Source organism: Geodermatophilus telluris, assembly GCF_900102745.1.
In the GTDB taxonomy this organism is placed as follows: domain Bacteria; phylum Actinomycetota; class Actinomycetes; order Mycobacteriales; family Geodermatophilaceae; genus Geodermatophilus; species Geodermatophilus telluris.
In genome coordinates this window covers 1-113,594 of record NZ_FMZF01000004.1, presented here as the reverse complement: position 1 = coordinate 113,594, position 113,594 = coordinate 1, and the positions used below count along the sequence as shown (strand labels likewise).

Here is a 113,594-nt window from a genome sequence, read left to right as displayed (position 1 = left end):
GTCCTCACCGACGGCCCGCACGGCGTCCGCCGCCAGGCCGGCGACCTCACCGGGATGGGCATCACCGACAACCTCCCGGCCACCTGCTTCCCGCCCGCGGTGGCGGTCGGCAACAGCTGGGACCCGTCGGTCGCCGAGCGCACCGGTGCGGCGGTCGGCCGGGAGGCGCGGGCGCTGGGCGTGCACGTCGTCCTCGGGCCGGGGGTGAACATCAAGCGCTCGCCGCTGGGCGGGCGGAACTTCGAGTACTACTCGGAGGACCCGCTGCTGTCCGGCGTGCTGGGCGCCGCGCACGTCCGCGGCCAGCAGGCGCAGGGCGCCGGCGCCTCGGTCAAGCACTTCGCGGCCAACAACCAGGAGACCGAGCGCATGCGGGTCAGCGCCGAGGTCGACGAGCGGACGCTGCGCGAGGTCTACCTGCCGGCCTTCGAGCGGGTGGTCACCGAGGCGGCGCCGGCCACCGTCATGTGCGCCTACAACAAGGTCAACGGCGTCTACGCGTCGCAGCACCGGTGGCTGCTCACCGAGGTGCTGCGCGAGCAGTGGGGCTTCGAGGGCGTCGTCGTCTCCGACTGGGGCGCGGTGGACGACCGGGCCGCGGCGCTGGCGGCGGGGCTGGACCTGCAGATGCCCGGCGACGGCGGCGCGGGCGACCGGCGGGTGGTCGAGGCGGTGCGGGCCGGGGAGCTCGACGAGGCGTTCGTCGACGCGAGCGCCGCCCGGGTGGCCGCGCTCGCCCGGTACGCCGGCGGGCCCGTCGAGGAGGTCGACGCCGAGGGCCACCACGCCCTCGCCCGGGAGCTGGCCTCGCAGTGCGCGGTGCTGCTGCGCAACGAGCGCGGCACCCTGCCGCTGTCCCCGGGCACCCGCGTCGCCGTCGTCGGCGAGTTCGCCCGCACGCCGCGGTTCCAGGGCGGCGGCAGCTCGAACGTCACCCCGACGCGGGTCGAGTCCGCCCTCGCCGCCCTGGCTGCACTGGCCGGACGGGAGCTCCCGTTCGCCCCCGGTGTCGGGGCCGACGCCATGGCGGCACGGGAGGAGGCCGTCGCGCTGGCCCGCGCGGCCGAGGTCGCCGTCGTCTTCGTGGGCCTGGCCGACGCCGACGAGTCCGAGGGCTTCGACCGCACGACCATCGACCTGCCCGCCGAGCAGGTGGCGCTGGTGCGCGCGGTGGCGGCGGTCGCGCCGCGGACGGTCGTCGTCCTCTCCCACGGCGGGGTCGTGTCCCTGGAGGGCTGGCACGACGACGTCGACGCGGTGCTCGACGGCGCGCTGCTCGGCCAGGCCGGCGGCGGCGCGCTGGCCGACCTGCTCTACGGCGTCGCGAACCCCTCGGGCCGGCTCGCCGAGACGCTGCCGGTGCGGCTGGCGGACTCCCCGAGCTCCCTGTCCTTCCCGGGCGAGCAGGGCCGGGTGGTCTACGGCGAGGGCGTGCTGGTGGGCTACCGCGGGCTGGTCACCCAGGGTCGCCCGGCGCGGTACCCCTTCGGCCACGGCCTGTCCTACACGACGTTCAGCACGTCGGACCTGCGCGTGGCGGTCACCGGCGACGACGCGGCGTCGGTCGCGGTGACGGTGCGGAACACCGGCGACCGGGCCGGGGCGCACGTCGTCCAGGTGTACGTGTCCACGGCGGCCGGGCCGGTGCGCCGCCCGCTGCGGGAGCTGCGGGCGTTCACCAAGGTCACGCTGGAGCCGGGGGAGAGCCGCGAGGTGGCGCTCGACCTGGACCGGCGCGCCTTCGCCTACTGGGACGTCGTCGAGTCCGGCTGGGTGGTCGCCCCCGGGCAGTACGCGGTGCAGGTCTGCGCCGACGCGGAGACGGTCCTGCTCGAGGAGACCGTGGCCCTGGCCGGCGACGACCTGGTGCGGGTGCTGACGATGGAGTCCTCCGTCGCCGAGTGGTTCGCCCACCCGGCCGCGGGGCCGGCGCTCGCGGCGGCACTGGCCGAGAGCCTCCCCGCGGACGCGGCCTCGCCGGGGGACCGGGAGCTGCTGCTGCGGATGGTCGGCTCGATGCCGATGCGCCGGTTCGCCACGGACTTCGGCTCCGCGCTGCCGGCCGGCCTGCTCGACCGGCTGGCCGCCGAGACCGCCGCCGCCCGCGCCGCCCGCTGACGTGCACTTCCGCGGACGTGCACGGGGCACGTCCGCGGAAGTGCACGGGTCAGACGCGCAGGGCGTCCTCGTCCCGGTCGTCGTCCCGGTCGTCGTCGCGGTCGTCGCGGACCTCGAGGGTCGGCTCGGCCGCGGGGACGGCGGCGTGCGCGCCGGACCGCAGCAGCGAGGCGAGCTCCTCCTCGGACTCCACCGCCTCACCGCGCGCCACCATGCCGGCGTGCTCGGAGAGCGGGATCTCCCGGAGCACGAACGACAGCAGCAGCGCGACGACGAGGATCGGCACCAGGTACCAGAACACCGGGGCGAGCGAGTCGGCGTAGGCGTCGACGATCGCCGTCCGCAGCGGCTCCCCGGCGGCGTCGACCGCGGCCGGCACCAGGGTGTCGGGTGAGGTGATGCCCGCGGCGGCCGCCTGCCCGGCGTTGCCGGTCAGCGCGCCGGTGAGGTTGTCGGCCAGCCGGCTGGTGAACAGCGTCCCGAAGACGGCGACGCCGAGGGTGGCGCCGACCTCGCGGAAGTAGTTGTTCGTCGAGGTGGCGGTGCCGATCTGGCCGGCGGGGACGGCGTTCTGCGCGGCCAGGACGACGTTCTGCATGATCAGGCCGAGGCCGCAGCCGAGCGCGAAGAACATCGCGCCGATCGTCCACAAAGACGTGCCGCCCGACAGCGTCGTCATCCAGACCACCGTCGCCAGGATGACCGCGACGCCCGCGACGGTGAACCGCTTGTACCGGCCGTCCCGGAGGATCAGCGACGCCGAGGTCTGGATGGTCAGGATGATCCCGGCGGTCATCGGCAGCATGAGCAGGCCCGAGCCGGCCGCCGAGAGGCCCGAGCTCATCTGCAGGAACGTGGGCATGAACGCGATCGCGGAGAACATCCCCAGGCCCACGGCCATGCCGAGCGCGGTGGCCACCACGAAGGTCGGGTTGCGGAACAGCGACAGCGGCACGATCGGCTCGACCGCGCGCCGCTCGACGAGCACGAACACCACCGCCGAGACGGCGAAGGCGGCGGCCAGGGCGAGGGTGAGCGGGTCGGTCCAGCCGTCGCTGCCGCCGAGGTCGGTGAACAGCACCAGCGAGGTCGTGGTGGCCGACAGCGCGACGATGCCCGCGACGTCGAGCGGTGTCGTGCTCCGCTTGCGGGGCAGGGTGAGCGCGAACCAGCCGATGGCGAAGGCGCCCAGGCCGACCGGCACGTTGATCCAGAAGCACCACTCCCAGCCCAGGGCCGCGGAGTCGGTGAAGAAGCCGCCGACCAGCGGCCCGGCGACCGCCGACAGGCCGAACAGCGCGCCGATCGGGCCCATGTACCGCGCCCGCTCCCGGGCCGGGACGATGTCGGCGATGATCGCCTGCGACAGGATCATCAGCCCGCCGCCGCCGAGGCCCTGGACCCCGCGCCAGACGACGAACCAGGTGAAGTCCGGCGCCAGGGCCGCACCGACGCTCGCGACGGTGAACAGGCCGATCGCGACGAGGAACAGGGTGCGGCGACCCCAGAGGTCGCCGAACTTGCCGTAGACGGGCATGACCAGCGTCGTCGCCAGCAGGTAGGCGGTGGTCACCCACGCCATGTGCGAGACGCCGCCGAGCTCGCCGACGATCGTGGGCATCGACGTGGCGACGATCGTCTGGTCGAGGCTGGCCATGAGCATCCCGGCCAGCAGGGCCGAGAAGACCAGGTTGACCCGTCGCCGGGTGAGCACGATGGGCGGCGCGGAGCCGTCGGGAGGCGGGGCGTGCACGGTCTCTCCAGGGGTCGTTCGGCGGGGCCGCGGGCGCGCGGCACCGAGGGCGAGCGGACGGCGACGGCCGCTCGGGTGGGTCAGGGGCGCGGGGCGGGCAGCCCGGCGGCGAGCAGGTCCCAGGCCTCGTCGACCAGGCGGGGGAGCGAGGCGGTGAAGTCCGACCTCAGCCAGCGGTGCAGCGCGGTGCGCATGGCCGCCCCGGCGACGGCGGCGAGCAGCGGCGGGTAGCCGTCGACGTCGACCCGGGTGCCGGTGCGGGTGGCGATCGCCTCGACGAGCGCGCGCTCGGACCGGCCGAAGGTGGCGTGCAGCCGGGCCAGCAGCACCGGGTGGGCCTCGACGACGCGCAGCCGCAGCGGCCACAGCCCCTCGGGCTCGGCGGCCATCGCCGCGGCCTGCTCCAGCTGCACGGCGCGCAGCGCGGCCAGGGGCGACTCCCCGGCGGGGCGGGCGGCCAGCCCCGCGGTCAGCCGCTCGGTGTCGGCCGGGTCCAGCCCGAGGACGGCGTCGTCCTTGGTGGGGAAGTAGTTGAAGAACGTGCGCGGGGAGACGCCGGCGCGCGCGGCGACGTCGTCGACCGAGACCGCCTCCAGGCCGTGCTCGGCGACCAGCTGGAGGGCGGCCTCGTGCAGGGCGAGGCGAGTGGCGTGCTTCTTGCGCTCGCGCAGCCCGGACGTCACCGGACCACGATGACACCTTCTTGCAGACCGTGCAATGTTGCGTGCACTGCACGGCGCGTCGCGGGGGACGTCCTACCGCACCGCAGCGCGTCCTACCCGACCGCCCACCGTCGGGGAGGACGCGCCACGATCAGGTCACCTGATCATCGCCGCCCCCGCCTCAGTCGCGGGTGCGCTGCCGCTCGATCGCCTCGAGGACCGTCTTGCGGCCCGTCCCGAGCTCCTCCTCCGCCTTCTCGGCCCGGTCGAGCTGGGAGTCGCCGGACATCTCCCCCACCCGTCTCCGCGCCTCGGGAGCGTTCACGTCGAGCAGCTCGGCGGCCCTGCGGGCCTCCCGGGCGGCCTCGGTGTTCGCGACGTGCTGCTGCGTCCCCTGCCGCTTGCGGGAGTCGGTGGCCTGCTTCTCCTCGTCGGAGAGCAGCTGCCAGGCGGCGTCGGGGAGGTAGCGGCCCGTCCCGCCGGAGCCGCGGGCCCGGTCGCCGCCGTGGGCGGTGCGCCAGTCCTGGTCGGTCCACTCCTGCAGGTGCCGCTGCGACTCGGTGCGCTCGCCCTCGTGCCGGTAGCCGCCGCCGGCCGCCTCGTACTCGGCGGTGAGCAGCTGGCTCTTGCGCGCCGACCACTGCCCGGGCCGCCCGCCCCGGTCGCCGGCCTTGATCTCCTCCTTGAGCCGCTCGCGCAGCTCCGGGTCCGTGTAGTCCCTCGCGTAGTCCTCCGCCGACTTCCCGCTCATGGACCGGCAGTACCCGATCCGGCGGGAGGTCACCCGGCGGAGCGCGACCGGTCCGCCTCGACGTGCGGTCGGGACTGCCAGCGCGCCCAGTCGGCGCTCACCTCGCCGGCGGTGCGCAGCAGTGCGGGCAGGTGGTCGCCGAGCAGGCGCTCGGTGGAGGTCTCCGCGGCGTGCACCGTCACGTTCATCGCCGCCCGGACGGCACCGGTCCCGTCGCGCACCGGGACGGCGACCGAGCGGACGCCGGGCGCCAGCTCCTCGTCGGCCAGCGCCCAGCCGCGGGCGCGCACCTCGGTGAGCTCCTCCCGCAGCTGCTCGGGCGTGCGCCCGGTGCAGGGCGGCAGGCCGGAGCGGCTCGGCTGGGCGAGCACGTCGTCGAGCTCCCCGACCGGCAGGGCGGCGAGCAGCACCTTGCCCTGCGAGGTCCGGACGGCGGGGAAGCGGGTGCCGATCTCGACCCGCAGCGCGATCAGCTTGGGCACCGACACCCGCGCCACGTAGACGATGTCGGACCCGTCGAGCTGCGCCATGGACGACGACTCCCCGGTGCGGGCGACCAGCGCCTCCAGGTGCGGCCGGGCGACGTCCCAGAGGCCGAGGGACCCGACGTAGGCCATCCCCAGCGACAGCACGCGCGGGGTCAGCGAGAAGACCCCGCCGGCCGACCGGACGTAGCCGAGCTCCTCCAGCGTGAGCAGCAGCCGCCGCGCCGTCGGGCGGGCCAGCCCGGCCGCGGCCGCCACCTCGCTCAGCGACAGCGCCGGCCGGTCGGCCCCGAAGCAGGTCAGCACGTCGAGCCCGCGGGCCAGCGCCTCGACGAAGTCCGGTCCCTCACCACGTCCGGCCACGACGTCTCCCCCTCGTCCGGTGCCGGCTCCTCCGGTACCCCGGCAGCGCGCTCAGTGCTCCCCGGCCAGGTGTCGTCCGTAGGCCGCCTCGCGGGCGGCGTGCGTGCTGTCCGACCGGTAGTCGGTGTACTGGTAGGGGTTGTCGAGCACCTTGCCCTCGGGCAGCGCCGGGTCCATGCCCGCCTGCCAGACCTCCTCGCCCATCTCGGCGCGCAGGTGCTCCACGGTCGCCTCGACCTCGCGGCGCACCGCCCCGAGGTCGACGCCGACGAGCCGGTGGTCGGACTTCACGACCCGGCCGTCGACCAGCACGGTGTGCACGTCGCCGCGCTGGGCCTGGAAGGCCACGTGCCCGAAGGGGTTGAGCAGCGGGAACGACACCGGCGAGGTGTCGTTCTTCAGCAGCACGACGTCGGCCTTCGCGCCGGGCACCAGCCGGCCGAGGTCGTCGCGGCCCAGCGCCGTCGCGCCGCCGCGGGTCGCCCACTCGACGACGTGCTGGGCCCGCAGCGCCAGCTGGGTGACCGTCTCGCCCTGCAGGTGGGCCTCGAAGTGCTCGCGCGAGCGGTCGGCGCCCAGCGTCGTGCGCATCGCGGAGAACAGGTCGCCGCTCCACCACACGCTGGTGTCCATCGACAGCGACACCGGGATGCCGTGCGCGCGCACCTGCCAGGTGGGCGGGTAGCCCTGCCCGGCGCTCTGCTCGGACTCGGTGGACACCGAGATCGACCCGCCGGTGGCCGCGATGCGGTGGTAGCTGTCGGGGGAGAGCGAGGCGGCGTGCACGTAGACGGTCCCCGGCGTCGCGAAGCCGTGCTCGTGCATGAGCCGGATGCCCTCGTCGTTGGTGGCGCCCCAGACGCCGGCGTGCGTGGTCACCGGCAGCCCGAGCTCGCGGGCCACCTCGAACGCGGCCTTCTCGGGGAACGCCGGGTCGCCGGTGACGTCGAAGGCGAGCTGGAAGTCGAGCAGGTCACCGGCGCCGGTGCGGCGGCGCTCGAGGAAGGCCTGGACGTCCCCGTCGGCGGTCCACTCCCACGGCGCGGCCTGGATGTTGCCGTAGGCGAGCACGTACCGGCCGGGCACCGACTGCAGCGCGTCGACGGCGGCCTCCGCGTGGTCGACCGTCTGCAGCCCGTGCGACCAGTCGACGACGGTGGTGACACCGGCGTCGAGCGCCTCGACCGCGGCCAGCCGGTTGCCCGCGGCGACGTCCTCGGGGCGGAAGCGGCGGCCGTGCTCGAGGTAGTACCAGACGAAGTACTGGGTGAGCGACCAGTCGGCGCCGTAGCCGCGCATCGCCGTCTGCCACATGTGCCGGTGGGTGTCGATCATCCCGGGCAGGACGACGCCGTCGGTGGCGTCGACCTCCCGGGTGCCCTCGGGAACCTCCAGGCCCGGCCCGACGGCCGCGATCCGGTCACCGACCACCAGCACGTCGGCGTCGCGCAGCACGGTGCCGGCGTCGTCCATGGTCAGCACCGTGCCGCCGCGGAGGACGACGGGACGCCCGGCCTGCGGGGCCGGGGACGCGGGCTCGGTCATGGGGACTCCTCGGGCATCGGCAGCAGGTGCGGACGGTCGTCCGCTGAACGGACACCGGGGCGGGACGGCGTCACCCTGCGCGTGACCTGCGGCACCTGTCAACCCGGTCCTCCTGCAGTTGACAGGGCCCGACGACGGTGCCGAGGATCGGTGGCGACGGCGGACGGGTGTCCGTGCGCGACGCGACGGCGAGGAGCGACGATGACGCCAGGACCCGCCGGAGCCGGCGCCCCACCACCCCGGGGGCCGCTCGCGGGCGTGCTGGTGGCCGACTTCTCCCGCATCCTGGCCGGCCCCTACGCCACGATGCTGCTGGCCGACCTCGGCGCCGAGGTGGTCAAGGTCGAGGGCCCCGGCGGCGACGACACCCGCACCTGGCAGCCCCCCGTCCGGGACGGCGTCTCCACCTACTACCTGGGCGTCAACCGCAACAAGCGGTCGGTGGCGCTGGACCTCGGGGACGACGCCGACCTGGCCGCCGCCCGCGAGCTGGCCCGCCGCGCCGACGTGCTGGTGGAGAACTTCAAGCCCGGCGGACTGGCCCGCTTCGGCCTGGACTACGAGACGGTGGCCGCGACCAACCCGGCGGTCGTCTACGCCTCGATCAGCGGCTTCGGCAGCGGGCCCGGCGGCCGGTCGCTGCCCGGCTACGACCTCATCGTGCAGGCCATCTCCGGGCTGATGAGCCTCACCGGCGACCCCGACGGCGACCCCTACCGCGCCGGGGTCGCGGTCTTCGACGTGATGGCCGGGCTGCACGCCACCATCGGCGTCCTGTCGGCGCTCAACCTGCGGCACACCACCGGCCGGGGCCAGCACGTCGAGGTCAACCTGCTCGCCAGCGCGCTGTCGGGGCTGGTCAACCAGACCTCGGCCTACGTCGCCGGCGACGTCGTCCCGTTCCGGATGGGCAACAGCCACCCGAGCCTGTTCCCCTACGAGCCGCTGCCCTGCGCCGACGGGGACCTCATCGTCACCGCCGGCAACGACGGCCAGTTCCGCAAGCTGGTCCAGGTCCTCGGCGTCCCGGAGCTGGCCGACGACCCGCGGTTCCTGCGCAACGAGGACCGCACCGCCAACCGCGGGCAGCTGCGCCCGCTGCTGGTCGAGCGGCTGGCGACCCGGACGAAGACGGAGTGGTTCCGCGACATCAGCGCCGCGGGCGTCCCGTGCGGGCCGATCAACACGATCGACCAGGGCGTCGCGTTCGCCGAGGAGATCGGTCTCGACCCCGTCGTCACCGCCGGGGAGGGCGCCGCCGCCGTGCCCTCGATCCGCAACCCGATCACCTTCTCCGACACCGCCGCCGAGTACCGGCTGCCGCCGCCGGCGGTCGACGAGCACGGCGAGGAGATCCGCCGCTGGCTGGCCGAGAGGGAGGAGGCGCCGTGACCTCCGGGGAGGGGTACCCGACCGCGCTGGGCGCCTCCAGCCGGGAGTCCATCACCCTGCTGGGCACCGACCTCGCGCGCGACGTCATGGGCAGCGTCGGTTTCGGCGAGCTGGCGTTCTGGCTGGCCACCCAGCGCCGGCCCACGCCGGGGGAGACGCGGGTGTTCGAGGCGGTGCTCGCCGCGCTCGCCGACCACGGGTTCACCCCGACCGCGATCGTCACCCGGCTGACCTGGCTGTCCGCGCCGGACTCGGTGCAGGGCGCGCTGGCCGCCGGGCTGCTCGGCGGGGGCTCGCGCTTCCTCGGCGTCACCGAGGACTGCGGCCGCTTCCTGCACGAGGTGCTCGCCGGGGCGGGCGGACTGCCCGCCGACGACGCCGGCTGGGACGCCCTCGCGCTGGAGACGGTCACCGCGCAGCGCGCGGCCGGCCGGTTCGTCCCGGGCCTGGGCCACCACGTGCACAAGGACGGCGACCCGCGCACCCCACGGCTGTTCCAGATCGCCGCCGAGGAGGGGCTCACCGGCCCGCACCTGCGGCTGTTCGCCGCCATCGGCCGGGTGCACCCGCAGGTGCTGGGGCGGACGCTGCCGCTCAACGGCGCCGGCGTCTGCGGTGCCGCGCTGGCCGACCTCGGCCTACCGCTGGAGCTGCTGCGCGGGTTCGCCCTGCTGGCCCGCACCGCCGGGCTGATCGGCCAGCTCGCCGAGGAGATCCGGCACCCCGTCGCCAACGACGTCTTCCTGTCCGTCGACCTGCACAACCGCTCCGTCGCCCCTGACCCCTACGAGCCCGACGACCTGGGAGGCACCCATGGCTGAGCTGGCCGCGGTCATCGCGTCCACCCACCACCCCTTCTACCATCGCGCGAGCACCGCGACCGGTGCCGACCGGCCGCCGTTCGCCGACGAGTGGGTGGCCAAGATCGAGCGGTTCCGGGAGACGCTCACCCGCGCCGAGCCCGACGTGCTGGTGATGGTCGGCAGCGACCACTTCCACCAGCTGTGGCTGGACAACATGCCGCAGTTCCTCGTCGGCAAGGCGCCCTTCTTCGACGCCAACTTCTACAACGAGGAACGCGAGTTCGGCCTGCCGCGGATGACGCTGCGCGGCGAGGAGGACCTGGCCGCGCACCTGCTGCGCGACGGCCTCGACCGCGACTTCGACCTGGCCTTCTCCAACGAGCTGCGGATCGACCACAGCATCACGTGCCCGATCATCACGCTGCGCCCGCAGGCCGACCTGCCGATCGTGCCGGTCTACACCAACATCTTCGCCCCGCCGCTGCCGCAGCCGCGGCGGTTCGTGGCGCTGGGGAAGGCCATCCGGGAGATGGTCGAGTCCTGGGAGTCGGACAAGCGGGTCGCCGTCATCGGCACCGGCCACCTGTCGCTGGAGCTCGGCGGCCCGCGCCAGTTCGGCGAGCACGGTCCCGACCCGGAGTTCGACCGCAGGGCGGTGGAGTGGATCGCCTCCGGCGACGTCGAGGGCTGCCTGGCCGAGGTGTCGCTGGACAGCCTGCACGCCCCGGGCAACGCCACCCACGGGTTCATGGACTTCATGCTGATGATGGGCGTGGCCGGCGAGGGTGCCAAGGCCGACCACGTCGACACCCTCGACCTGTTCCACACCATGGAGGCCTACTTCACCTGGTACCCGAACGGCGTCCCCGGAGAGGCGGCCTCGGCATGAGCCGGTACCTGCTGGACAAGTTCCTCTACACCGTCGACCGCGACCCCGAGCTCGTCGAGCGCTACCGCGAGGACCCGGCCGGCACGGTGGCGTGGTGGGAGGCCGAGATGGCCAACCGGATCCTCAACTGCACCGCCGACGAGCGCTCCACCTGGCTGGCGTTCACCGAGGACGAGCGGCGGGCCCTGCGCCAGCACGACCACGTGACGCTGTTCCAGATGGGCGCCCACCCGTTCCTCACGCTCACGCTGTTCATCGCGATGTTCGAGCGCGACCACGGGCCGCTGGAGTACCAGAAGGCCTACGGGCAGGCGATGGCGCACCTCTCGCTGCCCTACCCCGACATCAGCACCTGACGTGCGCGCCGCCGTCGTCCGCACGCCCGGGACGCCGCCCGAGCACGCCGGGCACCCCGACCCGGTCGCCGGGCCCGGCCGCAGCCTGGTGCGGGTCACCGCCGCGCCGATCGTGCCGCTGGACCTGCTCTGCGCCTCGGGCACGTCCTACTTCGGGGTCCCGTCGGTGCCCTACGTGCCGGGCGTGCAGGGCGTCGGCGTCGTCGAGCGGTCCGGCGCGCTGCCGGTGGGCACGCGGGTGTGGTTCGCGACGCCGGCCGGGATGGCCCCCGGCGACGGCGGCCTCGCGGAGCGCTGCGCCGTCGCCGACGACGACCTCGTGCCGCTGACGGCGGACCTGCCGGACCCGGCGGTCGCGGCGCTGGGCACGTCCGCGGTGGCCGCGTGGACGAGCCTGACCTGGCGGGGCCGGCTTCAGCCGGGGGAGGCCGTCGTCGTCCTCGGGGCCGGCGGGGCGGTCGGGCAGGTCGCCGTCGGGGCGGCGCGCGTGCTCGGCGCGGGACGGGTGGTCGCGGTGTGCCGCTCGGCCGCCGCGCAGGAGCGCGCCCGGGCGGCCGGCGCCGACGCCGTCGTGCCGATGGCGGGGGACGCCGACGCGCTCACCGCCGCGCTGGCGCGGGCCTGTCCGGACGGCGCGCACGTCGTCGTCGACCCGGTGTTCGGCGTCGCGGCGACGGCGGCCTCGCGCGTGCTGGCCCCGGGTGGGCGGCTTGTCAACCTGGGCGGTGCGTCCGGTGACGAGGCGGTGTTCTCCTCGGCGGTGCTGCGCGGCCGGTCGGCGGAGGTGCTCGGCTACACCAACAACGCGCTGACCCCGGCGCAGCGCCGCGACGCGCTGGGGGCGGTCCTCGACGCGGCCGCCGCAGGCCGGGTCGCCGTCGCGCACGAGACCGTCCCGCTGGCCGGCGTCACCGCCGCCTGGCAGCGCCAGGCCACCGGCGAGGCCGGGGTGCGGCTGGTGGTCACGCCCTAGCGTCCGGCCGGGGCGGCGCGCACGTGGATGCGCTCACCCTGCGGGCCGAAGAGGCCGAGCACCTCGGCGGCCCGGTCGTCGGGGTTGCCGAGCCAGTGCGGGGTGCGGGTGTCGAACTCGGCCACCTCGCCGGGCGTCAGGGTCACGTCGGCGTCGCCGAGCAGCAGCCGCAGCCGCCCCGACAGCACGTAGACCCACTCCCAGCCCTCGTGCGAGCGCAGCTCGCCGGGCTCCCCGCCCCAGCGCGGCGGCAGCACCATCTTGTAGGCCTGCAGCCCGCCCGGACGCCGGGTCAGCGGCAGGAACGTCGCGCCGTGGCGGGTGAGGGGCCGCAGCCGCACCCGCGGGTCGCCGGTCTCGGGCGCGTCGACGAGCTCGTCGAGCGGCACCTGGTGGGCACGGGCCAGCGGCAGCAGCAGCTCCAGGGTGGGACGGCGCTGCCCCGACTCCAGCCGCGAGAGGGTGGACACCGAGATGCCGGTGTCCTCGGCGAGCTGCTGCAGGGTGGCGCCGCGCTGCCGGCGCAGCTCGCGCAGGCGGGGGCCCACGGCGTCCAGGACGCCGTCGAGGTCGGTCACGCGGCTCAGTTTGCCGTTTCAGCAACAGAGTTTGTCAAGTCGGCACGGGCGGGTGCACCGTGTCGGGCATGGACGAGACGTACGACGTGGTGGTCGTCGGTGGGGGAGCGGCCGGGCTTTCCGGCGCCCTCGCCCTGGGACGGGCGCGCCGCTCGGTGGCCGTGGTGGACGACGGCACGCCGCGGAACGCGCCCGCGCACGAGATGCACAACTACCTGGGCCGCGACGGCACGCCGCCCGGGGAGCTGCTCGCCGCGGGGCGGGCCGAGGTGGCCGGCTACGGCGGCGTGCTGGTCGAGGACACGGTGACCGCGGTCGGCGGGACGGCCGGCGCGTTCACCGTCGAGCTGGCCGGCGGCCGGGTGCTGGGCGCGCGTCGGCTGCTGGTCACCACCGGCCTGACCGACGAGCTGCCGGAGATCCCGGGGGTGCGGGAGCTGTGGGGCACCGACGTCCTGCACTGCCCGTACTGCCACGGCTGGGAGGTGCGCGACCAGCCGGTCGGCGTGCTGGCCACCGGACCGATGTCGCTGCACCAGGCCCAGCTGTGGCGGCAGTGGAGCGCCGACGTCGTCTTCTTCCTGCACACCGCGCCGGAGCTCGACGACGCCACCGCCGAGGCGCTCGCGGCCCGCGGGGTCCGGGTGGTGCGCGGCGAGGTGGCGGCCCTGGAGACCGACGGCGGCCGGCTGACCGGCGTCCGGCTGGCGGGCGGGGAGGTCGTGCCCCGCGCCGCGGTCGTCGTCGCCCCGCGGTTCACCGCCCGCTCGGCCGTGCTCGCCGGTCTCGGGCTGGAGCCCGAGCCGTTCCGGATGGGCGATGCGGTCGTCGGCTCGCACGTGCCGGTCGACCCGCGCGGCGCCACCGCGGTGCCCGGCGTCTGGGCGGCGGGCAACGTCGCCGACCCGGGTGCGCAGGTCATCGGCGCGGCGGCCGCCGGCCTCCTGGCCGGTGCCGCGGTCAACGCCGACCTGGTCGCCGAGGACACCCGGGCCGCGGTCGAGGTGCTCCGCGCGCAGAGCGACCCGGAGTACGGCGAGCAGTGGTGGGAGGAGCGCTACCGCTCGCACGGGGACGGCGTCTGGAGCGGCCGGGTCAACGACGTGCTGGCCACCGAGGCCGCCGACCTGCCCCCGGGCCGCGCGCTGGACGCCGGGGCCGGCGAGGGCGGGGACGCCGTGTGGCTGGCCCGCCGCGGGTGGGCGGTCACCGCGCTGGACCTCTCCCGCACGGCGCTCGACCGCGCCGCCGCCGCGGCCGGGGCGGCCGGGCTGACGCTCGACACCCGCAAGGCCGACGTCTCCTCGTGGCAGCCGGGCGAGGAGCGCTGGGACCTGGTGACGGCGTCGTTCCTGCACTTCCCGCCCGCCACCCGCGACGACGTGCTGCGGACGCTGGCCTCGGCGGTCACCCCCGGCGGCACGCTGCTGGTGACGATGCACGACGGCAGCGACGTCTCCCACGGCGTCCAGCGACCGGGCCTGCCCGAGTGGTACGCCACCGGCGCGCAGCTGGCCGCCGTCCTCGAGCCCGCCGAGTGGGAGGTCCAGGTGGCCGAGAGCCGTCCGCGACAGGCCCGCGTGCACGAGGCGCACGGCCACGGCGACCACGTGCACGTGGCCGACGCCGTGCTGCGGGCGCGGCGCCGTCAGCCGTCGTCGGGCTCGGCGGTGTAGAGCGGGCGGAGCCGGGCGGGCGGGGTGAAGGGCCGCCAGCCCTCCCGGCTCTGCGCGAGGCGGTCGGCCACCAGCCACAGCACCGCCGGGTCGTGGCCCATGCCGAGGTGGCTGGCCAGGACGCCGACGTTCTCCGCGGTCGGCCCGGTCGCCTGCCGGCAGGCCCGCCAGTCGACGACGCCGTCCCACCGCGACCAGACCGCGGTGCTCGGCACCGGCAGCGGGCCGCCGAGGCCGCCGCGGGGCGGGACGGCGTGCAGCGGCCGGTGGCGGGCGTAGGCGCGGGCGCCGGGGCTGCCGTCGCCGGGCCCGCCGGCCAGGCCGAAGGGGGACCCGAGGCTCACCACCTGGCGCACCTGCCGCGGGACGCGCAGCGCCAGCCGCCGCGCGTAGATCCCGCCCAGGCTCTGCCCGACGATGCTCACCGGCCCGCCGTGCTGCTCGGCCAGCCGCCGCACCAGCCGCGGCAGCTCGTCGGTGACCTCCCTGGTCGGCCCCCGGTTGCGGCCGAGCTCCCACCCCACCACCGGGTAGCCCAGCCCGCGCAGCCAGCGCCGCAGGGTGAGCGTGGAGGCGTCGGAGGCGAGCAGCCCCGGCAGCACGAGGACGGCGTGCCGTTCCCCGCGCGGGGCGCCGCGCAACAGCGGCCAGGTGACGGCGAGCGCGCCCGCGCTGGCGGCCGCGCGCACCGGTTCGGTCGCGGCGAGCAGGCGGCGGTCGGGAGACCAGGGCACGGGCTTCCTCCGGCGGCAGTCGGGTGGTGCCCGGGGCGCATACCCGGCCGGACGCGCGGGGACCCTCCGCATGACGCGGGATCGGTCACCTCCTCCGGGCCGCTCCCCGCCCGGACCCTCGCGTCATGCCGGGCGGCCGGAGGGGTCTTCACCCGTGCACGGCCCCCGCGGCGACGGCGCCGCACCGGGCCACACACGGAGGAGCCCCCATGACCAGCACGCTCAAGCGCTCGGCCTTCTGTCTGGCCGCGACCACCGCGCTCGTCACCGGCGTCGCCGGCACGGCGAGCGCCCAGCCGGTCGCCGTCCAGGACGGCCTGGTGAACGTCGCCGTCGGTGACGTCACGATCCTCGAGGACGTCAACATCGGCGTCGCCGCCCAGGTCGTGGCCCAGATCTGCGGGGTGAACGTCGGACCCGTGGCCGTCCTCGGGCGCGCGGTCGACCGCAGCGGCACCGACAGCACCGTCTGCGAGAGCAACATGGAGCCGGTGACGATCACGCAGAACTGACCCGCCCGGTGCGGTCCTGCTGACCGCACCCGAGACCCCCTGACCGGGGACGGGAACCCCCCGTCACCGTCCCCGGTCGGGGCGCCTCGCCCCTCCGTCGGGAACCGTCCCCCGGCCCCGGCGGAGGGGCCTCAGCGCGGGTGCAGGAGCGTCCGCTGGGCCATGTCCGAGGTGGCCAGCACCTCGCTGAGGAACTCCGACGCCGCCCCGGCGACGTCGGCCAGCTCGCCGGCGGGGGTGCCGCGCAGCACGTCGAGCAGCACCTCGTGGTGCACGCGCGCGACCTCGAGGATCCCGAGGCCCCCGGTGACCGCGGCCCGGCCGAGCTCGTACCCGCGGTTCAGCGAGGCCTCGCTGCGGCGGGCGAGGTGGGACAGGAACCCGACGCGGTAGTCGCGGGCGAACCCCTCCGCGCCGGTCACGCCGCACCGCCCCGCAGGGCCGTCACCGGGCGCCGGGGACCGACCGCCCGGTCGAGGAGGGCCAGGCCCTCCTCCAGGTCGAGCGCGGTGTGCAGCGACCCGGTGTCCATGCCCAGCGCCACCATCGTGAAGGCCACCTCCGGCTGGATGCCCACCACCACGGTCACCGCGCCGCGCAGCCGGGCGACCTCGCCGATCGTGCGCAGCGTCCGGGTGGCGAAGGAGTCCAGCACGTCGAGCGCGGCGACGTCGATGACCACCCCGCGCGCGCGGTCGCGGCCGATGCGGTCGACCAGGTCGTGTTGGAAGGCGGTCATCTGCGAGTCGTCGAGCGCGGTGTGGATCGAGGCGATCAGGTAGGGCCCCTGCCGCAGGATGGAGACCAGCCGGGGTCCGGTCACGGCCCACCCGTCCCGTCGTCCCTGCTCGTCGTGTAGCCGAGGAGGCGCTCGGCCTCCTCGAGGCCGCCCTGCAGGTCGCCGATGGTGTCCATCTTGCTCAGGTCCACGCCGATGGTCACCAGCGTCTGGGCGATCTTCGGCGACAGCCCCGTGATGATGACGCTGGCGCCCATGAGGCGGGAGGCGTCCACGGTCTGCACGAGGTGGTTGGCCACCGACTCGTCGACCTCGGGGACGCCGGTGATGTCGACGACGACCACCCGGGCGCGGTGCGTGCGGATGCCGGTGAGCAGCTGCTCGGTGAGCTGGCGGGCCCGCTCGCTGTCCAGCACCCCGATGATCGGCAGGATGAGCAGCCGCTCGCGCACCGGCAGCACCGGGGTGGACAGCTCGCGCAGCGCGTCCTGCTGCTGCCGGATGACCCGCTCGCGCTCCTCGACGAAGCTCACCGCGACGGTGTTGGCGATCCGGTTGGCCGCCGGCTCGTAGGCGTCGAGCACGCGGTTGAGCAGGCCGAAGTCCCGCTGGTACTTCTCGAACAGCGAGCGCGCCAGCACGTCGCGCAGGAGCAGCACGATGCCGACAACCTCGTGGGTCTCCACCCCGCGCGGGATGATCCGCTCGGAGAGGTCGCGGGCGTAGCGCTGCAGCGCCTCGACGCTGCCCGTCTCGAGCACCTCGACGTAGTTGTCGTAGACCGACGTCGTCTCGGCCGCCATCTCCTGCGGGGTCATCGCGTGCAGCAGGCCCGCCTGCTGGATGCGCTCGGACCACTCGTGCCGCAGCCGGGCGCGGTGCTCGCGCAGGTGCGCGACCAGCTGCGGCAGCAGCTGGTCCTCACCGGGGCTGTCGAAGCCGGCCGTCGTCGTCGCCGGTCCCTGGCTGCTGCTCATCGGTCCGCACACCACCTCGTCATCGTCACCGTCGTGCCCCGCCCCACCTCGGAGGCGATCGCGAACTCGTCCATCAACCGCCGGGCGCCGGGCAGCCCCAGGCCCAGGCCGGCGTAGGTGCTGTAGCCGTCCTGCAGCGCCCGCTCGACGTCGGGGATGCCGGGGCCGGCGTCCCGGGCGGTCACCTGCACGCCCCGGCGGGGCTGCTCGAGGACCTCCACCACCACCTCGCCGGACCCCGCGAACTTGACGATGTTGCGGGTCACCTCGGACACGGCGGTGGCGATCAGCGTCAGGTCGGTGGGGGAGAAGCAGCCGAGCCGGCCGGCCAGCTCCCGCGCGGCCTGCCGGGCCGCGACCACGTCGGCGTCGCCGTCGATCGGGATGCGCACCTCGTCGTCCCGCTGCGGCGCCCGCTCCAGCAGCGGCTGGCTGAGCGCGGCGCAGACGTCGCACTCGAGCAGGTGCCGCCCGGCGTCGACCTCGCGCTGGCGGCGGCGGTCACCGCTGGAGAGGGCGAAGAGCACCGGGCGGCAGCGGTCGGTCGGGGGCTCGGTGCGGTCCCGGGCGAGCAGGTACTCCACCCGCAGCCGGGCCCGGGCGCGGTGCAGCTGCGCGGCGACGGCGCCGGCGGTCGAGCCGAGGTCGGTGGCCAGCGAGCGGGTGTCCCGGCCGGACACCTCGTGCGCGACCAGCGCCTCGCGGTCCCGCTCGGAGAGCCGGGCCAGCGCCGCGGCGACGGCGGAGCGCTCCTCCTCGGCGAGCAGCCCGCCCTCGGGGAGGTCCGGCGCGGTGAGGTCGACCACCCGGTGCCGGTTGCGCCGCTGCCGGTCCTCCTCGCGCCAGGCGGTCGCCACCACGTTGCGCGCGGTGGCGATGGCGTAGGGCTCGAGCATGCCCGGCTCGACCCGGCCGGAGGCGGCGAGCACGCGGGCCAGGGTCTCCTGCACGAGGTCCTCGGCGGTGGTGACGTCGGCGACGCGGGCCCCCACGATCCGGCGGACCATCGGGATCAGCGCGGCCACGGCGTCGGAGGCACCGGCCGCCGACCGCCCGACGCACCCCGTCGCCTCCACCGCGCGGACGCTACGCCCGGACGGCCGCCCCGGCGTGTCGTACGCACGCGGGGGCGGCCGTCCGGGGGCTCAGCGCTGGGTCAGGTAGGCATCCGCGGTGGCCCGCAGCCGCTCGTGCACGCCGTCGGCCGCGACGGCGCCGGGCAGGTACCGCTTGGCCAGCTTGGCGACCATCGTGTAGTTGGTGTCGACCACGTTGCCCACCGGAGCCAGCCCCGCCTGGCTGACCAGCTGCAGGGCGTCGAGGCGGTCCCAGCCGGTGAGCTCCGCCGCCCAGGTGACCAGGTCGTGCTGGCTGACCCGGAAGGCGTCCTCAAGCGGCCGCACCGAGCCGGTCGAGGCGAGGAACTCGTCGGTCTCCAGCCGCGGCCACGCCGGGCCGCCGCCCTTCACCAGGTCCACCACGACGACGGTGTGCATCGCCGACTCGACCGCCGTCCCGCACACCTCGCCCTCCCCCTGCCGGCAGTGCCCGTCACCGAGGGACAGCTGACCGCCGGGCACGTTGACGCCGAAGTACACCGTCGTGCCGGCCCGCACCTCGGGGGTGTCCATGTTCCCGCCGTGCGCGCCGGGCGTGATGCTGGCGAACACCTCGCCGGACGCCGGGGCGACGCCGATCGTGCCGTGCATGGGGTCGAGCGGGAGCTCCACCTCCGGGCCGCCCCGGCGAGGGCGGAACAGGCAGGTGCCGCGCTCGCGGTCGATCTCGTAGAGCCAGACGAGCTCCTCGAGGGCGTCGTGCAGCATCGCCGTCGAGTGGGTGGTGGTCAGCGCGCCGAAGTGCGGGAACGTGCTCGACACCGCCCAGTCGCGGGCCGGTGCGATGTCGACCAGGTGCACCGCGAGGGTGTCCCCGGGCTCGGCGCCCTCCACCGCGATCGGCCCGGTGACCGGGTTGAGGTAGGGGAACCGGCACACCTGGCTGGGCAGGTCGTCGACGGAGCGCACCTCGCCGCCGTAGCAGTCCTCGGTGGTCAGCTCCACCACGGTGCCCGGCCGCACCGTCAGCAGCGGCTCGCCACCGCCGAACGAGAAGCGGTACTGCTCCGGCGTCGGCTCCAGCCGGACGACCTCCAGGGACGCCGTCACAGGCTCTCCTCCGCCCGGATCTCGGGCTTGCGGCCGGTGGCGACCAGCACGCCCATGAGGACCAGGCCGACGACCAGCCAGACGAAGCCCAGCGTCTGCGCCGCCACCTGGGCGTTGATGATCACGTACACGAGGATCGCGAACCCGATGACCGGCACCGCCAGGTGCAGCCACCAGTTCCTGCTGCCGTTCCGGACGACGTGGTGGACGACGACCGAGACGTGCAGCAGCAGGAACGCCGACAGGGCACCGAAGTTCACCAGCGTGGACAGCAGCGTGATGCCGTCCTCGCGGGTGGTCATGTACCAGCCCAGGACGAGGGAGACCGCGGCCACGACGAAGGTGGCGTTGACGGGGACGCGCCGGGTCGGGTGCACCTGCTTGAGGAAGGCGGGCAGCTGGCGGTCGCGGGCCATCGCGAACAGCAGCCGCGAGGTGGCCGCCTGCGCGACGAGGGAGTTGGCGAAGCCCCACGCGATGGCCGTCGCCAGCGCCGTCAGGGTGGCCAGCCAGGCGCCGCCGGCGACGTCGGCCGCGTCGTAGAACGCGGTGCCCGCGGCGTCGCCCTCGGCGATGAGCGTGTCGGGGTCGGGCACCAGCAGCGCGGCGACCCAGGTCTGCACGATGAACAGCGTCCCGGCCAGCGCCAGCGCGGCGATCATCGCCTTGCCGATCGAGCGGGCCGAGTCGCGGTTCTCCTCGGCGAGGGTGGAGATGCCGTCGAAGCCGAGGAAGCTCAGCACCGCGACCGACACCGCGCCGAAGACCAGCTCGAGGGAGAACGTGTCGGCGTTGTAGACCGGGGAGAAGTCGAAGCCGCGGCCCTCGCCGGAGGCCAGCGCGACGACGCCGATCACCAGGAAGACCGCCAGCACGACGAGCTCGCCGACCAGCATGACCTTGTTGACCCGCGCGGTGAACTCGATGCCGAAGTAGTTGACCACGGTGTTGAGGACGACGAAGCCGACCAACCACACGATCACCGGCACCGAGGGGACGATCGAGTTCATCGCGATCGCGGCGATGAGGTAGAGCAGCGCCGGGACCAGCACGTAGTCGAGCAGGATCATCCAGCCGGCGATGAACCCGACCGGCTGGGCGATGCCACGCCCGGCGTAGGTGTAGACCGAGCCGGCCATCGGGAAGGCGCGCGACATCTGCGAGTACGACGCCGCGGTGAAGGCCATCGCCAGGCCGCCGATCGCGTAGGCCAGGGCGACCATGCCGCCCGACGCCTGGAAGACGCCGCCGAAGATGCCGAACGGGGCGATCGGCACCATGAAGACCAGGCCGTAGACCAGCAGGTCGGTGAAGCTCAGCGAGCGCTTGAGCTCCTGGCGGTAGCCGAACTCCTCGACGCCGGCGGCCCCGGCGGCGGGCACCGCGCCGGCACCGGTGCTCCCGGCGGGCGAGGACTGGGTGGTGCGGGGGTCGCTCACGACTCCTCCTCTCGGCCGGCTCGCGTGCCGGACGCGGGGAGGGTAGGCCGAGATCCTTCCAAGCGGAAGCACCGGGGTCAGGCCGGGTGACCCACCTCCCGGAAGACCAGCCCGTCGGCGCGGGCCAGCCGGGCGCGGGGCGGGCGGGGGCGGGCCGGCGTCCGGTCGTCGAGCAGGGCGGCCGCGGTCCGGACGCCGTCGTGCACCCCACGGGCGTAGGCGCACACGACCGGCGCGTCCGGCCCGGCGTGCGCGGCCAGCCGCTCCTGCAGGGCGAGCTGCCCCTCGTCGGCGGCGTCGGACGCGGCGGCGGCGAAGGAGGGCATGCAGGCGTAGAGCTCGCCGGTGTCGTCCCCGCCGATCGCGTAGAGGCCGTTCTCCTCCAGCGCTCCGGACAGGCGCACGACGCGGCGGCCGAGGCCTGCGCGGCCGAAGGCGCGGTTGAACGCCACCAGGTCGCGGCCGACCAGGCTGAGCAGGACCGCGTCGGCGCGGGTGCGGCGGACCAGGTCGAGCGCCGGACCCGGGTCGGCCGGGCCGAAGGGCACCAGCAGCTCGCCGACGACGTCGGCCCCCAGGTCGCGCAGCACGGCGCGGGCGGCGTGGTGCACCGCCTGCGGCCACACGTAGTCGGTGCCCAGCAGCACCCAGCGCCGGGCGCGCCGGTGCCGCACCAGCCAGGCGAGCGCGGCGGCGTGCTGGACCGGCGGCGAGGAGCCGATCCGCAGCGCCCCGCGGGTGCCGCGGCCGCCCTCGTGCGGCGGGGTGAACACGTAGGGCGTGCGGCCGGCGAGGACGGCGGCGACGGCCCGCGAGACGTCGCTGGTGGAGAAGCCGACGACGGCGTCCACCGCGCCCGCGGCCTGCAGCGCGGCGACGTCGGCACCCACCTCGGCCGGACGGCGCCCGGCGTCCACGGTGACCAGCTCGAGCGGGCGGCCGCGGACCCCGCCGGCGTCGGTGAGCTCACCGGCGGCCAGGGTGGCCAGCCCCAGCGCCGAGGGCGCGGTCATCGCCAGCGGGCCCGACAGCGGCACCGCCAGCCCCACCCGGACGACGCCCGGGGCACGGCCGGTGACGGCGGCCTCCCACGCGTCCATCGGGACGGTCCATCGCGGCACGGGCTGAGTATGGTGCGCTCATGTCGGTCGAGCAGCGGGCCGCGGGGGTGGACGGCGCGACGTGTCCCGCCTCCCTGGTGGAGCTGCTCACCGTGGTGTCCCGGCGGGTGGCGCGGGGCGTGACCGCGGCGCTGGCCGAGGACGGCGCCAGCCTGGACTCCTACCGGGTGATGCGCGCGCTGGCCGCCGGTCCCGGGCGCTCGATGAGCGAGCTGGGCACCGTGCTGTGCCTGCCCCCGCCGACCGCCACCCGCCTCGTCGACGGACTGGTCGACGCCGCGCTGGCCCACCGGCTGCCCGACCCCGCCGACGGCCGCCGGGTGCGGGTGCACCTCTCCCCGCGCGGGCGGCTGCGGCTGGACCGGCTGGAGGCGCTGGTGGCCGCGCACGAGTCCGCGCTGGCCGCCGAGCTGGGGGCCGGGCGGGTCAGCGCCCTGGTCCGCGCGCTCACCGACCTCGTCTGAGGCGGGCAGGGCCGGTCAGTCCGAGGGCGGCAGCACCCGGGGGAGGAAGACCTCGTCGATCGGGCGCGGGCCCACGTACTGCCGGCAGGTGCAGGGCACCCAGGTGTGGCCGGCCCAGCGGCCGCGCCGGTCGTAGGCGTCGCGGCGCAGCTCGGCGTAGCAGGTGTTGGTGGCGGTGTCGTGCTGGCTGAGCGGGTGGCCGCAGCCGCACACCGGCGTCGGGAGGGGCGGCGGCCCGGCGGGGGGACGGCGGCGGCCGATCCGCCCGGCCGCGAAGCCGAGGGCCAGCAACACCGCACCGACCACCAGGCTGACTGGTTCCACCGTCCCTGCTCCTCCCGACGCGCTGCTCCCCGACGGTAACGCCGGGAGAGCGGCCGCGGTGCCCCGGCGCGACCGCGCCTCCTGGGGTGTTCCCCGTCCACCGGGGGCGCTGCCGGACCCCCGGAGCGCGGGGAACGCCCCCGGCGAGGCCGGCGCCGGGCCCCTGATCAGGTGGTTAGGCCCGCTGTGGCCCGGGGCACACCTCGATCGTGGATGCGTACGCGGTCGGGTTCGCCCGGCCTGACCGGTGGTCCCGGGGCCGGCCGGCCGGGGAGAGCCGCCCCTGGCACGCCGTCGAGGCCCATCGTCCGCCCAACGAGCTCGACGGGGAGGTGGAGCTGGCGGTCTGCGGGGCCATCGTGCAGGTGTGGGGGTCCCAGCAGTGGGAGCGCGTGGGCACCGGCCGCACGGCCTGCCCCGAGTGCCGCCGGATCAGCGGGCCGGCGCTCGCACCTCCGCTCAGCCGCGCCGGCTGAGCGCCGCGGGTCAGCGGCGCCGGCCGCTGATCGCCGAGTGGCCGGTGATCTCCCGGCCGATGATGAGCGCCTGCACGTGGTCGGTGCCCTCGAAGGTGTAGATCGCCTCGATGTCGGCGTGGTGCCGGGCGATGTGGTGCTCGAGCAGGATGCCGTCGCCACCGAAGAGGTCGCGGGCGTCGGCCACGATCCGCCGGGCGGTCGCGCAGCAGTGCCGCTTGGCCAGCGAGGCCATCGCCGCGGTCATCCGGCCGGCGTCGGCCAGGCTGGACAGCCGCCAGCACATGAGCTGCATGGTGGTGATCTCGGCGAGCATCGTCGCGAGCTTCTCCTGCACCAGCTGGTAGCCGGCGATCGGCTGGCCGAACTGCTCGCGCTGGAGGCAGTGCGCCAGGGCCAGCTCGTAGGCCGCCGTCGCCACGCCGAGCGCCCGCCAGGCCACGGTGTAGCGGGTGCGGTCGAGGACGGTGGAGACGTCCTTGAACGACCGGCAGTTCGCCAGCTTGTCCTCCACCGGGACGCGGGCGCCCTCGAGGGTGATCTCGGCCTGCCACACCGCCCGCAGCGCCGTCTTGCCGGTCATCACCGTCGCGGTGAAGCCGGGGGTGCCCTTGTCGACGACGTACCCGCCGACGGCTCCCTCCTCGTCGCGCGCCCAGATGATCACGTGGTCGGCGATCGTGCCGTTGCCGATCCACTTCTTCTGCCCGTCGAGGACGAAGACGTCGCCGTCGCGGCGGGCACGGGTCTCCAGGGCGACGGCGTCCGAGCCGTGCCGGGGCTCGGTCAGGCCGAACGCGCCGATCTTCTCCATCCGCGCCATCGCGGGGAGGTAGCGCTGCTTCTGCTCCTCCGAGCCCAGCATCGCGATCGACTGCATCGCCAGGAAGCTGTGCACCCCGTTGAAGGTGCCGATGCTGCCGTCGGCGCGGGCCAGCTCGGCGGCCACCAGCCCGGCGGCGACGGCGCTCATGCCCGGGGAGCCGTAGCCCTGCACGGTGCCGCCGGCGATGCCGAGCTCGGCGAAGCCGGGCACCAGCTCGAAGGGGAACTCCGCGCGCTCCCAGTAGTCGTTGATCCGCGGCAGCACCTCGGTGTCGCACCACTTGCGCACGCGGTCGCGGACGGCGACCTCCTCGGGCGTGAGCAGGTCCTCGAGGGCGTAGAAGTCGGGCGACGACGGCTCGGTCACGAGCCGACGCTACGCGCGGGTGGGGCATGCTGCCGGGCGTGCGGATCGTGATCGCCCCCGACTCCTTCAAGGGCTCCCTGGCCGCCGCGGACGCCGCCGAGGCGGTCGCCCGCGGCCTGCTCCGCGAGCGCCCCGACGCCGAGGTGCTGCTGCGCCCGATGGCCGACGGCGGGGAGGGCACGGTCGCCGCCGCCCTCCGCGCGGGCTACACCGCGCGGGCGGTGACCGTCACCGGTCCCGACGGCCGCCCCGTCGAGGCGGAGTTCGCCGTCGACGGGACGACGGCGGTGGTGGAGATGGCCGCGGCCGCCGGGCTGGGGCTGCTCGCGGAGCCGGCGCCGACCACCGCCACCACCCGCGGCGTCGGCGAGCTGCTGCTGGCCGCCCTGGACGCCGGTGCCACGCGCGTCGTCGTCGGCCTGGGCGGCAGCGCCACCACCGACGGCGGCGCCGGCCTGCTGCAGGCCCTGGGGGTGCGGTTGCTCGATGCCGACGGCGCCGACGTCCCCCCCGGTGGCGCGGGCCTGGCCCGGCTCGACCGCGTGGACGCCGGGGGCGCCGACCCCCGCCTGCGCGACGTCGAGGTGCTGGTGGCCACCGACGTCGACAACCCGCTGACCGGCCCGGCCGGCGCCGCCGCCGTCTACGGGCCGCAGAAGGGCGCCACCCCCGAGCAGGTCGCCGAGCTCGACGCGGCGCTGGCCCGCTTCGCCGCCGTCGTCCGCCGCGACCTCGGCGTCGAGCTGGAGGGTGTCCCGGCGATGGGCGCGGCCGGCGGCACCACGGCGGGGATCGCCGCCGTCCTCACCTCGTCGGTCTCCTCCGGCGCGGAGCTGGTCGCCGACCTGGTCGGGCTGGACGCGGCGCTGGCCGGCGCCGACCTGGTGGTCACAGGGGAGGGCAGCCTCGACGGGCAGACGCTGCGCGGCAAGGCGCCCGCCGTGGTGCTCGCGCGGGCCCGCGCCGCCGGCGTCCCCTGCGTCGGCCTGGCCGGGCGGGTCCAGCTGGGCGAGGACGAGTGGCGCGCGGCCGGGTTCGCCGGCGCCGGCGCGCTGACCGACGTCGAGCCCGACGTCGCCCGCTGCCTCGCCGAGCCCGCGCCGGTGCTCACCGAGCTCGCCGCCCGGCTGCTGCCCGCGCACCTGCCTCAGCCGCCGAGCAGCCCCCGTGCGTAGGCCGCCTGGCCGGCGTGCTGCAGGTCGTCGTCGAGCACGGAGACCAGCCGGACGCCGAGGGTGACCGGCGGGTCCCACCGCTCGTCGACGACGCGGTCGAGGTCGTCGTCGGACAGCCCGCCGAGGAACTCCCGGCTGCGGGCGAGCACCGCGTCGAGGTACTCCAGCAGCAGGCCGGCCGAGGACACCCGCACCGAGGCGACCTCCTCCGGCGACATCCCGTAGCCGGTCGCGGCGTCGTCGACCGGGAGGGCGAACCGGCCGGCGTGGCCCTCCGCGGTCCACACCTGCTCGGTGCCGGCCACCTCGGCCACGTGGTCGTCCTGCACCCGCAGCGCGTGCCAGACCAGCCAGCCGACCGGGTTGGCGCCGGGGCCCGGGCGCTGCGCCAGCTGCTCGGGGGACAGGCCCTCGACCGCGGTCCGCAGGTGCTCGCCGACCTGGCCGTAGGCGTAGGAGAGGAGGTCGCTGCTGCGCATGCCGCAGCGCTACCCGTCGCGCTCGCGGGGGACGCCTGCGGCGGCCGGGCGACGGTAGGTTGCGGTGTCCGCCCGGGTGCGTCGAGGGGTCCCGCGTTGCCGTTCCTGCTGCTCCGGCTGCTGCGCACCGTCCGCGTCCGGCTCCGCGGCTGGCGGCTGCCGCTGGCGGTGGCGCTGCTGGTCTTCCTGACCAGCTGGGGGCTGATGGCGCTGGCCGAGCCGGCCGGCAGCGGGATCGTCGCCCCGGGCAGCTACTGGTGGTACTTCGTGGTCACCGCCGCCACCGTCGGCTACGGCGACCTCTTCCCGGTGTCGGCCGCCGGCCGCCTCGTCGGCGTCTACGTGATCGTCGGCGGCATCGTGACGCTGACCCTGCTGTTCACCGAGCTGGCCACCGCCCTGCAGACCGTGCGGGGCCGGCGGCTGAGAGGAGTGGTGGCCCTGGACCTCCGGGACCACGTCGTCGTCCTGGGCTACACGGCCGGGCGGACCGAGCGGATCGTCGCCGAGCTGTGCGTGGAGCCGGGCACCCGGATCGCGCTGTGCGCCCACGACGACGTGCCGGTCAACCCGATGCCCGAGCAGCAGCAGGTGTCCTTCGTCCGCGGCGACCTGACGCGCGCCGACGTCATGGTGCGCGCCGGCGTCGACCGCGCGCGCACGGTCGTCGTCGACGGCCGCGACGACAACGAGACGCTGGCCATCGCGGTGGCCGTCGACCACGCCAACCCGCGGGTGCACCTGGTGGCGGCGGTGCGCGACCTGGGCCGCCGCGAGAGCCTGCGCTACGTCAACGCCGGCGTGCAGGTGGTGCAGTGGCACATGCCGTTCCTGCTGTCGGAGGAGGCGGCCGACCCGGGGCTGACCCAGGTCTACAACGAGCTGATGACCGCCGGCGGGCACGGCAACACCTACTCGCTGCAGGTGCCGCCCGGCCCGGCGCCGCGCAGCTACGGCGACTGGCAGACCGCCGTCGGCCGCGACTTCGGCGCCACCCTGCTGGCCCTGCGCACCGGCGACGGCCTGGTGGTGAGCCCGCGCTGGGACACCCCGGTCCCCGCAGGGGCGACGCTGTACTACGTCGCCGAGGAGCGGCTCGACCCCGCCCGGCTGACCGCCCGGCGCTGAGCCGGGAGGTCAGAGGGCGCCGAGGGCGGCGGCCACCAGCGCGGCCAGCCCGGCCAGCGCCGCCAGCACGGCGATCGCCACGAGCACGACGGGGACGACGACCCAGCGGCGCTTGAACCGCCGGCGCCGGGTGCGGGCCGGGGCCGGCGCGGGGGACGGTGCCGGCGACCGCGGTGGTGCCGGTGCCGGTGCCCGCGGCGGCGTTGCCGGTGCCGCTGCCCGCGGCGCTGCGTCCGGTGCCGCTGCCCCGGACGGCGTGGCCCGGGACGGCGTGGCCCGGGACGGGGGAGCGGCGGCACGGGCGGCGCGGCGCTCCTTGCGCTCGCGGTGCCGCTCGGCGAGGTGCCGGGCCTGGTCGCGGGCGTCGCGCGCCACGGTGCCGAGCAGCGAGGCCAGCGCCCGCAGGTCGTCGGCGTCGAAGCGCTCCACCCCGCCGCCGAGCGTCGCGCCCGCGTCGCGCGGAGGAGCGTCCCCGGCGTCCGGCGGCGTCCACGTGGCCCCGGGGGCGCTGCCGGCCAGGGCCCGCTGCAGCGCGGCGCGGGCCGCGGGCACGTCCATCCGGGCGGCCGGGTCCTTGGTGAGCAGCCCGCGCAGCACCGGTTCCAGCGGCCCGGCGCGCTCCACCGGCGCGGGGTCGTCGGTGACGACGGCGTAGAGCGTGGACATCGGCTCGCCGCGCTCGAAGGCCAGCCGGCCCTCGACGGCGGTGTAGAGCGTGGCGCCCAGCGACCACAGGTCGGCGGCCGGGCCGGCGTCCTCGCCGCGGGCCCGCTCGGGGGCCATGTAGGACGGCGAGCCGATGATCGCCCCGGTGGTGGTGATCGACGGGTCGTCGGTGGTCACCGCGATGCCGAAGTCGGTGAGGTGGGCGGTGCAGTCGCGCCCGACGAGCACGTTGGCCGGCTTCACGTCGCGGTGCACGATGCCCGCGGTGTGCGCGGCCTCCAGCGCGCCGAGCACGTCGAGGCCGATGCGCGCGACGGTGGCCCACGGCAGCGGCCCGTGCTGGTGCACGACCTCCTGCAGGCTGCGCGCGTCGACCCGCTCCATGACCAGCCAGGGCCGGCCGTCCTCCTCGACCACGTCGTACACCGAGGTGGCGCACGGGTGCTCGAAGCGCGCCGCGACCCGGGCCTCGCGCAGGGTGCGGCGGCGCAGCGCGTCGCGCTCCTCGGTGCTCAGGTGGGCCGGGAAGTCGACCTCCTTGAGCGCCACGGTGCGGCCCAGGACCCGGTCGGTGGCGCTCCAGACCACGCCCATGCCGCCCCGGCCGAGCACGCCGTCGACGGCGTAGCGCCCGGCGACCAGGCGTCCGGTACCCGCTTCGGCGGACATGGGCCGGACAGTACGCCCGGAGCCTGGCCGCTGCCCCGGCATCACGCGGGGTTCGTGGGCGCCTCCGGGTCGCTCTGTGCCTCGAGGTCGGCGGCGGTGCGCTCGTCCTCCATCTCCAGGGCGATGTCGCGCGGCTGCGGGGTCTCCGGGTCGGGCTGCTGCGGCGTCGTCATGCCCGGCAGCCTGCCCCGGATCGCTCCGGCCCGCTCCCTAGACTCCGGCGACCGTGAGCCCTCCCCGGCTGCTGGTCGCCAACCGCGGCGACGTCGCCGTCCGCGTCCTGCGCACCGCCGCCGCCCTCGGCCTGGCCACCGTCGCCGTCGCCCCGGAGGACGACGCCGGCGCGCTGCACGTGCGCCGGGCCGACTCCTGGGTCCGGCTGCCCGGTGCCGGCCCGGCGGCCTACCTCGACGTCGCGGCGGTGGTGGGCGCGGCGCGGGAGTCCGGCGCCGGCGCGCTGCACCCCGGCTGGGGGTTCCTCGCCGAGAGCGCCGAGCTCGCCCGGGCCTGCGCCGGGGCCGGGGTCACCTTCGTCGGCCCCGACCCCGCCGCGCTGGCGCTGTTCGGCGACAAGGCCGCCACGCGGGCGCGTGCCGCCGCGCTCGGCCTGCCCGTGCTCGCCGCGACGGAGGCCGACCCCGACCCGGAGACGGCCACCCGCTTCCTGGCCGGCCTGGGGGAGGGCGCGGCGGTGATGGTCAAGGCGCGCGCGGGCGGCGGTGGCCGCGGGATGCGCCCGGTGCGCGACCCGGCCGAGCTGGCCGGTGCCGTGGAGCGCTGCCGGTCGGAGGCGCGGGCGGCCTTCGGCGACGGCGCCGTCTACCTGGAGCGGCTCCTCACCGGGGCACGGCACGTCGAGGTCCAGGTGGCCGGCGACGGCGCGGCGGTGGTCGCGCTCGGCGACCGCGACTGCTCGCTGCAGCGCCGCCGGCAGAAGCTGGTGGAGGTCGCCCCGGCGCCCGGGCTGGACGACGCGCTGCGCGCCCGGCTCGCCGCGCACGCCGCCACGCTGTGCGGGTCGGTGTCCTACCGCGGGCTGGCGACGGTGGAGTTCCTCGTCCGGGGCGAGGAGGTGGTCCTCCTGGAGGTCAACCCGCGGCTGCAGGTCGAGCACACGGTCACCGAGGAGGTCACCGGCCTGGACCTGGTGGAGGTCGCGCTGCGACTGGCCGAGGGGGCCACGCTCGCCGAGCTGGACCTGGCCGTGCCGCCGCCCGCGCGCGGGGTCGCCGTCCAGGCGCGGGTCAACGCCGAGACGCTGCTGCCCGACGGCACCGTGCAGCCGGCGGCCGGGGTGCTCGAGCGGTTCGTCCCGCCCACCGGCCGCGGCGTGCGCGTGGACACCGCCGCCGAGCCCGGCGGGGAGGTCAGCCCGCGCTACGACCCGCTGCTGGCCAAGGTGGTCGTGCACGACCGCGACCTGCCGCGGGCGCTCAACGGCGCGTCTCGGGCCCTGGCCGAGCTCGACGTCGCCGGCGTCGCCACCAACCGCGACCTGCTCGCGGCGCTGCTCGCGCTGCCCGAGGTCGCGGCGGGGCGGGCGGGCACCGACCTCGTCGACGCCCGCGTCGCCGAGCTGGTGCCGCAACGACCGGCCACGGCGCCGGTGGCCGTGGACGGCGTCCTGCCGGTGACCGCGCCGCTGTCGGGCGCGGTGGTCGAGGTGGCCGCCGCCGAGGGCGACGCGGTGGCCGCCGGCGCGGCCCTGCTGGTGCTCGAGGCGATGAAGATGGAGCACGTCGTCCCCGCCCCGGCCGGCGGCGTGGTCACCGGGCTGCGGGTGCGGCCCGGCGACGTGGTGCGCGCCGGCGCGGTGCTCGGCGGCGTCGTCCCGGGCGAGGTCGGCGACGACGCCGCCCGGCCGGACGGCGGCGACCCCGGCGCCGTGCGTCCCGAGCTCGCCGAGCTGGTCGAGCGCCGCGCCGCCACCCTCGACGAGGCCCGCCCCGAGGTGGTCGCCCGCCGGCGCGCGGCCGGGCGGATGACCGCGCGCGAGACGGTCGCCGCGCTGGTCGACGAGGACACCTTCGTCGAGTACGGGCAGCTCGGCCTCGCCGCGCAGCGCGCCCGCCGGTCGCTGGCCGAGCTGGTCGCGCGGACGCCGGCCGACGGCATGGTCACCGGCGTCGGGGAGGTCGACGGCGTGCCGTGCGCGGTCCTCGCCTACGACTACACGGTGCTGGCCGGGACGCAGGGCCACGTCAACCACCGCAAGACCGACCGGCTGCTCGAGCTGGCCGCCGAACGGGCCCTGCCGGTGGTGCTGGTGGCCGAGGGCGGCGGCGGGCGGCCCGGGGACACCGACGGCGCCGGCGTCTCCTGGCTCGACGTCCCGACGTTCACCACGATGGCGCGGCTGGCCGGGCGGGTGCCCACCGTCGCCGTCGTCTCGGGGTACTGCTTCGCCGGCAACGCCGCGCTGGTCGGGTGCTGCGACGTCGTCATCGCCACCGAGGACAGCAGCATCGGCATGGGCGGCCCGGCGATGATCGAGGCCGGCGGGCTGGGCGTCGTCGCGCCGGAGGACGTCGGGCCGACCGCGGTGCAGGCGGCCACCGGCGTGGTCGACGTCGTGGTGCCCGACGACGCGGCCGCCGTGGCCGCCGCCCGGCAGGCGGTCGGCCTGCTCACCGGGCGGGTGCGCCCGGGGGAGTGCGCCGACCAGCGGGCCCTGCGGACGGCGCTGCCGGTGAACCGGGTGCGCAGCTACGACGTGCGCCCGGTGGTCACCACGCTGGCCGACACGGGCAGCGTGCTGGAGCTGCGGCCCGCCTTCGGCCGCGGGGTCGTCACCGCGCTGGCCCGCCTCGACGGGCGGCCGGTCGGCGTCGTCGCCAACGACCCGCGGCACCTCGGCGGCGCGATCGACGGCGAGTCGGCCGACAAGGCGGCGGCGTTCCTGCGGCTGTGCGCCTCGGCCGGGCTGCCGGTGGTCTCGCTGGTGGACACCCCCGGCTTCATGGTCGGGCCGGAGTCCGAGCGCACCGGCACCGTGCGGCGCTTCGGCGGGCTCTACACGGCGGGTGCGCAGCTGCCGGTGCCGCTGCTGGCGGTCGTGCTGCGCAAGGCCTACGGCCTGGGCGCGATGGCGATGCTCGGCGGCGACCTGCGTGCCCCGCTGCTCACGCTGGCCTGGCCCACCGGCGAGTTCGGGCCGATGAGCCTGGAGGGCGCCGTCCGGCTCGGGCACCGGCGCGAGCTCGAGGCGCTCGGCCCGGAGGCGCGCGAGGCCCGCTTCGCCGAGCTGGTCGCCGGGTCCTACGCGCAGGGCAGGGCGCTCAACGTCGCGTCGGCGTTCGAGGTCGACGACGTCGTCGACCCGGCCGACACCCGCGACGTGCTGGTGCGTGCGCTGGCCGGACTCGCCCCGGCCCCCTAGCGTCCGGTCGTGCCCCGATACCGCCTGACCACCGCGGACGGCTCCGTGCTCCGCGAGTGGGACGCCGCCGACGCCGCGACCGCCGAGGACGAGGCGGTGCGCACCGTCGAGGAGCACCGCGCCGGCGACCCGCAGGGTGCGGCGGAGTACCTGCTCACCGACGAGAGCGGTGGCGACGTCGCCCGCTGGGGTCCGGTCGCGCCCTGATCAGGCCGGGCCGAGGCGGCGCAGCAGCACCTCGTGCTCGAGGCGCAGCACGACCTGGGTGACCAGGTCGCGCACGGCGCCCTCGGCCTGCCGGCCGATGAGCGGCGCGTCGACGCGCGCGTCACCGGTCACCGTGGAGCGCGTGCCGCCGTCCGCCGGCGCCAGCCGCCGCTCGCAGGTCACCAGCGCGCTGCGGCCCATGATCTCCGCGCGCAGGTCGAGGTCGCCGCGGTGGCCGCCGCCGCCGTCCGGCGTCCAGGTGGTCACCTGCGCGACCGGCACCGTGGCGCCGACGAACCGGGCGAAGACGGGTGGGATGCCGGTGGTCGGCGCCGACAGCCGCACCCGCGTGGTCGTCGCCGTGCCCTCGGTGCCGGTGGACACCTCCTGCACCTGCGCCTCCAGCTCCCGGGCCACCTCCCGGAGGAAGGCCTCGTCGGTGAGGACGGCGAGCACGCGGTCGGGGTCGGCGGCGTAGGTCCGGGTGACGTCGATGGGCACGCCTCATCCTCGTCCGGGCGAGGCTGGGCCGCCCACCCGGGTCGCGGGGGGCCAGACTCCCGCCATGGGGGCGGTGGTGGTCCGGACGGCGGGACCGGCGGACGCCGGACCGGTCGCGGGCGTGTTCGCGCGGGCCGGGCGGGCGGCGTGGTCGTCCTTCCTCGGCGACGTGCTCGCCGAGCCCGACGTGCCGCTGTGGCGGGACCGGGTGCGCGCGGACGGGTTCCTGGTCGCCGAGCGGGACGGCACCGTCGTCGGGTTCGCCCGGGCCGACGCGGCCACCGGTGAGGTGGCGCTGCTGTACGTGGACCCGGCCGAGCAGGGACGGGGCACCGGGCGCGCGCTGCTGGCGGCCGTCGTGGACCGGCTGCGGGCAGCCGGGTGGGACCGCGCCCGGCTGCGCACCGAGGAGCGCAACGCCGGCCCGCGGGCGTTCTACGAGCGGGCCGGGTGGCGCCCGACCGGGGAGGTCGGGGAGCGGGAGTGGGCCGGGCGGCGGCTGCGCGAGGTCTGGTACGCCCTGGACCTCCCGGGCTGACGTGCGGTCGGCCGGTGTCGGGGCGGGTGCGTCAGGGCGCGGGTGCCGGCTCGACCGGGGCGCAGGTCGGCTCGGCGGGCGGGACGGCGGGGTCGGTCGGCTCGGCTGTGGAGTCGGGCGCCACGGTCGGCTCGGTGGTGGTCCCGCTCGGCTCGGTGGTGGTCTCGCTCGGCACGGCGGCGGGGTCGGTCGGCGGGGCGGTGGGGTCCGGTGCCGCGGTCGGCTCGGCGGCCGGCTCGGCCGGGGTGCACTCCGCAGCCGCGGGTGCCGGCTCGGGCGCCGGCTCCGGGGTGACCTCTGCGGTGGGCGTCGGGTCGGTGGTGGGCGTCGACACGGCGTCCGGGCCGGGGGTGGGCTCCGGTGTGGGCTCCACGGTCGGCGTGGGCTCGGGCGCCGGGGTCGTGGGCTCGGAGGTGGGGGTCGGCTCCGGCGTGAGGGTGGGCTCCGGCGTGGGCTCGGGGGTCGGCTCGGGCGTGGGCTCCGGCGTGAGGGTGGGCTCCGGCGTCGGCTCGGGCGTGGGCTCGGGGGTCGGCTCGGCCGGGGCCTCCTGCGGCGCCGGAGGCTCGGCCGGCGTCGGCACCGCGTCCGGGGTCGGGCTGGGCTCCGGGCTCGGCGGCGGAACCGGATCCGGGGTGGGCGCCGAGGGCGGGGCCGGGACGTCCGCCGGGGTCTCAGGGGCCGGCGGCGGCGCGACCGGCGTCCCGGGAGGCGCAATCGGCGACGGCGGCGGGAGGCTCGTCGCCGGCGCGGGCGGAGGCGCGGGCGCCCACCCGTCCTCGAAGCCCGGAGCCAGCACGCCGATGCTCGGGACCTCCAGCGGGCCGGCCGGCGGGGGCGGGGGCTCGGCCACCCTCGCCGCGCTGCTGGCCGCCGACGACGTGGCCGCCGACGTCGCGGACGCCGGGGTGCGGGCGGCCGCGGTGGGCAGCGCGGAGGTCGCCGCCAGCGCCGCCGTCACCCCGAGGGCGCAGGCGCTCGCGCCGATGACCGGGACGAGGCGGGCTCCGCGCCCGCGTCCCGATGACCTCCCCACGCGCTCTCCCCCTGAGCTGTCGGCCGACGCGGACCCCATCGTGACCCGGACCCGGGGAGGCGGGCCAGGGGAACGGCCACGGTCAGCCGTCCGGGCCGGCCGCCGTCAGCCGGACGGGTGCACCGCTGCCGCTCACGCGGGCAGGCCGGCGGCCCGGCGCAGCGCGGCCAGCCCCTCCGGCGTGCCCGGCCAGTGGCGCGCCAGGGCCTCCGGTCCGGCCCGCCGGACCACCGAGCGCAGCACCAGGACGGTCACCACCGCGTCGTCGGCGTACCCGAGGACGGGCACGACGTCGGGCACGAGGTCGACCGGCGAGGCCAGGTAGAGCACCAGCAGCCACAGCCGGACGCGCACCCCGCGGGGCAGCGTGCGGTCGCCGGCCAGCCGGCGGACCAGGCGCAGGACGTCGGGCAGCAGCCGCAGCAGGTCCCGCAGCCGGGTCTCCTCCGGCCGCCGCCACCACAGGACGGCGACGAGGACGGCCCAGCACAGCACCAGGCCGCCGGCGACGGCGAGCAGCGTCCAGGCCCACCCCGGCACGGGTCAGCCCGCGTTGCGGCGGGCGATGTCCGCGCTGAGGACGACGGCGAAGGCGGTCCAGCCGGCGTAGGGGAGCAGCAGCCGGCCGGCGACCCGGTCCAGCCGCGCGCTCCGCCGGGTCAGGTCCGCGGTGGAGGCGAGCACGGCGGCCTCCACCGTGGCCAGCGGCGGCCGGTGCGCGCGGAAGAACGTCCAGCTCCAGCCGGCGTTGAGGAGCAGGTTGGCGGCGTAGGCGCGGACGTAGCCCCGCCCGCCGCGCGGCACCGCCCGGGAGCCGGCCGCCGCCAGCAGCACGTACAGCACCGTCCAGACGACGCCGAAGACCGGGCCGGGCGGCTGCCAGCGCGGCTTGTCCAGCCGCCGGTACCACGGTGAGGTGACGTCGGTGGCCGCCGAGCCGACCAGCGCGGTCGCGGCGACGGCGGCGGAGGTGGCCAGGGTGGTGGACCGCATCAGCCGAGCATGCTCCGCACCGATGAGTCCCGCGGCCCGAGCGGGTCGGTGCTGCACGTCCCCGAGCCGAGGAGCCCGCATGCCGTCGACCACCGCACCGTCCGGTCTCCCGGCCGTCGGCCTGGCCGCCGCGGCCGCCGTCGCGTCGAGCACCGCCTGGTACACCGCCTTCGGCCGGCGCCTGGCGCAGCTCGACGAGGTCTACGCCGCCGGCGGACCCCCGCCGCCGTGGCTGCCGCCGGTGGAGTTCGCCCGCAGCGCCGTCGTGGCCGCGGCGGTGCGCACCCTCGCCGTCCGCACCGGGGCCACCGCCCCGGCCGACGCCGCCCGGCTGGCCCTCGGGCTGTGGGCGGCCTTCCCCGGAGTGCTGCTCACCGGGTCGGTCGTCCACGAGAAGGTCCCGTGGCAGCAGGCCGCCATCCACGCCGGCGACTGGCTGGTCAAGCTCCTGCTCGTCTCGGCGGTCACCACCCGCATCCCGCGGCGACGGGCCCGGGGCGGCTGACGCCCGCGGCCCGCCGGCCCCGCGGTCAGCGGGACCAGTCCGCGGCACGGGTCCGCAGCCAGCGGGTGGCGCCGTCGGCGGCGCGGCGCTGCTCCTCGCGGAGGCCCGGCGCGTACGGGGGAGGGGGCAGCAGGGAGCCCGCCCGCCAGTAGCCGGCCAGGGCGACGAGGACGGCGTCGACGGCGGCCGGCGGCGCGGCGCGGCCCGCGGCCCGGGACCGGAAGACGGCCTCGACGTCGTGCCGCCCGCTGCGCCCGGCCACGGTCGGCAGGAGGCACACCAGGTCCAGCCAGGGCGCCCCCACGGCCGGCCACGCCCAGTCGACGAACGCCACCTCCGTGGCGGTGAGCAGCACGTTGTCCCGGCGCAGGTCGAGGTGCAGCAGGGTGTCCCCGTCCACGCCGTCGGCCCAGCGCGGCTCGCGGGCGGCCAGCTCGGCCAGGTGGCCGGCGGCCCACGGGTCGACGGCGGGCAGCGCCGGGTGCCCGGAGAGCCCGGCCCAGGCGCCGCCGAGGACACCGGCGAAGGCGTCCCGCACCGGCGCCGCGCCGGGCACCGGGTTGGGCGTGAGCGCACGGGCGCTGCGGTCCACGGCGTCCAGGACGCGGGCCAGGTCGCCGTCGTCCCAGTCCGGCGAGGGGAAGCGGCCGGCGACGTCGTCGAAGACCAGGCACACCCAGTCGCCGTCGTCGAGGTGCGTCCACATCCGCGGCGCGGGCACCGCCGGCGGCAGGGCGGCGTTGACCGCGGCCTCGTGCCGGTAGGCGGTGACCACCCACTCGCCGTGGGCCGCCGACGCCGCCTTGGCGAAGCACCGCCGCCCGTCGGCCAGCACCAGCCGGGCGGCGATCCCGGGCGTGTGCCCGCCCGGCGGCGACGCGGCGGAGGCCACGGGCGCGCCGACGGCGTCGGCCACCGCCCGGCGCACCGCGGCGGGGAGCGTCGACCAGGGACTGCGCACGCCGGCACCCTCCTCCTGACCGGCGCGCCGGTGCACGAACGCAGCCGTGACGGCCCGGTGACGCAGCGGCCCTAGCGTCCGTGCGGTCCGCGGGCACCCGGCCTGCGTCGGGGGGAGACGCGATGGAACGGCTCACGTCCACGGGGCAGGCCCGGTCCGTCGCGGCACGGGCGCAGGCCGGGACGGGCTCCTGGCCCTCCCCGGTGGACTGGCGCGACGAGGTCCTGTACTTCCTCCTGCCGGACCGGTTCAGCGACGGTGGCGAGGCGGGCCGGCCGCTGCTGACCCGGCAGGAGGTCCGCGACCTGCGCAGCCGGGTGGACCGGGACGGGTGGAGCTGGCAGCGGTGGGCCGAGTCGGGCGGCCGCTGGCAGGGCGGCACGCTGGACGGCGTCCGGGGTCGCCTGGACTACCTGCGGGGGCTGGGCGTCACCGCCCTGTGGATCGGACCGGTCTTCCGGCAGCGGGCGCACCTGGACACCTACCACGGGTACGGCATCCAGGACTTCCTCGACGTCGACCCCCGCTTCGGCACCCGGCAGGACCTCGTCGACCTCGTCGCGGCGGCGCACGGTCACGGGCTGCGGGTGGTCCTCGACGTGATCGTCAACCACAGCGGCGACAACTGGGCCTACGTCCCCCCGGGGCACGACCTGGACGCGGAGACCGTCCGGCCGCCCTACCTCCCGTGGCCCGGTCACTACACCGACCCCGCGTCCGGGGAGGGCCGGGACTGGCGGCTCGCGTGGCGCGACTCCGCCGGACGGCCCGCCACCGTCGACGGGGACGCGGTCGACGAGGCCGACGACGGCGTCTGGCCGGAGGAGCTGCGGCACCCGGGGTGCTACACGCGGGCCGGCTGTGGCGTCCTCGGCGCCGGCTCGATCGCCGACCCGCACGCCGAGCACAAGCGCACCGACTTCCTCACCCTCAAGGACTTCGCGCTCGACACCGGCGACGTCCTCGCCGAGCTCGTCGCCTGCTACCGGTACTGGATCGCGCTCACCGACTGCGACGGGTTCCGCATCGACACCGTCAAGCACATGGCCCTGGAGGAGGCCCGCGCCTTCTGCGGCGCCATCCGCGAGTACGCCGACTCCCTGGGCAAGCGCAACTTCCTGCTGGTCGGCGAGATCGCCGGTGGCGACGACCAGCAGGACTTCGTGCTCGACCACCTGGCGGTGCTGCAGCACAACCTCGGTGCCGCGCTCGACATCGGGTCGGCCCGGCTCGCGCTGACGGCGGTGGGCAAGGGGCTCGTCCCCGGGGCGGAGTACCTGTCCGGCTTCGACGCGGCCAGCCAGGGGTTCGGCTCGCACCGGTCCCTCGGCGACCGGCACGTCTCGGTGCTCGACGACCACGACCACGTCTTCGGGGCGAAGCTGCGGTTCTCGGCGGAGATCCCCGACGACTCCCCGGTCAAGGACCACCAGGTGTGCGCCGCCACCGCGGTCCAGCTGTTCACCCTCGGCATCCCGTGCGTCTACTACGGCACGGAGCAGGCCTTCGCCGGCCCGGCGCACTCCCAGCTGGAGCACCTGCGGGAGGAGGGCTGGGGGAGCGCGGACCGCTACCTGCGGGAGGCGATGTTCGGGCCGGAGCACCCGCGGGCCGCGCACACCGAGCCCCTGGCGACCCAGGTGGCCGAGGTGGACGCGTCGCTGCCGGGCTTCGGCCCGTTCGGCACCAGCGGCCGGCACGCCTTCGACCCGGACAGCCCGGCCTACGTGCGCATCGCCGCACTGTGCGCGGTCCGCGCCGCCCACCCGGCGCTGCGCATCGGCCGGCAGTACCCGCGACCGCTGCGGCTGCCGGGGCGGGGCTTCGAGCTGCCGCCGGCGGGGGAGCTGGTCGCGTGGTCGCGCGTCCTCGACGTGCAGGAGGCCGTCGTCGCGGTCAACCCGAACGGCACGGCCGCCCGCGGCGGGGACGTCGTCGTCGCCGCCGAGCTGGCCCCACCCGGCAGCCGGTACGAAGTGGTGGCCAACACCGCGCAGGCCGCCGACCCGGCCGGCTACCGCGGTCCCCACCGGGTCGGCGACCGGCTCCCCGTCCGGGGCCGGACGGCGCCGGGCGAACCCGCCTACGTCGAGGTCCGCGACGTGCCGCCGGCCGAGGTCGTCGTCCTGGTCCGGGTGGGCTGACGACGGCGCCCCGCGTCAGCCGCTGGTGAGGACGACGAGCTGCTGGGTGGCCCGGGTCATCGCGACGTAGCGGTCCACCGCCCCCTCGACACCGCCGCCGAACGCCTGGGGGTCGACGAGGACGACGAGGTCGAACTCGAGGCCCTTCGCCAGCTCCGGGCTCAGCGACTGCACGCGCGCCGTCGCGCGGAACCCGGGGTCGCCGACGACGCAGGCGGTCCCCTCGGCGTGCGCGGCGAGCCAGCGGTCGAGCACCGCGTCCCGCTCGGCCACCGACCCGTGGACGACGGGCACGCCGGTGCTGCGGACGGAGGTGGGCACGTTGGCGTCGGGGAGCACCGCGCGGATGACCGGCTCGGCCTCGGCCATGACCTCCGCCGGTGTCCGGTAGTTGACGGTGAGCGAGGCCAGCCGCACCTCGCCCAGCCCGACCCTGCGCAGCCGCTCCTGCCACGACTCGGGGAAGCCGTGCCGGGCCTGGGCGCGGTCGCCGACGACGGTGAGGCTCCGGGACGGGCAGCGCAGCAGCAGCACCTGCCACTCGGCGTCGGTCAGCTCCTGGGCCTCGTCCACGACGACGTGCGCGAACGGGCCGGCGAGGGCGTCCCGGTCGGCGACGGGCAGGGCCGCCCGGTCGACCAGGGCGTCGCGGAGGTCGGCGTGGCGCAGGCTGGTCATCAGCAGCAGCTCGGAGTCGTCGGTCGCGATCAGCTCGTCGATCACCGCGGACATGCGCTCCTGCTCGGCGGCCACGGTGGCGCGGTGCCGGTGCTGACGGCGGGCGTGCTCCGGGTCGCCGAGCCGCTGCCGGGCGGCGTCGAGCAGCGGCAGGTCGGACACCGTCCAGGCCCGGGGCTCGGCGCGCTGCAGCAGCCGCACCTCCTCCGCGTCGAGCCAGGGCGCGCACCGGCGCAGGTACGCCGGCACCGACCACAGGTCCGCGACGACGTCGGTCGGCTCGAGCAGCGGCCACGCCCGGGTGAACGCCGCGCGCAGCTGCCGGTCCCGCCGCAGCGCCTCGCGGACCCGGTCGGGGTCGACGCCGCCGTCCTCCAGCCGGTCGGCCAGCATCGCCAGCAGCTCCTCCCACACCTGCTCGCGTGCCTCGTTGTGCGGTGTCCCGGGCTCGCGCGCGTCGAACGCCTCGGCCCAGTCGGCGGCGTCCAGGGGCAGGTCGCCCCAGGGGGTCCCCACCGTCGTCCGCCGCGTCGGGGGCTCCTCGTAGAAGCGGACGGCCGTCTCGACGGCGGCGACGAGGTCCGCCGACCCCTTGAGGGCGGCCACCCGCGGGTCGGTCTCGACCGTGGCCGCGGCCCCCTCGGGGACCAGGTCGCGCAGGGTGCAGGTGAGCACGCCCTCCTCGCCGAGACCGGGCAGGACGTCGGAGACGTAGGCCAGGTAGGGCTGGTGCGGGCCGACGAACAGCACGCCGCCGCGGTGGTGGCCCAGCCGCGGGTCGGAGTAGAGCAGGTAGGCGGTGCGGTGCAGCGCGACGACGGTCTTGCCGGTGCCCGGGCCGCCGTCGACGACGAGCGGGCCCTGCGAGCCGGCGCGGACGATCGCGTCCTGGTCGGCCTGGATGGTGCCGAGCACGTCGCGCATGCGGGGGGACCGGCTGCTGCCCAGGCTGGCGATGAACGCGGACTGGTCGTCGAGCGCCGCGTGCCCCTCCAGCCCGTCGGGCGTGAACACCTCGTCCCAGTAGTCGGTGACCCGGCCGCGGGTCCAGCGGTAGCGGCGACGGCTGGCCAGCCCCATCGGGTTCGCGTGGGTGGCGCCGAAGAACGGCTCGGCCGCGGGGGAGCGCCAGTCGACCAGCAGCCGGCGGCCGGCGGCGTCGGTGAGGCCGAGGCGCCCGACGTACACCGGCTCGCCGCCGTCGGCGCCCACCGTGCGGCCGAGGCAGAGGTCCAGGCCGAAGCGGCGCAGCGTGCGCAGCCGGGCGGTGAGCCGGTGCACCTCCAGGTCCCGGTCCAGCGCCGCCTGGCCGGACCCGCCCGGGGCGCGGCGCTCGGCGGCGAGACGGTCGGACAGGTCGGCCACCGTCGCCCGGAGGCCTCGGCCACGGCGGCGAGGTGCTCCTCGTCCCGGCCGACGAGCGCCGGGTCGGCTTTGGCGGCGAGGTGTGCGGGGAGGTCGAAGGCGCTGGTCACCCGCGCCGTCGCCCCGGTCCCCGCTGTCGTCGACGTCTGCACCTGGTGCCTCCCGAGTCCGCAGGTCCCCGCTCCGGCCGGCGAGTGTGCGGCCCCACCCGGGTCTTGCCGCAAGCCCGGGGCTGCGCTATAGGTTGAAGTGGGAGGAGGTGTGGTCCCTCTCCTCCGTCCTCTCCCTCCGCCCCCGGGTTCCCGCGCAGCCGTGCCATCCACCGGCAGCGGGCCTGCCGGGACGACGGCGTCCGGGTCATCGTGTGCGCGCCGCACCGTGCCGAGCCGCAGGAGGACCCGATGACCCCCGCAGGACAGCTGCGACTGGCCGAGCAGTGCCGCGTGGTCGTCGACAACGACTGGGCCGGCGACCCCGACGGCCTCGTCGCCCTCGCCCACCACCTGCTCTCGCCCACCAACCGGGTCGTCGCGGTCACCAGCTCCTTCCTGAACCCGGTGTTCGGGCAGGGGGACGGCACCGCGCAGCGGGGTGCGGCGCTGGCGCAGGAGCTGGTGGACCTGGTCGGCGGTCTGCAGCGGCCACCGGTGCACACGGGGGCGGAGGCGGCGTTCGAGCCCGGCGGCCCGGGTTCGGCGGCGTCCGCGGCGATCGTCGCCGCGGCGCGGCGGGACGACGACCTGCCGCTGATCGTCGTCTGCGCGGGCCCGCTGACCAACGTCGCCGCGGCGCTGGAGCAGGCACCCGACGTCGCCACCCGGCTGACGCTGGTGTGGGTCGGTGGCGCCCTGGCTCCGGAGGCCCCCGAGTACAACCGCGACACCGACCCGCGGGCCGCCGAGGCGGTGCTCGCGCAGCCGGACCTCGCCGTCCGGCAGTTCCCGCTGGAGACCTACCGCCGGTGCGCGTACTCCGTCGCCGAGCTGGAGCACGACCTCGCCGGCAGCGGCCGGGTGGGCCGGTGGCTGTGGGACCGGTTCGTCGAGCTGCCGCTGCCGGAGTGGGTGCGGCTCGGCGGCGTCTGGCCGCTCGGGGACAGCCCGCCGGTGCTCCTCACCGCGCTGAGCGACGAGTCGAGCACCTCCCGGGAGGTCCCGTCCGCGGCGGACGCCCCCGCGCGCCGCGTCTACACCGACGTCGACGTCCGGCTGCTGTTCGGCGACATGCTGGCCAAGCTCCGCCGGCACGAGGACCGGTCGTGGCGGCCCGGGCTCAGTTGATGCAGCTGGTGTCGTCGGCGGTCCGGCCCCCCTCGGCGGGAGCGGGCGCCGCGGACCCGTCCGGCGCCTCCGCCGCGCCGCCGCCCGCGGCGTCGCTGCCCAGGACCAGCTGGACCGTCCCGGGCTCCACGTCGTCGCCGACCTCGGTGGTGGCACCGGGGACGGCGGCCGCGAGCGTCGCGGCCAGGACCTCGTCGCCCGGCGCGTGGCGGACGACGGTCTGCTCGTGGTCGCTGGTGGCGGCGTTGCCGGTCGCGGTGACGACGAACCCGGCGGCCTCGAGCCCGGCGGCGGTGTCGGCGGCCAGGCCGGGGATGCCCGAGCCGTTGTAGACCTCCACCGACACCTCCGACGGCGCCACGGTGGCCGGTGCCTCGGGCGCGGGCGGAGCGGCCTCCGGCTCGGCCGACAGCTCGGCGAAGAACGCCCGCAGCGTCTCCTCGTCGGCCAGCCGCACGATCGAGCGGCCGTCGTCGTCCTCCGCGTCGGGGTCGGCGATCGGCACGGTCTGGAACCGGATGTCGTCGAGGCGCACCGCCTGCATCTGCTGGGCGAGGTCGAGCAGCACCAGGTCGCGGTCGATGGTCAGCGAGCGCGAGACCGCCTCGATGAGCCGCCGCTGCCTGCCGAGGTCGAGCAGCGTGTCCTGGGAGAGGACCTTGCGCAGCACCCCGCCGATGAACACCTGCTGGCGCACGATGCGGTCGAGGTCGCCGCGGGGCAGCGCCGGGCTGCCGTCCGGGCGGACGCCGTGCCGCTGGCGGACGAAGGCGAGCGCGTCGGCGCCCTCGATCGTCTGCACGCCGGCGTCGAACCTCGCGCCGGAGTACGCCGAGTCGTCCACGGCCGAGCACAGGTTGACCTCCACGCCGCCGACGACGCTGCTGAGCTCGAAGAAGCCGAGCAGGTCCACCTCGGCGTAGTGGTCGATGCGCAGCCCGGTGAGCCCGCTGATGGTCTGCACCAGCAGCTGCCGGCCACCGGCCCGGCGCTCCTCGTCCGGGGCGGACCCGTCGACGTCGCCGTAGCCGTACGCGTAGGCGGCGTTGAGCTTGTCCGTCCCGTGCCCGGGGATCTCCACGTAGGAGTCGCGGGGGAAGGAGACGAACGAGGCGCTCGACCCGTCGGCCGGGAGGTGCACCAGGATCATCGTGTCGGTGTTGGTGCCGGAGTCGGTGCCGGCGCTGAGGTCCTCGAGCTGCTCGGGGGTGAGGTCGGCCCGGCTGTCGTTGCCGACCAGCAGCAGGTTCACCGCCTCGGCGGTGCCGTCGGCGTCGGCGTTGCCCGAGCCGGGGATGGCGTCGGTGCGGGTGACCGTCGCCTCGGCGACCCGGGTGAGGTACCAGCCCCAGCCGCTCACCCCGAGCAGCACCACCGACAGGACGGCGGCGACCGCGCGCGCCACGACCGCGCCCCGGCCGGCGCGCGACGCCGGCGGCTGCGGGGTCGGCGGCCCCGGGGCTGCGGCGGCGCCGTGCGGGTGCGCGGGGCGGCCGGCACGCGGGTCCAGCCGCGGGGGCAGGGGACGGCCTGCGCCGTCCTCGTCCCGGTCCCGGTCCACGGGGCGAGGTTAGGGGCGGTCGGCGTCCCGCAGGGGCCCGCGGCGCGCGGGGCCGGGGGTCGGCGGAGGTGGCGTCGGCTCAACGCTGCGCTGCCCAAGCCGATAGGAGGAGTCGGCGGTGTTCCGAGACCGCCGCGACCCGACAGGAGGCCCATGGTGCGCCCTGGCTCACGGCTGCTCGACGCGCGCGTGAAGGTGGCTGCTCTGACGGCCGGCGGCGTGCTCGTGGCCGGACTGGCCGGCTGGGGTGGCTCGGTGGTGGGCGCCGACGGTGCTGGGTCGACGTCCGCTGCAGGACCGAGCAGCAAGGCGGAGGTCCATCCGTCCGGTGGTCCGGCGACGTCCGCGTCGACGCCGAGTCCTGCGCCGGCGAGTGCCACGACGGCACAGCCGACGGCACCGCCACCGCCAGCCCCCAGCCAGGCCGCGGATCCGTCCTCGTCCCCGGTGCGCCCGACGGGTGCCGCCCCGGAGATCCCCAGCACGCCGGCCCGGGCGCTCGCGCCGGCGGAGCCCCCGCCGTTCCAGGGCGTGCCCGACATCGCGTTCGTCGGACCGTCGCGCGACTCGACCAATGGGCAGTGGTACTGGCGGGTCGGTCTACTCGGCTTCCCGCCTGACACGGTGGTCGAGATCAGCGGTTCCGACACCTACGGCAACACCCGGGTCGCTCCGCTGGCGATGACGACAGCGGAGGGTTCCTGGAACCCGTTCACCGCTGGGTTCGGAGTGGACTTCGCCTACGGGGGCACGTGTGAGCGCGCAGTGCCCGCGACGGTCACGGCGCGCGGCGCGGGCTTCTCGGTCACCGAGACGGCCCCGCGCCCGCTGGAGTGCGACGGGGGCACGACGCTGGACGGCCCGTGGCCCCGACCGGTCCTCCCGGTGCCGGCACCGGCTCCCCCGACGGCCACCGCGGAACCGAGCCGAGGCTGACGCCACCGGCACCGCACCTGCGGGGGTGCCCCGCTCTCGAGGACCGCGGATCAGGCGAGCGTGGCCGTGTCGAGCACGAAGCGGTAGCGCACGTCGGAGGCCACGACCCGGTCGAAGGCCTCGTCGAGCCGGTCCGCCGCGATCGTCTCGACCAGCGCGGCGATGCCGTGTCCGGCGCAGAAGTCGAGCACCTCCTGGGTCTCCCGGATGCCGCCGATGTTCGAGGCGGCGTAGGAGACGCGCCGCATGAGCAGCGACAGGACGTCCAGCGACTGCGGGTGCTCGGGGATGCCGAGGTTGACCAGCGTGCCGTCCACCGCCAGCAGGGACAGCAGGGCGTCGACGTCGACCGACGCGCTGACCGTGTTGAGGACGAGGTCGAAGGAGGCCGCCAGCCGGGCGAAGGTGTCCGGGGCGCTGGTGGCGGCGTAGTGGGTCGCGCCCAGCCGCAGGCCGTCCTCCTGCTTCTTCAGCGACTGCGACAGCACGGTGACCTCGGCCCCCAGGGCGGAGCCCAGCTGGACGGCCACGTGGCCCAGCCCGCCGAGGCCGACGACGGCGACCCGCGTGCCGGGACCGGCGCCCCAGTGGCGCAGCGGGGACCAGGCGGTGACGCCCGCGCACAGCAGCGGCGCGGCGACGTCGAGCGCGAGGCCGTCGGGGATGCGCAGGACGAAGTCCTCGGTGACCACGATGCCCTCGGCGTAGCCGCCCTGCGTCGGCCGGCCGTCCCGGCCGGTGCTCGAGTAGGTCTCGACGTAGCCCTCGGTGCAGAACTGCTCGTCCCCGCGCCGGCAGTACCGGCACTCGCGGCAGGAGTCGACCAGGCAGCCGACGCCGACGCGGTCGCCGACCCGGAACCGGGTCACCTCGGGGCCCACCTCGGCGACGACCCCGGTGATCTCGTGGCCCAGCACGACGGGGTAGGCGGTGGCCCCCCACTCGCCGCGGGCGGTGTGGATGTCGGAGTGGCAGATGCCGCAGTAGCGGACGTCGATGCGCACGTCGTGCGGGCCGACGTCCCGGAGCTCGACCGTCGTCGGCGTCAACGGCGCCGTGGGGGACGTGGCGGCGTACGCCTTGACGGTCGTGGGCACGGGCTCCTCCTGCGGGGTGTCGAAGTGCGTCGGGGAGGACCGCCTCACCGCGAGGTCCACGCTACGGATGCCGTCCTCGGCGGAGGGAGCCCCTGTTCTCACCCTCGGGGTCTGCGGCGGAGGACGAGATCTCACCGGCCGCACGCCCTGTGCACGTCGCGCCGGTGCTGATCTCGAGCGGTCGCTAGGTCCGCTGTGGGCAGGGCCTTCGGGGTCATCCCACGTTGACGGCGTCGTGACGGCCCGGTGCCTACGGTGTCGGGCCCGAGGTTCGCCTCGGCTACCGATGAACCGCAACAGCGACGCCCCGAGGGCTGCCACAGGTCTTTCCTCCATCCATTTGACCTCTGGTCCCCACTCAACGCGGCTCCAGAGGCGCAACGACTCCCGAGGATCGTCGCGCGGGATTTCGATCAGCTCGACGTGCAGTTCCGGACAGGGGAGTGAGAGGATGCGACGCCGGCGCCGAAGTGATTGGCAAGTAGAGTTGACGGCGCTCACCAAGCGGCTTCGGCACCTTCAGGGCTGGGTGCAGACACAAACTCAGATCTCGGAGCCACAGGAGCTCATCGAGGTCATCTCGTCCAACCTGGACGCCGCGGAGGAGCAACTGGGGAAGACGCCGTCCGCGTCAAGCCTCACGGTGATCCTCGCTCATCTGGACTCCGCGCAAACGGACCTTCTGCGGCTGGCGCCCACCTCTTTTCTCCACGGAGCGCTTCCCAACCTCGTCATGCAGGCTCGCAAGGCACTGGCTCCCGATGACCTGCGACTCCTCAGGCTCGAGCAGCTCGCCACCGTCACGCAATCCGTCGAGTACACCGAGGACGACAGGCAGGTGATCGTCGCAAGCGCCGTAGCAGTCAACGAGGAGGATCGACGCAATCGTCTTCGGTTGGAGAGTTTTCGACGCATCATCCTGGCGACCACGGGCTCCCTCGTGATCCTGGCAACGATCGCCGGGGTGCTGGGCTCTGCATATCCCAGCCTCTTCCCGGTCTGCTTCACCAGCACCGTGGCCGACCGCGTGCAGGTCGCCTGCCCGACCGCAACCAGTCCCTTGACTTCCTCCATACCTGACGGGTCATTCGGGGACGTGGACGAAGTCACAGCTCAGCTCGCGGATCCGATCAACATCGTCTTCCTCGAGTTCCTGGGGGTTCTCGGCGCGGCTCTGTCGACTGCCATAGCGATCAAGAACCTCAGAGGCAGTGGCGATCCGTACAACCTCTCGCTGGCTCTCGTGCTGTTGAAGACGGCCACCGGCGCTCTGATTGCTCTGTTCGGCATCATCCTGGTGAACGCAGGTCTGGTCCCAGGTATCGAAGTGCTGGACACCAGCAGCGAGATAATCGCATGGGCACTCGTATTGGGATACGCCCAACAACTGTTCACCGGAGTCATTGACAGGCGTGCCGCCTCCGTGTTGGAGGAGGTCGACGCTGTGACGAGGACGGCCTGAGGCTCGCACCATCTTCGTGATCGCGTGGGGTCTTCGCCATGCGGAAGGGTGCGCCGTTGGTGACAGTGCAACGTTCAACCGTCCTGGCGCGGATGGGAGTCACACGGCCGCTGTCCCTATCGGGGACGGCCTCGTCCGTGGATGCAGGTGCATCAGGATGATGACGCTGTGCCGGGCCCTCCCTCTATTCACGTGGTGGAGACGCTGCTGGTGAGGTGGGTGGCCGACCTGACCTTGCGTCGCGCTGGATGTGTCGGAACAGCAGGTACAGGGCGACCCCGACGGTGACGAACAGCGCGGCCATCGCGATGTCGCCGACCGGGCTGCCCTAGAACGTGGCCGGCTGGGCGTCCATGTGCTGTCCGGCAGGAGGTGCGGTGCCCGGTACAGGCGGGTGCCGGCGCGGGCGGCCAGCTGGGCGGCGCCGCCCAGGACGACCACGAGCAGGTACAGGGCGCCGGCTGCCCGAGGGGCCCGTCCCCGCAGTGACGAGCCCTCGGTGGTCGATCGCCATGGACGTCACGATGAGGGGGGCGACTCGACGGGGACATCCGTCCGCGGGTCCGGGTCGGCCTGGCCGATGGGGACGGCTCGTGCTCTCGACCGATCCGCCCCCGGGGACGCTGCGGGTGCGGCGGACGGCTGCGGGAGACTCTGCGGCGTCAGGCGCGGCCGGTCTCGTGGGCCCACATGGCGAGCTCGACGCGGTTCCGGGCGCCCAACTTCCGCATGAGGCTGGCGAGGTGGGCCTTGACGGTGCTCTGGGTGATGTAGAGCTCGCCGGCGATCTCGTCGTTGGTGCGGCCTCGGGCCACGGGCACGAGGACCTCCTCCTCGCGGGCGGTGAGCGGTTCCACCGGCTGCCTCGGTGGTGAGGTCTGTCCGTGGGCGAACGCTGCGAGCAGTCGGACCGTGACACTCGGTGCGATCAGTGCGTCTCCGTCGGCGGCGGCGTGGATGGCCTGGGTCAGCAGGGCGGGTCCGGCGTCCTTGAGCAGGAACCCGCGGGCGCCGGCCCGGAGCGCCCCGTGGACGTACTCGTCGAGGTCGAAGGTGGTGATGACCACGATCGGCAGGGGGTCGGGCACGTCGGGGCCGGCGAGGCGCCGGGTGGCTTCGATGCCGTCCATGAGCGGCATCCGGATGTCGAACAGGCCGACGTCGGGGCGCAGCCGGAGCGCCAGGCGGACGGCCTCGCGCCCGTCGGCGGCCGCGCCGACCACGTCGATGTCGGGTTGCGCGTCGAGCAGCATCGTCAGCCCGGTGCGCACGATGGGCTGGTCGTCGGCGACGAGGACCCTGATGCTCATCATGGCCTCCTGGTCCGGGGCAGGACCGCCTCCACCCGCCAGCCCCGCTCGGCGGCGGGGCCTGCGGAGAAGGTGCCGCCGAGCAGTGAGGCGCGTTCCCGCATGCCCACCAGGCCGTAGCCCGCTGGGGCGCGGCCGCCGGCGGGGGAGCCGTCGTCCTCGATCGTCAGCCGTACCCGGTCGGCGTCGCCGGTGACGGCGACGGTGACCTGGGTCGCGTGGCGGGCGTGCCGTCGGGCGTTGGTGACGGACTCCTGGGCCAGGCGGTAGATCGCGGCGCCGACCGCCGGGCTGAGGTCGTCGAGCTCGCCGGAGAGCGCCACCTCGACGCACGGACGGGCCTGGCCGTCGGTGGCGAGCTGCTCGACCTCGGCGACGCCGGGTTGCGGTGCCAACCCGGTGTCCTGCGAGGCGCGGAGCACCCCGACGATGGCGCGCAGCTCGGTGAGGGTGCGGGTCGCCGCGTCCTCGATGGTGGCCAGGGCCTCGACGGCACGCTCGGGGTGGCTGGCCGCGACGGCGCGTCCTGCCTGGGCCTGGACGGCGATGCCCGAGACGTGGTGGGCGACGGTGTCGTGGAGCTCACGGGCGAGCTGTTCGCGTTCGCGGGCCTTGGCCCGGTCGATGTCGCGGACGCGGCTCTTCGCGCGGTAGCGGACCGCGGCGCCGAGCGCGGCGGCGAACAGGAAGAGCCCGTAACCCTCGACCGTCCCCACCAGGCCGGTGGGGTCGGCGGTGCTGGTGACGGGCAGCCAGAGCAGGATGACGCCGAGGCCGATCGCGGCTTCCCGACCGGAGCCCCACCGGAACAGGGCGTAGGGCAGGATCAGCGCCGCGGACATGCTGTTCATGTCGAGCAGGACGCCCTGCGACCCGGTGAGGATCCTGACGACGTCGAGGATCGTCAACGTGCCGAAGGAGACCGCGACCGCGGCGAGCGGGTGCGTGCGTCGCCACAGCAGGGGGCCGAGGACCGCGAGCACGTAGAGCAGGAGCAGCGGGCGCGGCGCCGGGTCCTGGCGGAGCACCAGCTCCCCGAGGGACCAGCCGACCAGTGCTGCGACCAGGGCCCAGTCCCGCGGCCCCTGCTCAGGGGCACCCGTGGGTCGAGGTTCGGCCCACAGCGAGCGGAGTGCGCTGGTGGCCACCTGACCAGCCTAGGTAGCCCGCGTGCTCGGGGTATCGGCCGAAAGTACGAGGGCTCGGCTGTGCCGACGGCCAGGTCGGAGGGGGCCTCGGGGCCGATGTGCCCGCCGCCGCCATCCGTGACGGTGGCAGCACCTACCCGGTCCGACCAAGGAGCACTGTGATGAGAGCGCCTCGATCCCACACCGCGCTGGAGACCTCGCCGTCCCGGAGCACGCTGGAGGACTCGCGCGTGCCCGTGCGAGCGAAGCTCGCAGCAGCGTGGACCAGCGTCATGTTCCTCTACATCTACGTCGACTACTTCCAGCTGTTCACGCCCGGGTACGTCGACGAGATACTGGCCGGCAGGATCCACACCTACGACATCGGCCAGACCTTCGTCGTCATCGGGGTCACGGTCGTGGCCATCCCGAGCCTCATGGTCCTGTTCTCCACGACACTGCCGGCCCGTGTGAACCGCGCCACCAACCTCGTCGTGGCAACGCTCTACGTCCCCGTCTCGGTGTACAACGCGGTCGGGGAGTCCTGGACCTGGTTCTTCGGCCTCACGATCGGACTCGAGGTGCTGATCCTGGCCTTCGTCCTGCGCTCCGCCTGGACCTGGCCACGCCGCACCCCGTCGCCGGCGACCGGGGCGATCAGCCTCGACGACGAGCCGCTCCGCGCGGCGCAGCGGGCCTGACCGCCCGCCGCACGTCCCCAGAGGCGGTCCGGTCGTGATCGAGGCACAAGAGCTCACCGAGCCGCACGGCGGCACCACCGTCGGGCACTCCCTCAGCTCCACGATCGCGCCCGGGACCGTCACCGGGTCCCTCGGCCCGAACGGCGCCGGCGGGTCCACGACCGTGCGCACGACCACGGGACCGGACCAGCCGGCGTCGGGCACCGTCACGGGCAAGCCCTCCGGCAGCAGCGACACCCCGCGGACCGTGGGCACCGTGCTGGCACGGGACCCGAACCTCACGATCGGAGACCGAGGGGCACGCTGTCGACCTGGGGTTCCACCGGTGGGGCGGGTGGGGCTCGAACCCACGACCCAGGGATTATGAGTCCCGTGCTCTGACCGGCTGAGCTACCGCCCCGAACGAGTGCGCTCCAGCCTGCCAGACGCCGTCATCCCGCTCGACCGGCGTCCAGGCAACTCACAGTCACCTTCCGGTCACATCTCAGTCACGACCTCCAGCGTGAGAGCTCCCCGGACGACGAGGAGCACCGTGAACGAGCAGCAGACCCCGAGCGGCAACCGCTGGGAGCCCTCGGGCGCCCCGACCTGGCACCCCGAGCACACGCCGGACGCCGCGACGGGCACCCCGCACGCCACCACGACGGCGCAGATGCCGGCCGCCCCGGCCCCGTCGGGCGCACTGGCGACCGGGAAGCCGCGCCGGCTGCCCGCGAAGCTGCGGCAGCGCGCCGCCGTCGGTGCCGCGACCGCCGCGCTGCTGGCCATCGGCGGCGTCGGCGGGTTCGCCGTCGGTCAGGCCGCGACCGGCGACGGGGCCGCCTCGCCGGCGGTGCAGCAGGGCGGCACCACCACCGACCCGGACGGCGACGGCTTCCTCGGCGGCCGACCCGACTTCGGCCAGGGCACCCCGCCCGGCTTCGGCGGCACCCCGCCCGGCTTCGACGACGGCACCACCGACGACGGCACGACCGACGACGGCACCACCCCGGACGACGACACCACCGGCGACGCGGCGTGACCAGCCTCCTCGCGGTACCCGCCCCGGGGACGGCGGCCGCCGTCCCCGGGCCCGACCGGCGGCCGCGCACCGACGCCGCCGTCCGCACCGGCGCGACCGTCCTCCTCTGGGCCGGCCTGGCGCTGGTCACCGGGTGGTGGGCCACCGGCGGAGGGGTGGCCGACCTCGGCGGCTGGCAGTCCGGCCTGGAGTCCACCGGCCGGCTCACCGGGCTGCTCGCCTCGGACCTGCTGCTCGTGCAGGTGCTGCTCATGGCCCGCGTCCCGGTGCTCGAGCGCGCCTTCGGCCAGGACCGGCTCGCCCGCCTGCACCGGCTCACCGGCATCACCTCGTTCGACCTGGTGGCCGCCCACGTCGTGCTGATCACCTGGGGCTACGCCGCCGGCGAGCTGGCGCGGACACCGGCCACCCTCTGGGACCTCACCACCGGGTACCCGGGCATGCTGCTGGCCGTCGCCGGCACCGCCTGCCTGGTCGCGGTGGTCGTCACCAGCGTCCGCGCCGCCCGGCGCCGGATGCGCTACGAGTCCTGGCACCTGGTCCACCTCTACGCCTACCTCGGCGTCGGCCTGGCGCTGCCGCACCAGCTGTGGACCGGCCAGGACTTCCTGGCCTCTCCCGCGCGCACCGTCTACTGGTGGGGCCTGTGGGCCACGGCCGCCGTCGCCGTCCTGGTGTGGCGGGTCGCCCTGCCGCTGGTGCGCAGCGCCCGCCACCGCCTGCGCGTCACCTCGGTGGTGCCCGAGGGCGACGGCGTCGTGTCGGTGTACCTGGGTGGGCACCGACTCGACCGGCTGCCCGTCGAGGCCGGCCAGTTCCTCACCTGGCGCTTCCTCGCCGGACCCGGCTGGACCCGCGCCCACCCGTACTCCCTGTCGGCCGCCCCCGACGGCCGCAGCCTGCGGATCACCGTTCAGGACTCCGGCGACGGCAGCGCCTCGGTCGCCGCGCTCCGCCCGGGCACCCGCGTCCTCGTCGAGGGACCGCACGGCCGGCTGTCCGCCCGCGCGCGCACCCGGCCGCGGGTCCTGCTCGTCGGCGCCGGCGTGGGCATCGCCCCGCTGCGCGCGCTCGCCGAGGCCCTCCCGTACGCGCCGGGCGAGGCGACGCTGCTCTACCGCTTCACCGGGCGCCCGCTGTTCGAGCGGGAGCTCGCCGTCCTCGCCGCCGAGCGGGGCCTGCACGTCGTCCTGCTGCCCGGCCACCGCCGGGCGCCGGGCTCCTGGCTCGGCGACGGCACGCCCCCGCTCGACGACGCCGCCGTGCTGCGCTCCTGGGTCCCCGACGTCGCCGACCGCGACGTCTACGTCTGCGGCCCCGAGGACTGGGCCCGCGACGTCCGCCGCAGCGCCGAGGCCGCGGGCCTGCCCGGCGCCCGCTGCCACGTCGAGAGCTCCGGGTGGTGAGCGGGGTGCGCCGCATCGTGCTGTGGCTGGCCAGCACCGTCACCGGCGTGGTGCTGCTCTTCCAGTACCCCACGTCCACGTCGTCGGCGCCGGAGGCTGCCACCGTCGTGGCCGCCTCACCGGCGGGGACGACGACCGGCACCGACGGCGCCACCACGGTCACCGGGCCGGCCGTCGACACCCGTTACGGCCCCGTGCAGGTGCAGGTCACCGTGTCCGGCGGGGTCATCACCGACGTCGAGGTGGTCGAGTACCCCGACGGTGACCGGCGCGACCAGCAGATCAACTCCCGCGCCGTCCCGCAGCTGGTGCAGGAGACGCTCGACGCCCAGAGCGCCGACGTCGACATGGTCAGCGGCGCGACCTACACCAGCGAGGGCTACGCGGAGTCGCTGCAGGCCGCCCTCGACGAGGCCGGGCTGTGACCGCCGCGCCCACCCGGTACGTGGCGCACGTGATGGGGCTGCCGGTCAGCCTCGCGCTGCGCGGCCGGCACGCGGACGACGCGGCCGGGCGGGCGGCCTGGGCCGGGACGGTCGCCGTCCTGCAGGCCGCCGACCGCGTGTTCAGCACCTGGCGGCCCGACTCGGTGGTCTCCCGCCTCGGCCGCGGCGAGCTGGCGCTCGCGGACTGCCCGCCCGAGGTGGCCGAGGTGCTGGCCATCGGCGCGGCGGCCGAGCGGGACAGCGGCGGGGCCTTCCGGGTCCGCCGCCGCGGCCCGGACGGCACCGAGCTGCTCGACCCCAGCGGGGTGGTCAAGGGCTGGGCGGCCGAGCGTGCCGCGGCCGCGCTGCGGGCGCTGCCCGACACGGACTTCGCGCTCAACGCCGGCGGGGACCTGCTCTGCCGCACCCTCGACCCCGGCGCCGCCCCCTGGCGGATCGGCATCGAGGACCCTCGCGACCCGCGCCGGCTCGTCGCGCGGGTGCCCGTGCACACCGGAGCCGTCGCCACCTCCGGGACGGCGCACCGCGGGCAGCACCTGGTCGACGCGCGCACCGGCCGGCCGCCGGCGGGCGTGGCGTCGGTGACGGTCGTCGCCGACTCCCTCACCGACGCCGACGTCGACGCGACCGCCGCCTACGTGCAGGGCCGCGACGCCGCCCGCTGGCTGGCCGGCCGACCCGGCCGCACCGGGCTGGTGGTCTGGTCCGACGGGTCGGCCACCCCCGTCGGGGAGCCGGCCGGGCCGCTCGCGTCCACAGCCTGACCCGTCGTCCACAGGTCCGCTCCGGGCGCTGCCGGCGTCCCGCGTGCCCTGGTGGGCTGCTCCACGGGACGAGCGGCCGGCGCGGTGCCGGCGGGGAGGAGCAGCGGTGACGCGGCAGGACACGGTGGGCCGGGCCGAGGGGAGCGCGAGGGGGCGCCCGGGCGGCGCAGGGAGCGTCCGGCAGGTGGACCCGGTGGCGAGGGCCGTGGCGGTCCGGGTGACCGGACCTCAGTGGGGGCCGCGGGGGCCGTCCCAGTGGCCGGGGCCGCCGTCGAGGAGCCCGTGCAGGGCCAGTGACCCCAGGGCCACGAGCACGACGAGCCCGACGACGGCCAGCAGCGCGAGCCGGACCGCGGCCGGACCGCCGCCCCGGGCGGTGCTGACGGTCGTGCGCAGCTGTTCCCAGGCCAGCAGGCCGAGCGGCCGCCAGCCCGGCGCGGCCCGCCCGGCAGCCGCCGGCGGCAGGTCGGCGGTCAGCGGCGCGAGGTCGCGCAGGTGGACGGCGGCGAAGGCGGCCGCCATCCGGTCGCTGCCCTCGTCCGGCGTGAGCAGCCCGCGCGCGACGGCGTCCTGCAGTCGGTGCACCGTGGCCGCCCGGTCGCTGTCGGCGGCCCGCATCGGCGGGCCCTGCACCGGGGTGGCGTCGTCCATGGGGTTCCTCCTGCTGCGGTCCGGTCCGGCCGGCCAGGGTGCCCGCGGTTCCTGTGACGGAGCTGTGAGCTGCGCAACTGTCCTGGTCCACGACCTGCCAGGGGGACCGGAAGTGGCACAGGGTGCACTGGTCCGCACGTCTCGTGAAGACCGCAGGTCACGAGGTTGAACGTGCAAACAGACGCGCCGGGATCGTTCCCGATCCGTGATCCGGCACCGGGGCGACCGTGTACCTTCGCCCGCGGTCCTGCCGGGCCTCAGCTCCTCGAACCGAGGGCCCCGGGCAGGCCCCGCCTGACTGCCCGGCGCCCGCGCCGGGGGACCGGGGACCCCTGGGAGTCCCCGGCTCGGTCACGCCCGCGGACGCCGGACGCGGGCACGGGTGTGCCCGCACCGGGCGTGCCCGCGAGCCCCACGGGCGGCTGCGAGGAACGGAGAGACGCCCTCTTGGCGACCCTGCACCACCGCACCGCCGCCGGCCCGCGCCCCGCCCTGCCCCGCCGTCTCCGGCGTGCCGTGCTCGCCGCCGGGGTCGCCCTCGGGGTGGTGCTGACGGCTCCCGCCCCCGGGCTCGCCGCTCCCGAGGACGACGTCGCGGCCGCGGAGGCCGCCGAGCGCGACCTCGTCGCCGAGGTGGGCCGCATCCAGGCGGAGGTGACCGCCGCCGAGGAGGCACTGCAGCGGATGACGGTCGAGGCCGAGGCCGCCGCGGACGCCGCGCTGGTCGCCCAGGCCGAGCTGGCCACCGCGCAGGAGGCCGCCGCCCGCGCCGCCGAGGAGCTGCAGGCCGCCCGCGCCGCCGTCGCCGCTGCCGAGGCCGAGGTCGTCGAGCTCGGCCGCGAGGCCTACATGGGCAGTGGCGGGGAGCTCGGCGGCGACGTCTCGGTGCTGCTGGACAGCGAGGGCCCCCGCGAGGTGCTCGAGCGGGCGGCCACCCTCGACCTGCTCGGCGCCCAGCGGGCGCAGACCCTGCAGGAGTTCGAGCTGCTCGAGGCGCAGGAGGAGGAGGCCGACGCCGCCGCGCGCGCCGCCGTCGACGAGCGGGACGCCGCCGCGCGCGCCGCCGCCGAGGCGCAGGCCGCCGCCGACGCCCGGCTGGCCGCGGCGCAGGGCGACTTCGACGCGCTCTCGGCGCAGAAGGCCGCGCTCGACGAGCGGCTGCGCGCCGCCGAGGTCGAGCTGCTCCGCCTGCGGGGCATCGCCGAGGCCGAGGCCGCGTGGGAGGCCCAGCAGCAGGCCGAGCAGGCCGCCGCGGTCAGCGTGCAGTCCACCGGCGGCGGCGCCGCCCTGACCGCCGGCCGGGTGACCTCCTGCTACGGCGCCCGGTGGGGCACAATGCACTACGGCATCGACATCGCGGCGCCGATCGGCACGCCGGTGTTCGCGCCCGACGGCGGGGTCGTCCTGCAGGCCGGTCCCGCCAGCGGGTTCGGCCAGGCCGTCTACGTCCAGCACGACGACGGCCGGGTCACCGTGTACGGCCACGTCAACCGGTTCTTCGTCTCCGCCGGCCAGGTGGTCAGCACCGGCCAGCAGATCGCCGAGGTCGGCAACAAGGGCCAGTCCACCGGGCCGCACCTGCACTTCGAGGTGCACGAGGGCGGGCTCTACGCCAACCGGGTCAGCCCCGTCCCGTGGTTGTCGGCGCACGGCATCTCGCTGGGCGGCGGCTGCTCCTGACCGGCCGCGGGCGTCACCGGCGCCCGCGCAGCCGGCCGAGCAGGTCGCCGGCGCCCCCGACCGTCCGCGCGGCCAGCGCCAGCACGGGGGCGCCGGGGATGCCCGGCGCCGACTCCACGATCGGCGCCAGCCGCACCAGCCCCGGCAGGTCGTGCACCCGCAGCCCCCGGCGCACCAGGGCGGCGGCGGGGTTGGTCCGGCCCGACGCGGCCTCCAGCAGCACGTCGGCCCGCGCCTCCACCGCGGCGCCGGGCGGGCGCCCGCCGTCCACCCGGCGGACCGTCCAGCCCCCGGCGCCGGCGGCGAAGGACCACCCGCCGTCCGGGGTGACGAGGGTCGCCCCGCCGGTGATCCCCGCGGCCGCCGCCAGCGCCCCGGTCACGTCGGCGAGCGCGGCCAGCCCGGACTGCAGCACCGACGCCGGCGGGGGAGGAGCTCCCGCGGCGGCGAGGTCGAGCCCGTGGACGGCGAGCTCGTAGGCCTGCCCCAGCACGACCGACAGCACCGGCAGCGGGCCCACGGTGGAGACCGTGGGTGCGGTGTCGAGCGCCAGGGGCTCCTCGGCCAGGTAGCGGGCGGTGGCCTCGCGGTTGCGGCGCAGCGCGGCCAGCACCTCCGACCGCGGCGCGTCCCGGTGCGCCGCGGTCACCCGGGCGTTCGTCCCGTCGACGTCGGCCGGCGTCCCGGTGCCCCCGGCGCGGGCGGAGGCGACCAGGCCGGCCAGCGCCTCGTGGTCGGGCCAGGCGCCCAGGTGCACGCACACCTCGTGTGCCCGCCAGCCCGGCAGCTGGGTCGGTCGGCCGAGGTCGACGGCGGCCGCCTGGTCGAGGAAGGCGTCCCAGGCGCCGAGCACCATCGGTCCCACCACGTCCCGGCCGGCGTCGGCCAGGCCGTGCCGCCGCGTCCCCTCGTCCTGGCCCTCGGTCATGCCGGGGCCCTACCCACCGCCACGGCCGGCCGTGCGGGTGCCGCCGGTCACACTCCTCCCCCTCGGAGGGGGGAGGCGCCGGCGCGCCGGGTCAAGCGCCCGGCCGCGGACGTCGATCCCGGCAGCGTGGAGAAGCGGGTGACCCGGCGCAGGCGGCTGCCGGCCTGGCTGGTCACCGGGCTGCTGCGGCCGCTGGCCGGGGACGACGAGCGCGTCGAGTACTGGGTCCGGCACGTGCGCACCGGCGTGCTGCTCACCCAGCTCTGCGGCTGGACCACCCTCGCCCACCTGTTCTTCGCCCCCAGCTCGCCGCAGGTGGACCTCGGCCTGCTGGCCCTCGCCGGCGGGGTCGTCCTGCTCTCGCCGCTGCTGCTGGCCCTGCCGCTGCGGCAGATGATGCGCGACCTGCGCGGCTGCCTGCTCTTCTACGGCTGGAGCCTGGCCACGACGATCGTGGTGGCGCTCGGGGCGCGGCTCGACGGCGGGACCAGCAGCCCGTTCTGGACGATGCTGTTCGTCACCCTGGCCTTCATGGCCGTGGCCTACCCGCCCGTCGGCGTGGCCCTGACCGGTGCGGGGATGGCCCTCGCCCACCTGTTCGTGGTGGCCGACGAGATCGACTCGCACGTCGTCTTCACCGCGAGCGTCATGGCGGTCTTCACCATCTGCTGCTCGTTCACCTCGGCCAACCACTGGGCCGCCCAGGACCGCCAGGTGCTGCTGCTGCGGGCCCAGGAGGCGCTGGCCACCACCGACCCGCTCACCGGCGTCCCCAACCGCCGCGCCTTCCTCGAGCGCCTCGAGCGGGCGGTCGGCCGGGCGGGTGCGGGCGAGCGGGCCGTGGTCTGCATCGTCGACCTCGACGGCTTCAAGGCGGTCAACGACCTCGAGGGCCACGCCGCCGGCGACGCCGTCCTGCGCGCGGTCGCCGAGGCGCTCACCGCGGCGGTGCGCGAGACCGACACGGTCGCCCGGCTCGGCGGCGACGAGTTCGCCGTGCTGGCCGACGCCCTGCTGCCCGCCGACGACGCCGTCCTCGCCGACCGGCTGCGTGCCGCCGTCGCCGCCGTCGGCGCAGGTCACGGCGTCACCGCCAGCGTCGGCCGGGCACTGGTGGGGGCCGGGGACGACGTCGCCGGCGTCCTGCACCGCGCCGACGCGGCCATGTACCGGGCCAAGGCCGCCGGTGGGGACGGGGTCCACGAACTCGCTGGGTGATCGCCCGTTCCGCGCGGCGGTCACCGACCGTGATGCCGGAACCAGGGAGTGCCGGAGGGGACACGAGGGCGTACAACGCCTGGTGAGCGGCCCTCCGGTGTACGGTCAGGACCGTCCCGGACCGGGTTGGACGGCGAGGACGCCGTCATGGTATGGCGCTGACCTGCACTTCCGTCCCGCCCGAGATCACCTCCGTCACTTCTGACGCATGTGGCGCATCCGCACTGGCGCGACGGGTACCTCATCGTGCACACTGTCCCCGGAGGCCCTGATCCGCCGCCGCTGACCACAGCCTGTCACCGAACCGATCGTCCGTTGGGGAAGACGAGACCGATCGAGTCGATGGAGGTGCCTCGTGCAGCGACGGTCTACCCAGGGTGTCGTCTTCGTGCACTCCTGCCCGAAGGCGCTCTGCCAGCACGTCGAGTGGGCGCTCGAACGCGTCGTCGGCGCGCCGGTCTCCCTGTCGTGGGCCGACCAGCCCGCGGCGCACGGTGCCTACCGTGCCGAGGTCGCCTGGACGGGCGCTCCCGGGACGGGCGCCAAGCTGGTGGCCGCGCTGCGGCAGTGGCCGATGCTGCGCTTCGAGGTCACCGAGGAGGCCAGTCACGGCAACGACGGTGAGCGGATGTCCTACGTGCCCGGGCACGGGGTGTTCCGCGCCCCCACGAGCGCCAACGGCGACATCGTGGTCACCGAGCAGCAGCTGCGCACCCTCGCGGCGACCGCCACGTCGGTCGAGGCGTTCCGCCACGGCGTCGACCAGCTCCTCGGCGCGGCGTGGGACGCCGACCTCGAGGTGTACCGCTACGCCGGCGACGGCAGCCAGACGACCTGGCTGCACCAGGTCGTCTGAGGGAACACGCAGGTCACGATCCGGGCACACGAGATGAGGACCTGCGGGAACTCGTCGTAGGCTCCAGACCAGGTCGACCGGACGCCGTCGGGGAAGCGGCGTCCGGGCGACCTCCGACAGAGGCCCGTCACCGCTGCAGCGGTGACGGGCCTCTCGTCCGTCCGCGTCCGGCACCGGCGTCCTCCCGCACCGCAGCGCGTCCTCCCGCACCGCAGCGCGTCCTCCCGCACCGCAGCGCGTCCTCCCGCACCGCAGCGCGTCCTCCCGCACCGCAGCGCGTCCTACCGCACCGCAGCGCGTCCTACCGCACCGCCCACCGTCGGGTGGGACACGCCATGACCAGGTCACCTGATCAGGGCGTGTCCCTCAGAGCGGGATGTTGCCGTGCGCGCCGCGGCCGGCCGGTGCGGCGACCAGCGCGGCCACCAGCGCCCGCCGGGTGCGGGTCGGCTCGACCACCTCGTCGACCACGCCGATCTCCAGCGCCCGGTCGACCCCGCCGGCGACCCGCTCGTGCTCGGCGGCCAGCCGCGCGTGCAGGGCCTCGCGCTCGGCGGGCGGCACGGCGGCCAGCTCCTTGCGGCGCAGGATGCCGACGGCGGCCTTGGCGCCCATGACGGCGACCTCCGCGCCCGGCCAGGCGAACACCGCCGTGGCACCCAGCGAGCGCGCGTTCATGGCGATGTAGGCGCCGCCGTAGGCCTTGCGGGTCACCAGCGTCACCCGGGGCACCACGGCCTCGGCGAAGGCGTGCAGGAGCTTGGCGCCGCGCCGCACCACGCCGTCCCACTCCTGGCCGACGCCGGGCAGGTAGCCGGGGACGTCGACGAGCACGACCAGCGGCACCCCGAACGCGTCGCACATCCGCACGAAGCGGGCCGCCTTCTCCGCCGACGCGGAGTCCAGGCAGCCGCCCAGCCGCAGCGGGTTGTTGGCGACCACGCCGACGGTCCGCCCGGCGAGCCGGCCGAGCGTGGTCACCACGTTGGGCGCCCACCGCGGGTGCAGCTCCAGGCCGGGCCCGTCCAGGACGGCGGCCACGAGCGGCCGGACGTCGTAGGCGCGGTTGGTCCGCTCGGGCAGCAGCGCGCGCAGGTCGACGTCGGCCTCGACGGCGGCCGGCACGAACGACCCCTGCGCGGCCAGCAGGTCGACCGCCTGGCGGGCGGTGGCCAGCGCGGCGTCCTCGGAGTCGGTGACCACGTGGACGACGCCGCTGCGCCTGCCGTGGGTGTCGGGGCCGCCGAGGCTCTCCATGTCGACGTCCTCGCCGGTGACCGAGCGGACGACGTCGGGGCCGGTGACGAACACCCGCCCGGCCGGGCCCATGACCACCAGGTCGGTCAGCGCCGGGCCGTAGGCCGCGCCGCCGGCGGCGGGACCCAGGACGACGGAGATCTGCGGCACCCGCCCCGAGGCGCGCACCATCGCGGCGAACACCTCGCCGACGGCGTGCAGCGCGGTGACGCCCTCGGCCAGCCGCGCGCCGCCGGAGTGCCAGAGGCCCACGACCGGCAGCCGCTCGCGCAGCGCGGTGTCGATGGCGTCGACGACGTGCCGGCAGCCGTCGACGCCCATCGCGCCGCCCATGACCGTGGCGTCGGTGCAGTAGGCGATGACCGGCGACCCGGAGACGGTGCCGCGGGCGGCGAGGGTCCCGGAGGTGTCGCGGGGGGCCAGCAGGGTGACCGACCCGGGGTCGAGGAGGCGCCGCAGCCGGTCCTCGGGGTCGCGCGGGTCGGTGGTGGGCAGCGTCGGGACGGCGTGCAGCGTGGTCACGGGGTCTCCTGAGGCCGGCGCGGGGCCGGTGGGGGTGGCCGGCCCGCGAGGCCGGTGGGGGAGCGCGGCCCCGCAGCGGGGCCGGTGGTCAGGGCGTCGTGAAGACCAGCGCGATGTTGTGGCCGCCGAAGCCGAAGGAGTCGTTGACCGCGGCGGTGAGCGGGGCCTTGCGGGCCTCCCGGCGGACGATGTCGAGGGCCTGCACGGCGGCGTCGTCGTCGGGGTCGTCGAGGTTGGCGGTCGCGGGGACCAGCTGGTCGCGCAGCGCCAGGATGGTGAACACCGACTCCAGCGCGCCGGCGGCGCCGAGCAGGTGGCCGGTCTGGCTCTTGGTCGCCGTCACGAGCACGTGGTCGCCCACCGAGTCGCGGATGGCCGCGGCCTCGGCGGTGTCGCCGACCGGCGTGGAGGTGGCGTGCGCGTTGACGTGGCCGATGTCGGTGGCCGACAGGCCCGCGTCGCGCAGCGCGGCGGAGATGGCGCGGCCGGCGCCCTCGCCCTCGGGGTGCGGTGCGACCAGGTCGTAGCCGTCGGCGGTGGCGCCCGCGCCGGCCAGCCGGGCGTGCACCTGCGCACCGCGGGCGCGGGCCGCGTCGGCGCGCTCGAGCACCAGGGCGGCGGCACCCTCGCCGAGCACGAACCCGTCGCGGGCCTTGTCGAAGGGACGCGAGGCGCGCTCGGGCTCGTCGTTGCGGGTGCTCATCGCGCGCATCGCGGCGAACCCGGCCATGGGCAGCGGGTGCACGCACGCCTCGGCGCCGCCCACCAGGACGACGTCGGCGCGGTCGAAGCGCAGCAGGTCCAGCCCCCAGCGGATCGCCTCGGCGCCGGAGGCGCAGGCGCTCACCGGGGCGTGCACGCCGCCCCGGGCACCGACGGCCAGGCCGACCGCGGCGGCGGGCCCGTTGGGCATGAGCATCGGGATGGTGAAGGGGGAGACCCGCTTGGGACCCTTCTCCTCCAGGACGTCGTCCTGGCCGAGGAGGGTGAGCGCGCCGCCGATGCCGGTGCCGAAGACGACGGCGACCCGCTCCGGGGCCACGCCGGCGTCGGCCGCGCCGGACTCCCGCCAGGCCTGCTCGGCGGCGATGACGGCCACCTGCTGGCTGCGGTCCAGGCGTCGGGCGCGGACCCGGTCGAGCTGCTCGGCCGGGTCCTGCGCGAGCCGGGCGACGAGCTGGGCGGGGAACTCCTTGGCCCAGTCGTCGGTGATGCGGCTGACCCCCGACCGCCCGGCCAGCAGCGCCTCCCAGGTGCTGGCGACGTCACCACCGAGTGGCGTGGTGGCGCCGAGGCCGGTGACGACGACGTCGGTCATGACGGTTTCCTCCTGGGAGCGGTGCGGCCGGGGGCCGGGGGACCTGCTACTTGTTCTTCTGGATGAAGCTGATCGCGTCGCCGACGGTCTTGATGTTGCCGAGCTCGTCGTCGGGGATGGCCACGCCGAACTTGTCCTCGACGGCGGTGGCGATCTCGACCATCGACAGGGAGTCGACGTCGAGGTCCTCGGTGAACGACTTCTCCGGGGTGGCGTCGGCGGGAGCGACCCCGGCGACCTCCTCCAGGATCTCGGCCAGACCTGCCTGGATGTCCTCGCTCACGCTGAGGTCCTCTCTCTCGGTGGATGGCGGGGCTGCCCGCCGTCGGGCCCCGGTGGGCCCGGGGGTCACAGTGCCCGTCAGGGCAGGCGGAACACCTGTCCGGCGAAGGTCAGGCCCGCGCCGTAGCCGAGGACGAGGGCGAGGTCGCCGCTCTTGGCCTCGCCGGACTCCAGCAGGGCGGTGAGCGCCAGCGGCACCGACGCGGCCGAGGTGTTGCCGGCCTGCACGATGTCGCGGGCGACGACGGTCTTCTCGCCGAAGCCGAGCTTGCGGGTCATCGACTCGACGATGCGCAGGTTGGCCTGGTGCGGGGCGAACACGTCGATGTCGTCGGGTCCGACGCCGGCGGCCTCCATCGCCTCGACGAGGGTGTCGGTGAGCTTGGTGGTGGCCCAGCGGTACACGGCCTGGCCGGCCATCGTCATCGTCGAGCTGCCCGCGGCGATCTCGATGGCGTTGTACTGGTCGCCGTCGCTGCCCCACACGACCGGGCCGATGCCGGGCTCCTCGGCGGCGCCGACCACCGCGGCACCGGCGCCGTCGGCGAAGATGACCGCCGTCGAGCGGTCGGTCTGGTCGGTGACGTCGGTGAGCCGCTCGACGCCGACGACCAGCGCGTTGCGCGCCGAGCCGCTGCGGATGGCGTCGGAGGCCACCCCGAGGGCGTAGCAGAAGCCGGCGCAGCCGGCGTTGAGGTCGAAGGCGCCCGGCCGGGGGATGCCCAGGCGGTGGGCGACCTGCGGGCCGATGCCCGGGATGGGGGCCCGGAGGCTCGCGCTGGCGAGCACGACCAGGTCGACCTCGTCGGGCGCCAGGCCGCTGGCCGCGAGCGCCTTGCCGCCGGCGGCGACGGCCATCTCGACGAGCGTCTCGTCCTCGGAGGCCCAGCGACGCTCGGCGATGCCGACGCGGCTCTGGATCCACTCGTCGTTGGTGTCCATGACCTGGGCGAGCTCGTGGTTGGTCACCCGGCGGCGGGGACGGTAGGAGCCGAGGCCGAGGACGCGGGTGCCGGGGGCGCCCTTCCTGAGGTGGATGGTCACGCGGAGACCTCCGGGTAGAGACGGGCGAGGGGGTCGCCGGCGTCGACCAGGTCGCCGTCCTGGACCAGCCACTCGGCGAGGACGCCGTCGTAGCCGGCCGAGACGTCGGCCTCGCCGCGGCGGCTGCGGATGCGGCCCAGCGGCGTGCCGGCCGGCAGCCGGGTGCCCTCGGCGACGTCGGCGGGGCTGACCGTGCCGCGGACGGGGGAGACGACGACCCGCCAGTCCGGCTGGTGCTGGGGCTCGGGCCGGCCCCGGGCGGCGTCGATGAGCGCGCGGGCGCGGTCGAGGTCGCCGGGACCCGACAGGGCCAGCACCTCCACGTCCGCGCCCTTCCACTCGCGCTTGGCCAGGCCGGCCAGCGCGCCGGCCGGGGGGAGCTCGATGGCCGCGGTGACACCGAGCTCGCGCAGCGTGGCCAGGCAGGCGTCGAAGCGCACCGGGCTGGTGACCTGGCTGACCAGGCGGGAGAGCACCTCGGCGCCGGAGGAGACCGCCGCGCCGTCGGCGTTGGACAGCAGCAGGCGGCTGGGGTCGGCCGGCCGCAGGCCGCCGACCAGGGCCTCGAGCTCCTCGCGGGCGGGCGCCATGTAGGGGGTGTGGAACGCGCCGGCCACCGACAGCGGCAGCACCCGCGTCCCGGCCGGCGGGGCGGCCTTGAGCGCGGCCAGGCCCTCGAGCGGCCCGGCGACGACGGTCTGCCCGCCGCCGTTGAGGTTGGCCGCGGCCAGGCCGTGCTGCTCCAGCGCGGCGGCGAGCTCGTCGGCGTCGCCCCCCAGGACGGCGGACATGCCGGTGGGGGTGAGCGCGCACGCGCGCGCCATCGCCCGGCCGCGCACCGCGGTCAGCGCGATCGCGGCCTCGACCGACAGGACGCCGGCCAGCGCGGCGGCGGTCAGCTCGCCGACGCTGTGCCCGGTGATGACGACGTCGCGGCCGGTCTGCGGCGAGTGCGCGACCGGGCCGGGCAGGCCGCCGAGCTCGCGGGCGACGAACAGGCTCATCGCGACGACCAGCGGCTGGGTGACCGCGGTGTCCCTGATGGCCTCGGCGTCGCCGGTGGTGCCGAGGGTCAGCAGGTCGGCGTCGGCGATCGCACCGGCCCAGCGGAAGAAGGACTCGGCGCCGGGGAGCTCCAACCAGGGGGTGAGCATCCCGGGCTTCTGGGCACCCTGTCCGGGGGCGAGGACGGCCAGCACGCCCTCCACCGTGTCAGAGGACACCGGTCCCCGCGCGCTCGCCGGGCACGAAAGCTCACCGCCGTCTTCTGTGGGAACCCTCCAAAGACGGGCCGTGGACGCGCCGCCGGAGGCCCGATCCGTGGTGGGGACCACACGGAGCCGCGTGCACGTCCGCGGACGTGCCCGGCGCCCTCAGTGCCAGAGGGAGCGGCCGCCGTCGAGGTCGGCGAGGACGAGGGCCACCTGAAGCGTCCAGGCGCCCCGGGGGTCGGTGGCCACCTGGCCGGTCAGCTCGGTGGCCCGCTTGAGGCGGTAGCGGACCGTGTTGGGGTGCACGAACAGCGCCCGCGCGCTGGCCTCCAGGTTGCCCCCGCCGGCGAGCACCGCGCGCACCGTCTCCAGCACCCCGCCGCCGGCGCCGCGCAGCGGCCGGACCACCCGCTCGGTGAGCGCCGCGCGGGCCAGCGGGTCGCCGTCGAGGGCGCGCTCGGGCAGCAGCGCGTCGGCCCGCACCGGTCGGGGCGCCCCGGGCCAGGCGCGGGCCGCCCGCCAGCCGGCCAGCGCGGCGGCGGCCGACCCGCCCGCGTCGCTGAGCCGGTCGACCACCGGGCCGAGCACCACCGGGCCCGGCCCGAACTCCTCGGCCACCCGGTCGGCCGCCGTCCCCACGTCGTCGGCGCCGCCGAGGACGACGACGAGCTGGTCGGCGTGCACCCCGACCATCACCTCGCAGGACTGCGAGCGGGCGGCCCGGCGGACGGCGGCGTGCGCGTCGCCGACGTCGGGAGCGGCACCGACGAGCACGGTCACCGGGCTGGTGCCCGCCCAGCCGAGCGCCGCGGCGCGACCGGGCAGCTCCTCGGAGCGCTCGCCGCGCACCAGCGCGTCGACCACCAGCGCCTCGAGCCGGGCGTCCCAGGCGCCGCGGTTCTCGGCGAAGCTGGCGTAGACGTGCGCGGTGGCGAAGGCGACCTCGCGGCTGTACTGCAGCACCGCCACGCGCAGCGCGTCGGCGTCCCCGGGCTCGGCGACGGACTCGACGTGGTCGTCCATGACCTCGGCGGTGAGCTTGACCAGGTCGACGGTGTGCTTGAGCGGCATGACCCGCACGAGCTCCCGGGGGGCGGCGCCGAACACCTCGCCGGTGAGCCGCGGCGGGCGGCCGGGGTGGCGGCACCACTCGACCAGCGAGGCGATGCCGGCCTGCGCCACCAGCCCCACCCAGGAGCGCTGGTCGGCGGGCAGGGTGCGGAACCACGGCAGGTCGTCGTCCATGCGGGCCACCGCGCGGGTGGCGATCGCCCCGGAGGCGCGCTCCAGCCGCCGCAGCGTCGCCGCCGACGGCGGGTGGTCGCTCACCCGGTGGGCCACCCGGTCAGCGTGTCACGGCCCGGGGAGTCGGGGAGAGTGGGGGAGTGGAGCCCGCCGCACCCGCCACCGCGCCGCCCCCCGCCCCCCGCCGGACCCGCCGCCGGGTGCAGGCCGCGATCGGCGCCGGGCTCGCCGTCCTCGTGGCGCTCGGCGCCGGGGTGCTCACCGGCCTCGCGCCGCAGGTCCGCCTCGACGACGCGGTCAGCCGGTCGCTCTACGCCGGCGACGACCGCACCGCGCTGGTCGGCGGCCTGCTGGAGGTGCTCACCACACCCGGCACCACCTGGTTCCGCGTGCTGGTGTTCCTCCCGGCGCTGGTCTGGCTGGTCCGCCGCCGGCTGTGGCGCACGCTGCTGTGGGTGGTCGTCGCCATCGGCGCCGTCGGCCCGCTGACCACCGCGCTCAAGGAGTTCGTGGGCCGGGCGCGGCCGGCGTTCGAGAACGGCGGGCTGACCTACGAGTCGCTGTCCTACCCGAGCGGGCACTCCTCGGGGATCGCCACGCTGGTCACCGTCGGGCTGGTGCTGGCCTGGCCGCGGCTGACCGCGCGCGCCCGCCCGGTCGCCGTCGTCGCCGGGGTCGCCCTCGCCGTCCTCGTGGGGCTGACCCGGATGTGGCTGGGCGTGCACTTCCTCTCCGACGTCCTCGGCGGCCTGGCGCTGGGGACGGTGTGGTCGCTGGCGGTCGCACTGGTCGCCCGCGGCCTGCCCGGCGGCCCCGCCGCGGTGCCCCCGCGCGAGGTGCCCCGGTGACCGGCCTCGCCGGCCGCACGCTGCTCGAGCCGGGTGACGGGTCGCTGGGCCCGCTGCTGCGGGTCACCGACGACCGGCTGTCACCGGCCACCGGGTACGGCCGCCACGACCACCGGGCCGTCGACGTCGTGGCGGTGGTGCTGGCCGGCGCGCTCACCCACGCCTGGGGGGAGGGCGCGCCGATGGCCGCCGGCGACGTGGGCGTGCTGCGGGCCGGGACCGGGCTGGCGCACGACGAGGTGGCCGGGCCGGAGGGGGCGCGCGTCGTCCAGGCGTACCTGCGGGCGGCCGACCCCGACGCGGCGCCGTCCCACGCGGTGCACCGGGCGGTGCGGGGGTGGGTCGAACTCGGCCGGCCCGACGCCCGGCTGTGGGTCGGGGACGACGGCCCCGGCGTGCCCGGCGGGGTGGTGCTGCGCCTCGACGGCGGTCCCGTCCTGGTGTGGCAGGTGGACACCGGCCGGCCGGCCTGGAGCGAGGGCTGAGCGACCGCCGCCCGGCCCGCCCGGCGCGTGGTGTAGACCCGCAGGGCAACCCGTCGCACCGCTCCCGGAGGTCCCTCCCCATGACGACCGACGCCCCGCGCGAGGACCTCCTCGCCGGCCTGTCGTTCCCACCCGGCTTCGTCTTCGGCGCCGCCACCGCGGCCTACCAGATCGAGGGCGCCGTCGACGAGGACGGACGGGGCCGGTCGATCTGGGACACCTTCAGCCACACGCCCGGCCGCACGTTCGAGGGCCACACCGGCGACCTCGCCGTCGACCACTACCACCGCTACCGCGACGACGTCGCGCTCATGGCCGACCTGGGGCTGTCGGCCTACCGCTTCTCCGTGGCGTGGCCGCGCGTGCTGCCCGAGGGCGCCGGCCGGGTCGAGCAGCGCGGCCTGGACTTCTACCGCCGGCTCGTCGACACCCTGCTCGAGGCCGGTGTCGACCCCTGGCTCACGCTCTACCACTGGGACCTGCCGCAGGCGCTGCAGGACCGCGGCGGGTGGGCCGACCGGGACACCGCGGCCCGCTTCGCCGACTACGCGGCCGTCGTCGTCGACGCCCTCGGCGACCGGGTGCGGCACTGGTCGACGCTCAACGAGCCGATGGTCAGCGCGCTGCTCGGCCACGTCGCCGGGGAGCACGCGCCGGGCCTGCAGGACCCGGTCGCCGGGGCCCGCGCCGTCCACCACCTGCTGCTGGGCCACGGCCTCGCCGCCGCCCGGCTCCGTGCGGCCGGGGTGAGCGACCTCGGCATCACGCTGAACTTCACCCCGATGCGCCCGGCGAGCGACGCCCCGGCCGACGTCGACGCCGCCCGCCGGCTCGACGGCCAGCAGAACCGGGTGTTCCTCGAGCCGGCGGTGCACGGCGCCTACCCGGCCGACGTCGTCGCCGACCTCGAGGCCGCCGGCGCCCCGCTGCCGGTGCGCGACGGCGACCTCGAGGTGATCGCCGCGCCGCTGGACTGGCTGGGCGTCAACTACTACTTCGAGAACACCGTGCAGGCCGGCCCGCGCCCGGAGGGCAGGGGGCCCTCGCCGTTCATCGGCGGGCAGGACGTCGTGGAGCTCGACCCCGCGGGGCCGACGACGACCATGGGCTGGGGGATCAGCCCGGACGCCTTCACCGAGGTGCTGCTGTGGCTGGCCGAGCGTGCCCCGGGCCTGCCACTGGTGGTCACCGAGAACGGCTCGGCGTGGGCGGACGAGGTCGACGCCGAGGGGGCGGTGCACGACCCGGAGCGGGTCGACTACCTGGTCCGGCACCTGGGCGCGCTGACCGCGGCGGTCGACCGCGGTGCCGACGTCCGTGGCTACTTCGCCTGGTCGCTGCTGGACAACTTCGAGTGGGCCCGCGGCTACGACCAGCGCTTCGGCCTCGTGCACGTCGACTACGCCACCCAGCGGCGCACGGTGAAGGACAGCGGCCGGCTCTACGCCGAGCTGCTGCGCCGCCACCGCGACCGGGCCTGACCGCGGACGGTGGTGCCGGGCCGTCCCGGCACCACCGTCCCGGGGCCGGGGACCGCGTCGCCGGACCGGCCGGGGCGGACTGCGCCCACTACGGGGCGACGGCGGTCCGGGCGGCACGGATGGCGGCGACCGCGTCAGCGGGGTCGTCGGCGGCGAAGCGCAGGGCGCTGACCGTCTCCCGCCGCCTCCCGACGGTCAGCTCGGTCGGCGCGGTCAGCGTGACGTCGACGGTGGTCCCGCCCCCGATGCCCATCGCGAGGACGCCGTCCTCGACCGCGACCGTGCGGTCGGGAGCGACCCGCCGGCGCACGGTCGCGTGGGCCACGCGGTCGAGCGGGATGCTGACGTCGGCCCAGGTGCCCGACCGCAGCCGCAGTGCGGTGCCGGTGAGCACGTGCGGGCGCACGACGTTGCCCGCGGCCATGCCCGCCACCACGAGCCCCGTGTAGACGCCCAGCACGAGCAGCACGGCGCGCACGGCCGGCCACGGGACGGCGACCTCCACGACCACGAGCTCGAGGACGGCCAGCACGAGGAAGGTCACCGCCAACGGGCGCAGCGCCCGCTCGTACCCGATGGCCACCGCGCCCACGGGGACGCCGTGCCGCCGGCGCCGCAGGAAGAGCACCAGCGACGCGACGATCCGGGCCTCGTGCAGCAGCGCCGTCGCGACCGGTCGGGGCAGCCCCGCGCGCAGGGCGGCGGCGAGTGCCTGCGCGCGGTCACCTCCGCCGGCCCGTTCCCGGCCGAACCGACGGGTGGCGCCGGCGACCACCGCCGCCGTCAGCAGCAGCTCGACCCCCACGAACACCAGCGCGGCCGCGCCCACCGACAACCGCCCGCCGAGGACGAGGACGGCCTCGACGGCCAGCACCCCGGGGGCGGTCCACCTCAGCGCGCGCACGTCGACCACTCCCGGCCGGCCAGCTCCACGCAGCGCCGCTGAGCGGGGGCCAGCCCGGCGAGGAAGGCGTTCCAGGCGGTGGCGTCCGTGGTCCCGTCCGGGCCGTCGGCCACGCCGGGGAACCACTCGCGGCCGGCCGCGGCGAGCTCCGTGGCGAGTGCCGCGACCGCCGGATCGTCCGGCCGGGCGGTGGCCAGGGCCTCGAACCGGCCTGCCCAGGCGGTCATGGCGGTCACGGCCGCCGGATCGTCGACGATCGCGCGGTAGGCGGTGGCCACCACGCCGAAGCGGTCCGGATCCGCCGCGGCGAGGACCTCGAGCAGCTCGCCGTCACGCTCGAGCGCCCGGTCCGGCGCACCGGGCGCGGCGAGGGCCAGTCCCTCCAGGAGCCCGGCCACCTCGGCGGGTCTGCTCGGGTCCGTGTCGCCGGCGAGCAGGGCGGCGAGCTCGCGCCGCCGGGCACGGATGGACTCCTCCTGGCGCGCGAGCTCGGCGTCGAGCGCCGACAGGGACGCACGCAGCGCGGTGCCGTCGACCGCAGCAGGGACCTCGGCGGCCGGGTCGTCGCGGAGGGCGGCGGTGACCTCCGGCAGCGACAGGCCGAGGTCGGCCAGCCGGCGGACCCGCAGCAGCCGGACCGCGTCACGCAGGTCGTAGTCGCGGTAGCCGTTGGGGCGTCGTCGCGGCTCGGGCAGCAGGCCGACCTCGTGGTAGTGCCGGATCGCCCGCGTCGTCGTGCCCGCCAGCCGTGCCAGTGCCCCGATGCTCACCACGCGGTCAGCATCGACCCTGCCGCTACGGCAAGGTCAAGACGCGACACGGGGGCCGCCCGCACCGAGTGTGCGGACGACCCCCGTCCGGGGTCAGGCCCCGGGTCGCCGGCCCGGGTGGCCGTCGCCGGGTCGGCTCAGGTGGCCGGGCTGGGGTCGGACCGCTGCTCCTCCGGCGCCTTGCGGACGTCGCGGATCTGGTACTTCTCCACCGCCTCGCGCACCTGCGCCCGGTCGACCTGCCCGCGGTCGGCCAGCGCGGCCAGCGTGCGGACGACGATGCTCTCGGCGTCCACGTGGAAGTGCCGCCGCAGCGCCGGGCGGGTGTCGGACAGGCCGAACCCGTCGGTGCCCAGGGTGGCCATGCCGCCGGGGACGAACGGCGCGATGAGGTCGGGGACCGCCTTCATCCAGTCCGACACCGCCACGACCGGGCCCTCGGCGTCCTGCAGCCGCTGGGTCACGTAGGGCACCTGCGGCTCGTCCTCCGGGTACAGCAGGTTGTGCTCGCTGACCTCGTCGGCCTGCCGCCGCAGCTCGTTCCACGACGTGACCGACCAGACGTCGGCCGACACGCCCCAGTCCTCGCGCAGCAGCTCCTGCGCCCGCAGCGCCCACGGCACCGCGACCCCGGACGCCAGCACCTGCGCCCGGAGGCCCTCGCCCTGGCCCGGGGCGTACAGGTACATGCCGGCGAGCAGGCCCTGCACGTCGAGGCCCTCGGGCTCGGCCGGCTGCTGGAACGGCTCGTTGTAGACCGTCAGGTAGTACATGACGTCGGGGCTGCGGTGCCCGCCGAGCGGCGCGCCGGGGTCCTCGCCGTACATGCGGGCCAGCGCGTCCTTGACGATGTGGCCGACCTCGTAGGAGAACGCCGGGTCGTAGGACACGACGGCGGGGTTGGTCTGCGCCAGCAGCAGCGAGTGGCCGTCCTCGTGCTGCAGGCCCTCGCCGTTGAGCGTCGTCCGGCCGGCGGTGGCCCCGAGGACGAAGCCGCGGGTCATCTGGTCGGCGGCGGCCCAGAACGAGTCGCCGGTCCGCTGGAACCCGAACATCGAGTAGAAGATGTAGATCGGGATCATCGGCTCGCCGTGCGTGGCGTACGACGTGCCGACGGCGGTGAACGACGCCGTCGAGCCCGCCTCGTTGATGCCCTCGTGCAGGATCTGGCCCTGCTCGGACTCCTTGTAGGCCAGCATCAGCTCGCGGTCGACCGAGGTGTAGCGCTGCCCGCCCGGGTTGTAGATCTTCTGCGACGGGAACAGCGAGTCCATCCCGAAGGTGCGCGCCTCGTCGGGGATGACCGGCACGAACCGCGGGCCGAGCTCCTTGTCCTTGAGCAGCTCCTTGAGCAGGCGGACGAACGCCATCGTCGTCGCCACCTCCTGCTTGCCGGAGCCGCGGCGCAGGACGTCGAGGGCCTTGTCGTCGGGCGCCTTGAGCTGCTTGAACTCCGAGCGCCGCCGCGGCACCGCGCCGCCCAGGGCCCGCCGCCGCTCGAGCATGTACTGCATCTCGTCGGAGTCCGGGTCGGGCTTGTAGTACGGCGGCAGCGTCTTGTCGAGCTGCTCGTCGGGGATGGGCAGGTAGAGCCGGTCGCGGAAGGCGGCGAGGTCCTCGGCGGTCAGCTTCTTCATCTGGTGGGTGGAGTTGCGGCCCTCGAAGTGGCTGCCCAGCGTCCAGCCCTTGATGGTCTTGGCGAGGATGACGGTCGGCTGGCCCTTGTGCTCCACCGCCGCCTTGAACGCCGCGTAGACCTTGCGGTAGTCGTGCCCGCCGCGGGAGAGGTCCCAGACCTCCTTGTCGCTCATGCCCTCGACGAGCTTGCGGGTGCGCGGGTCCCGGCCGAAGAAGTGCTCGCGGACGAACGCGCCGTCCTCGGCCTTGTAGGTCTGGTAGTCGCCGTCGGGCGTCTGGTTCATCAGGTTGACCAGGGCGCCGTCGCGGTCGGCGGCCAACAGCGGGTCCCACTCGCGACCCCAGATCACCTTGACGACGTTCCAGCCGGCGCCGCGGAAGAACGACTCCAGCTCCTGGATGACCTTGCCGTTGCCGCGCACCGGGCCGTCGAGGCGCTGCAGGTTGCAGTTGACGACGAAGGTGAGGTTGTCCAACTCCTCGCGGGCGGCCAGGCCGATGAGGCCCAGCGACTCCGGCTCGTCCATCTCGCCGTCACCGAGGAACGCCCACACGTGCTGGTCGGAGGTGTCCTTGATGCCGCGCGCCTGCAGGTAGCGGTTGAACCGCGCCTGGTAGATCGCGTTCATCGGGCCGAGGCCCATGGACACGGTGGGGAACTCCCAGAAGTCCGGCATGAGCCGCGGGTGCGGGTAGCTGGACAGGCCGCCGCCGGGGTGGCTGACCTCCTGCCGGAAGCCGTCGAGCTGCTCCTCGGTGAGCCGGCCCTCGAGGAAGGCGCGGGCGTAGATGCCGGGGGAGGCGTGGCCCTGGAACCAGATCTGGTCGCCGCCGCCGGGGTGGTCCTTGCCGCGGAAGAAGTGGTTGAAGCCCACCTCGTACAGCGACGCGGAGGAGGCGTAGGAGGAGATGTGCCCGCCGACGCCGATGCCCGGCCGCTGCGCGCGGTGCACCATGATCGCGGCGTTCCACCGGATGTAGGCGCGGATGCGCCGCTCGGTGTCCTCGTCGCCGGGGAAGTAGGGCTCCCGCTCGGGCGGGATCGTGTTGATGTAGTCGGTGCTGCGGAGGGACGGGACGCCCACCTGCTGCTCACGGCTGCGCTGCAGCATCTTCAGCATCAGGTAGCGGGCCCGCCCGCGGCCTGCGTGCTCGACGACGCTGTCGAGCGACTCCACCCACTCCTGGGTCTCGTCGGGGTCGGTGTCGACCAGCTGGCTGGGGAGTCCGTCGGTGATGACCGCGCGGGGCTGGCCGGCGTCGCGGGTGGGGTCCCCACCCTGCTGCGGTGCGCTCATGCCCCCATCGTCGCGCGTCCGGGCGGTCCGCGTCACGCCAGGCCAGCACGTCGGCGGCGTACCGCCCGGTACCGGCGGCGCGGTCCCCGCGGAACGCTTGCGCCTGACCAGGCATGCCCTACGCTCCTGCCCACGCGGACCGACGCCGTCGGCCCCGCGCGGCCGGGCACGAGAGGGGTGACATGACCAGGCAGCGGGTGACGTCCCCGCCGGTCGTGTCCGCCGTCGGCCCCGACAGACCCCCGCGTGCGCCCGACCACCGGCGCCCCGCCTGCGCCGGCCCCGGGTCGGCGGCCATCGATCCTCCGGAGGAACAGCAGGGATGAGCGTCGACTCGGGCAGCGCCGGCATGGCGGCCCGGTTGGGCATCAAGACGGGCATGGTCGTCCAGGAGCTCGGCTGGGACGAGGACGCCGACGAGGACCTGCGCGACGCGATCGTCGAGGCCTCCGGCAGCGAGATGGTCGACGAGGACACCGACGAGGTGGCCGACGTCGTCGTCCTCTGGTGGCGGGAGGACGACGGCGACCTGTTCGACGCGCTCACCGACGCCCTCACCTCGCTGGCCGACGAGGGTGTCGTCTGGCTGCTGGTCCCCAAGTCCGGGCGGCCGGGACACGTCGCGCCGGGCGACGTCACCGAGGTGGCGCCCACCGCGGGCCTGTCGCAGACCAGCAGCATCTCCGCGGCCAAGGACTGGTCGGGCATCCGGCTGGTCACGCCGAAGGCGGCGCGCTCCCGGCGCTAGGCCCCTTCCCCGGGCACGGCTCGCGTGAGGCACGATCGGGCGCATGAGCCTCTCCGTCGGCGACGTCGCACCCGACTTCAGCCTCCCCGACCAGGACCGCCAGGTGGTCTCCCTCGCCGAGCTGCGCGGGACGCCGGTGCTGGTCGTCTTCTACCCGTTCGCCTTCTCCGGCATCTGCACCGGTGAGCTGTGCCAGCTCCGCGACGAGTTGTCCACCTACACCGACGCCGGGGTGAGGGTGGTCGCCATCAGCACCGACCCCGTGTTCAGCCTCAAGGCGTTCAAGGCGCAGGAGGGCCTCGAGTTCCCGCTGCTGAGCGACTTCTGGCCGCACGGCGCCACCGCCCAGGCTTACGGCGTGTTCAACGACAAGGCCGGCATGGCCCTGCGCGGCACCTTCCTCGTCGACGCCGAGGGGAAGGTCGCCTTCGCCGAGGTGAACCAGCCCGGCGACGCGCGCGAGCAGTCGGGCTGGAAGGACGCCGTCGCGAGGATCGCGGCCTGACGTCCGGTTCCCGGACCCACCGCCCAGGGGCCCCTACCCTGGGCGGGCGGGGCGCGTAGCTCAGCGGGAGAGCTCTCGCCTTACAAGCGAGCGGTCGCAGGTTCGATCCCTGCCGCGCCCACCCACCACCTCGCCCCGTGTCGACCTGTGGTCGTCTCCGGCGGGTCGAGACGACACCAGGTCGACACGGGGCGGTGTCGAGGTGTCGAGGTGCGGCTCAGGCGGCCGCGGCGGCGCGCGGGAGCGCGGTGGGGACGTCGGGGCGCGGGAAGCAGGGGCGCAGCGCCAGCGGGGCGCGGAACGGCCGCCAGGTGCCCTCGGGCTGCGCCAGCCGGTCGGCCACCGCGTAGATGACCGCGGGGTGGTGACCCATGCCCAGGTGGCTGGCGTAGACGGCGATGTTCTCCGACTGCGGGGAGAGCCGGTCCAGGCAGGCCTGCCAGGCGACGATCCCGTCGTGGTGGGAGTAGATCGAGGTGGCCGGCACCTGCAGCGGCGTCGACTCGCTCGCCAGTGGCAGCGTGCGCCGCTCCACGTGCAGGTGCGAGTAGCGCTCGAAGACCCGGTTGGCCCGGGTCTGGCTGTCGCGCTGCAGCGCGAACGGGCTGCCGAGGGTGATCACCTGGCGCACCGAGTCGGGCGCCTTGCGGGCCAGGTCGCGGGCGAAGATGCCGCCCAGGCTCCAGCCGACCAGGCTGATCGGCCGGCCGTAGCGGTCGCTGAGGTCCTCGATGCGGCGGGTCATGCCCTCGACGCACTCGGCGGTCGGGCCGATGTTGCGGCCCAGCCGCCAGCCGTGCACGCGGTAGCCCAGCCGGCGCAGCGTGCGGCGCAGGGTGCGGGTGGAGACGTCGTCGGCCATCAGGCCGGGCAGCACGAGCACGGGGTGCCCGTCGCCGACCGGCAGGCGGGGCAGCAGCGGCCGGGCCGCGAGGTAGAGCCCGTAGTCCGCGCAGGCCCGGCCGACCTCGGTGAGGTACAGCGGCAGTCCCGGGCCCTCGTACTGGTGGTGCGACACGCTGTCCTCCTCGCCGACGGCCCCGTCGCCGTCTCCGTACCCGCCGGTACCACGGTGGCGCCCCGGCCACACCTGACCGAGGCGGCGCGCGGGGTCCTGATACGACGGGTGTGGCACGCGCCACACCCGTCGCACCGACCCCGGTGCGCGCGGGCAGGCGGGGCGCGTGCGACCGTCGGACGGCACACGCGGCGGGAGGAGCACAGGTGGAGCAGCCCGGGACGAGCAGGACCGTCGACCTCGGCGGTCCGGTGCACGTGGTCGACTACGGCGGTGCCGACGACGGCCCGGCCGTGGTGCTGGTGCACGGGCTGGGCGGCTCGCACGGCAACTGGGACCTGCTCGCCCCGCTGCTGACGCCGACGGCCCGGGTGTGGGCGCTGGACCTGCCCGGCTTCGGCCGCAGCGAGCCCGGCGGGCGGCGGACGACGGTGCAGGCCAACGTCGGCGTGCTGCGGGACTTCCTGCGCGAGGTGGTCGGCGGGCCGGCGGTCCTGGTGGGCAACTCGATGGGCGGGATGATCTCCCTGTTCACCGCCGCGGCCGAGCCCGACCGCGTCGCCGGGCTGGTGCTGCTCGACCCCGCGCTGCCGGGCGGCCGCCGCCGGCTCGACCCGCTCGTGGCGCTGACCTTCGCGCTCTACGCCGTCCCCGGCGTGGGGGAGCGGGTGCTGCGGCTGCGCCGGTCGCGGCAGACCCCGCTGACCCGGGTGCGCGCGATGCTGGAGATGGTGGGCGTCGACCCCGACGAGCTGCCCGCGCCGGTGGTCGACCGGGCGGTCACCCTGCTCGAGCAGCGGGAGGACGTCGCCGGCATGGACCGGGCGTTCCTCGCCGCGGCCCGCTCCCTGCTGGGCATCCTGGCCGACCCGCGGCACTACCGGGCGGCGATGGCCCGCGTGAGCGCGCCGGTGCTGCTGGTGCAGGGCGACCGCGACCGGCTGGTGCCGGTGGACGCCGCCCGCGACGTGGCCCGGCAGCACCCGCACTGGCGGTACGAGGAGCTGGCCGGCGTCGGGCACGTGCCGCAGCTGCAGGTGCCCGACCGCCTGGCCGCCCTCGTCCTCGCGTGGTTGCGCGAGACCGCCGTCAGCGGTTCCGCAGCTCGGTCTTGAGCACCTTCCCGCTCGGGCCCTTGGGCAGCTCGTCGATGACGAGCACCTCGCGCGGGTACTTGTAGGCCGCCAGCCGCTCCTTGCAGAACGCGACCACCTCGGCCGGCTCGGCCGACGCGCCGGGCTTGAGGCTGACGTAGGCGACGACCTCCTCGCCGAGCCGCTCGTCGGGCCGGCCGACGACGGCGGCCTCGAGGACGGCGGGGTGGGCGTGCAGCACCTCCTCGATCTCGCGCGGGTAGACGTTGAACCCGCCGCGGATGACGAGGTCCTTCTTGCGGTCGACGATGAAGAAGAAGCCGTCCTCGTCCCGGTAGCCGAGGTCGCCGGTGTGGAACCAGCCCCCGCGCATGGCCTCGGCGGTGGCCTCGGGCCGGCCCAGGTAGCCCTTCATCACGTTGTGGCCGCGCAGCACGATCTCGCCGACGTGGTCCGGGCCGGGCGGCAGCTCCCGGTCGTCGGGGTCGACGACGCGCACCTCGCAGCCCCACATCCGCTTGCCGATGGACAGCACCCGCCGCTCCTCGGCGCTGCGGTTGAACGTGGCGATCGCGCAGGTCTCCGACAGCCCGTAGCCCTCGAGCACCGTCGCGCCGTAGGCGGCCTCGAAGCCCTTGATGACCTCGCCGGGGATCGAGGCCCCGCCGGAGACGCAGACCCGCAGCGCCGAGACGTCGCGACCGGTGAGGTCGGCGTGCATCAGCGCGACGTACATCGTCGGGACGCCGCAGAAGACGGTGACCCGGTGCTGCTCCATCGCGTCGAGGACCGCGCCGACCTCGAAGCGCGGCACCAGCACCAGGGTGGCCGCCGCGCGGACGGCGCAGTTCATCACGCTGGACAGGCCGAAGACGTGGAACAGCGGCAGCACCGCCATGGCGACGTCGTCGTCGCGGTAGGCGAAGGTCTCCGCGGCCACCGAGGCCGTCGTGTAGGCCTGGAAGTGGGTGAGCTCGGCGCCCTTGGGGCGGCCGGTCGTGCCGCTGGTGTAGATGATCACCGCGGTGTCGTCGGGGGACATCTGCTCGACGTCGGCCGGGTCGGCGCCGGCGCCGGCGGCGACCAGCTCGTCGAACGGCGCGGCGTCGGCCGGGAGGGCGTCCGCCGGGGCGCCGGGGGAGGACACCACGTACACGCGCACGTCGCCGGCCTCGGCCGCGCCCTTGACCGCCTCGTCGGCGAACGCGTCGAAGGTGACCAGCAGCCGGGCGCCGCTGTCGGAGAGGTGGTAGGCCACCTCGGGCGCCTTGAGCAGCGGGTTGAGCGGCACCAGCGTCAGGCCGGCCTTGAGCGCGCCGAAGTAGGCCAGCACGAACTGCGGGACGTTGGGCAGCTGCAGCGCGACGGTGTCGCCGCGCCGCAGCCCGGCCGCCCGCAGGCCTGCGGCGACCTGCCCGGACAGCTCGTCGACCTGCCGGTAGGTCAGGCGGGCCGGGCCGAACAGCAGCATCGGCTTGTCCGGCGCGCTGAGTGCGGACTCCCGCAGGATCGTGGCGAGGTTGAAGCTCATGGCCGCTCCTGGGCTGTGACGGGCACTACACCCGGTCCAGTACCGCGGCCGTGCGGGCTCAACCCTGGTCCGCTCACCCGGTGGCCAGGCCCACCACCTCGTCCAGGCCGGCCTGCAGGTCGGCGACCAGCCCGGCGGGGTCGGTCACCGCGGCGGAGTCGACGTTGACCCCGATGCAGCACTGCCCCTCGTGCGACAGCAGCGTGACCATCGCCGCGCAGCCGGGCAGCGGGCCGAAGGGGTACATCCGGTCGATCCGCGACCCGGCGATGTAGACCGGGTGCGTCACGCCCGGCACGTTGGAGACCTGGACGTCGTTGGCGCTGGTCAGCCGCCCGGAGACGGCGCCGATGACCGGGGCGGGCAGCCAGCTCAGCGTCGGGGCGAGCAGGTCGGTGAGCACGCTGGAGCCGCTGGTGTCGCCGCGCACGGAGAGCACGAACTCGCGGATCGTGCGGATGCGGACGGCGGGGTCGGCCTCCTCCAGCGGGGCGGGGAAGCGCGCGCCGGTGAACCGGTTGCCGCCCTCGGGCGCGTCCTGGGCGCGCAGGCTGATCGGGATGCCCACGGCGAGCGTGCCCAGCGGGGCGCCGTGCCGCTGGTGGTAGCGGCGGAAGCCCCCGATCACCGCGGCGAGGAACCCGTCGTTGAGCGACCCGTCGGCGGCCTTCGCGCCGGCCTTGAGGTCGGCCAGCGGCACCTCGAGCACCTCCAGGTGCCAGTCGCCGCCCCGGGGGGTGAGCAGGGTCGAGCCGGGCCCCGGCGGGGTGAGGGTGCGCCCGGCCGAGGACACCGACCCCAGCGCGGAGGTGACCGCGTCCCAGGGCCGGGCGGCGGCGGTCAGCGCGCCGACGCCGCGGCGCAGCACCGCCAGCGGCGCCGAGCGCGCCGTCCCGACCAGCTGCTCGGTGAGCAGCGCGGTGCGCGACACGTCGTCGTCCGGCGTGGGGACCGGCGGCTCGGGGCGGGCGGGGTCGTGCTCGGCGGTGCGGCTGTGCAGCCGGCTCATCAGCTGCACCGCGCCCAGCCCGTCGGTGGTGCTGTGGTGGGTCTTGACGACGTAGCCCGCCCGCCCGTCGGACAGCCCCTCGACCAGCATCGCCTGCCACAGCGGGCGGTCGCGGTCCAGCGGCGCGGAGACGAACTCGCCGACGACGTCGAGCAGCTGGCGCACCGACCCCGGTCCCTCCAGCCGCACCCGCCGCACGTGCGCGTCGAGGTCCAGCCCGGGCACGGTCACCCAGCGCGGGGCGCCGATGCCCAGCGCCGGCTCGACGACGCGCTGGCGCATCCGCGGCACCATCCGGGAGGCCCACTCGTGCGCGGCGCGCAGCCGCTCCCAGTCCGGCGCGGGGTCGAGCAGCTCGAGCAGCGCCACGTTGGCGCGCAGCCGCGGGTCGGCCACCTCGGCGCGCCACATCGCCGTCTCCAGCGGGTTCATCTCCGGCGCGCTGCCCCAGGCCAGCGGCGGGGCGGGCACCGGGGTGCCGGTGTCGGCCGTCGGCTCCTCGGAGACCACGGGTCGCTCGGCCCGGCCCGACCAGTTGCCCAGGGTGCGCAGGTAGGAGTCGTGCACCTCGGCGACCCGCTGGTCGATCTCCTCGACGGTCCACCCGTCGGTGGGCACCGGCGGCAGCACGCGCACCTGCACCACGCCCGGGTGGATCGTCGTGGCGCCGCGCCACATCAGCTCGCCGGTGTTGCGCAGCACGATCGGCACGATCGGGACGCCGGCCTGCATGGCGACGTGGAAGGCGCCCTTCTTGAACGGGCCGAGCGTCGGGGTCGCCGAGCGGGTGCCCTCGGGGGCGATGACCAGCGAGACGCCCTCGCGCAGCCGCTCGACGGCGGGCTCCAGGGCCTTGCGTGCCTGGGCGGGGTCGCCGCGGTCCACGAAGGCGACGTCGGCCAGCCGGAAGGCCAGCCCGAAGCCCGGCGCCCGCGCCAGCTCCTTCTTGGCCACGCCGGTGAAGCCGCCGCGCAGCAGCTTGGCCAGCACGAGGACGTCGAGCTGGCTCTGGTGGTTGAACAGGAAGACGGCCGGGCGGGTGGCCAGGTGCTCGGCGCCCTGGACGTCGAGCTTGACGCCGGCCAGCGCGCTGCCGAGTTCACCCGCGAGGGTGATGCCCAGGTCGACCGCCTCGCGGCGGGAGCCGCTGAGCGCGCCGACGGCCAGGCCGGTGGCGAAGCCGCCGAACATGCCGCCGACGCCGGCCACGGTGCGGGCGACGTCGACCGGGGAGGCGCTGCCGCGGCGGCGGAAGCGGGCGATCGGCCAGGAGTTGTGGCGCGCGGCGGCGGTCAGTCCCCGGCCCGGGTTGAGCGCGCGGGCCCGGCCCACGGTGCGCAGGAAGGGGACGTCCTCGTCGCCGTTGGAGTAGGCGTAGCTCTGCAGCAGGTCGATGCCGTGCTCCGCGGCGAAGGTGCGCACCGCCTCGGCCTTGCCCCTGCGCCACAGCAGCGGGCCGCCGGGGCGGCCGGTGCAGACGCCGTCGACGATCTCCACCGGCGAGACCAGGACGTGCTCGACGCCCAGCGCGCGGGCGGCCGGCTCCACCTGGAACCGGGTGGCCGAGGAGGCCAGGACGACGGTGTGCCCGGCCTCCAGGTGGGCTGTGACCAGGCGCCACGCCTCCGGGTAGAGCGACCCGGCGATGCCCTGGACGAACAACCGCTCGCCGAGCTCGGCCAGCTCGTCCTCGGTGCGGCCGGCCCAGGCGCGCATGCCGGCCACGGTGAACCGCTCGAAGTCCTCCTCGGTGGTGACCCCGCGCAGGCCGTTGAGCAGCAGCTCGCCCATCGCGGCCGGCGTCACCTGCAGCGAGCGCAGGTGGTGGCGGGCGAAGGCGGCGAGCGAGTAGCCGTCGATGACGGTGCCGTCGAAGTCGAAGAACGCCCCGACCCGCGGGCCCGGTGGCGCCGCCTCGACGTCGGCGATGAGCTGCTCCTCGGTCCACACGCCCGAGCGCGCCATCGCCGCCGCGTGCTCGCCCAGCCCGCCGCCGGTCGCCGTCCCCTGGTCGGCCGTCACGGCTCCACCCCCACGTTCTCCCGCCGCGCCGCGGCGTCCAACTCGTCGATCACTCCTACTCGGCCCACCACGTCCCGGACTTGAGCCGCCCACTCCTGCCGCCGGCGGGCCAGGTCCTCCCGGCCGGGGTCGACCAGGTCGAGGTTGGCGGCCAGCTGCAGGGCGCTGGAGAACAGTTCGCGGGACAGCGACTCCGGCCCGTGCAGGCGGCCCTGCAGCAGCATCTGCTGCCCGACGCCGCCGCACTCGGCGAGGAAGTCGGCCTGCACCACCGGCGTGCGGGGGTCGCGGGCGGCCAGCCGCTCGGCCACCACCAGCTGCGCGTCGACGAAGGACCGCAGCACCCGGTGGGCCAGCAGCAGCGGCGCCCGGCACAGCACCTCGCGGCCGTCGGCGGTCTCCCACTGCGGGTCCAGTAGCGCCAGCTCCTCGGCCAGCCGCTCGCGGTAGGCGTCGCGCTCGGGGAAGAAGAACTCGAACTTCAGCTGGTCGCGCAGCCGGAAGGCCTCCTCCCAGCGGTCGACCGGGTCGCGCAGCAGCACCAGCTCGGCGATGGCCCGGTCGACGACGTGGTGGATGGCGCTGTTGCGGTAGAAGGCGGCGACCAGGTGCTGGCCGCGCTCGATGGCGTAGACCGGCTCCTCGCCGCCCTCGTAGGCGGTGACCACGCCCTGCTGGGCCAGGGCCGTGAGCACCCGCCGCACGCCGCTGCTCGTCCGCAGCGCCGTGCCGGAGTGCGGCCGGCCCTGCTCGGTGAGGTAGTCGAGCAGCGGCTCGAGCACCCGCTGCACCTGGGCCAGGGTGAGGGCCCGGTCGCGGACGCCGAGCAGCGCCAGCGTGACCAGCGCCGTCGCCGTCGCCGGGGTGACCGCGTTGATGCCGACGGCGACCTGGAAGGCCACCTTCTGCAGCGTCAGCCGGCGCGCGTCGGGGTCGGCGGGGTCGGCGCCGCTGCGCAGCGCCGCGGCCAGCGACAGCGGCTCGGCGAACCCGACGTGCACCGTGCCCAGCGGCGTGCGCACCTGCTCGCGGACGTAGGAGGCCATCCACGACAGTCCCTCGCCGCGCTTGGCCGCCCCGCCCTGCTCGGCGGCCATGCTCGACACCTCGCGCAGCTGGTCGTAGGTGATCGAGACGGGGACGACGTAGACGTCCTCGACCCGGCCCCGCTCGACGGCGTCGGCCACGAAGCGCAGCAGCCCGTGCCGGGGCGGGCGGAGCTTGCCCGTCCGCGAGCGGCCGCCCTCCATGTACCACTCGAGGTTGAACCGCTTGGCCAGCAGGAACGCGAAGTACTCCCGGACGGCGAGCTTGTAGACCTGGTCGTCGCCGAAGCTGCGGCGGATGAACACCAGCCCGGCGCGCTTGGCCAGCGCCCCGACCGGCCAGAAGTCGAGGTTCTCCCCGCCGAGGACGTGGTTGCGCGGGAAGTCGTGCTGCGCCAGGACGTCGGCGAGCACGAGCGGGTCGACGTAGGAGCGGTGGCTGGGCAGGAACACCAGCGGGTGCCGCCGGTTGAGCTCGCGCAGGCCGGCCAGCCGGGCGGTGTCGGCCTGCACGTCCCAGGCGCGGGCGTGCACCGGCCGCAGCAGGCCGGTGAACAGCTCGACGGCGACCGGGTCCATGGCGGCGGCCAGGCCGTGCAGGTCCCGGACGGCCTCGGCGAGCAACTCCTCCTCGGGCCGGTCGAGCTGCGCGGCGAGCGCGGCCACCTCCCGGCGGAACTCGGGGCTGTGCTCGATCGCCTCGGCGACCTGGCGCGGCACCTTGGCCCGGTCGCCGACCACCGAGCGCTCGGCCCGGTCGAGGGCCAGCGCGGCCTGGTGGGCGACGAAGCCGGCCAGCGTGCCGCTGCCGTCCCACCGGCCCGCCAGCTCGCCGACGGTGGCGGGCTCGGCGACCACCACGCGCGCCCGGTCGGGGTCGCGGCGCAGCGCGGCGGCCTGCAGGGGAGCCGGCGGCCGGCGGCGCAGCGAGGGGCGGGCGTCGTGCAGCCGCCCGCGCGCCGACCGGCCCGGGCGGGACGCGGACGGGCGCCGGGGCGTCCAGGCCACCCGCACCGCGGTCACCACGGTGTCGGGGGAGGCGGTCGCCAGCGGCCCGGCCAGGGCCGTGCCGCTCAGCGGCAGCACGGTGACGGCGTCGCCGCCGGGGACCGCGTCGGCGACCAGCCGGCGCTCCACGTCACTGCTGACGTCGGTCAGCACGATGCGGGGGACGGCGGTGTCCACCACCTCGGTCATGCGCACCTCTCCTCGGGACGGTCCGGCGGGGTCGCCGTGGCGCCGGCGCGGAGCGGCGGCGAGGGCAGCCTGCCGCTCCGCGTCCGGCCGCGGTAGCCCCGGGTCACCCCGAGCGCAGCGTCGCGCGCAGCGCCTCCAGCCCGCTGTAGCGCGGCGTCCAGCCCAGCTGCTCGCGGGCCTTGGTGGTGTCCATGATCGCCGGGTGGCTGGCGGCCTCCACCCACTCGGCCACCGGCGGCAGGAACGGCAGGCGCGACACCGCGCGGGCGGCCAGCTGCGCGGGGCCGGCGGGCAGCGGCAGCGGCAGCGCGCCGTACTCGCGGGCGACGTCGGCGACGGTGAGCACGCCGTCGCCGGCGATGTTGTAGGCCCCGGGCGGCCCGGCCGCCACGACGCAGCGCAGTAGCGCCTGGCCGACGTCGTCCTCGTGGACGACCTGCAGCGGCAGGGCCGGCACCGCCACCGGCACCGGCACCGGCAGCCGCCGGGTGCTCTGCTCGGCCAGCCACCGACCCAGCGGGGCGAGCGGGCCGGGCAGCAGGTCCTTGGCGCCGACGGTGTGCGGCCCGAGCACGACCGGGGGCCGCAGCAGGTAGAGGTCGAGCTCCGGGTGGGCCTGCGCCTCGGCCTGCAGCAGCTGCTCGAGCTCGGCCTTCTCCTGGGCGTAGAACAGCCGCGACGCCGGCCGCACCGGCCACTCCTCGGTCATCCCGATCGGGTTGTCGGGGTGGAACCCGTAGGCGGCGAGCGAGGAGGCGTAGACGAACCGGCGGGCGCCGGCGGCGGCCGCGGCCCGGAAGGCGTTGAGCGTGCCGTCGACGTTGATCGCCCGGGTGGTGTCGCGCGAGGCGTTGCCGGTGATGAGGAACGCCAGGTGCACCACGACGTCGGCGCCGGCGAAGGCCTCCCGCAGTGCGTCGGCGTCGCGCACGTCGCCCTGGCGGTAGGTCATCTTCGTCCAGCCGCGCGCGGCCGGGTCGAAGGGCCGGCGGGCCGTGCCGACGACGCGGCCGATGCGGTCGTCGGCCTGCAGCAGCGGCACCAGGCCCTCGCCGAAGGTGCCGGTGGGGCCGGTGACGGCGACGGTCAGGTCGGTCTCGGGAGCGGTCACCCGCGTCCCGCTACCCGGCGTCCCGCGCGGTGAACCGGGCCACCGGGCGGGACGCCGGGACGCTCAGCGGGCGGCTGTCGCGGGCTGCTCGGCGGCCAGCGCGACGAGCTCGTCGACGCCGCGGCGGATGCCCTCGGAGAGCACGTCGACGTCGGGGAAGGCGTCGAAGTCGGCGTTGATCCCGAAGGTCATCGAGTTGAGGTAGCTGAAGATGCCGATGGAGATGCGGGTGCCGCCGGCGATGGGCACGTAGGGGTGCGCCGAGACCATCCGCCGGCCCAGCAGGTACAGCGGAACCCGCGGCCCGGGCACGTTGGTGGTCACCGCCTGGCACCACGTCTGGCCGGCCTGCATCGACGCCCGGACGCCGAGGGCCAGCAGGGTCGGGGCCATGAAGTCGCCCATCGCGATGATCGAGCGGGCGTCGACGGCCTGCATCGTCCGCTTGTGCTCGTCCATCTGCCGGCGGATGGCGGCCAGCCGCTCGCGCGGGTCGGCCTGGCCCACCGGCAGGTCGACGAAGACCGCCGTCACCCGGTTGTCCAGGGAGCCGCGCTCACCCGCCTGGCGCACCGAGATCGGCACCATCGTGCGGACGACGGTGTCGGCGCCCAGCGCCCCGCGGCCCGTGAGCAGGTCGCGGAAGCCGCGGGTGATCGCGGTGAGGACGACGTCGTTGACCGTGCCGCCGAGCGCCGTGCGGGCGGCCTTGAACTCGGCGAACTCCGCGTCGGCCCAGGCCCACCGCCGGTGCGGGCCGATCGGGCCGGTGAGCGTGCGCGCCGTCGGGGTGAGCGCCTGCCGGGCCAGCGCGGGCAGCGCCGAGGCGGCCGCCCGGGCGCTGCTGAGCAGGCCCTTGGCGCCCCCGGTGACCGCGCCGGGGCCGGCGGTGAGCTGGCGCAGCGGCGCGGTGACGGTCTCGGTGAGCGCGCCGGCGACCAGGCCGGCGCCCGAGGGGCCGCGCTGCGGCGTCCAGTCGCGCGGCGCGGCGTGCTCGGCGTTCGGGTCGAGGTCGAACATCACCTGCATCAGGTCGGTGCCGGCGATGCCGTCGACCATGCAGTGGTGGACCTTGGAGATGATCGCCCAGCGGTCGTCCTCCAGGCCCTCGACCAGCCACACCTCCCACAGCGGCTTGGCCATGTCCAGCCGCTGGCCGAGCACCCGGCCGGCGAGGTTGCGCAGCTGCTCCGGCCCACCCGGCTTCGGCACGGCGGTGTGCCGCACGTGGTAGAGGATCTGGAAGTGCGGGTCGTCGACCCACACCGGCCGGCCCAGGTTGAGCGGCACCTCCCGGACGCGCTGCCGGTAGCGCGGGACGAGGGGCATCTTGCTCAGCAGCAGCCGCACCAGGTCGCCGTAGGAGGGGGCCGGTCCCTCGAACACGGCCACGGACCCCACGTGCAGCGGGGCGTCCTCGCTCTCGGCGTAGTAGAAGCCGGCATCGGTGGCGCTCAGGCGGTCCACGGTCACTCCTCGCTCTTCGAGACGGTGTCGTCCGGTTGCTCTGTCCCGCCGGACCGTCGTCGCAACACGGTCGGGTGGTGCGGCAGACGCCAGGCGTGCCGCCGGTCAGCCTGCCCGCCGGGCGGTGTCCGGGCCAGTCGCCGCCACCCGGTCGAGCAGCTCGACCAGGGCGCCGTCGACGACCGCGGTGCGGGTGAGGTTCACGCTGTGCCCGGCGCCGGGGACGACGACCAGCGTGCACCGCTCGCCGATCTCCGCGGCCAGCGCGCGACCGTGCGCGGCCGGGGTCAGCCGGTCGTACTGCGCGGCGACGACGGTGCACGGGACCCGGCCCAGCACCGGCAGCGACGCGGTCTCGTCGTGGTCGAGGAAGGTGCCGTAGAAGGCGAGGGTCACCGTCAGCGGGGTCTCCTCGAGCATGGCCTGAACGACCCGCACCGCCTCGCGCGTGGCGTCGTCGCGGCCGAACAGGTAGCGGCGGGTGAACCGGCGCCCGAGCCAGGTGCCGCGGCGGCGCCACCGCTCCAGCGCGGGGGCCAGCAGCCGCAGCCACCACAGGTAGAGCCCCAGCAGGTGCAGCCGGCGCATCAGCTTCACCGCCGCGCCGAGGGGCCCGCCGGCGACCAGGCCGCCGGCGGAGGTGGCCAGCAGGAAGGCGCCGACGACGCGGCTGCCGAACAGGTCGGGCCGCTGCCGGGCGAACGCCATGATCGTCATGCCGCCCATCGAGTGCCCGGCCAGCACGACCGGCCGCCCCGCGGGGACGACGGCGTCGAGCACCTGGCCGAGGTCGCGGGCGGTGCGGTCGATGGTCGCCGTCCGCGGGTCGGCCCAGCTCGACCGGCCGTGGCCGCGGTGGTCCCACAGCACCAGCCGGGCGCGGTCGCGGATCGCCTGGCGCTGCAGCTCGAACTCGCCCAGGCGGGCGGTGAACCCGTGGCAGAAGACCACGGTGACCGGCGCGTCCTCGGGGCCGTCGGTCTCCACGTGCAGGTCGACGCCGTCGTCGGTGCGGACGGTGCGCGAGCCCGGCGGCGGGGGACCGTCGACGCCCGGGACGACCGGGACGGTGGGCGGGACGGGGGCGGGACGGGAGCGGCGTGGCACCGGTCCATGACAGCGCAGCTCCCGTGCAGCGGCGACTCAGCCGCCCGGCGCGGCGGTCTCGGGGCGGCGTCCGGGCGCGGCGTCGCGGACCAGCCGGCGGGCGGCGTCGACCTCGCGTGCCACCGGGGCGAGCACGCCGTCGGCGAGGATCTCGGCGTCGTCGGGCGGCCGGTGCGCCGCGACGTCGTCGGCCAGCTCGCGGACCGCCCGCCGCAGCACGGCCACCTGTGCCGGGTCGGGCTCCGGCTCCCCGCCGCGGACGGCGATGACCGCCTCGGTGACCGCGTCGGCCGACCGCTCCAGCTGGACGATGACCGGCCACCACGCGCCGGCCCGCGTGCTGATCGGCGGCGGCTCGGCCAGCCGGCGCTGCAGCTGGGTGTGCAGCTCGGTGAGCGCCCGGTACGCGCGGCGGCGGGCCCGGCGCCGGCCGGCGGGGTCGCCGCCGAACGCGGCGCCGACGAAGTCGTCGAGGGCCAGCGCGGCCGCCCGCAGCGCCTCGTCGAGCGGTGCGCGCCAGGTCTGCGGCCACAGCAGGTAGCCGGCGACGAGCACGATGGCGCAGCCGATGAGCGTGTCGACCAGCCGGGCGCCGACCAGGCCCGGCCCGCCGGGGACGGCGAGGTCGAGCAGCAGGATGATCACCGGCGTCTGGAACACCGAGAACAGCCCGAAGTTCGCCCCGCGCGCCCACGGCAGCAGCCCCGCGGCGAGGGCCAGGGCGGCCACCACCCAGGCCGGTCCCGGCAGCACCGACAGCAGCAGCGAGCCGATGAGGACGCCGAGCAGCGTGCCCGCGCCGCGCTGGACGGCGCGGGTGAAGACCGAGCCGAAGTCGGGCTTGAGCACGATGGCCACGGTGAGCAGCACCCAGTAGGGCCGCTCGATGGGCAGCAGCTGCCGGGCGACCTCGGCGATCGACATGCAGAGGACCAGCCGGACGGCGAACTCGCGGGTGTCCGAACTGCCCAGGGTGCGGTCGGCGAGGTCGCGGAGGCGGTCGCGCCAGGGGAGGCGGGGCGGCGCGACCGCGGCGCCGGCCCGCTCCTCGGGGTCGCCGACGACCGCCCACGCCAGCCGGACGCCGTGGCGCACCGCGCGGCGGACCGCGGGGCCCTCCTCCAGCGCGGCGGGCCGCTCGGCGGGCAGCTCGCGGGTGCCGGTGACCGCGGCGGCCAGCGCGTGCACCGCCGTCACGTCGTGGGGGTCGGCCTGCACGCCGGTGCGGGCGGCGGCGACCGCGGCCTCGACCAGCGGCGCGGCCGCGTTGAGCACCCCGGCCAGCTCTGAGAGCTGCCGGTTGCGGCCGGCGGCGAGGCTGCGGGTGCGGATCACCCGGTCGTAGGCGGCGTTGAGCGCGGTGGTCAGGTCACGGCGGGCGTCGTCGGTCCGCGCGGTGCCGACGGCGGTGAGCAGCCCGGCGATGCGGGTGAACACCGCCGCGACCGAGGCGCGGTCGGGGTCGCTGGGCTCGGTGGCGGCCTGCACGAGGGTGGCGAGGGTGGCCCAGGCGGCGCCGGCGAAGAAGCAGGCCACCTCGGCCGCCTGCGACAGCGGGGTGAGCAGGCCCGAGGCGAGCGCGGTGTAGACGAGCAGCTGCAGCGCGCCCAGGGACATCGCCGAGTTGACCGCGCTGATGACGGCGGCCGCGGCCGACAGCGCGGCGACCACCACCACCGGCAGCCACCCGCCGCCGGCGGCGTACTGCCCGGCGACCAGGCCGACCGCGCCGAAGCCCACCGCGGCGGCGGTGCGGCGCAGCCGGTCGCGCAGCGGGCCCGCCTGAGGGGCGAGGCTGGCCGCCAGCGCGCCGGTGGTGCCGAAGACGCCGGCGCCGAGCGCGGTGCCGCCGCCGGCGACCAGGGCCACGGCCAGCGGCGCCGGCACCACCAGGGCGAACCGGACGACGTCGCGCCACGGCACCGGTGGGGGAGTGGTGCGGACCAGCTCCTCGAGCCACGCCGGCGCCCGCAGGGCCCTCTCCGCCACGCTCCCGAGCCTGCCACCCGCACCCGCGGGGGGCCCGCGACGATCAGGTCACCTGATCATCGAGTGTCCCACCCGACCGTGGGCGGTCAGGTAGGACGCGCTGCGGTGCGGTGGGACGCGCTGAAGTGGGGTGGGACGCGCGGCGGTGCGGCCGGCGTATCAGGCGACGAGGGGCGGCCTCTGGTCGGTCAGGAGCCGCCCCGGGGAGGGGCGGCGCGACCGGGAGGTACCGATGACCGTCCCCACCAGCGGCGAGGACGGCACCGCCGTCGTCGTCGGCGCGAGCATGGCCGGCCTGCTGGCGGCCCGAGTCCTCGCCGAGCACGTCGGCCGGGTCGTGGTGCTCGACCGCGACACGCTGCCCGAGGACGCCGTCGCGCGCGGCGGCGCCCCGCAGTCCGCCCACGCGCACGGGCTGCTCGCGCGCGGCCGGCGGGCCCTGGAGGAGCTGCTGCCGGGGTTGACCGCGGACCTCGTCGCGCGCGGCGCGGTCCCCGGCGACATGCAGGCGGACTTCCGCTGGATCAGCCAGGGGCGGCCGATGGCCGCCGCCACGTCGGGGCTCGAGGGCCTGATGGTGAGCCGGCCGCTGCTCGAGCGCGAGGTGCGCCGCCGTGTCCTGGCCGACCCGCGGATCAGTGTCCGTGCGCGGGTCGACGTCCGGTCCCTGGTGCACGACGCCTCGGGCCGGGTGACCGGCGTCGCGGGGCTGGACCGGGACGACCCCGCCGGCGACGGGCTCCGCCGGTGGGACGCCGACCTCGTCGTCGACGCCTCCGGGCGGCAGTCCTGCGCGCCGGAGTGGCTGGCCGCGGCGGGCTTCCAGCCGCCGGAGGAGGAGCGGGTCGAGGTGGACGTCGCCTACGCCACGCGCCACTACCGCCGAGAGCCCGGCCACCTCGACGGGGACCTCGGGATCGCCCTGGCCGGCACGCCGGACAACCCGCGGGGCGGCGTGCTGCTCGCCCAGGAGGGGGACCGCTGGGTCTGCGGGCTCGGCGGGATCCTGGGGGACCGGCCGCCGCTGGACCCCGCCGGATTCGAGGCCTACGCGGCGAGCCTGCCCTCGCCGGCCCTGTACGAGGTCATCCGCTGCGCCGTGCCCCTCGACGCGCCGCGGCGCTTCCGGTTCCCGGCGTCGGTGCGCCGGCGCTACGAGCGGCTGGCGCGGTCGCCGCGGGGGCTGCTGGTCACCGGCGACGCCGTCTGCAGCTTCAACCCCGTCTACGGGCAGGGGATGGCCGTGGCCGCGCTGGAGGCACTCGCCCTGCGCGACGTCCTCCGCGGTGGGCTGGACCGGCCCTCGCTGGCCCAGGACTTCTGGCGGGCCTGCGCGCCGGTCGTCGACGTCCCGTGGCAGATCGCGGCCGGTGGGGACCGGCGCTTCCCCGGCGTCCCCGGGCCGGTGGACCGGCGCACGCGGCTGCTCAACGGCTACGTCGCCCGGGTGCAGCGCGCGGCCGCCGTCGACCCCGCGGTCGGGACGGCGTTCCTGCGGGTGGCCAACCTCGAGGCGCCGCCGCCCAGCCTGGTGGCGCCGTCGGTGCTGGCCCGCGTCGTGCGCGCGTCGCGTCGCGTGCCGGCGGTGCCCCGGCCCCGGGTGCCGGCGGTCGCCTGAGGACCAGGTCCCCTGATCACCGGGGCCCGCGGGGTGTGCACGCAGCGCGGACCGGGAGCCTCTCGATCCGCGCCGCGGGCACGGGCCACCTAGGGTCGGCGGCCGTGACCGCCACCCTCGGCGAGGTCGTCGCCGCCCTCGAGGCCCGCTACGACCCAGCGCTGGCCGAGAGCTGGGACGCCGTCGGGCTGGTCTGCGGGGACCCGGCCGAACCGGTCGAGCGGGTGCTCGTCGCCGTCGACCCGGTCGCCGCCGTCGTCGACGAGGCGGTCGAGCGCGGCGCGCAGCTCCTGGTCACCCACCACCCGCTGTTCCTCACCGCGGTGCACGGCGTGCCCGCCGACGACCCCAAGGGGCGGCTGGTGCACCGGCTGGTCCGCGCGGGGTGCGGGCTGTTCGTGGCGCACACCAACGCCGACCGGGCCGCGGAGGTGGGCGTCAACGACGCGCTGGCCGCCGCCCTCGGGCTGCGGGACACCCGGCCGCTGGAGCCGGTCGCCCCCGGCTCGCCGCAGGGGCTGGGCCGGGTCGGCACGCCGGCCGAACCCACGACGCTGGCCGCCTTCGCCGCGCACGCCGCGGCCGTGCTGCCGGCGACGGCGGGCGGCGTCCGGGCCGCCGGCGACCCGGACCGGCCGGTGCGCACGGTCGCCGTGTGCGGCGGCAGCGGCGGCTCGCTGCTTCCCGCGGCGGCGGCCGCCGGCGCCGACGTCCTCCTGACGAGTGACCTGCGCCACCACCCGGTGTCCGAGGCGCTCGAGGACGGGGGTCCGGCGCTGTGTGACGTGGCACACTTCGCCTCCGAGTGGCCCTGGGTGCCGGTGGCGGCGGAGGTGCTGGTCACCGACCTGTCCGGCAGGGTGGACGCGGCCGTCTCGCGACGGCGCACCGACCCGTGGACGGTGCACACGGGGAGGAACGGGGAGCCGGCCGCGCACGCGGCGGGCTGAGGTCCGGGGTGCGGCCCCGGGAGGAGGAGGCCGGCGATGGCCAGCTCGTCGAGATCACCCGCGGACGGGCCGGCGCGGGGCGGGACGCCCGTGCGCAGCGACCGCAGCCCGTGGAACTGGCTGCTGCTCGTGCCGATCGTGGTGCCGCTGATCGTGCCGCTGTACAACCACCTCGAGCCGTCGCTGTTCGGCTGGCCGCTGTTCTACTGGCTGCAGCTGGCCTTCGTCCCCCTCGGGGTCCTGACCACCGTCCTCGTGTACCGGGCGACCCGGCGCAGCCCGGAGGAGCGGGCCGCCGCCCGCGCCGCCGTCGAGCGCGACGCCGCCCGGCCCACCGTCACCCGGGACCAGGAGCGCTGAGCCGTGGACGGGGTCAACGTCGTCGAGCTGACGATCGTCATCGTGCTGTTCCTCGTCGTCACCGTGATGGGGTTCGTCGCCTCCCGCTGGCGGCGCGCGGAGAGCCTCATGCACCTCGACGAGTGGGGCCTGGGCGGCCGCAGCTTCGGCACCTGGATCACCTGGTTCCTGCTCGGCGGTGACCTCTACACCGCCTACACCTTCGTCGCCGTGCCCGCGCTCGTGTTCGGTGCCGGCGCGGCCGGGTTCTTCGCCGTCCCCTACACGGTCGTGATCTACCCGCTGGTGTTCCTGGTGGTGATCCGGCTGTGGTCGGTCAGCCACGTGCGCGGGTTCGTCACGCCGGCCGACTTCGTGCGCGCCCGGTTCGACTCGCCGGTGATGGCGCTGCTGGTCGCGCTCACCGGCATCGTCGCGACGATGCCCTACATCGCCCTCCAGCTGGTGGGCATCGAGGCGATCCTCAAGGCGATGGGCGTCGAGGGCGAGCTGCCGCTCGTCGTCGCGTTCGTCATCCTGGCGCTCTACACCTACAACTCGGGGCTGCGGGCCCCGGCGCTCATCGCGTTCGTCAAGGACACGCTGATCTACCTCACGATCATCGTCGCGGTCATCGTCATCCCGACGAAGCTGGGCGGCTGGGACGCGATCTTCGGCGCGGCCGAGGAGAAGTTCTCCGCCGGCACCGGGGCGGGTGTCCTGCTCCCGGCCACCGGCCAGCTGGGCTACGCCACGCTGGCGCTGGGGTCGGCGCTCGCGCTGTTCCTCTACCCGCACTCGATCACCGGCGTGCTGGCGGCCAGCAACCGCGACGTGCTCAAGCGCAACATGAGCGCCCTGCCGGTCTACAGCCTCGCGCTGGGGTTCATCGCGCTGCTGGGCTTCATGGCCATCGCCGCAGGCGTCACGCCGATCGGCGAGGACGGCAACACGATCGTCCCGGTGCTGTTCCAGGAGATGTTCCCGAGCTGGTTCGCCGGCATCGCCTTCGCCGCCATCGGCATCGGCGCGCTGGTGCCCGCGGCGATCATGTCCATCGCGGCGGCCAACCTGTTCACCCGCAACATCTACAAGGAGTTCCTCAAGCGGGACGCGACCCCGCGGCAGGAGGCCCAGGTCGCCAAGGTCACCTCGCTGGTGGTCAAGGTCGGCGCGGTCGCGGCGATCCTGTTCATCGACCCGCAGTTCTCCATCGACCTGCAGCTGATCGGCGGCGTGATCATCCTGCAGACGCTCCCGGCGGTCGCGCTCGGTCTCTACACGCGGTGGCTGCACCGCGGCGCGCTCATCGCCGGCTGGGTGGCCGGCATGGCCGCGGGCCTGCTGATGCTCTACAACATCCAGCGGCTCGGGCCGGACGGCAGCGTCGTCCGAGAGCACTTCGGCGGGTCGTCGTTCGCGCTGGCCAAGCTCGGCCTGGACGTGCAGTCCAGCGTCTACGCCGGTTTCCTGGCGCTGCTGGTCAACCTCGTCGTCACCGTGCTGGTGACCGCGGCGCTGCGCGCGGCGAAGGTGCCCGACGGCGTCGACGGGACGGCGGAGGCCGACTACACCGCCGAGCGCGAGGACCCGACCTTCCGCGACCTGCCCGACCCGCTGGAGTCCGCCCCGCCGGGGACGGGAGACGCCGGCGCCCGCAGGTAGGTTGGCCGGGTGAAGGCCGACCACTTCGAGCAGCAGAAGCTGCTGGCCCTGGCCGACGAGGACGTCGCGCTCACCCAGCTCGCCCACCGGAAGCGCACGCTGCCGGAGGTCGCCGCCGTGGAGGCCGCGGCTGAGTCCGAGCGCACCTTCGCCGAGGCGGTGGTCCGCGCCGAGACCGAGGTGCGCGACCTCGACCGGGAGCAGAAGCGGCTCGAGGCCGACGTCGACACCGTGCGGCAGCGCGCGGCGCGCGACCAGTCGCGCATCGACTCCGGCGCGGCGACGGCGAAGGAGATCACCTCGCTGCAGTCGGAGCTGCAGTCGCTGGCGCGGCGGCAGTCCGACCTCGAGGACCAGGTGCTCGAGCTCATGGAGCGCCGGGAGACCGCCGACGCCGCGCTGGTGGCCGCGCAGGAGGGCCGGGCCTCCGCCGTCGCCGACCGGGAGCGCGCCGAGCAGCTGCGCGACGACGCCCTCGCCGACGTCGCCGACGCCACCGCCCGGCACGAGGCGACCCGCGCCGAGGTCGCCGGCGGCGTCTCCGACCCGCTGCTGTCGCTGTACGACCGCATCCGCACCCAGACCGGCACCACCGGCGCGGCGGTGCTCAAGGCGCGGCAGTGCCAGGGCTGCCGGATCGAGCTCAACGGCCGCGAGCTCGCCGCCGTCCGCAACGCCGACCCGCACGAGGTCGTGCGCTGCGAGAACTGCGGCCGGATCCTGGTCCGCACCGCCGAGTCCGGGCTGTGAGCGGGCGCCGGCTGGTCGTCGAGGCCGACGGCGGCTCGCGGGGCAACCCGGGCCCGGCCGGCTACGGCGCGCTGGTGCGCGACGCCGTCACCGGGCGGGTGCTCGCCGAGCGCGCCGCCTCGGTGGGCCGGGCGACGAACAACGTCGCCGAGTACGGCGGGCTGGTCGCCGGGCTGCAGGCTGCCCTCGACCTCGACGCGGGCGCCGACGTCGAGGTGCGGATGGACTCCAAGCTCGTCGTCGAGCAGATGTCGGGCCGCTGGAAGGTCAAGCACCCCGACATGCAGAAGCTCGCGCTGCAGGCCCGCGACCTCGCCCGCCAGCTGGGCAGCGTCCGCTACACGTGGGTGCCGCGCGCGCAGAACGGCGCCGCCGACGCGCTGGCCAACAGCGCGATGGACGGGAAGCCGGTGCACCGCGACGCCGCCGCCGAGCCGCGCACCAGGGCCGACGACGTCCAGCCGGCAGCCGTGCGGGCGCCGGCGGTGACCACGGTGACCCACCTCCTGCGGCACGGCCAGACCGAGCACACCCCCGAGCGCCGGTTCAGCGGCCGCAACGACCTGCCGCTGTCCGCGGTCGGCCGGGCGGAGGCCGAGGCGGCCGCCGAGCGCGCCGCGGGGCTGGGCGTGGAGGTCGTCGTCGCCTCGCCGCTGCGCCGCACGCGGGAGACCGCCGAGGTGGTCGCCGCCCGCCTCGGCCTGCCGGTGGCGTTCGACGACGACCTGGTCGAGATGGACTTCGGCGACCTGGAGGGGCTCACCGCCGACGAGGCCCGCGCGCAGCACCCGCTGGCCGCCCGCCGGGTCTTCACCGAGGTCGACGTCCCCGCGCCGAACGGCGAGTCGGTCGCCGACGTCAGCCGCCGGGTGGCCCGGGCGCGGGCGCGCGTGCTGCGCGAGCACCGCGGGCGGACGGTGCTCGTGGTCAGCCACGTCACGCCGATCAAGCTGCTGCTCGCCGCCGGCCTCGACGTCCACGACGCCGTGGTGCACCGGCTGCTCCTGGGCGCGGCGTCGCTGTCGACGGTCGCCTGGTCCAGCGACGGCCGGCACTCCGTCCGGCTGGTGAACGACACCGCCCACCTGCGCTGACCGCCGAGCCCCGTCGAGATCACGTGATCTCGGCCGGACAGGGGCTCCGGGACGTCGAGATCACGTGATCTCGACGGGGGAGGCGACGCCGGCGGGGCGCCGGGACGGTCGTCAACCGGTGAGTTGACGACCGCCCGCCGGTCTCCCCTCCAGGCGGCTCCACCCCGGAGCCGGGAGCGAGGAGGTGTGCCGTGGGCCGGGTGGTGCTGTTCGCGGCGGTGTCGCTGGACGGTTACGTCGGCCGGGACGACGACACGCCCGGCCCGCTGTTCGACTGGTACGGCAACGGCGACGTCGAGATGACCTTCAGCGACCCCGACCGGCCGTTCCGGGTGACCGCGGAGACGGCGGAGTTCCTGACCGGCCTGGCGACGCGGGTGGGCGCCATGGTCTGCGGGCGCCGGCTGTTCGACCTCACCGACGGCTGGGGCGGCGTCCCCCCGAACGGCGAGCACGTCGTCGTGGTCACCCACCGGCCGGCCGACGACTGGCCGCACGCCGGCACCGCGCCCTTCACGTTCGCGCCCGACGTGCCGACCGCGGTCGCGCGGGCGCGGGAGCTGGCCGGCGACCGGGACGTCACGGTGAGCGCCGGCGACGTCGGCGGGCAGGCGCTGCGTGCCGGCCTCGTCGACCGGGTGGTGCTCGCGCTGGTGCCGGTCGTCCTGGGCTCCGGGCGGCCCTGCTTCGGGACCGGCGGCCCGCCGGAGATCGCGTTCGAGGACCCGGTCGTGGTGCAGGGCAGCCGGGTGACCCACCTGGTCTACGACGTCCGGCGCTGACCGGGAAGTGGCCCCGGTGGCCGGCTGTTGCACGATGGGCCACCCGCGCCCAGCCCCCGACGAGGAGCCCCGTGACCGCGACCGCCGTGCCTGCGACCACCGCGCCCACCACCACCGCCGTCCCCGGCGACGAGCGCACCCTCTCGCCCGCCGAGTACGAGAGCTGGGCGGCCGAGGTCCGCCGGCTGGCCGACGAGCGCGGCGCCGTCGTCCTCGCGCACAACTACCAGGTGCCCGAGATCCAAGACGTCGCGCACTTCACCGGGGACTCGCTGCACCTCTCGCGCGTCGCGGCGCAGACCGACGCCCGCGAGATCGTCTTCTGCGGCGTCCACTTCATGGCCGAGACGGCGAAGATCCTCTCGCCGGACAAGACCGTGCTGCTGCCCGACCACGACGCCGGCTGCTCGCTGGCCGACTCGATCACCGCCGAGCAGCTGCGCGAGTGGAAGGCCGAGCACCCCGGCGCCGTCGTCGTCAGCTACGTGAACACCACCGCGGCGGTGAAGGCCGAGACCGACGTCTGCTGCACGTCGTCGAACGCCGCCGACGTCGTCCGGTCGATCCCGGAGGACCGCGAGATCCTGTTCTGCCCCGACCAGTTCCTCGGCGCGCACGTCAAGCGGGTGACCGGGCGGTCGAACGTCCACGTGTGGGCGGGGGAGTGCCACGTGCACGCCGGCATCAGCCCGGCCGACGTCCGCGCGCAGGTCGCCGCGCACCCGGACGCGGAGATCCTGGTGCACCCCGAGTGCGGCTGCACCACCTCGGTGCTCGACCTGGTCAGCCACGGCGACCTGCCGGCCGAGCGCACCCGGGTGCTGTCCACCGGCGGCATGGTCGAGCAGGCCGCGACGACGACGGCCCCGCAGGTGCTGGTGGCCACCGAGGTCGGCATCCTGCACCAGCTGCGGGCGCTCAACAGCGGGACGGCGTTCATCCCGATGAACAGCCGCGCGGCCTGCCGCTACATGAAGATGATCACGCCGGCCAAGCTGCTGCACACGCTGCGCACCGGCGAGGGCGCGGTCGACGTCGACCCGGAGACCGCCACCCGTGCCCGGCGGGCCGTCGAGGCGATGATCGCCATCGGCGAGCCCGGCCGCGGTGGGGAGTGACGGGCCCGGGGGCCTGTCCTCAGCGCAGCACGTCGGCGGAGATGTCGGCGACGATCGCGCGGAACGTGCGGGTGTCCACCTCGTCGTCGGTGGTGACGCGGACGATGTCGGACACCTGCTGCTCGGTCGTGGGCCGCACGGCCGCGGCACGGGCGGCGGCGATGAGGTGGAGCTGTCGGACGCGGGCGGGGTCGTTGCGCATGGCGTGACGCTAGGCACACCCGCCCGCCGATCCCGGGCACGCGGACCCGTGTCCGGCAGCGGGTGGACCCCTCCGTCACACCCGTCCCGCGAGCGCGGTCGCGTCCCGCCGGGTCAGATCCGGGTGAACAGGTAGACCGCGACGACCACGCCGAAGGTCACGATCAGCAACCGCAGCGGCGTCGCGGGGATGCGGGTGGCCACCCGCGCGCCGAGGAACCCGCCCACCAGGCTGGCCGGTGCGGCCACCGCGACGACCGACCAGGCGACCGGCCCGAACAGACCGAACACCACGAGGGTGACCGTCGCCGTCACCGCGGAGAGCGCCGACTTCAGCGCGTTGGCCAGCGGCAGCCGGTGCAGTGCCGTGCCGAGGACGCCGACCAGGATCACGCCGAGCGCGCCGCCGAAGTAGCCGCCGTAGACGGTGGCGAGGAACAGCGCGACGTAGAGCCACCACGGGTCGCGGGCGGCGCCGTCGTCGCGGTCGCGCAGCCGGCGGGTCAGCAGCGGCTGCACCGCGAGCAGCAGGCTGGCCAGCAGCACGAGCACCGGGACGACGACGTCGAAGGCCTCCGAGGGCGTCGTCAGCAGCAGCACGCTGCCCGCGATCCCGCCGAGCACGGACACCACGCCGAGCCGGACCAGCCGGCCGCGCTGGCCCGCGTACTCGCTGCGGAACCCCAGCACGCCGCCCAGGTAGCCGGGCCACTGCGCCACCGAGTTGGTCACGTTGGCCGACACGGTGCCCAGGCCCAGGGCGACCAGGGTGGGGAAGAGGATCAGCGAGCCGCCGCCGGCGATCGAGTTGACCGCTCCGGCGCCCAGGGCCACCGCGGCGGCGATGAGGAGGTCGACGGCGGACACGAGCGGGCAGCCTACGGTGGGCCCGTGCGCCTCCCCGTCCCGGCGACCTGGCTGGCCGCCGCCCTCGGCGGCTCCGGCGTGCTGCACCTGGTGCGGCCGCGGACCTTCGAGTGGCTGGTGCCGCCGGAGCTCGGCGACGCCCGCGCCTGGGTGCTCGGCAGCGGCGTCGCCGAGATCGCCACCGCCGCGCTGCTGACCGCCCCGGCCACCCGGCGCGCGGGCGGCTGGTCGGCGGCGGCGCTGCTCACCGGCTTCGTGCCCGCGCACCTGCACCAGTTCCGGGTGGCGCGCGGGAACCCGGTAGCGCTGGCCGTCGCGGCCGTCCGGCTGCCGCTGCAGGCGCCGATGGTCGCCGCCGCGCTGAAGGTGGCCCGCGGCCGGTGAGCGACGTCGTCCTGGTGCACGGGGCCTGGCACGGCTCGTGGAGCTGGCGCCGGGTGCTGGCGCCGCTGTGGGCGGCCGGGCACCGCGTGGTGACGGTGACGCTCACCGGCCTGGGCGAGCGGGCCCACCAGCTCTCCCCGGCGGTCACGCTGGACACGCACGTCGAGGACGTCGTGACCGCGGTGCGGGCCGAGGAGTGCGCGGGCGCGGTCCTGGTGGGTCACAGCTACGGCGGCGTCGTCGTCACCGGGGCGGCCGACCGGCTGGGCGCGGAGGTCGGCGCGCTGGTGTACGTCGACGGCGTCGTCCCGCTGCCGGGGGAGAGCTGGTCGACCCGCAACCCCCCGGAGGTGCAGGCCGCCCGGCGCGCGGCGATCGCGCGGTCCGGCTCGCTGCCGACGCCGCCGCCCGCGTCGTTCGGGCTCTCCGGCGCCGACGCCGAGTGGGTGGCGCGACGGCAGACGCCCCAGCCCGGCGGGGTCTACGACGACCCGGTGCACTTCGACCTCGACCGCTGGCTGGCCCGGCCGCGCACCTACGTCGACTGCACCAGCCCCGCGCTGGCGACCGTCGCGCCGGCCAAGGAGCTGGTCCGCAGCCAGCCCGGGTGGGAGGTCGTGGAGCTGGCCACCGGCCACGACCCGATGGTCAGCGCGCCGGCGGAGCTGGCCGAGGTGCTGCTGCGGGTCGCCGCCCGCTGACAGACTTCCCAGCCGTGACCGACGAGCCGCCGTTCGAGCCCCTGCCCGACGACTGGCAGCGCGCGCTGGTCGTCGTCGCGCACCCCGACGACGTCGAGTACGGGCCCGCGGCCGCCGTCGCGGTGTGGACCGCGGCCGGCCGCGACGTCCGCTACGTGCTGGCCACCAGCGGGGAGGCCGGCATCGCCGGGCTGCCGCCGGCGGAGGCCGGGCCGCTGCGCGAGGCCGAGCAGCGGCGGGCCGCGGCGGCCGTCGGGGTGTCGGTGGTCGAGTTCCTCGGGCACCCGGACGGGCGGCTGACCGAGGGCCTGGAGCTGCGCCGCTCGCTGGCCGCCGCGATCCGCCGGCACCGCCCGGAGCTGGTGGTCACCATGCACTTCGGCGACACCTGGACGCCGCCCGAGCCGGCCCCCGGCTTCTGGAACAGCGCCGACCACCGGGTGCTGGGCCGGTCGGTGCTCGACGCGGTCGGCGACGCGGCCAACGAGTGGATCCACCCCGAGCTCGCCGACCAGGAGCCCTGGCCGGGCGTGCGGTGGGTCGCCGTCGCCACGCCGGTGGGGGTCACCCACGTCGTCGACGTGGAGGACGGCGTCGAGCGGGCGGTGGCCTCGCTGCGGGAGCACCGGCGCTACCTGGAGGCGCTGTCGGACGACCCGGTCGAGCAGCAGGCCCGGCGGCAGGTGGAGCTGGCGACCGCGCCGTCCCCCCGGTCGGGCGGACGGCGGGTCGCCGGGTTCCGGCTCTACGCCGGCTGACCCGCGGGGGCGTGGCAGGGCCGGCCACGCCCCCGCGCGCCGGTCAGGGGTTGAAGCTGACGTGCACGTGGTCCATGTGGTTGGCCGTGGCCGAGCCGCGGTCCTCCATGGCGTCCCAGCCGGAGCCGCCGATCAGCCAGATCCGCTGCTTCCAGATGACGTAGTCGATGTCCAGCCGCGCCGCGTTGTCGATGACGTACTGGGCGACGGCGTCCCCGGTGGCGGAGTCGCTGCCGACCATGAAGTCGGCGGCGAGCTCCTGGGTGGGGGAGTGCCCGGGCCGGGTGTAGACGGTGGGCACGTCGAAGGCCGCGACCACCTCGGCGACCACCGGGCGCACGTGCGGCGCCCACGCGCTGTAGGCGGTCGAGCTCGGCGTCGGGGCGCCGGAGAGGTCGGTGGACACCGCCGGAGCCGCGGCCGGCGCCGGGGCCGGGGCGGGTGCGGGGGCCGGGGCGGGCGCGGGCGCCGGTGCGGGGGCCGAGGTCGTGGCCTGGTCGCCGCCCCAGCGGTCCCCGCCGCGACCCCAGTGGTCGTCGGCCTGGGCGGCCGACTGGCCGGCGAGGGCGAAGGTGACGGCGAAGGCGCCGACCGCGGCGGTCCGGCGGACGGCACGGCCCCGGAGGGGCTGCTGGCGGTGCTTGGGCATGGTGCGATGAACTCCTGACGAGGGGGGTACGCGGGCGCCGCCGTCTGCTCAGCGGTCGCCTCTGCGGCAGGGCCCGGGTGGCGGGCAGGCCGGATCGCGGCCGGCGAGGTGGGCCCGCCGCGCAGGCGGGTCCCGGGGAGCCGGTCAGGTCCGGTCGAGGGAGGCGGCGACGGCGTGGACACGGGGGTCCGGGTCGCGGCGTCCCGTCCGAGGTGTGCGGGGGCGCGGGGGCCTCGAGGGCGCCCGCGCGGTGGTTCTCCTTCTCCCTGGGCCGCCTACCGGGTCAGCTGACGGGTTCGGGCGGGGATGTGCCCTACCCGCCTCCCGAGCCGGGCTCGGAGGGCGGGACTCACCCCAGTGGTGCGGTGGGTCCCCGGCTCGCAGCCGTGCGGGTGGCTGCGACTCGGCGGCGCCCGGCGGTTCCCCCGGCTGGGGGAGGTGACGACCGGCCGGACGCCGAAAACCTAGAGACGTCATCGAACTGTGACAATGCCAGATCTCCCCGCTCGGCGAGTTCTCCAGTGTCCGTGCGCGCGTCGTCACCCGTACCGGCGTGTCGAACCGGTTCCGCCTCAGGGTGCCGGGCCCCCGGGGCGGCCCGGGCACCTAGACTCGGGACACGACGGACGAGTCGGCTGGGCGGTCGCGTCGGCGGGGGAGACCCCGCCGCCGAGGAACGTCCGGGCTCCACAGGGCAGGGTGGTCGCCAACAGCGACCCGGGGTGACCCGCGGGACAGTGCCACAGAGAACAGACCGCCGGCGGTGCCTCTCCGGAGACACGGCCGGTGAGGGTGAAACGGTGGTGTAAGAGACCACCAGCGCACCGGGTGACCGGTGCGGCTCGGTAAACCCCACCCGGAGCAAGGTCGAGAAGGGACGGCGGGAGACCACCGTCCCGCGCAGGCGTTCGAGGGCTGCCCGCCCGAGCCTGCGGGTGGACCGCTCGAGCCCGCCGGCAACGGCGGGCCTAGATGGATGACCGCCCATCGGGAGGCCGTGAGGCACCCGGGGACAGAACCCGGCGTACAGGCCGACTCGTCCGTCGTAACCCTCTGACCTGCGCTTACAAGGTCAGAGGGGGTGCTGAGTCCGCACGTAGTCCGCAGAGGCACGCATGACCGAGTCGACGGCGGCCCGCGTCCGGTCGTCCGAGTCGGGCCACAGGTGGCTGTAGGTGTCGAGCGTCTCGGCCGCCGACGCGTGGCCCAGCCGTGCCTGGACTGTCTTCACCGACTCCCCGTGCCGGATGAGCAGGCTGGCGTGGAAGTGCCGCAGCGACTGGAAGGTGACCGAGCTGTCCAAGCCGGGGCGCACCGGTGCCCGTGTCCCGGGCGGCGTGAGGTAGGGCGGCTGGTCCGGCGTGGTGGCCAGCTGCTGGTCGATGGTGAGGCGGCGGCGCAGTGTGCCGGACGGCGGTGGTGACCCCGCCGAACCAACGCCGGGCACCGACCTCCCGCGGGAGACGGCGTGCGTGTTCGCGGCCGAGGGCGTCGCGACACCATGCGCGGTAGGTGCCTCGGTGCTGCGGGCGATGCCGCCGACATGATCAGGCGGCGCCTCGCCTCGGGCGTTCCCGGGCCCATCTCGGAGGCTGCGGATCAGTTGGGTGTGCAGGTGCCGTTCTGTCGCACAACGCGGACGGCCCCATTCGCCAAGGTGAAAACGGTGGTGAAGGTGCAGGTCACATCCTGGCCGAAGCACGTGAGCGTGGACTGGCTGCGGTCGGTGACGTGGTAGGCCTGTGTGGCGTCCGGAGTCAGCAGGTAGTTGACGCTGGTGCGGTTGGACGTCGAGTCAGTGCACCCGTCCACCCCTGAATAGGTTGCTGTCCCGTCGTTGTGGTAGTTCAAGGTCATCGTCCCCGACGGTGCCACTGTGAAGTTCTCGGTGGTCGTGCCTCGTGCGCAGAAGGTGGAGCCGTCGCTCTGGGGGAAGCAGTTGTCGTAGTCGAAGCTCGTCGCACCAGAGCTGGCGGGAGCAGCCATCGCCGCGGGCGTGCCTAGGGCGACCAACGCTGTCGTGAAGCTCAGGATTGCAGGCAGTCGAGGGGACCTCATCGGGATGATGCGTCGGCGGATCATGCTGTCCTCCCGGGGACGGTTGAGACTGTTGAACCGTCCTGCCGGTGATGGCTCATCCACGGGGGGCCGGGCACGGATCCGTCGTCATCTCGGCACGCCATGGCGCACAGTGTGCGCCTGTGCACCCTCCTGTACGGGCGTCTCTTCCACTCGGTCAGAGCCCCAGTTCCACTATGTGTGCATACGCGCCAGGGCGTTCTCGCCCGACTTCGGAGGTGCCTCGTAGAGGAGGCGGACGCCGCTCAGTGCACGGCCAGCCGGGCCGCCGCTGAGGGCGCCTGTGCCTCTGCTGGGCCGCGTCCCCGGAGTCCGGCCTGACCGATGACCCTCCCGCGCCGTGCCGGTCCGTACCCCGAGCACCGGCCCACGGGAGGCTGGGGCCGTGCGGCGACTGACCTACGGCATGAACGTGAGCCTGGACGGCTACACCGCCGCGCCCGGTGGCGACCTCGGCTGGGGGGTGTCGAGCGACGAGCTGTTCCAGTGGTGGTCCGACCGCGTGGCGGCGACGGGCACGGCGCTGTACGGGCGCCGGCTGTGGGAGGCGATGGACTCCCACTGGCCCACCACCGACCAGCAGCCGGGTGCCACCCCGGCGCAGGTCGAGTACGCCCGGCGCTGGCGCGACGTGCCGAAGGTGGTGTTCTCCTCCACGATCGGCACGGTCTACGGCAACGCCCGCCTGGTCACCGGGGACGCGGTCGCCGAGATCACCCGGCTCAGGGCCGAGGACGGCGGCCCGATGGACGTCGGCGGCGCCACCCTCGCCGCGGCGGCCGTGCGGGCCGGGCTGGTCGACGAGTACGCGCTCGTCACCCACCCGGTCCTGGTGGGTCGTGGCACGCCGTTCTTCACGGCCCTGGACCACCGGGTGGACCTGACCCTGGTGGAGACCCGGACCTTCCCGGGCGGCGTGCTCCTGACCAGGTACGAGACCAGGCGCTGAGCCCCGCACCGCGGACACGGAACGGTCCCCACCACTGACTAGCGTGCGGCCCGTGCCCATCAAACTGGAGAACGTCGGCATCGCCGTCCACGACCTCGACGCCGCGATCGCCTTCTTCACCGACCTCGGGCTGACCGTCCTCGGCCGGGACACGATCAGCGGGGAGTGGGCCGACACCGCCGTCGGCCTCGACGGCAACCACGCCCACATCGCGGTGCTGCAGACGCCCGACGGGAACGGGCGCCTCGAGCTGTTCGAGTACGTCCACCCCGACGCGATCGAGACGGCACCCACCCGGCCGAACGAGATCGGCATGCACCGCGTCGCCTTCGCGGTCGACGACATCGACGCGGCCCTCGAGATCGCCGCGCGCCACGGCTGCCACCCGCTGCGCGGCGTGGCGACCTACGGCGACGTCTACAAGCTCACCTACCTCCGCGGCCCGAGCGGCATCCTCGTGATGCTCGCCGAGGAACTGCGGAGGTCCTGACGCGGGACCGGTGAGATCGTCCGCGTCGGCCGGTCCCTGCTCCAGTACCGGGTCGGAGCCCAGGAGGACGGATGCGGAAGATCGTCGTGCACATGATGCTGTCCCTGGACGGCTACTTCGAGGGACCGGGCCACGACCTGAGCTGGCACCGCGTCGACGAGGAGCTGCACGCGCACTTCAACGCCGAGCTCGCGACCAGGAGCGCCTTCCTCGAGGGCCGGGTGAGCTACGAGCTCATGGAGGCGTTCTGGCCCGACGCCGACCGGGACCCGGACAACCCGCCGGTCATGCGCGAGTTCGCCGGCATCTGGCGGGCGGTGCCGAAGATCGTCTTCTCCCGCACGCTGCAGGAGGTCGGCCCGAACGCCTCGCTGCGGGCGGAGGTGGACGCCGACGAGATCCGCGCGCTCAAGGAGCAGCCCGGCGGCGACATGACGCTCGGCGGGGTCGACCTGGTGGAGACCTTCCGCCGGCTGGACCTGGTCGACGAGTACCGGCTCTACGTCAACCCGGTCGTCGTCGGCCGCGGTCGGCGGCTGTTCGAGACCGCCGACGAGCCGACCGACCTCGACCTGGTGGAGACCCGGCGGTTCGGCAACGGCGTCGTGCTGCTGCGCTACGACGTCATCCGGTCGTAGCTGCCGACGCCGCGCGCCGCGGCGATGAGTTCCGCCGTCGTCCGCGGTCTGTCCCCCGTCCCCGTCGTCCGCACCCGAGGAGAGGCATGACCGCCACCTACACCTTCGACGTCCTCGCCAGCCTCGACGGCTTCGGCTCCTTCGACGGCGGCGACTGGGGCGGCTACTGGGGCAAGCACGGCCCGGAGTTCCTCGAGCACCGCCTCGCCCAGTACCGCGAGGACCAGCGGATGGTCCTCGGCGCGACCACCTTCCGGGAGTTCCAGCAGATGCTCGGCACGAGCGCGGAGGACTCCCTGGTGGGCGACCCGATCAACGACCGGATGCGCAGCATGCCGACGACGGTCGTCTCCACGACCCTGCAGGCGCCGCTCGACTGGCCCGACGCGACGCTCGTCAGCGGCGACGCCGTCGACGTCGTCGCCCGGCTCAAGGAGGAGTCCGACGTGCCGCTGCGCTCGCACGGCAGCCTGTCGATGAACCGGGCGCTGATGGCCGCCGGCCTGGTCGACCGCGTCCAGCTGACGGTCTTCCCCGTGATCACCGGCCGGACCGGCGTGGACCCGGTCTTCGGCGGCGCCGCCGACTTCGACCTCGAGCTGCTGGAGAGCCGGACCCTCGACGGCCGCACCCTGGAGCTCGTCTACCGTCCCACCCTCCACGGCTGACCGCCCGACCCCTCCCGAGGAGCACGACCGTGACCGACCCGCAGTCCTGGGTGGCGCCGACCTGTGACGGCCTGGCCACCCTGCTCGCCGCCGCGCCCGCCGAGACCTGGGACGCCCCGTCGCTGTGCGCGGACTGGCAGGTCCGGCACGTCGTCGCGCACGTGACCATGCCGGCCCGGCTGACGCCCGAGCAGTTCGGCGCCGAGATGGCGGCGGCCGGCGGCGACTTCACCCGCGTCTCCGACACGGTGGCCGCGCGCGACGCCTCCCTGCCGATCGCCACGCACCTCGACGCGCTGCGCTCCCCGGTGCTGCACGCGTGGCAGCCGCCGGGCGGCGGCGCGGCCGGGGCGCTCAGCCACGCCATCATCCACTCCCTCGACGTCACCGTCGCGCTCGGCCGGCCGCCGGTCGCGCCGGTGGAGGCCGTGGTCGCCGTCCTCGACCACCTCGCCGCCGCCGACGGCGCGTACTTCGGGATCGACCTGACCGGCGTCCGCCTCGAGGCCACCGACACCGACTGGAGCCGGGGCAGCGGCGACGTCGTGCGCGCCGACAGCGGCGCCCTTCTGGCGCTGCTCAGCGGCCGCACCCTGCCCGACGGGCGGTCACTACCCCGCCGCTGAGGCCGGGGTCGACGGGACGACGTCGGCCGGAACCCCCTCGTGACCGGACCGTCACAGACTGGCAGCATGGCCGGGCGTGAGGAGAACCACAGTCCCCGCCGCCGTCCTCGGTCTGCTGCTCGCCGGAGCCGGCCCCGCCCAGGCCGCCCCCGCCGACGGCCCCGTGCCGCCCGGACCCGTCGCGCTGGGCAACCCGGAGTTCACCGCCAACGTCATGGCGCCGCTGAAGGTCACCGACTGGGCGGACTTCGAGGCCGACCTCGACGCGGTGGCCGCCTACGGCGTCGACGCCGTCAGCGTCGACGTGTGGTGGGGCGACGTCGAGGGTGCCGCCGACAACCAGTTCGACTGGACCTACTACGACCGCGTCTTCGACGTCGTCACGTCCAAGGGCCTCGACCTCGCGCCGATCCTGTCCTTCCACCAGTGCGGCGGGAACGTCGGCGACGACTACACCAGCCTGCTGCCGGAGTGGCTGTGGCAGAAGTACGCCGGGCGCAGCTTCCAGGGCGTGCAGCTCGGCGAGTTCGGCCTGCAGCACCGCAGCGAGCAGGGCAACCACAGCCGCGAGAGCGTGCAGGGCTGGGCCGACCAGGTCGTGATGAACGAGTACCGCGACTTCACGCGCGCCTTCGAGGACCGCTACGGCGAGCGCTACGCCGAGGACGTCGTCGAGATCAACGTCTCGCTCGGCCCGTCCGGCGAGCTGCGCTACCCGTCCTACAACCAGCACGACACGGGCACCGGCTACCCGACGCGCGGCGCGCTGCAGTCGTACTCGCCGCTGGCGGTCCGCGACTTCCAGAAGACGACGATCCAGCGCTACGGCTCGCTGGAGGCGGTCAACGCGGCCTGGGGCACCGGGTACACCGCGCAGGACCAGATCACCCCGCCGCAGGACGCCGACGCGTTCTTCAGCAGCCACGCCTACCTCGACACGCAGTACGGCCGCGACTTCGTCGACTGGTACAACGGCTCGCTCGTCGACCACGGCGAGCGGGTGCTGCGCACGGTGATCCGCACCCTGGGCGACGACTTCCCCCAGGCCGACATCGGCTACAAGGTGCCGGGCATCCACTGGTCGATGACCAACCCGGAGCACCCGCGGGCCACCGAGGTGACGACCGGTCTCATCCAGACCAGCGTCGACGTCGACTCCTGGGCCACCGGGCACGGCTACCAGCGGATCGTCGAGCTGGCCAACCGGTTCGACGGCGGCCCGCGCGAGGTGGTCGTGCACTTCACCGCGCTGGAGATGGACGACCAGGACTACGCGCCGCAGTACTCGCTGGCCGAGACGCTGGTGCACTGGTTCGGTGACTACGCCTTCCGTGCCGGCGTCGCGGTCAAGGGCGAGAACGCGCTGGCCGGCGGCCTGTACTCCGACGCGGGCTGGGACAACATCGACGAGGCGTTCGCGGGGTGGGGCTACCTGGGCCTGACCGTGCTGCGGGTCGGTGACGTGTCCGAGGGCGTCGGGGCGCGCCGGTACGCGCAGCTGATCGCGACCTACGGCCCCCAGCGCTGACCGGGCGACGGGGTGGGGCGGCGCGCCGTCCCACCCCGTCGCCCGGGTCCTTCCTCCCGCCGCGGCGGGTGCGCCAGGATCGCCCACCTGCCGCACCGACCCAGGGGAGGGCCGACGTGACCGACGCCGTCCACCACGCCGCCGCGCCGACGACGGGGTACGCCCGGGTCAACGGGCTGCGGGTGTACTTCGAGGTCCACGGCCCCGAGGGGGAGCCGGCCGCCGGTCCCGTGCTGGTGCTGCACGGGGCCTACATGACCGCCGGCGACATGGCGTCCCTGGTGTCCGCGCTGGCGGCCACCCGCCGGGTCGTCGTCCCCGACCTGCAGGGCCACGGCCGGACGGCGGACGTCGACCGCCCGATCACCTACGAGGGCCTGGCCGACGACGCCGCGGCCCTGCTGGACCACCTCGGCATCGACCGCGCCGACGTCATCGGCTACAGCATGGGCGGTGCCGCCGCGCTGCAGGTGGCGGTCCGCCACCCGGAGGTGGTCCGCACCCTGGTGGTGGTCTCGGCGTCGCACGCCAGCGAGGGGATGCACCCCGACCTGCTGGCGATGGTCCCCACCATCACGCCCGAGCTGTTCGCCGGCACGCCCATGGAGGCCACCTACCGCGCGCTCGCCCCGGACCCCGGGCACTTCCCGGTCCTGGTCGAGAAGCTCAAGACCCTGGACGCGACGCCCTTCTCGTGGACCGAGGACGTCCGGCGGATCGCCGCGCCCACCCTGGTCGTCGCCGGGGACGCCGACGCCGTCCGCGCCGAGCACGCGGTGGAGCTCTTCCACCTGCTCGGCGGAGGCGCGATGGGCGACCTCTCCGGGTTGTCGCGGGCGCGGCTGGCGATCCTGCCCGGGACGACGCACTTCGTGCCGGAGGGCTGCGGGGTGCTCGACCGCCTCGACTGGCTGCTGCCGATGGTCCTGGACCTCCTCGACGCGCCACCCGGGTAGGCGCGCCGGCACGGGGCGTGACGCTGCGTCCGCGGCACGCCCGACCGGCCGGCGGGACGGTCGCGTCCGACCGGCCGGGGGACGGGCCGCCCTAGCGTCGCGGCACCGACCACGGCAGGGGGACGCTGTGCCCGGATCGACGGGAGAACACCGGCTGCAGGAGCGCCTCGGCACCACCGTGCGCGCCCGAGCCTTCTACGACCACCAGGTGCTCGACCACCTCAACGACCGCATGCGCGCGTTCGTCGAGGAACGGGACATGGTCTTCGTCGCCACCGCGGACGCCGGCGGCGAGGCCGACTGCACCTTCCGCGCCGGGCCGCCCGGCTTCGTCTGCGTGCTCGACGAGCGCACCCTGCTGCTGCCGGAGTACCGCGGCAACGGGGTCATGGCCAGCCTCGGCAACATCACCGAGAACGGCCACGTCGGCCTGCTGTTCGTCGACTTCTGCGGGTCCGGGGTCGGGCTGCACGTCAACGGCCGGGCCGCGGTGGTCGAGTCGGCCGCGCTGCGCGCCCGCCCCGGACTGCCACCGCAGGTCCTCGACGCCCTCGCCGTCGAGGGGGGACGGCGGGTCGAGCGCTGGGTGCACGTCGACGTCGTCGAGGCCTACATCCACTGCGCCAAGCACGTCCCGCGCATGCTCCGGCTGGCGGACGCGCCGCAGGACTGGGGGACCGACGACCCCGTGCGCAAGGGTGGCGACCACTTCCGCGCCAAGCACGAGCCGCGTCCCTGGACCGGGGCCGCCGCGGCGCCCTGAGCCGGTCACTCCACCGACTCGACCCGGCCGAGCCGGACCTCCTCGATGTCCAGGCGCGCCTGCACCTGGCGCAGCACGGTGTCGTCGATCCGCCGCTCGTCGCGCAGCCGCAGCACCGTGGCCCGCTTGTGCGCCAGGACGGCGAGGCGCAGGGCGGTGTGGTCGCGGTCCCGGCGCAGGGCCGCGGCGTCGTCGTCGCCGTCCCCGTCGGCGTGCAGGACCCGCAGGTGGTCCTCGTACTCGGCGACCGTGCGGTCGAGGACGGCGGGGTCGGTCCCCAGGTCGGCGGCCAGCCGGGGGAGCGCGGCCAGCGCCTCCTCGGCGGCGGTCACCTCGGCCAGGTGGCGCTCCTCGTCGACCGAGGTGTCGCGCGGCAGCCGCGCCCAGCGCACCACCCGCGGCAGCAGCAGCGCCTGTCCGAGGGTCACCACGATGACGCCGGTGACGACGAAGACGATGAGGTCGCGGCCCGGGAAGGGCTCCCCGGTGGCCAGCGTCTCCGGGACCGCCAGCGCCGCGGCCAGCGACACGGCGCCACGGAAGCCGGCGACCGCGCTGACCACCCGCGCCCGCGCACCGACCCGGCGCAGCCGCTGCTGCGGACGGCGGTCGAGCACCCGGATGACGTACGGCGTGGTGAACAGCCAGGCGAACCGCGCGCCGATGACCACCGCGGAGACGACGGCGACGGCGACCAGCCCGCGGGTCACGTCGACGCTGGTCAGCCCGCGCACGGCCGCCTGCACCTCCAGGCCGACCAGCACGAACAGCGCGCCGTTGAGCAGGAAGGTCGACAGCGCCCAGAACGGCAGGGTCTGCTGGCGGGTGCCGGGGTGGGCGATCCGCGGGCCGGCCTGGCTCAGGATCAGCCCGCAGACGACGACGGCGAGCACGCCGGAGGCGGTGACCAGCTCGGCGAGCAGGTAGGCGGTGAACGGGACGAGCAGGATGGCCACGCTCTCCAGCAGCGGGTCGTCGAGGCGGCGCCGGACGGCGAGCGCGGCCAGCGCGGTGAGCACGCCGACCACGGCGCCGCCGCCGTAGGAGAGCAGGAACAGCCCGGCGACGTGCGGGGTGGTGAAGCTGTCCTCGCCGACGGTGGTGCCCACGGCCAGCCCGTAGACGACGAGGGCGGTGCCGTCGTTGACCAGGCTCTCGGCGCGCAGCGTGGTGACCGTCCGGCGCGGCAGGGCGCGGGCGAGCACGCCGACCGCGGTCGCGTCGGTGGGCGCCAGGGCCGCGCCGAGCACCCAGGCCGGCCCCCACGGCATCCCGAGGGCGTGCGCGGCCGCCGCCACCGCCGCGGCCGTGGCGATGACCAGCAGCGTGCTCAGCAGCACGATGGCGCGCAGGTTGCTGCGGATCTCCCGGAGCGACGTGGTCAGGCTCTCCCAGAACAGCAGCGCCGGCAGGAAGATCAGCAGCATCGCCTCCGGCGGCAGGTGCACCTGGCGCAGCGCCGGGACGAAGCCGAGCAGCGCGCCGCACAGCAGCAGGAGCACCGGGGCGGGGACGCCGAGCCGCCGCGCGCCCACGCCGCAGAGGAACACCGCGGCGCCGAGCACCACGACCAGTTCGAGACCGAGCAGATCGTGCATCCGACCCTCCTGTCCGGCGGCGACCGTGCCGGGTCAGTCTCCGCGCCGGGTGTGACCCGGCGGGAGTCAGCGGGTCGCTGAGCCGTCGTCCGTGGGCTGCGGTCCGGTCACCCGACGGGGGTGTGCCACCGTCCGCGGCGGGGTCGTGCCGCCCGGGCCGGCCGCAGGATGCCTGCCGTGACCGACGAGGACCGGCAGCCGGAGACCCGCATGGAGCGGGCGGTCCGGCAGGAGCACGAGCTTCGGCGGCAGAACGCGGCGCGCATCCTCGCCGAGCCGTTCGGGTCGTTCCTGGTCAAGCAGCTCGCGTGGGGTGCGCTGGGGTTCGCGCTGGGCGTGGTGCTCGCGAACCTGACGTGGGCGGTCGTGAACTTCGTCGTGTTCGCCGGCGTGGGCCTGGCCGGCCGGGCCTACCTCCAGCACCGGTACGGGCGGGGCGAGGACCGCGCAGACAGCTGATCGTCGGCCGCGTCCGCGCGGCTCCCACCTGCGGTTTCGCTCGTCCACAGGGGTTGAGCGGCGCTGTTTTCGAACGTATGATCGAAGTCGTGACGACGGCGGCCTCGGTGCAGGATGCGCCCCTTACTGCGCCTGCGGTCGGGTGGGCGTCGGGTCCGCTGCGTGCGGCGCAGGCTGCCGGCCGGGAGATCGCCCGCCACACCGCCCGCCGCGCCCGCGCGGTCGCTGCGTTCGCTGCCACCCGCCTCGCGACGACGGATCGGGCGCAGGGGGAGCGCGGGGCGATGGCGGCCGACCGGTGGGCGGCCCGCGCTGAGGTGCTGCGGCCGGTGAGTGAGTGGGCCACCACCGAGCTGGCGGTGGCGCTGGACCTCACCGCCCAGGCCGCCGAGGCGGAGCTGGAGCGGTCGCTGATCCTGGTGCAGCGGCTGCCGGCGGTGCTCGACGCACTCGAGGCCGGGGTGCTGCATCCCGGGCACCTGTGGTGCCTGCTCGAGCACGTCGCCCCCATCTCTGACCACGCCCTCCGCGCCCGCGTGGAGCGGGAGCTGCTGACCTGGCTGGCCGCCCGCCGCGGCGTCACCACGCCGGCGCAGCTGGGGGAGCGGGTGCGCCGGGTGGTGGCGCGGGCCAATGCGCGCGACGCCGCTAGCGACCTCGCGCGGGCGCTGCGCCGGCGGGGGATCAGCGTGCGGCCGGAGCGGACGGTCGGGTTGTCGGCGGTGACGGTGGTGTGCGCCACCCCGGAGGCCCAGGCCCTGGTCCGGGCGCTGGCCGCCTGTGTCGCGGCCCTGCCCGCCGACCCCGCCGACACCCGCAGCCGCGGGGAGAAGACGGTCGACTGCCTGCTGGATCTGGTGTTGCGGCCGGGGGAGTGCGAGTTGCCGCCGGTGCAGGTGCTGCTGACGGTGGTGGCCTCGGTGTCCACGCTGCTGGGCGGGGACGCGCCGGGAGAGGTGGATGGGCAGGTGGTGCCGGCGGAGCTGGCCCGCCAGCTCGCCCGTGCCTTCGCCGGCCTGGCCCCCGTCACCACCGACGACCCGGCCGACGCCCCGGCCGACGTCGACGCGACGACCGGCCACGGCTCTCTGGTCCCCGGCCTCGTGGCCGAGGCGATCGACAGTGAGGGTGGGCCGGTGGAGCGGGCCGCCGCCGACCTGAGCGCCGAGGACTTCGACCGCTGGCTCGACGACCTGGTGCGCGAGGCGTTCGGCGACGATCCGCCACCGGATCCCGCGACCGCCGATCCCGGTTGGGACGCCGCACCACCGGGCGGCCAGGACGACACCGCCCCCGAGGACCTCCTGGACCCCGACCCCGACCGCGAGTTCCACCAGGCCAGCCCGACCGACGGCCTCCCCGGCTGCGCAGGCAAGGAGACTTCCGCCGGCTGGGGCTGGTGGGCGGCGGCCGATCGCGCCGTCGACGAGGCCGGCACCGCACTGCTCGACCTCGAACGCGC

The 113,594-nt window shown here is 75.8% G+C and carries 110 protein-coding genes, 2 tRNA genes, 1 other RNA gene and 1 riboswitch (1 of these 114 running past the window's edge); of the genes, 58 read left to right on the top strand and 55 right to left on the bottom strand.

The window, feature by feature from the left end:
• Window positions 1–2,118: the 3' portion of a glycoside hydrolase family 3 C-terminal domain-containing protein gene (locus BLQ97_RS13945; RefSeq protein WP_091366623.1), read on the top strand. It extends 105 nt beyond the left edge of the window; only the last 2,118 of its 2,223 coding nucleotides appear in the window; its start codon lies beyond the left edge, outside the window; its stop codon occupies window positions 2,116–2,118.
• 49 nt (window positions 2,119–2,167) lie between these two features.
• On the opposite strand, the gene BLQ97_RS13940 is transcribed toward BLQ97_RS13945, so the two are convergent.
• The 5 genes from BLQ97_RS13940 to BLQ97_RS13920 all read right to left on the bottom strand — a co-directional run bounded on the left by BLQ97_RS13940 (window position 2,168) and on the right by BLQ97_RS13920 (window position 7,677).
• Window positions 2,168–3,871, bottom strand: coding sequence for an MDR family MFS transporter (locus tag BLQ97_RS13940; protein ID WP_091366622.1), 1,704 nt, complete (start codon window positions 3,869–3,871; stop codon window positions 2,168–2,170).
• A gap of 80 nt (window positions 3,872–3,951) precedes the next feature.
• Window positions 3,952–4,554 carry an acyl-CoA-like ligand-binding transcription factor gene (locus BLQ97_RS13935; RefSeq protein WP_091366621.1) on the bottom strand — a complete coding sequence of 201 codons (603 nt, stop codon included), beginning with the start codon at window positions 4,552–4,554 and terminating at the stop codon, window positions 3,952–3,954.
• Window positions 4,555–4,714: 160 nt separating this feature from the next.
• Window positions 4,715–5,284 carry a hypothetical protein gene (locus BLQ97_RS13930; RefSeq protein WP_091366957.1) on the bottom strand — a complete coding sequence of 190 codons (570 nt, stop codon included), beginning with the start codon at window positions 5,282–5,284 and terminating at the stop codon, window positions 4,715–4,717.
• Window positions 5,285–5,313: 29 nt separating this feature from the next.
• Entirely contained in the window at window positions 5,314–6,132 is an 819-nt protein-coding gene (locus BLQ97_RS13925; RefSeq protein WP_091366620.1) for an IclR family transcriptional regulator domain-containing protein, read from the bottom strand.
• 51 nt (window positions 6,133–6,183) lie between these two features.
• Window positions 6,184–7,677, bottom strand: coding sequence for an amidohydrolase family protein (locus BLQ97_RS13920; RefSeq protein WP_091366619.1), 1,494 nt, complete (start codon window positions 7,675–7,677; stop codon window positions 6,184–6,186).
• A gap of 201 nt (window positions 7,678–7,878) precedes the next feature.
• On the opposite strand from BLQ97_RS13920, the gene BLQ97_RS13915 reads away from it, so the two are divergent.
• From BLQ97_RS13915 to BLQ97_RS13895, 5 genes are read left to right on the top strand one after another with little or no spacing between them, the layout of a single operon-like run.
• Window positions 7,879–9,069, top strand: coding sequence for a CaiB/BaiF CoA transferase family protein (locus BLQ97_RS13915; RefSeq protein WP_091366618.1), 1,191 nt, complete (start codon window positions 7,879–7,881; stop codon window positions 9,067–9,069).
• Complete coding sequence (locus BLQ97_RS13910) at window positions 9,066–9,890, top strand: citryl-CoA lyase (protein ID WP_091366617.1); 825 nt, start codon at window positions 9,066–9,068, stop codon at window positions 9,888–9,890. The genes BLQ97_RS13915 and BLQ97_RS13910 overlap by 4 nt, the downstream gene beginning before the upstream one ends.
• The gene (locus BLQ97_RS13905) at window positions 9,883–10,761 is read left to right on the top strand and encodes a DODA-type extradiol aromatic ring-opening family dioxygenase (RefSeq protein ID WP_091366616.1); all 879 of its coding nucleotides are present in this window, start codon (window positions 9,883–9,885) and stop codon (window positions 10,759–10,761) included. Before BLQ97_RS13910 ends, BLQ97_RS13905 begins: the two co-directional genes overlap by 8 nt.
• Window positions 10,758–11,117, top strand: a complete 360-nt coding sequence (locus tag BLQ97_RS13900; RefSeq protein WP_091366615.1) for a hypothetical protein — start codon at window positions 10,758–10,760, stop codon at window positions 11,115–11,117. The genes BLQ97_RS13905 and BLQ97_RS13900 overlap by 4 nt, the downstream gene beginning before the upstream one ends.
• A gap of 1 nt (window position 11,118) precedes the next feature.
• On the top strand, window positions 11,119–12,090 hold the full coding sequence (locus tag BLQ97_RS13895) for a quinone oxidoreductase family protein (protein WP_091366614.1): 972 nt from the start codon (window positions 11,119–11,121) through the stop codon (window positions 12,088–12,090).
• Here BLQ97_RS13895 and BLQ97_RS13890 read toward each other — a convergent pair.
• Window positions 12,087–12,668 carry a helix-turn-helix domain-containing protein gene (locus BLQ97_RS13890; RefSeq protein WP_091366613.1) on the bottom strand — a complete coding sequence of 194 codons (582 nt, stop codon included), beginning with the start codon at window positions 12,666–12,668 and terminating at the stop codon, window positions 12,087–12,089. The two genes, BLQ97_RS13895 and BLQ97_RS13890, sit on opposite strands and share 4 nt — an antisense overlap.
• A 68-nt stretch (window positions 12,669–12,736) precedes the next feature.
• On the opposite strand from BLQ97_RS13890, the gene BLQ97_RS23950 reads away from it, so the two are divergent.
• Window positions 12,737–14,344, top strand: coding sequence for a bifunctional NAD(P)/FAD-dependent oxidoreductase/class I SAM-dependent methyltransferase (locus BLQ97_RS23950; protein WP_091366956.1), 1,608 nt, complete (start codon window positions 12,737–12,739; stop codon window positions 14,342–14,344).
• Here the strand turns inward: BLQ97_RS23950 and BLQ97_RS13880 are convergent.
• Window positions 14,317–15,078, bottom strand: coding sequence for an esterase/lipase family protein (locus BLQ97_RS13880; protein ID WP_091366612.1), 762 nt, complete (start codon window positions 15,076–15,078; stop codon window positions 14,317–14,319). The two genes, BLQ97_RS23950 and BLQ97_RS13880, sit on opposite strands and share 28 nt — an antisense overlap.
• Window positions 15,079–15,287: 209 nt before the next feature.
• Here BLQ97_RS13880 and BLQ97_RS13875 point away from each other — a divergent pair, with 209 nt between their 5' ends.
• Window positions 15,288–15,590: a hypothetical protein gene (locus BLQ97_RS13875; protein WP_091366611.1), complete on the top strand. Its 303-nt coding sequence runs from the start codon at window positions 15,288–15,290 to the stop codon at window positions 15,588–15,590.
• Between the two features lie 131 nt (window positions 15,591–15,721).
• Here BLQ97_RS13875 and BLQ97_RS13870 read toward each other — a convergent pair whose 3' ends face one another.
• The 7 genes from BLQ97_RS13870 to BLQ97_RS13840 form a co-directional block, all read right to left on the bottom strand.
• Window positions 15,722–16,012 carry a phosphatase RsbU N-terminal domain-containing protein gene (locus BLQ97_RS13870; protein WP_091366610.1) on the bottom strand — a complete coding sequence of 97 codons (291 nt, stop codon included), beginning with the start codon at window positions 16,010–16,012 and terminating at the stop codon, window positions 15,722–15,724.
• Window positions 16,009–16,413, bottom strand: a complete 405-nt coding sequence (locus BLQ97_RS13865; RefSeq protein ID WP_245692177.1) for an STAS domain-containing protein — start codon at window positions 16,411–16,413, stop codon at window positions 16,009–16,011. The genes BLQ97_RS13870 and BLQ97_RS13865 overlap by 4 nt, the downstream gene beginning before the upstream one ends.
• Window positions 16,410–17,306: an STAS domain-containing protein gene (locus BLQ97_RS13860; protein ID WP_091366609.1), complete on the bottom strand. Its 897-nt coding sequence runs from the start codon at window positions 17,304–17,306 to the stop codon at window positions 16,410–16,412. The genes BLQ97_RS13865 and BLQ97_RS13860 overlap by 4 nt, the downstream gene beginning before the upstream one ends.
• Window positions 17,303–18,382, bottom strand: coding sequence for a sigma-70 family RNA polymerase sigma factor (locus BLQ97_RS13855; RefSeq protein ID WP_245692176.1), 1,080 nt, complete (start codon window positions 18,380–18,382; stop codon window positions 17,303–17,305). The genes BLQ97_RS13860 and BLQ97_RS13855 overlap by 4 nt, the downstream gene beginning before the upstream one ends.
• Before the next feature lie 69 nt (window positions 18,383–18,451).
• On the bottom strand, window positions 18,452–19,474 hold the full coding sequence (locus tag BLQ97_RS13850) for an acetamidase/formamidase family protein (protein WP_091366608.1): 1,023 nt from the start codon (window positions 19,472–19,474) through the stop codon (window positions 18,452–18,454).
• On the bottom strand, window positions 19,471–20,913 hold the full coding sequence (locus BLQ97_RS13845) for an APC family permease (protein ID WP_245692175.1): 1,443 nt from the start codon (window positions 20,911–20,913) through the stop codon (window positions 19,471–19,473). The genes BLQ97_RS13850 and BLQ97_RS13845 overlap by 4 nt, the downstream gene beginning before the upstream one ends.
• A gap of 77 nt (window positions 20,914–20,990) precedes the next feature.
• Complete coding sequence (locus BLQ97_RS13840) at window positions 20,991–22,034, bottom strand: ABC transporter substrate-binding protein (protein ID WP_091366607.1); 1,044 nt, start codon at window positions 22,032–22,034, stop codon at window positions 20,991–20,993.
• 20 nt (window positions 22,035–22,054) lie between these two features.
• Here BLQ97_RS13840 and BLQ97_RS13835 point away from each other — a divergent pair, with 20 nt between their 5' ends.
• Window positions 22,055–22,498, top strand: coding sequence for a MarR family winged helix-turn-helix transcriptional regulator (locus tag BLQ97_RS13835; RefSeq protein WP_091366606.1), 444 nt, complete (start codon window positions 22,055–22,057; stop codon window positions 22,496–22,498).
• A gap of 15 nt (window positions 22,499–22,513) precedes the next feature.
• Here the strand turns inward: BLQ97_RS13835 and BLQ97_RS13830 are convergent, their stop codons facing one another.
• Window positions 22,514–22,822, bottom strand: coding sequence for a hypothetical protein (locus tag BLQ97_RS13830; protein ID WP_091366605.1), 309 nt, complete (start codon window positions 22,820–22,822; stop codon window positions 22,514–22,516).
• A 209-nt stretch (window positions 22,823–23,031) separates the two neighbouring features.
• On the opposite strand from BLQ97_RS13830, the gene BLQ97_RS13825 reads away from it, so the two are divergent.
• Window positions 23,032–23,298, top strand: a complete 267-nt coding sequence (locus BLQ97_RS13825; RefSeq protein WP_091366604.1) for a hypothetical protein — start codon at window positions 23,032–23,034, stop codon at window positions 23,296–23,298.
• Window positions 23,299–23,308: 10 nt separating this feature from the next.
• On the opposite strand, the gene BLQ97_RS13820 is transcribed toward BLQ97_RS13825, so the two are convergent.
• Window positions 23,309–24,490, bottom strand: coding sequence for an acyl-CoA dehydrogenase family protein (locus tag BLQ97_RS13820; RefSeq protein ID WP_091366603.1), 1,182 nt, complete (start codon window positions 24,488–24,490; stop codon window positions 23,309–23,311).
• Window positions 24,491–24,528: 38 nt separating this feature from the next.
• Here BLQ97_RS13820 and BLQ97_RS13815 point away from each other — a divergent pair, with 38 nt between their 5' ends.
• A complete protein-coding gene (locus BLQ97_RS13815; RefSeq protein WP_245692174.1) occupies window positions 24,529–25,665 on the top strand; it encodes a glycerate kinase in 1,137 nt (378 codons plus the stop codon).
• On the opposite strand, the gene BLQ97_RS13810 is transcribed toward BLQ97_RS13815, so the two are convergent.
• The gene (locus tag BLQ97_RS13810; RefSeq protein ID WP_091366601.1) at window positions 25,638–26,144 is read right to left on the bottom strand and encodes a mycothiol transferase; all 507 of its coding nucleotides are present in this window, start codon (window positions 26,142–26,144) and stop codon (window positions 25,638–25,640) included. The two genes, BLQ97_RS13815 and BLQ97_RS13810, sit on opposite strands and share 28 nt — an antisense overlap.
• Before the next feature lie 96 nt (window positions 26,145–26,240).
• Between BLQ97_RS13810 and BLQ97_RS13805 the strand changes: the two genes are divergently transcribed.
• Window positions 26,241–27,272: an NAD-binding protein gene (locus tag BLQ97_RS13805; protein ID WP_091366600.1), complete on the top strand. Its 1,032-nt coding sequence runs from the start codon at window positions 26,241–26,243 to the stop codon at window positions 27,270–27,272.
• 9 nt (window positions 27,273–27,281) lie between these two features.
• Here BLQ97_RS13805 and BLQ97_RS13800 read toward each other — a convergent pair whose 3' ends face one another.
• Window positions 27,282–28,607, bottom strand: coding sequence for a serine/threonine-protein kinase (locus BLQ97_RS13800; protein ID WP_091366599.1), 1,326 nt, complete (start codon window positions 28,605–28,607; stop codon window positions 27,282–27,284).
• A 41-nt stretch (window positions 28,608–28,648) separates the two neighbouring features.
• Window positions 28,649–28,780, bottom strand: coding sequence for a hypothetical protein (locus BLQ97_RS24250; protein WP_281181412.1), 132 nt, complete (start codon window positions 28,778–28,780; stop codon window positions 28,649–28,651).
• A 53-nt stretch (window positions 28,781–28,833) separates the two neighbouring features.
• On the opposite strand from BLQ97_RS24250, the gene BLQ97_RS13795 reads away from it, so the two are divergent.
• Entirely contained in the window at window positions 28,834–31,986 is a 3,153-nt protein-coding gene (locus BLQ97_RS13795) for a carboxyl transferase domain-containing protein (protein WP_091366598.1), read from the top strand.
• A gap of 9 nt (window positions 31,987–31,995) precedes the next feature.
• Window positions 31,996–32,193 carry a hypothetical protein gene (locus BLQ97_RS13790; RefSeq protein ID WP_091366597.1) on the top strand — a complete coding sequence of 66 codons (198 nt, stop codon included), beginning with the start codon at window positions 31,996–31,998 and terminating at the stop codon, window positions 32,191–32,193.
• Here the strand turns inward: BLQ97_RS13790 and BLQ97_RS13785 are convergent, their stop codons facing one another.
• Window positions 32,194–32,694 carry a DUF2505 domain-containing protein gene (locus BLQ97_RS13785; RefSeq protein WP_091366596.1) on the bottom strand — a complete coding sequence of 167 codons (501 nt, stop codon included), beginning with the start codon at window positions 32,692–32,694 and terminating at the stop codon, window positions 32,194–32,196.
• Window positions 32,695–32,758: 64 nt separating this feature from the next.
• Here BLQ97_RS13785 and BLQ97_RS13780 point away from each other — a divergent pair, with 64 nt between their 5' ends.
• On the top strand, window positions 32,759–33,232 hold the full coding sequence (locus BLQ97_RS13780; RefSeq protein WP_175471740.1) for a GNAT family N-acetyltransferase: 474 nt from the start codon (window positions 32,759–32,761) through the stop codon (window positions 33,230–33,232).
• A gap of 31 nt (window positions 33,233–33,263) precedes the next feature.
• Here BLQ97_RS13780 and BLQ97_RS22985 read toward each other — a convergent pair whose 3' ends face one another.
• The 3 genes from BLQ97_RS22985 to BLQ97_RS13765 form a co-directional block, all read right to left on the bottom strand.
• Window positions 33,264–33,812, bottom strand: a complete 549-nt coding sequence (locus tag BLQ97_RS22985) for a hypothetical protein (RefSeq protein ID WP_139173647.1) — start codon at window positions 33,810–33,812, stop codon at window positions 33,264–33,266.
• Window positions 33,813–34,397: 585 nt separating this feature from the next.
• On the bottom strand, window positions 34,398–34,805 hold the full coding sequence (locus BLQ97_RS13770; RefSeq protein WP_091366594.1) for a DUF1232 domain-containing protein: 408 nt from the start codon (window positions 34,803–34,805) through the stop codon (window positions 34,398–34,400).
• 3 nt (window positions 34,806–34,808) lie between these two features.
• Window positions 34,809–35,258: a TspO/MBR family protein gene (locus BLQ97_RS13765; RefSeq protein WP_175471739.1), complete on the bottom strand. Its 450-nt coding sequence runs from the start codon at window positions 35,256–35,258 to the stop codon at window positions 34,809–34,811.
• Window positions 35,259–35,337: 79 nt separating this feature from the next.
• Here BLQ97_RS13765 and BLQ97_RS13760 point away from each other — a divergent pair, with 79 nt between their 5' ends.
• On the top strand, window positions 35,338–35,763 hold the full coding sequence (locus BLQ97_RS13760; protein ID WP_175471738.1) for a DUF1761 domain-containing protein: 426 nt from the start codon (window positions 35,338–35,340) through the stop codon (window positions 35,761–35,763).
• A gap of 25 nt (window positions 35,764–35,788) precedes the next feature.
• Here the strand turns inward: BLQ97_RS13760 and BLQ97_RS13755 are convergent, their stop codons facing one another.
• Window positions 35,789–36,724: a phosphotransferase family protein gene (locus tag BLQ97_RS13755; RefSeq protein ID WP_091366593.1), complete on the bottom strand. Its 936-nt coding sequence runs from the start codon at window positions 36,722–36,724 to the stop codon at window positions 35,789–35,791.
• 122 nt (window positions 36,725–36,846) lie between these two features.
• On the opposite strand from BLQ97_RS13755, the gene BLQ97_RS13750 reads away from it, so the two are divergent.
• A complete protein-coding gene (locus BLQ97_RS13750; protein WP_091366592.1) occupies window positions 36,847–38,868 on the top strand; it encodes an alpha-amylase family glycosyl hydrolase in 2,022 nt (673 codons plus the stop codon).
• 15 nt (window positions 38,869–38,883) lie between these two features.
• Here the strand turns inward: BLQ97_RS13750 and helR are convergent, their stop codons facing one another.
• On the bottom strand, window positions 38,884–40,911 hold the full coding sequence (gene helR, locus BLQ97_RS13745) for an RNA polymerase recycling motor ATPase HelR (protein ID WP_245692173.1): 2,028 nt from the start codon (window positions 40,909–40,911) through the stop codon (window positions 38,884–38,886).
• Between the two features lie 401 nt (window positions 40,912–41,312).
• On the opposite strand from helR, the gene BLQ97_RS13740 reads away from it, so the two are divergent.
• Window positions 41,313–42,191, top strand: coding sequence for a nucleoside hydrolase (locus BLQ97_RS13740; protein ID WP_091366949.1), 879 nt, complete (start codon window positions 41,313–41,315; stop codon window positions 42,189–42,191).
• On the opposite strand, the gene BLQ97_RS13735 is transcribed toward BLQ97_RS13740, so the two are convergent.
• Window positions 42,184–43,752: an LCP family protein gene (locus tag BLQ97_RS13735; RefSeq protein WP_091366591.1), complete on the bottom strand. Its 1,569-nt coding sequence runs from the start codon at window positions 43,750–43,752 to the stop codon at window positions 42,184–42,186. The two genes, BLQ97_RS13740 and BLQ97_RS13735, sit on opposite strands and share 8 nt — an antisense overlap.
• Window positions 43,753–43,905: 153 nt before the next feature.
• Between BLQ97_RS13735 and BLQ97_RS23625 the strand changes: the two genes are divergently transcribed.
• A complete protein-coding gene (locus BLQ97_RS23625) occupies window positions 43,906–44,688 on the top strand; it encodes a hypothetical protein (RefSeq protein WP_217637193.1) in 783 nt (260 codons plus the stop codon).
• A gap of 50 nt (window positions 44,689–44,738) precedes the next feature.
• On the opposite strand, the gene BLQ97_RS13725 is transcribed toward BLQ97_RS23625, so the two are convergent.
• On the bottom strand, window positions 44,739–45,785 hold the full coding sequence (locus BLQ97_RS13725; protein WP_281181410.1) for an NAD(P)-dependent alcohol dehydrogenase: 1,047 nt from the start codon (window positions 45,783–45,785) through the stop codon (window positions 44,739–44,741).
• Between the two features lie 487 nt (window positions 45,786–46,272).
• Here BLQ97_RS13725 and BLQ97_RS13720 point away from each other — a divergent pair, with 487 nt between their 5' ends.
• Window positions 46,273–47,247 (top strand): hypothetical protein, encoded by a 975-nt coding sequence (locus BLQ97_RS13720; RefSeq protein WP_091366588.1) that lies wholly within the window; start codon window positions 46,273–46,275, stop codon window positions 47,245–47,247.
• Window positions 47,248–47,909: 662 nt separating this feature from the next.
• Here BLQ97_RS13720 and BLQ97_RS13715 read toward each other — a convergent pair.
• Together BLQ97_RS13715 and BLQ97_RS13710 are read right to left on the bottom strand one after the other, a co-directional pair.
• Window positions 47,910–48,557: a response regulator gene (locus BLQ97_RS13715; RefSeq protein WP_091366587.1), complete on the bottom strand. Its 648-nt coding sequence runs from the start codon at window positions 48,555–48,557 to the stop codon at window positions 47,910–47,912.
• Entirely contained in the window at window positions 48,557–49,705 is a 1,149-nt protein-coding gene (locus BLQ97_RS13710) for a sensor histidine kinase (protein WP_091366586.1), read from the bottom strand. Before BLQ97_RS13710 ends, BLQ97_RS13715 begins: the two co-directional genes overlap by 1 nt.
• A 230-nt stretch (window positions 49,706–49,935) precedes the next feature.
• Here BLQ97_RS13710 and BLQ97_RS13705 point away from each other — a divergent pair, with 230 nt between their 5' ends.
• Window positions 49,936–50,385 carry a DUF6326 family protein gene (locus tag BLQ97_RS13705; protein WP_245692172.1) on the top strand — a complete coding sequence of 150 codons (450 nt, stop codon included), beginning with the start codon at window positions 49,936–49,938 and terminating at the stop codon, window positions 50,383–50,385.
• 34 nt (window positions 50,386–50,419) lie between these two features.
• Window positions 50,420–50,752: an ATP-binding cassette domain-containing protein gene (locus BLQ97_RS13700; RefSeq protein ID WP_091366947.1), complete on the top strand. Its 333-nt coding sequence runs from the start codon at window positions 50,420–50,422 to the stop codon at window positions 50,750–50,752.
• On the opposite strand, the gene BLQ97_RS13695 is transcribed toward BLQ97_RS13700, so the two are convergent.
• Window positions 50,712–50,785, bottom strand: a tRNA-Ile gene (locus BLQ97_RS13695). The genes BLQ97_RS13700 and BLQ97_RS13695 overlap by 41 nt on opposite strands.
• A 132-nt stretch (window positions 50,786–50,917) precedes the next feature.
• Here BLQ97_RS13695 and BLQ97_RS13690 point away from each other — a divergent pair.
• Genes BLQ97_RS13690 through BLQ97_RS13675 form a run of 4 tightly spaced genes read left to right on the top strand, consistent with a single transcriptional unit; the run spans window position 50,918 to window position 54,022 of the window.
• Complete coding sequence (locus BLQ97_RS13690) at window positions 50,918–51,406, top strand: hypothetical protein (protein WP_091366585.1); 489 nt, start codon at window positions 50,918–50,920, stop codon at window positions 51,404–51,406.
• Window positions 51,403–52,812: a ferredoxin reductase family protein gene (locus BLQ97_RS13685; protein WP_091366584.1), complete on the top strand. Its 1,410-nt coding sequence runs from the start codon at window positions 51,403–51,405 to the stop codon at window positions 52,810–52,812. The genes BLQ97_RS13690 and BLQ97_RS13685 overlap by 4 nt, the downstream gene beginning before the upstream one ends.
• Window positions 52,809–53,237, top strand: coding sequence for an FMN-binding protein (locus BLQ97_RS13680; RefSeq protein ID WP_217637192.1), 429 nt, complete (start codon window positions 52,809–52,811; stop codon window positions 53,235–53,237). The genes BLQ97_RS13685 and BLQ97_RS13680 overlap by 4 nt, the downstream gene beginning before the upstream one ends.
• A complete protein-coding gene (locus BLQ97_RS13675; protein ID WP_217637191.1) occupies window positions 53,234–54,022 on the top strand; it encodes an FAD:protein FMN transferase in 789 nt (262 codons plus the stop codon). Before BLQ97_RS13680 ends, BLQ97_RS13675 begins: the two co-directional genes overlap by 4 nt.
• 228 nt (window positions 54,023–54,250) lie before the next feature.
• On the opposite strand, the gene BLQ97_RS13665 is transcribed toward BLQ97_RS13675, so the two are convergent.
• A complete protein-coding gene (locus BLQ97_RS13665; protein WP_091366582.1) occupies window positions 54,251–54,673 on the bottom strand; it encodes a DUF1707 SHOCT-like domain-containing protein in 423 nt (140 codons plus the stop codon).
• A gap of 447 nt (window positions 54,674–55,120) precedes the next feature.
• On the opposite strand from BLQ97_RS13665, the gene BLQ97_RS13660 reads away from it, so the two are divergent.
• Entirely contained in the window at window positions 55,121–56,353 is a 1,233-nt protein-coding gene (locus BLQ97_RS13660; RefSeq protein WP_245692171.1) for a M23 family metallopeptidase, read from the top strand.
• A gap of 13 nt (window positions 56,354–56,366) precedes the next feature.
• On the opposite strand, the gene BLQ97_RS13655 is transcribed toward BLQ97_RS13660, so the two are convergent.
• Entirely contained in the window at window positions 56,367–57,281 is a 915-nt protein-coding gene (locus BLQ97_RS13655) for a maleylpyruvate isomerase N-terminal domain-containing protein (protein WP_091366581.1), read from the bottom strand.
• 138 nt (window positions 57,282–57,419) lie between these two features.
• Between BLQ97_RS13655 and BLQ97_RS24245 the strand changes: the two genes are divergently transcribed.
• Both BLQ97_RS24245 and BLQ97_RS13645 read left to right on the top strand, forming a co-directional pair.
• Window positions 57,420–58,499 (top strand): GGDEF domain-containing protein, encoded by a 1,080-nt coding sequence (locus tag BLQ97_RS24245; RefSeq protein WP_139173643.1) that lies wholly within the window; start codon window positions 57,420–57,422, stop codon window positions 58,497–58,499.
• A 355-nt stretch (window positions 58,500–58,854) separates the two neighbouring features.
• Window positions 58,855–59,355 carry a DUF3145 domain-containing protein gene (locus tag BLQ97_RS13645; RefSeq protein WP_091366578.1) on the top strand — a complete coding sequence of 167 codons (501 nt, stop codon included), beginning with the start codon at window positions 58,855–58,857 and terminating at the stop codon, window positions 59,353–59,355.
• Window positions 59,356–59,721: 366 nt separating this feature from the next.
• Here BLQ97_RS13645 and BLQ97_RS13640 read toward each other — a convergent pair whose 3' ends face one another.
• The 6 genes from BLQ97_RS13640 to BLQ97_RS13615 form a co-directional block, all read right to left on the bottom strand.
• A complete protein-coding gene (locus BLQ97_RS13640) occupies window positions 59,722–61,134 on the bottom strand; it encodes an acyl-CoA carboxylase subunit beta (protein ID WP_091366576.1) in 1,413 nt (470 codons plus the stop codon).
• Window positions 61,135–61,222: 88 nt separating this feature from the next.
• Entirely contained in the window at window positions 61,223–62,452 is a 1,230-nt protein-coding gene (locus BLQ97_RS13635; protein ID WP_091366574.1) for a beta-ketoacyl-[acyl-carrier-protein] synthase family protein, read from the bottom strand.
• 46 nt (window positions 62,453–62,498) lie between these two features.
• Window positions 62,499–62,735: an acyl carrier protein gene (locus BLQ97_RS13630; RefSeq protein WP_091109968.1), complete on the bottom strand. Its 237-nt coding sequence runs from the start codon at window positions 62,733–62,735 to the stop codon at window positions 62,499–62,501.
• A gap of 77 nt (window positions 62,736–62,812) precedes the next feature.
• Window positions 62,813–63,778, bottom strand: coding sequence for a beta-ketoacyl-ACP synthase III (locus BLQ97_RS13625; RefSeq protein ID WP_217637190.1), 966 nt, complete (start codon window positions 63,776–63,778; stop codon window positions 62,813–62,815).
• Window positions 63,775–65,001, bottom strand: a complete 1,227-nt coding sequence (locus BLQ97_RS13620; RefSeq protein WP_245692170.1) for an acyltransferase domain-containing protein — start codon at window positions 64,999–65,001, stop codon at window positions 63,775–63,777. Before BLQ97_RS13620 ends, BLQ97_RS13625 begins: the two co-directional genes overlap by 4 nt.
• Before the next feature lie 150 nt (window positions 65,002–65,151).
• Complete coding sequence (locus tag BLQ97_RS13615) at window positions 65,152–66,330, bottom strand: PucR family transcriptional regulator (protein ID WP_091366572.1); 1,179 nt, start codon at window positions 66,328–66,330, stop codon at window positions 65,152–65,154.
• A 44-nt stretch (window positions 66,331–66,374) separates the two neighbouring features.
• Here BLQ97_RS13615 and BLQ97_RS13610 point away from each other — a divergent pair, with 44 nt between their 5' ends.
• From BLQ97_RS13610 to BLQ97_RS13600, 3 genes are all read left to right on the top strand, one after another.
• The gene (locus BLQ97_RS13610; RefSeq protein ID WP_175471737.1) at window positions 66,375–67,082 is read left to right on the top strand and encodes a phosphatase PAP2 family protein; all 708 of its coding nucleotides are present in this window, start codon (window positions 66,375–66,377) and stop codon (window positions 67,080–67,082) included.
• On the top strand, window positions 67,079–67,567 hold the full coding sequence (locus BLQ97_RS13605; protein WP_091366570.1) for a pirin family protein: 489 nt from the start codon (window positions 67,079–67,081) through the stop codon (window positions 67,565–67,567). Before BLQ97_RS13610 ends, BLQ97_RS13605 begins: the two co-directional genes overlap by 4 nt.
• A gap of 80 nt (window positions 67,568–67,647) precedes the next feature.
• Window positions 67,648–69,048, top strand: a complete 1,401-nt coding sequence (locus BLQ97_RS13600; protein WP_091366568.1) for a GH1 family beta-glucosidase — start codon at window positions 67,648–67,650, stop codon at window positions 69,046–69,048.
• A gap of 88 nt (window positions 69,049–69,136) precedes the next feature.
• Here BLQ97_RS13600 and BLQ97_RS13595 read toward each other — a convergent pair whose 3' ends face one another.
• The 3 genes from BLQ97_RS13595 to aceE form a co-directional block, all read right to left on the bottom strand.
• Window positions 69,137–69,952 (bottom strand): hypothetical protein, encoded by an 816-nt coding sequence (locus BLQ97_RS13595; RefSeq protein ID WP_139173641.1) that lies wholly within the window; start codon window positions 69,950–69,952, stop codon window positions 69,137–69,139.
• A complete protein-coding gene (locus BLQ97_RS13590; RefSeq protein WP_091366564.1) occupies window positions 69,940–70,725 on the bottom strand; it encodes a MerR family transcriptional regulator in 786 nt (261 codons plus the stop codon). Before BLQ97_RS13590 ends, BLQ97_RS13595 begins: the two co-directional genes overlap by 13 nt.
• A 134-nt stretch (window positions 70,726–70,859) precedes the next feature.
• Entirely contained in the window at window positions 70,860–73,658 is a 2,799-nt protein-coding gene (gene aceE / locus BLQ97_RS13585; protein ID WP_091366562.1) for a pyruvate dehydrogenase (acetyl-transferring), homodimeric type, read from the bottom strand.
• A 322-nt stretch (window positions 73,659–73,980) separates the two neighbouring features.
• Here aceE and BLQ97_RS13580 point away from each other — a divergent pair, with 322 nt between their 5' ends.
• The 3 genes from BLQ97_RS13580 to BLQ97_RS13570 all read left to right on the top strand — a co-directional run bounded on the left by BLQ97_RS13580 (window position 73,981) and on the right by BLQ97_RS13570 (window position 75,032).
• Entirely contained in the window at window positions 73,981–74,406 is a 426-nt protein-coding gene (locus tag BLQ97_RS13580) for a DUF3052 domain-containing protein (RefSeq protein WP_091366560.1), read from the top strand.
• A gap of 43 nt (window positions 74,407–74,449) precedes the next feature.
• Window positions 74,450–74,911: a peroxiredoxin gene (locus BLQ97_RS13575; protein ID WP_091366558.1), complete on the top strand. Its 462-nt coding sequence runs from the start codon at window positions 74,450–74,452 to the stop codon at window positions 74,909–74,911.
• A gap of 49 nt (window positions 74,912–74,960) precedes the next feature.
• A tRNA-Val gene (locus BLQ97_RS13570) sits at window positions 74,961–75,032 on the top strand.
• A 96-nt stretch (window positions 75,033–75,128) separates the two neighbouring features.
• Here the strand turns inward: BLQ97_RS13570 and BLQ97_RS13565 are convergent.
• The gene (locus BLQ97_RS13565) at window positions 75,129–75,929 is read right to left on the bottom strand and encodes an alpha/beta fold hydrolase (RefSeq protein WP_175471736.1); all 801 of its coding nucleotides are present in this window, start codon (window positions 75,927–75,929) and stop codon (window positions 75,129–75,131) included.
• A gap of 206 nt (window positions 75,930–76,135) precedes the next feature.
• Between BLQ97_RS13565 and BLQ97_RS13560 the strand changes: the two genes are divergently transcribed.
• The gene (locus BLQ97_RS13560; RefSeq protein WP_245692168.1) at window positions 76,136–77,044 is read left to right on the top strand and encodes an alpha/beta fold hydrolase; all 909 of its coding nucleotides are present in this window, start codon (window positions 76,136–76,138) and stop codon (window positions 77,042–77,044) included.
• Here the strand turns inward: BLQ97_RS13560 and BLQ97_RS13555 are convergent.
• The 7 genes from BLQ97_RS13555 to BLQ97_RS24240 form a co-directional block, all read right to left on the bottom strand.
• Complete coding sequence (locus tag BLQ97_RS13555) at window positions 77,019–78,554, bottom strand: long-chain-fatty-acid--CoA ligase (protein WP_091366556.1); 1,536 nt, start codon at window positions 78,552–78,554, stop codon at window positions 77,019–77,021. The genes BLQ97_RS13560 and BLQ97_RS13555 overlap by 26 nt on opposite strands.
• Window positions 78,555–78,627: 73 nt before the next feature.
• Window positions 78,628–81,585: a wax ester/triacylglycerol synthase family O-acyltransferase gene (locus tag BLQ97_RS13550; protein ID WP_091366554.1), complete on the bottom strand. Its 2,958-nt coding sequence runs from the start codon at window positions 81,583–81,585 to the stop codon at window positions 78,628–78,630.
• Entirely contained in the window at window positions 81,582–83,828 is a 2,247-nt protein-coding gene (locus BLQ97_RS13545; RefSeq protein ID WP_091366553.1) for a glycerol-3-phosphate 1-O-acyltransferase, read from the bottom strand. The genes BLQ97_RS13550 and BLQ97_RS13545 overlap by 4 nt, the downstream gene beginning before the upstream one ends.
• Before the next feature lie 103 nt (window positions 83,829–83,931).
• Window positions 83,932–84,939: an NAD-dependent epimerase/dehydratase family protein gene (locus tag BLQ97_RS13540; protein WP_091366552.1), complete on the bottom strand. Its 1,008-nt coding sequence runs from the start codon at window positions 84,937–84,939 to the stop codon at window positions 83,932–83,934.
• A gap of 63 nt (window positions 84,940–85,002) precedes the next feature.
• On the bottom strand, window positions 85,003–86,406 hold the full coding sequence (locus BLQ97_RS13535) for a WS/DGAT/MGAT family O-acyltransferase (protein WP_091366551.1): 1,404 nt from the start codon (window positions 86,404–86,406) through the stop codon (window positions 85,003–85,005).
• Between the two features lie 105 nt (window positions 86,407–86,511).
• Window positions 86,512–87,513 (bottom strand): alpha/beta fold hydrolase, encoded by a 1,002-nt coding sequence (locus BLQ97_RS13530; protein WP_091366550.1) that lies wholly within the window; start codon window positions 87,511–87,513, stop codon window positions 86,512–86,514.
• Window positions 87,514–87,549: 36 nt separating this feature from the next.
• On the bottom strand, window positions 87,550–89,502 hold the full coding sequence (locus BLQ97_RS24240; RefSeq protein ID WP_091366548.1) for an FUSC family protein: 1,953 nt from the start codon (window positions 89,500–89,502) through the stop codon (window positions 87,550–87,552).
• Between the two features lie 232 nt (window positions 89,503–89,734).
• Between BLQ97_RS24240 and BLQ97_RS13520 the strand changes: the two genes are divergently transcribed.
• The 8 genes from BLQ97_RS13520 (at window position 89,735) to nadA (ending at window position 97,818) form a co-directional block, all read left to right on the top strand.
• A complete protein-coding gene (locus BLQ97_RS13520) occupies window positions 89,735–91,120 on the top strand; it encodes an FAD-dependent oxidoreductase (RefSeq protein ID WP_091366546.1) in 1,386 nt (461 codons plus the stop codon).
• A gap of 104 nt (window positions 91,121–91,224) precedes the next feature.
• Entirely contained in the window at window positions 91,225–92,070 is an 846-nt protein-coding gene (locus BLQ97_RS13515) for a Nif3-like dinuclear metal center hexameric protein (protein ID WP_091366544.1), read from the top strand.
• Between the two features lie 36 nt (window positions 92,071–92,106).
• The gene (locus BLQ97_RS13510; protein ID WP_091366542.1) at window positions 92,107–92,430 is read left to right on the top strand and encodes a DUF3311 domain-containing protein; all 324 of its coding nucleotides are present in this window, start codon (window positions 92,107–92,109) and stop codon (window positions 92,428–92,430) included.
• 3 nt (window positions 92,431–92,433) lie between these two features.
• The gene (mctP, locus tag BLQ97_RS13505) at window positions 92,434–94,074 is read left to right on the top strand and encodes a monocarboxylate uptake permease MctP (RefSeq protein ID WP_091366540.1); all 1,641 of its coding nucleotides are present in this window, start codon (window positions 92,434–92,436) and stop codon (window positions 94,072–94,074) included.
• Window positions 94,075–94,083: 9 nt separating this feature from the next.
• Window positions 94,084–94,824 (top strand): zinc ribbon domain-containing protein, encoded by a 741-nt coding sequence (locus tag BLQ97_RS13500; protein WP_091366537.1) that lies wholly within the window; start codon window positions 94,084–94,086, stop codon window positions 94,822–94,824.
• Window positions 94,821–95,918 carry a bifunctional RNase H/acid phosphatase gene (locus tag BLQ97_RS13495; RefSeq protein ID WP_091366535.1) on the top strand — a complete coding sequence of 366 codons (1,098 nt, stop codon included), beginning with the start codon at window positions 94,821–94,823 and terminating at the stop codon, window positions 95,916–95,918. Before BLQ97_RS13500 ends, BLQ97_RS13495 begins: the two co-directional genes overlap by 4 nt.
• A gap of 191 nt (window positions 95,919–96,109) precedes the next feature.
• The gene (locus BLQ97_RS13490; protein ID WP_091366533.1) at window positions 96,110–96,700 is read left to right on the top strand and encodes a dihydrofolate reductase family protein; all 591 of its coding nucleotides are present in this window, start codon (window positions 96,110–96,112) and stop codon (window positions 96,698–96,700) included.
• A gap of 71 nt (window positions 96,701–96,771) precedes the next feature.
• Complete coding sequence (gene nadA / locus BLQ97_RS13485) at window positions 96,772–97,818, top strand: quinolinate synthase NadA (RefSeq protein WP_245692166.1); 1,047 nt, start codon at window positions 96,772–96,774, stop codon at window positions 97,816–97,818.
• A 19-nt stretch (window positions 97,819–97,837) separates the two neighbouring features.
• Here the strand turns inward: nadA and BLQ97_RS13480 are convergent, their stop codons facing one another.
• Together BLQ97_RS13480 and BLQ97_RS13475 are read right to left on the bottom strand one after the other, a co-directional pair.
• A complete protein-coding gene (locus BLQ97_RS13480) occupies window positions 97,838–98,020 on the bottom strand; it encodes a hypothetical protein (RefSeq protein ID WP_091366531.1) in 183 nt (60 codons plus the stop codon).
• Between the two features lie 113 nt (window positions 98,021–98,133).
• Entirely contained in the window at window positions 98,134–98,886 is a 753-nt protein-coding gene (locus BLQ97_RS13475; protein ID WP_091366530.1) for a sulfite exporter TauE/SafE family protein, read from the bottom strand.
• Window positions 98,887–98,910: 24 nt separating this feature from the next.
• On the opposite strand from BLQ97_RS13475, the gene BLQ97_RS13470 reads away from it, so the two are divergent.
• The 3 genes from BLQ97_RS13470 to BLQ97_RS13460 are packed head-to-tail and all read left to right on the top strand — an operon-like array spanning window position 98,911 to window position 100,729.
• Entirely contained in the window at window positions 98,911–99,270 is a 360-nt protein-coding gene (locus BLQ97_RS13470) for a DoxX family protein (protein ID WP_245692164.1), read from the top strand.
• Entirely contained in the window at window positions 99,267–99,971 is a 705-nt protein-coding gene (locus BLQ97_RS13465; RefSeq protein WP_091366528.1) for an alpha/beta fold hydrolase, read from the top strand. The genes BLQ97_RS13470 and BLQ97_RS13465 overlap by 4 nt, the downstream gene beginning before the upstream one ends.
• 14 nt (window positions 99,972–99,985) lie before the next feature.
• Complete coding sequence (locus BLQ97_RS13460) at window positions 99,986–100,729, top strand: PIG-L deacetylase family protein (protein ID WP_091366526.1); 744 nt, start codon at window positions 99,986–99,988, stop codon at window positions 100,727–100,729.
• A gap of 43 nt (window positions 100,730–100,772) precedes the next feature.
• Here the strand turns inward: BLQ97_RS13460 and BLQ97_RS23370 are convergent, their stop codons facing one another.
• Window positions 100,773–101,378: a VldE C-terminal domain-containing protein gene (locus BLQ97_RS23370; RefSeq protein WP_175471735.1), complete on the bottom strand. Its 606-nt coding sequence runs from the start codon at window positions 101,376–101,378 to the stop codon at window positions 100,773–100,775.
• Window positions 101,379–101,635: 257 nt separating this feature from the next.
• A riboswitch (cyclic di-AMP (ydaO/yuaA leader) is annotated at window positions 101,636–101,783 on the bottom strand.
• A 222-nt stretch (window positions 101,784–102,005) separates the two neighbouring features.
• Between BLQ97_RS23370 and rnpB the strand changes: the two genes are divergently transcribed.
• Window positions 102,006–102,421, top strand: an RNA gene (rnpB, locus tag BLQ97_RS13445) — RNase P RNA component class A.
• A 29-nt stretch (window positions 102,422–102,450) separates the two neighbouring features.
• Here rnpB and BLQ97_RS23930 read toward each other — a convergent pair.
• Both BLQ97_RS23930 and BLQ97_RS13435 read right to left on the bottom strand, forming a co-directional pair.
• Window positions 102,451–102,825 (bottom strand): tyrosine-type recombinase/integrase, encoded by a 375-nt coding sequence (locus tag BLQ97_RS23930; protein WP_245692162.1) that lies wholly within the window; start codon window positions 102,823–102,825, stop codon window positions 102,451–102,453.
• Between the two features lie 152 nt (window positions 102,826–102,977).
• Window positions 102,978–103,460: a hypothetical protein gene (locus BLQ97_RS13435; protein ID WP_091366522.1), complete on the bottom strand. Its 483-nt coding sequence runs from the start codon at window positions 103,458–103,460 to the stop codon at window positions 102,978–102,980.
• Between the two features lie 382 nt (window positions 103,461–103,842).
• Here BLQ97_RS13435 and BLQ97_RS13430 point away from each other — a divergent pair, with 382 nt between their 5' ends.
• From BLQ97_RS13430 to BLQ97_RS13395, 8 genes are all read left to right on the top strand, one after another.
• Complete coding sequence (locus BLQ97_RS13430; protein WP_091366520.1) at window positions 103,843–104,406, top strand: dihydrofolate reductase family protein; 564 nt, start codon at window positions 103,843–103,845, stop codon at window positions 104,404–104,406.
• Window positions 104,407–104,458: 52 nt separating this feature from the next.
• Window positions 104,459–104,896: a VOC family protein gene (locus BLQ97_RS13425; protein WP_091366936.1), complete on the top strand. Its 438-nt coding sequence runs from the start codon at window positions 104,459–104,461 to the stop codon at window positions 104,894–104,896.
• 71 nt (window positions 104,897–104,967) lie between these two features.
• Window positions 104,968–105,534: a dihydrofolate reductase family protein gene (locus BLQ97_RS13420; protein ID WP_091366518.1), complete on the top strand. Its 567-nt coding sequence runs from the start codon at window positions 104,968–104,970 to the stop codon at window positions 105,532–105,534.
• Between the two features lie 86 nt (window positions 105,535–105,620).
• The gene (locus BLQ97_RS13415; RefSeq protein WP_091366516.1) at window positions 105,621–106,202 is read left to right on the top strand and encodes a dihydrofolate reductase family protein; all 582 of its coding nucleotides are present in this window, start codon (window positions 105,621–105,623) and stop codon (window positions 106,200–106,202) included.
• A gap of 29 nt (window positions 106,203–106,231) precedes the next feature.
• Window positions 106,232–106,828, top strand: a complete 597-nt coding sequence (locus BLQ97_RS13410) for a maleylpyruvate isomerase family mycothiol-dependent enzyme (RefSeq protein WP_091366514.1) — start codon at window positions 106,232–106,234, stop codon at window positions 106,826–106,828.
• 76 nt (window positions 106,829–106,904) lie between these two features.
• Window positions 106,905–108,356, top strand: coding sequence for a family 14 glycosylhydrolase (locus BLQ97_RS13405; protein WP_091366512.1), 1,452 nt, complete (start codon window positions 106,905–106,907; stop codon window positions 108,354–108,356).
• A 116-nt stretch (window positions 108,357–108,472) separates the two neighbouring features.
• Window positions 108,473–109,312, top strand: a complete 840-nt coding sequence (locus BLQ97_RS13400) for an alpha/beta fold hydrolase (RefSeq protein ID WP_091366511.1) — start codon at window positions 108,473–108,475, stop codon at window positions 109,310–109,312.
• A gap of 127 nt (window positions 109,313–109,439) precedes the next feature.
• On the top strand, window positions 109,440–110,075 hold the full coding sequence (locus BLQ97_RS13395) for a pyridoxamine 5'-phosphate oxidase family protein (RefSeq protein WP_091366509.1): 636 nt from the start codon (window positions 109,440–109,442) through the stop codon (window positions 110,073–110,075).
• Between the two features lie 5 nt (window positions 110,076–110,080).
• Here the strand turns inward: BLQ97_RS13395 and BLQ97_RS13390 are convergent, their stop codons facing one another.
• On the bottom strand, window positions 110,081–111,673 hold the full coding sequence (locus BLQ97_RS13390) for a Na+/H+ antiporter (protein ID WP_217637188.1): 1,593 nt from the start codon (window positions 111,671–111,673) through the stop codon (window positions 110,081–110,083).
• 177 nt (window positions 111,674–111,850) lie between these two features.
• Here BLQ97_RS13390 and BLQ97_RS13385 point away from each other — a divergent pair, with 177 nt between their 5' ends.
• Both BLQ97_RS13385 and BLQ97_RS13380 read left to right on the top strand, forming a co-directional pair.
• On the top strand, window positions 111,851–112,132 hold the full coding sequence (locus tag BLQ97_RS13385) for a hypothetical protein (protein WP_091366507.1): 282 nt from the start codon (window positions 111,851–111,853) through the stop codon (window positions 112,130–112,132).
• A 284-nt stretch (window positions 112,133–112,416) separates the two neighbouring features.
• Window positions 112,417–113,594 (top strand): DUF222 domain-containing protein (locus tag BLQ97_RS13380; protein WP_245692161.1); only part of this gene is annotated, 1,178 nt, incomplete at its 3' end.

Coding starts and splice junctions, on each gene's coding strand:
- BLQ97_RS13930 (WP_091366957.1), bottom strand. CDS start 5,284: ATGAGCGGGAAGTCGGCGGAGGACTACGCGAGGGACTACACGGACCCG.
- BLQ97_RS13920 (WP_091366619.1), bottom strand. CDS start 7,677: ATGACCGAGCCCGCGTCCCCGGCCCCGCAGGCCGGGCGTCCCGTCGTC.
- BLQ97_RS13915 (WP_091366618.1), top strand. CDS start 7,879: ATGACGCCAGGACCCGCCGGAGCCGGCGCCCCACCACCCCGGGGGCCG.
- BLQ97_RS13905 (WP_091366616.1), top strand. CDS start 9,883: ATGGCTGAGCTGGCCGCGGTCATCGCGTCCACCCACCACCCCTTCTAC.
- BLQ97_RS13900 (WP_091366615.1), top strand. CDS start 10,758: ATGAGCCGGTACCTGCTGGACAAGTTCCTCTACACCGTCGACCGCGAC.
- BLQ97_RS23950 (WP_091366956.1), top strand. CDS start 12,737: ATGGACGAGACGTACGACGTGGTGGTCGTCGGTGGGGGAGCGGCCGGG.
- BLQ97_RS13875 (WP_091366611.1), top strand. CDS start 15,288: ATGACCAGCACGCTCAAGCGCTCGGCCTTCTGTCTGGCCGCGACCACC.
- BLQ97_RS13860 (WP_091366609.1), bottom strand. CDS start 17,306: ATGAGCAGCAGCCAGGGACCGGCGACGACGACGGCCGGCTTCGACAGC.
- BLQ97_RS13835 (WP_091366606.1), top strand. CDS start 22,055: ATGTCGGTCGAGCAGCGGGCCGCGGGGGTGGACGGCGCGACGTGTCCC.
- BLQ97_RS13810 (WP_091366601.1), bottom strand. CDS start 26,144: ATGCGCAGCAGCGACCTCCTCTCCTACGCCTACGGCCAGGTCGGCGAG.
- BLQ97_RS13800 (WP_091366599.1), bottom strand. CDS start 28,607: ATGTCCGCCGAAGCGGGTACCGGACGCCTGGTCGCCGGGCGCTACGCC.
- BLQ97_RS24250 (WP_281181412.1), bottom strand. CDS start 28,780: ATGACGACGCCGCAGCAGCCCGACCCGGAGACCCCGCAGCCGCGCGAC.
- BLQ97_RS13780 (WP_175471740.1), top strand. CDS start 32,759: ATGGGGGCGGTGGTGGTCCGGACGGCGGGACCGGCGGACGCCGGACCG.
- BLQ97_RS13765 (WP_175471739.1), bottom strand. CDS start 35,258: ATGCGGTCCACCACCCTGGCCACCTCCGCCGCCGTCGCCGCGACCGCG.
- BLQ97_RS13760 (WP_175471738.1), top strand. CDS start 35,338: ATGCCGTCGACCACCGCACCGTCCGGTCTCCCGGCCGTCGGCCTGGCC.
- BLQ97_RS13750 (WP_091366592.1), top strand. CDS start 36,847: ATGGAACGGCTCACGTCCACGGGGCAGGCCCGGTCCGTCGCGGCACGG.
- BLQ97_RS13740 (WP_091366949.1), top strand. CDS start 41,313: ATGACCCCCGCAGGACAGCTGCGACTGGCCGAGCAGTGCCGCGTGGTC.
- BLQ97_RS23625 (WP_217637193.1), top strand. CDS start 43,906: ATGGTGCGCCCTGGCTCACGGCTGCTCGACGCGCGCGTGAAGGTGGCT.
- BLQ97_RS13715 (WP_091366587.1), bottom strand. CDS start 48,557: ATGAGCATCAGGGTCCTCGTCGCCGACGACCAGCCCATCGTGCGCACC.
- BLQ97_RS13665 (WP_091366582.1), bottom strand. CDS start 54,673: ATGGACGACGCCACCCCGGTGCAGGGCCCGCCGATGCGGGCCGCCGAC.
- BLQ97_RS13655 (WP_091366581.1), bottom strand. CDS start 57,281: ATGACCGAGGGCCAGGACGAGGGGACGCGGCGGCACGGCCTGGCCGAC.
- BLQ97_RS13635 (WP_091366574.1), bottom strand. CDS start 62,452: ATGACCGACGTCGTCGTCACCGGCCTCGGCGCCACCACGCCACTCGGT.
- BLQ97_RS13600 (WP_091366568.1), top strand. CDS start 67,648: ATGACGACCGACGCCCCGCGCGAGGACCTCCTCGCCGGCCTGTCGTTC.
- aceE (WP_091366562.1), bottom strand. CDS start 73,658: ATGAGCGCACCGCAGCAGGGTGGGGACCCCACCCGCGACGCCGGCCAG.
- BLQ97_RS13580 (WP_091366560.1), top strand. CDS start 73,981: ATGAGCGTCGACTCGGGCAGCGCCGGCATGGCGGCCCGGTTGGGCATC.
- BLQ97_RS13575 (WP_091366558.1), top strand. CDS start 74,450: ATGAGCCTCTCCGTCGGCGACGTCGCACCCGACTTCAGCCTCCCCGAC.
- BLQ97_RS13555 (WP_091366556.1), bottom strand. CDS start 78,554: ATGAGCTTCAACCTCGCCACGATCCTGCGGGAGTCCGCACTCAGCGCG.
- BLQ97_RS13545 (WP_091366553.1), bottom strand. CDS start 83,828: ATGACCGAGGTGGTGGACACCGCCGTCCCCCGCATCGTGCTGACCGAC.
- BLQ97_RS13520 (WP_091366546.1), top strand. CDS start 89,735: ATGACCGTCCCCACCAGCGGCGAGGACGGCACCGCCGTCGTCGTCGGC.
- BLQ97_RS13510 (WP_091366542.1), top strand. CDS start 92,107: ATGGCCAGCTCGTCGAGATCACCCGCGGACGGGCCGGCGCGGGGCGGG.
- BLQ97_RS13480 (WP_091366531.1), bottom strand. CDS start 98,020: ATGCGCAACGACCCCGCCCGCGTCCGACAGCTCCACCTCATCGCCGCC.
- BLQ97_RS23370 (WP_175471735.1), bottom strand. CDS start 101,378: ATGCCCAAGCACCGCCAGCAGCCCCTCCGGGGCCGTGCCGTCCGCCGG.
- BLQ97_RS13435 (WP_091366522.1), bottom strand. CDS start 103,460: ATGATCCGCCGACGCATCATCCCGATGAGGTCCCCTCGACTGCCTGCA.
- BLQ97_RS13420 (WP_091366518.1), top strand. CDS start 104,968: ATGCGGAAGATCGTCGTGCACATGATGCTGTCCCTGGACGGCTACTTC.
- BLQ97_RS13415 (WP_091366516.1), top strand. CDS start 105,621: ATGACCGCCACCTACACCTTCGACGTCCTCGCCAGCCTCGACGGCTTC.
- BLQ97_RS13390 (WP_217637188.1), bottom strand. CDS start 111,673: ATGCACGATCTGCTCGGTCTCGAACTGGTCGTGGTGCTCGGCGCCGCG.